At 64.7% G+C, this 115,343-nt stretch carries 95 protein-coding genes and 2 pseudogenes (2 of these 97 cut by a window edge); 38 read left to right on the top strand and 59 right to left on the bottom strand.

Annotation, left to right across the window (positions count from 1 at the left end; all coding sequences use genetic code 11):
- The 4 genes in view from glgX to treY are tightly spaced (at most 26 nt apart) and all read left to right on the top strand, a layout consistent with a single transcriptional unit that may run on beyond the window.
- On the top strand, positions 1-721 hold the 3' portion of the coding sequence (glgX, locus tag AB3X98_RS30930) for a glycogen debranching protein GlgX (RefSeq protein WP_368605179.1). The gene continues 1,499 nt to the left of window position 1, outside the view; only the last 721 of its 2,220 coding nucleotides appear in the window; its start codon lies beyond the left edge, outside the window; it ends in the stop codon at positions 719-721.
- Between the two features lie 26 nt (positions 722-747).
- The gene (gene treZ / locus AB3X98_RS30925; protein ID WP_368605178.1) at positions 748-2,649 is read left to right on the top strand and encodes a malto-oligosyltrehalose trehalohydrolase; all 1,902 of its coding nucleotides are present in this window, start codon (positions 748-750) and stop codon (positions 2,647-2,649) included.
- Positions 2,646-4,901 carry a 4-alpha-glucanotransferase gene (gene malQ / locus AB3X98_RS30920; RefSeq protein ID WP_368605177.1) on the top strand — a complete coding sequence of 752 codons (2,256 nt, stop codon included), beginning with the start codon at positions 2,646-2,648 and terminating at the stop codon, positions 4,899-4,901. The genes treZ and malQ overlap by 4 nt, the downstream gene beginning before the upstream one ends.
- Complete coding sequence (gene treY, locus AB3X98_RS30915) at positions 4,898-7,780, top strand: malto-oligosyltrehalose synthase (RefSeq protein ID WP_368605176.1); 2,883 nt, start codon at positions 4,898-4,900, stop codon at positions 7,778-7,780. Before malQ ends, treY begins: the two co-directional genes overlap by 4 nt.
- Before the next feature lie 18 nt (positions 7,781-7,798).
- On the opposite strand, the gene AB3X98_RS30910 is transcribed toward treY, so the two are convergent.
- Both AB3X98_RS30910 and AB3X98_RS30905 read right to left on the bottom strand, forming a co-directional pair.
- A complete protein-coding gene (locus AB3X98_RS30910; protein ID WP_368605175.1) occupies positions 7,799-9,211 on the bottom strand; it encodes a hemolysin family protein in 1,413 nt (470 codons plus the stop codon).
- A 125-nt stretch (positions 9,212-9,336) separates the two neighbouring features.
- Positions 9,337-10,098 carry a HAMP domain-containing sensor histidine kinase gene (locus AB3X98_RS30905; RefSeq protein WP_342946978.1) on the bottom strand — a complete coding sequence of 254 codons (762 nt, stop codon included), beginning with the start codon at positions 10,096-10,098 and terminating at the stop codon, positions 9,337-9,339.
- 154 nt (positions 10,099-10,252) lie between these two features.
- On the opposite strand from AB3X98_RS30905, the gene AB3X98_RS30900 reads away from it, so the two are divergent.
- The gene (locus AB3X98_RS30900) at positions 10,253-10,594 is read left to right on the top strand and encodes an FKBP-type peptidyl-prolyl cis-trans isomerase (RefSeq protein WP_028202932.1); all 342 of its coding nucleotides are present in this window, start codon (positions 10,253-10,255) and stop codon (positions 10,592-10,594) included.
- Positions 10,595-10,648: 54 nt separating this feature from the next.
- On the top strand, positions 10,649-11,452 hold the full coding sequence (locus AB3X98_RS30895; protein ID WP_368605174.1) for a helix-turn-helix domain-containing protein: 804 nt from the start codon (positions 10,649-10,651) through the stop codon (positions 11,450-11,452).
- Between the two features lie 15 nt (positions 11,453-11,467).
- Here AB3X98_RS30895 and AB3X98_RS30890 read toward each other — a convergent pair whose 3' ends face one another.
- The 16 genes from AB3X98_RS30890 to leuC form a co-directional block, all read right to left on the bottom strand.
- On the bottom strand, positions 11,468-12,343 hold the full coding sequence (locus AB3X98_RS30890) for an MOSC domain-containing protein (protein ID WP_368605173.1): 876 nt from the start codon (positions 12,341-12,343) through the stop codon (positions 11,468-11,470).
- A 277-nt stretch (positions 12,344-12,620) separates the two neighbouring features.
- A complete protein-coding gene (gene purF / locus AB3X98_RS30885; protein WP_069261373.1) occupies positions 12,621-14,165 on the bottom strand; it encodes an amidophosphoribosyltransferase in 1,545 nt (514 codons plus the stop codon).
- A 125-nt stretch (positions 14,166-14,290) separates the two neighbouring features.
- The gene (locus tag AB3X98_RS30880) at positions 14,291-14,785 is read right to left on the bottom strand and encodes a CvpA family protein (protein ID WP_069261374.1); all 495 of its coding nucleotides are present in this window, start codon (positions 14,783-14,785) and stop codon (positions 14,291-14,293) included.
- A 7-nt stretch (positions 14,786-14,792) separates the two neighbouring features.
- Entirely contained in the window at positions 14,793-15,716 is a 924-nt protein-coding gene (locus tag AB3X98_RS30875; RefSeq protein ID WP_368605172.1) for an SPOR domain-containing protein, read from the bottom strand.
- A gap of 61 nt (positions 15,717-15,777) precedes the next feature.
- Positions 15,778-17,088, bottom strand: a complete 1,311-nt coding sequence (gene folC / locus AB3X98_RS30870) for a bifunctional tetrahydrofolate synthase/dihydrofolate synthase (RefSeq protein ID WP_342946974.1) — start codon at positions 17,086-17,088, stop codon at positions 15,778-15,780.
- A 190-nt stretch (positions 17,089-17,278) separates the two neighbouring features.
- Complete coding sequence (gene accD / locus AB3X98_RS30865; protein WP_069261377.1) at positions 17,279-18,151, bottom strand: acetyl-CoA carboxylase, carboxyltransferase subunit beta; 873 nt, start codon at positions 18,149-18,151, stop codon at positions 17,279-17,281.
- Between the two features lie 156 nt (positions 18,152-18,307).
- Positions 18,308-19,117, bottom strand: a complete 810-nt coding sequence (trpA, locus tag AB3X98_RS30860; RefSeq protein WP_368605171.1) for a tryptophan synthase subunit alpha — start codon at positions 19,115-19,117, stop codon at positions 18,308-18,310.
- Positions 19,118-19,169: 52 nt separating this feature from the next.
- On the bottom strand, positions 19,170-20,072 hold the full coding sequence (locus tag AB3X98_RS30855) for a site-specific DNA-methyltransferase (RefSeq protein WP_368605170.1): 903 nt from the start codon (positions 20,070-20,072) through the stop codon (positions 19,170-19,172).
- Positions 20,073-20,093: 21 nt separating this feature from the next.
- Complete coding sequence (gene trpB, locus AB3X98_RS30850) at positions 20,094-21,287, bottom strand: tryptophan synthase subunit beta (RefSeq protein ID WP_368605169.1); 1,194 nt, start codon at positions 21,285-21,287, stop codon at positions 20,094-20,096.
- A 78-nt stretch (positions 21,288-21,365) separates the two neighbouring features.
- Positions 21,366-22,046: a phosphoribosylanthranilate isomerase gene (locus AB3X98_RS30845; protein ID WP_368605167.1), complete on the bottom strand. Its 681-nt coding sequence runs from the start codon at positions 22,044-22,046 to the stop codon at positions 21,366-21,368.
- A gap of 76 nt (positions 22,047-22,122) precedes the next feature.
- Entirely contained in the window at positions 22,123-22,938 is an 816-nt protein-coding gene (gene truA, locus AB3X98_RS30840; RefSeq protein WP_368605166.1) for a tRNA pseudouridine(38-40) synthase TruA, read from the bottom strand.
- A gap of 16 nt (positions 22,939-22,954) precedes the next feature.
- Positions 22,955-25,288: a FimV/HubP family polar landmark protein gene (locus AB3X98_RS30835; protein WP_368605165.1), complete on the bottom strand. Its 2,334-nt coding sequence runs from the start codon at positions 25,286-25,288 to the stop codon at positions 22,955-22,957.
- A 165-nt stretch (positions 25,289-25,453) separates the two neighbouring features.
- Positions 25,454-26,575, bottom strand: coding sequence for an aspartate-semialdehyde dehydrogenase (gene asd / locus AB3X98_RS30830; RefSeq protein ID WP_069261383.1), 1,122 nt, complete (start codon positions 26,573-26,575; stop codon positions 25,454-25,456).
- Between the two features lie 323 nt (positions 26,576-26,898).
- Complete coding sequence (leuB, locus tag AB3X98_RS30825; RefSeq protein ID WP_133183870.1) at positions 26,899-27,966, bottom strand: 3-isopropylmalate dehydrogenase; 1,068 nt, start codon at positions 27,964-27,966, stop codon at positions 26,899-26,901.
- Positions 27,967-28,010: 44 nt separating this feature from the next.
- Positions 28,011-28,661 carry a 3-isopropylmalate dehydratase small subunit gene (gene leuD, locus AB3X98_RS30820; protein WP_069261385.1) on the bottom strand — a complete coding sequence of 217 codons (651 nt, stop codon included), beginning with the start codon at positions 28,659-28,661 and terminating at the stop codon, positions 28,011-28,013.
- 18 nt (positions 28,662-28,679) lie between these two features.
- Positions 28,680-30,089: a 3-isopropylmalate dehydratase large subunit gene (gene leuC, locus AB3X98_RS30815; RefSeq protein ID WP_069261386.1), complete on the bottom strand. Its 1,410-nt coding sequence runs from the start codon at positions 30,087-30,089 to the stop codon at positions 28,680-28,682.
- Positions 30,090-30,812: 723 nt separating this feature from the next.
- On the opposite strand from leuC, the gene AB3X98_RS30810 reads away from it, so the two are divergent.
- The 3 genes from AB3X98_RS30810 (at position 30,813) to AB3X98_RS30800 (ending at position 32,548) form a co-directional block, all read left to right on the top strand.
- A complete protein-coding gene (locus AB3X98_RS30810) occupies positions 30,813-31,643 on the top strand; it encodes a MipA/OmpV family protein (protein WP_256094443.1) in 831 nt (276 codons plus the stop codon).
- Between the two features lie 148 nt (positions 31,644-31,791).
- A complete protein-coding gene (locus AB3X98_RS30805; RefSeq protein WP_069261840.1) occupies positions 31,792-32,085 on the top strand; it encodes a zf-TFIIB domain-containing protein in 294 nt (97 codons plus the stop codon).
- 55 nt (positions 32,086-32,140) lie between these two features.
- Positions 32,141-32,548 carry a TerB family tellurite resistance protein gene (locus AB3X98_RS30800; protein ID WP_035512506.1) on the top strand — a complete coding sequence of 136 codons (408 nt, stop codon included), beginning with the start codon at positions 32,141-32,143 and terminating at the stop codon, positions 32,546-32,548.
- A 119-nt stretch (positions 32,549-32,667) separates the two neighbouring features.
- On the opposite strand, the gene AB3X98_RS30795 is transcribed toward AB3X98_RS30800, so the two are convergent.
- The 4 genes from AB3X98_RS30795 to AB3X98_RS30780 all read right to left on the bottom strand — a co-directional run bounded on the left by AB3X98_RS30795 (position 32,668) and on the right by AB3X98_RS30780 (position 36,369).
- Positions 32,668-33,324, bottom strand: coding sequence for a response regulator transcription factor (locus AB3X98_RS30795; protein ID WP_321930572.1), 657 nt, complete (start codon positions 33,322-33,324; stop codon positions 32,668-32,670).
- 71 nt (positions 33,325-33,395) lie between these two features.
- A complete protein-coding gene (locus AB3X98_RS30790) occupies positions 33,396-34,736 on the bottom strand; it encodes a sensor histidine kinase (protein ID WP_368605164.1) in 1,341 nt (446 codons plus the stop codon).
- Between the two features lie 74 nt (positions 34,737-34,810).
- On the bottom strand, positions 34,811-35,293 hold the full coding sequence (locus AB3X98_RS30785) for a hypothetical protein (protein ID WP_342946966.1): 483 nt from the start codon (positions 35,291-35,293) through the stop codon (positions 34,811-34,813).
- Positions 35,294-35,526: 233 nt separating this feature from the next.
- On the bottom strand, positions 35,527-36,369 hold the full coding sequence (locus AB3X98_RS30780) for an alpha/beta fold hydrolase (RefSeq protein ID WP_368605163.1): 843 nt from the start codon (positions 36,367-36,369) through the stop codon (positions 35,527-35,529).
- Positions 36,370-36,532: 163 nt separating this feature from the next.
- Here AB3X98_RS30780 and AB3X98_RS30775 point away from each other — a divergent pair, with 163 nt between their 5' ends.
- Positions 36,533-36,997 carry a VOC family protein gene (locus tag AB3X98_RS30775; protein WP_368605162.1) on the top strand — a complete coding sequence of 155 codons (465 nt, stop codon included), beginning with the start codon at positions 36,533-36,535 and terminating at the stop codon, positions 36,995-36,997.
- A 117-nt stretch (positions 36,998-37,114) separates the two neighbouring features.
- Here the strand turns inward: AB3X98_RS30775 and gltA are convergent, their stop codons facing one another.
- From gltA to AB3X98_RS30740, 7 genes are all read right to left on the bottom strand, one after another.
- Positions 37,115-38,416 (bottom strand): citrate synthase, encoded by a 1,302-nt coding sequence (gene gltA, locus AB3X98_RS30770; protein WP_133183860.1) that lies wholly within the window; start codon positions 38,414-38,416, stop codon positions 37,115-37,117.
- Positions 38,417-38,495: 79 nt separating this feature from the next.
- The gene (locus tag AB3X98_RS30765; RefSeq protein ID WP_028202905.1) at positions 38,496-38,762 is read right to left on the bottom strand and encodes a succinate dehydrogenase assembly factor 2; all 267 of its coding nucleotides are present in this window, start codon (positions 38,760-38,762) and stop codon (positions 38,496-38,498) included.
- 15 nt (positions 38,763-38,777) lie between these two features.
- Positions 38,778-39,479: a succinate dehydrogenase iron-sulfur subunit gene (locus AB3X98_RS30760; protein ID WP_183606462.1), complete on the bottom strand. Its 702-nt coding sequence runs from the start codon at positions 39,477-39,479 to the stop codon at positions 38,778-38,780.
- 28 nt (positions 39,480-39,507) lie between these two features.
- On the bottom strand, positions 39,508-41,283 hold the full coding sequence (sdhA, locus tag AB3X98_RS30755) for a succinate dehydrogenase flavoprotein subunit (RefSeq protein WP_069261395.1): 1,776 nt from the start codon (positions 41,281-41,283) through the stop codon (positions 39,508-39,510).
- 4 nt (positions 41,284-41,287) lie between these two features.
- The gene (gene sdhD, locus AB3X98_RS30750; RefSeq protein WP_042273220.1) at positions 41,288-41,656 is read right to left on the bottom strand and encodes a succinate dehydrogenase, hydrophobic membrane anchor protein; all 369 of its coding nucleotides are present in this window, start codon (positions 41,654-41,656) and stop codon (positions 41,288-41,290) included.
- Positions 41,657-41,659: 3 nt separating this feature from the next.
- A complete protein-coding gene (gene sdhC, locus AB3X98_RS30745; protein WP_069261396.1) occupies positions 41,660-42,076 on the bottom strand; it encodes a succinate dehydrogenase, cytochrome b556 subunit in 417 nt (138 codons plus the stop codon).
- A gap of 149 nt (positions 42,077-42,225) precedes the next feature.
- A complete protein-coding gene (locus tag AB3X98_RS30740) occupies positions 42,226-43,023 on the bottom strand; it encodes a GntR family transcriptional regulator (protein WP_342946963.1) in 798 nt (265 codons plus the stop codon).
- Positions 43,024-43,626: 603 nt separating this feature from the next.
- On the opposite strand from AB3X98_RS30740, the gene AB3X98_RS30735 reads away from it, so the two are divergent.
- The 5 genes from AB3X98_RS30735 to acnA all read left to right on the top strand — a co-directional run bounded on the left by AB3X98_RS30735 (position 43,627) and on the right by acnA (position 50,879).
- Complete coding sequence (locus AB3X98_RS30735; RefSeq protein WP_069261397.1) at positions 43,627-44,613, top strand: malate dehydrogenase; 987 nt, start codon at positions 43,627-43,629, stop codon at positions 44,611-44,613.
- Between the two features lie 164 nt (positions 44,614-44,777).
- A complete protein-coding gene (locus tag AB3X98_RS30730) occupies positions 44,778-45,791 on the top strand; it encodes a CoA ester lyase (RefSeq protein ID WP_368605161.1) in 1,014 nt (337 codons plus the stop codon).
- Positions 45,792-46,077: 286 nt separating this feature from the next.
- Entirely contained in the window at positions 46,078-46,602 is a 525-nt protein-coding gene (locus AB3X98_RS30725) for a hypothetical protein (protein ID WP_069261399.1), read from the top strand.
- Positions 46,603-46,621: 19 nt separating this feature from the next.
- On the top strand, positions 46,622-48,085 hold the full coding sequence (locus AB3X98_RS30720) for a bifunctional 2-methylcitrate dehydratase/aconitate hydratase (RefSeq protein ID WP_368605160.1): 1,464 nt from the start codon (positions 46,622-46,624) through the stop codon (positions 48,083-48,085).
- A 76-nt stretch (positions 48,086-48,161) separates the two neighbouring features.
- The gene (gene acnA, locus AB3X98_RS30715) at positions 48,162-50,879 is read left to right on the top strand and encodes an aconitate hydratase AcnA (protein ID WP_069261401.1); all 2,718 of its coding nucleotides are present in this window, start codon (positions 48,162-48,164) and stop codon (positions 50,877-50,879) included.
- Between the two features lie 99 nt (positions 50,880-50,978).
- On the opposite strand, the gene AB3X98_RS30710 is transcribed toward acnA, so the two are convergent.
- Entirely contained in the window at positions 50,979-51,581 is a 603-nt protein-coding gene (locus AB3X98_RS30710) for a response regulator transcription factor (protein ID WP_069261842.1), read from the bottom strand.
- Between the two features lie 176 nt (positions 51,582-51,757).
- Between AB3X98_RS30710 and AB3X98_RS30705 the strand changes: the two genes are divergently transcribed.
- The 6 genes from AB3X98_RS30705 to AB3X98_RS30680 all read left to right on the top strand — a co-directional run bounded on the left by AB3X98_RS30705 (position 51,758) and on the right by AB3X98_RS30680 (position 58,654).
- Positions 51,758-52,495 (top strand): TetR/AcrR family transcriptional regulator, encoded by a 738-nt coding sequence (locus tag AB3X98_RS30705; RefSeq protein WP_368605159.1) that lies wholly within the window; start codon positions 51,758-51,760, stop codon positions 52,493-52,495.
- Positions 52,492-53,442, top strand: coding sequence for an HlyD family secretion protein (locus tag AB3X98_RS30700; protein WP_069261403.1), 951 nt, complete (start codon positions 52,492-52,494; stop codon positions 53,440-53,442). Before AB3X98_RS30705 ends, AB3X98_RS30700 begins: the two co-directional genes overlap by 4 nt.
- Positions 53,439-54,392, top strand: a complete 954-nt coding sequence (locus AB3X98_RS30695; protein ID WP_069261404.1) for an ABC transporter ATP-binding protein — start codon at positions 53,439-53,441, stop codon at positions 54,390-54,392. Before AB3X98_RS30700 ends, AB3X98_RS30695 begins: the two co-directional genes overlap by 4 nt.
- Positions 54,389-55,531 (top strand): ABC transporter permease, encoded by a 1,143-nt coding sequence (locus tag AB3X98_RS30690; RefSeq protein ID WP_069261405.1) that lies wholly within the window; start codon positions 54,389-54,391, stop codon positions 55,529-55,531. The genes AB3X98_RS30695 and AB3X98_RS30690 overlap by 4 nt, the downstream gene beginning before the upstream one ends.
- 16 nt (positions 55,532-55,547) lie before the next feature.
- A complete protein-coding gene (locus tag AB3X98_RS30685; RefSeq protein WP_368605158.1) occupies positions 55,548-57,059 on the top strand; it encodes an efflux transporter outer membrane subunit in 1,512 nt (503 codons plus the stop codon).
- Positions 57,060-57,178: 119 nt separating this feature from the next.
- The gene (locus tag AB3X98_RS30680) at positions 57,179-58,654 is read left to right on the top strand and encodes an amidase (RefSeq protein ID WP_368605157.1); all 1,476 of its coding nucleotides are present in this window, start codon (positions 57,179-57,181) and stop codon (positions 58,652-58,654) included.
- Between the two features lie 62 nt (positions 58,655-58,716).
- On the opposite strand, the gene AB3X98_RS30675 is transcribed toward AB3X98_RS30680, so the two are convergent.
- The 4 genes from AB3X98_RS30675 to AB3X98_RS30660 all read right to left on the bottom strand — a co-directional run bounded on the left by AB3X98_RS30675 (position 58,717) and on the right by AB3X98_RS30660 (position 63,186).
- Entirely contained in the window at positions 58,717-59,556 is an 840-nt protein-coding gene (locus AB3X98_RS30675) for an ABC transporter permease (protein ID WP_069261408.1), read from the bottom strand.
- 13 nt (positions 59,557-59,569) lie between these two features.
- Complete coding sequence (locus AB3X98_RS30670; RefSeq protein ID WP_342947173.1) at positions 59,570-60,847, bottom strand: ABC transporter permease; 1,278 nt, start codon at positions 60,845-60,847, stop codon at positions 59,570-59,572.
- Positions 60,848-60,923: 76 nt separating this feature from the next.
- Positions 60,924-61,949: an ABC transporter substrate-binding protein gene (locus AB3X98_RS30665; RefSeq protein WP_342918844.1), complete on the bottom strand. Its 1,026-nt coding sequence runs from the start codon at positions 61,947-61,949 to the stop codon at positions 60,924-60,926.
- A 145-nt stretch (positions 61,950-62,094) separates the two neighbouring features.
- A complete protein-coding gene (locus tag AB3X98_RS30660; RefSeq protein WP_069261411.1) occupies positions 62,095-63,186 on the bottom strand; it encodes an ABC transporter ATP-binding protein in 1,092 nt (363 codons plus the stop codon).
- Positions 63,187-63,341: 155 nt separating this feature from the next.
- On the opposite strand from AB3X98_RS30660, the gene AB3X98_RS30655 reads away from it, so the two are divergent.
- Positions 63,342-64,874 carry a PLP-dependent aminotransferase family protein gene (locus AB3X98_RS30655; protein ID WP_368605155.1) on the top strand — a complete coding sequence of 511 codons (1,533 nt, stop codon included), beginning with the start codon at positions 63,342-63,344 and terminating at the stop codon, positions 64,872-64,874.
- Between the two features lie 39 nt (positions 64,875-64,913).
- On the opposite strand, the gene AB3X98_RS30650 is transcribed toward AB3X98_RS30655, so the two are convergent.
- Both AB3X98_RS30650 and AB3X98_RS30645 read right to left on the bottom strand, forming a co-directional pair.
- Positions 64,914-68,708 carry a DUF748 domain-containing protein gene (locus tag AB3X98_RS30650; protein ID WP_368605154.1) on the bottom strand — a complete coding sequence of 1,265 codons (3,795 nt, stop codon included), beginning with the start codon at positions 68,706-68,708 and terminating at the stop codon, positions 64,914-64,916.
- 332 nt (positions 68,709-69,040) lie between these two features.
- On the bottom strand, positions 69,041-70,495 hold the full coding sequence (locus tag AB3X98_RS30645) for a DUF1254 domain-containing protein (protein WP_069261414.1): 1,455 nt from the start codon (positions 70,493-70,495) through the stop codon (positions 69,041-69,043).
- 305 nt (positions 70,496-70,800) lie between these two features.
- On the opposite strand from AB3X98_RS30645, the gene AB3X98_RS30640 reads away from it, so the two are divergent.
- Both AB3X98_RS30640 and AB3X98_RS30635 read left to right on the top strand, forming a co-directional pair.
- Positions 70,801-73,278 (top strand): heavy metal translocating P-type ATPase, encoded by a 2,478-nt coding sequence (locus AB3X98_RS30640; protein ID WP_069261415.1) that lies wholly within the window; start codon positions 70,801-70,803, stop codon positions 73,276-73,278.
- Between the two features lie 277 nt (positions 73,279-73,555).
- Positions 73,556-75,562, top strand: coding sequence for a Cache 3/Cache 2 fusion domain-containing protein (locus AB3X98_RS30635; protein ID WP_368604928.1), 2,007 nt, complete (start codon positions 73,556-73,558; stop codon positions 75,560-75,562).
- 102 nt (positions 75,563-75,664) lie between these two features.
- On the opposite strand, the gene AB3X98_RS30630 is transcribed toward AB3X98_RS30635, so the two are convergent.
- Positions 75,665-78,199 (bottom strand): transglycosylase domain-containing protein, encoded by a 2,535-nt coding sequence (locus AB3X98_RS30630; protein ID WP_368604929.1) that lies wholly within the window; start codon positions 78,197-78,199, stop codon positions 75,665-75,667.
- Positions 78,200-78,505: 306 nt separating this feature from the next.
- Between AB3X98_RS30630 and AB3X98_RS30625 the strand changes: the two genes are divergently transcribed.
- Positions 78,506-79,678, top strand: coding sequence for a porin (locus tag AB3X98_RS30625; RefSeq protein WP_368604930.1), 1,173 nt, complete (start codon positions 78,506-78,508; stop codon positions 79,676-79,678).
- A 12-nt stretch (positions 79,679-79,690) separates the two neighbouring features.
- On the opposite strand, the gene AB3X98_RS30620 is transcribed toward AB3X98_RS30625, so the two are convergent.
- From AB3X98_RS30620 to AB3X98_RS30605, 4 genes are all read right to left on the bottom strand, one after another.
- Complete coding sequence (locus tag AB3X98_RS30620; protein WP_028202877.1) at positions 79,691-79,987, bottom strand: hypothetical protein; 297 nt, start codon at positions 79,985-79,987, stop codon at positions 79,691-79,693.
- Between the two features lie 108 nt (positions 79,988-80,095).
- A complete protein-coding gene (locus AB3X98_RS30615; RefSeq protein WP_368604931.1) occupies positions 80,096-80,710 on the bottom strand; it encodes a flavin reductase family protein in 615 nt (204 codons plus the stop codon).
- A gap of 197 nt (positions 80,711-80,907) precedes the next feature.
- Positions 80,908-81,063, bottom strand: coding sequence for a hypothetical protein (locus AB3X98_RS30610; RefSeq protein ID WP_165822904.1), 156 nt, complete (start codon positions 81,061-81,063; stop codon positions 80,908-80,910).
- A gap of 200 nt (positions 81,064-81,263) precedes the next feature.
- The gene (locus AB3X98_RS30605; RefSeq protein ID WP_368604932.1) at positions 81,264-82,097 is read right to left on the bottom strand and encodes a hypothetical protein; all 834 of its coding nucleotides are present in this window, start codon (positions 82,095-82,097) and stop codon (positions 81,264-81,266) included.
- Between the two features lie 376 nt (positions 82,098-82,473).
- Here AB3X98_RS30605 and AB3X98_RS30600 point away from each other — a divergent pair, with 376 nt between their 5' ends.
- Positions 82,474-83,559, top strand: a complete 1,086-nt coding sequence (locus AB3X98_RS30600; RefSeq protein WP_368604933.1) for an AGE family epimerase/isomerase — start codon at positions 82,474-82,476, stop codon at positions 83,557-83,559.
- A 73-nt stretch (positions 83,560-83,632) separates the two neighbouring features.
- Here the strand turns inward: AB3X98_RS30600 and AB3X98_RS30595 are convergent, their stop codons facing one another.
- Entirely contained in the window at positions 83,633-85,192 is a 1,560-nt protein-coding gene (locus AB3X98_RS30595; protein ID WP_368604934.1) for a methyl-accepting chemotaxis protein, read from the bottom strand.
- Between the two features lie 352 nt (positions 85,193-85,544).
- Here AB3X98_RS30595 and AB3X98_RS30590 point away from each other — a divergent pair, with 352 nt between their 5' ends.
- The 3 genes from AB3X98_RS30590 (at position 85,545) to AB3X98_RS30580 (ending at position 87,286) form a co-directional block, all read left to right on the top strand.
- On the top strand, positions 85,545-85,853 hold the full coding sequence (locus tag AB3X98_RS30590; RefSeq protein ID WP_368604935.1) for a plasmid partitioning protein RepB C-terminal domain-containing protein: 309 nt from the start codon (positions 85,545-85,547) through the stop codon (positions 85,851-85,853).
- A 329-nt stretch (positions 85,854-86,182) separates the two neighbouring features.
- Positions 86,183-86,878, top strand: coding sequence for a glycine zipper 2TM domain-containing protein (locus tag AB3X98_RS30585; RefSeq protein ID WP_368604936.1), 696 nt, complete (start codon positions 86,183-86,185; stop codon positions 86,876-86,878).
- A gap of 69 nt (positions 86,879-86,947) precedes the next feature.
- The gene (locus AB3X98_RS30580; protein ID WP_368604937.1) at positions 86,948-87,286 is read left to right on the top strand and encodes an H-NS family nucleoid-associated regulatory protein; all 339 of its coding nucleotides are present in this window, start codon (positions 86,948-86,950) and stop codon (positions 87,284-87,286) included.
- A gap of 160 nt (positions 87,287-87,446) precedes the next feature.
- On the opposite strand, the gene AB3X98_RS30575 is transcribed toward AB3X98_RS30580, so the two are convergent.
- The 4 genes from AB3X98_RS30575 to AB3X98_RS30560 form a co-directional block, all read right to left on the bottom strand.
- Positions 87,447-87,893 (bottom strand): hypothetical protein, encoded by a 447-nt coding sequence (locus AB3X98_RS30575; protein ID WP_368604938.1) that lies wholly within the window; start codon positions 87,891-87,893, stop codon positions 87,447-87,449.
- A gap of 147 nt (positions 87,894-88,040) precedes the next feature.
- Positions 88,041-89,051, bottom strand: a complete 1,011-nt coding sequence (locus tag AB3X98_RS30570; protein WP_069261845.1) for a PoNe immunity protein domain-containing protein — start codon at positions 89,049-89,051, stop codon at positions 88,041-88,043.
- Between the two features lie 23 nt (positions 89,052-89,074).
- On the bottom strand, positions 89,075-90,646 hold the full coding sequence (locus AB3X98_RS30565; RefSeq protein WP_368604939.1) for a hypothetical protein: 1,572 nt from the start codon (positions 90,644-90,646) through the stop codon (positions 89,075-89,077).
- Positions 90,643-93,468 (bottom strand): type VI secretion system Vgr family protein, encoded by a 2,826-nt coding sequence (locus AB3X98_RS30560; protein ID WP_368604940.1) that lies wholly within the window; start codon positions 93,466-93,468, stop codon positions 90,643-90,645. Before AB3X98_RS30560 ends, AB3X98_RS30565 begins: the two co-directional genes overlap by 4 nt.
- Positions 93,469-93,900: 432 nt before the next feature.
- Between AB3X98_RS30560 and AB3X98_RS30555 the strand changes: the two genes are divergently transcribed.
- Both AB3X98_RS30555 and AB3X98_RS30550 read left to right on the top strand, forming a co-directional pair.
- Positions 93,901-94,467, top strand: a complete 567-nt coding sequence (locus tag AB3X98_RS30555) for an alpha/beta fold hydrolase (protein ID WP_368604941.1) — start codon at positions 93,901-93,903, stop codon at positions 94,465-94,467.
- Positions 94,439-94,747 carry a hypothetical protein gene (locus AB3X98_RS30550; RefSeq protein WP_069261428.1) on the top strand — a complete coding sequence of 103 codons (309 nt, stop codon included), beginning with the start codon at positions 94,439-94,441 and terminating at the stop codon, positions 94,745-94,747. Before AB3X98_RS30555 ends, AB3X98_RS30550 begins: the two co-directional genes overlap by 29 nt.
- A gap of 400 nt (positions 94,748-95,147) precedes the next feature.
- Here AB3X98_RS30550 and AB3X98_RS30545 read toward each other — a convergent pair whose 3' ends face one another.
- The 5 genes from AB3X98_RS30545 to AB3X98_RS30525 form a co-directional block, all read right to left on the bottom strand.
- Entirely contained in the window at positions 95,148-96,149 is a 1,002-nt protein-coding gene (locus AB3X98_RS30545) for a transketolase family protein (protein ID WP_368604942.1), read from the bottom strand.
- On the bottom strand, positions 96,146-96,997 hold the full coding sequence (locus tag AB3X98_RS30540) for a transketolase (RefSeq protein WP_069261430.1): 852 nt from the start codon (positions 96,995-96,997) through the stop codon (positions 96,146-96,148). Before AB3X98_RS30540 ends, AB3X98_RS30545 begins: the two co-directional genes overlap by 4 nt.
- Before the next feature lie 26 nt (positions 96,998-97,023).
- Positions 97,024-98,352: an MFS transporter gene (locus AB3X98_RS30535; protein WP_069261431.1), complete on the bottom strand. Its 1,329-nt coding sequence runs from the start codon at positions 98,350-98,352 to the stop codon at positions 97,024-97,026.
- 142 nt (positions 98,353-98,494) lie between these two features.
- A complete protein-coding gene (locus tag AB3X98_RS30530) occupies positions 98,495-99,244 on the bottom strand; it encodes an SDR family NAD(P)-dependent oxidoreductase (RefSeq protein ID WP_069261432.1) in 750 nt (249 codons plus the stop codon).
- A gap of 109 nt (positions 99,245-99,353) precedes the next feature.
- A complete protein-coding gene (locus AB3X98_RS30525; RefSeq protein WP_069261846.1) occupies positions 99,354-100,256 on the bottom strand; it encodes a LysR substrate-binding domain-containing protein in 903 nt (300 codons plus the stop codon).
- A gap of 396 nt (positions 100,257-100,652) precedes the next feature.
- Here AB3X98_RS30525 and AB3X98_RS30520 point away from each other — a divergent pair, with 396 nt between their 5' ends.
- The 6 genes and pseudogenes from AB3X98_RS30520 (at position 100,653) to AB3X98_RS30495 (ending at position 108,398) form a co-directional block, all read left to right on the top strand.
- Entirely contained in the window at positions 100,653-102,185 is a 1,533-nt protein-coding gene (locus AB3X98_RS30520; protein WP_368604943.1) for a sugar ABC transporter ATP-binding protein, read from the top strand.
- 46 nt (positions 102,186-102,231) lie between these two features.
- Positions 102,232-103,227, top strand: a complete 996-nt coding sequence (locus AB3X98_RS30515; protein ID WP_368604944.1) for an ABC transporter permease — start codon at positions 102,232-102,234, stop codon at positions 103,225-103,227.
- A gap of 30 nt (positions 103,228-103,257) precedes the next feature.
- Positions 103,258-104,277, top strand: coding sequence for a substrate-binding domain-containing protein (locus tag AB3X98_RS30510; RefSeq protein WP_368604945.1), 1,020 nt, complete (start codon positions 103,258-103,260; stop codon positions 104,275-104,277).
- A gap of 78 nt (positions 104,278-104,355) precedes the next feature.
- The gene (locus tag AB3X98_RS30505; RefSeq protein ID WP_368604946.1) at positions 104,356-105,252 is read left to right on the top strand and encodes an amidohydrolase; all 897 of its coding nucleotides are present in this window, start codon (positions 104,356-104,358) and stop codon (positions 105,250-105,252) included.
- A 1,006-nt stretch (positions 105,253-106,258) separates the two neighbouring features.
- Positions 106,259-108,043 (top strand): diguanylate cyclase, encoded by a 1,785-nt coding sequence (locus AB3X98_RS30500; RefSeq protein ID WP_368604947.1) that lies wholly within the window; start codon positions 106,259-106,261, stop codon positions 108,041-108,043.
- A 170-nt stretch (positions 108,044-108,213) separates the two neighbouring features.
- Positions 108,214-108,398, top strand: a pseudogene (locus AB3X98_RS30495) (hypothetical protein).
- 62 nt (positions 108,399-108,460) lie between these two features.
- On the opposite strand, the gene AB3X98_RS30490 reads toward AB3X98_RS30495, so the two are convergent.
- The 3 genes and pseudogenes from AB3X98_RS30490 to AB3X98_RS30480 form a co-directional block, all read right to left on the bottom strand.
- Positions 108,461-108,643: a hypothetical protein gene (locus AB3X98_RS30490; protein WP_368604948.1), complete on the bottom strand. Its 183-nt coding sequence runs from the start codon at positions 108,641-108,643 to the stop codon at positions 108,461-108,463.
- Between the two features lie 173 nt (positions 108,644-108,816).
- On the bottom strand, positions 108,817-109,185 hold the full coding sequence (locus AB3X98_RS30485) for a PleD family two-component system response regulator (RefSeq protein WP_368604949.1): 369 nt from the start codon (positions 109,183-109,185) through the stop codon (positions 108,817-108,819).
- A 436-nt stretch (positions 109,186-109,621) separates the two neighbouring features.
- Positions 109,622-109,864: pseudogene (locus tag AB3X98_RS30480) on the bottom strand (class I SAM-dependent methyltransferase); the annotation flags it as partial.
- A gap of 358 nt (positions 109,865-110,222) precedes the next feature.
- Between AB3X98_RS30480 and AB3X98_RS30475 the strand changes: the two are divergent.
- Positions 110,223-110,666 (top strand): PaaI family thioesterase, encoded by a 444-nt coding sequence (locus AB3X98_RS30475; RefSeq protein ID WP_069261437.1) that lies wholly within the window; start codon positions 110,223-110,225, stop codon positions 110,664-110,666.
- An 86-nt stretch (positions 110,667-110,752) separates the two neighbouring features.
- On the opposite strand, the gene AB3X98_RS30470 is transcribed toward AB3X98_RS30475, so the two are convergent.
- The 5 genes from AB3X98_RS30470 to AB3X98_RS30450 all read right to left on the bottom strand — a co-directional run.
- Positions 110,753-111,601, bottom strand: a complete 849-nt coding sequence (locus AB3X98_RS30470) for an ureidoglycolate lyase (protein ID WP_028202870.1) — start codon at positions 111,599-111,601, stop codon at positions 110,753-110,755.
- 69 nt (positions 111,602-111,670) lie between these two features.
- Entirely contained in the window at positions 111,671-112,414 is a 744-nt protein-coding gene (locus AB3X98_RS30465) for an SDR family oxidoreductase (protein ID WP_368604950.1), read from the bottom strand.
- A gap of 156 nt (positions 112,415-112,570) precedes the next feature.
- The gene (locus tag AB3X98_RS30460) at positions 112,571-113,455 is read right to left on the bottom strand and encodes an amidohydrolase (RefSeq protein WP_368604951.1); all 885 of its coding nucleotides are present in this window, start codon (positions 113,453-113,455) and stop codon (positions 112,571-112,573) included.
- Positions 113,456-113,458: 3 nt separating this feature from the next.
- Positions 113,459-114,496: an aldo/keto reductase gene (locus AB3X98_RS30455; RefSeq protein ID WP_342946927.1), complete on the bottom strand. Its 1,038-nt coding sequence runs from the start codon at positions 114,494-114,496 to the stop codon at positions 113,459-113,461.
- 57 nt (positions 114,497-114,553) lie between these two features.
- Positions 114,554-115,343: the 3' portion of a UxaA family hydrolase gene (locus tag AB3X98_RS30450; RefSeq protein ID WP_368604952.1), read on the bottom strand. Its footprint extends 524 nt past the window's final position; 790 of the gene's 1,314 nt are visible here — the last part of the coding sequence; the start codon falls outside the window, past its right edge; its stop codon occupies positions 114,554-114,556.

The raw sequence follows: 115,343 nt of genomic DNA, 5'->3' as shown, positions 1-115,343 counted from the left end.
CCCCGCAATCCTCGCCACGCGCGCACGCGTGGGCCGCTCGATGATGGCCACACTCCTCATCGCGCTCGGCACACCCATGCTGCTCGCGGGCGACGAGGCTTGCCGCACCCAACGCGGCAACAACAACGCGTACTGCCAGGACAACGACATTTCGTGGTTCGACTGGGCGCTCGCCGAAACGCCCCAGGGCAAGGCCATGACGCGTTTCGCCGCGCGCGTGATCGCGCTGCGCCGCGAACATCCGCTGCTGCACGAAACGCGCTTTCTGTTCGGCGAGCGCGAGCTGATGCCCGGCGTGCACGACATCGACTGGTTCGACGAACGCGGCGAGCCGCTCTCGCCCGAGGCCTGGCACGACCCGGAAGCGAGCGCGTTCACCATGCGACGCGCCGGAGCGGGACTCCACGGCCAAATGGAAGTATTGTTAATGATGCTGAACGCCTCGCAAGGCGCGGTGACGTTCGTCGCGCCCGCGCCGCGCATGGCATGGGAGGTGCTGCTCGATACCGCGCGGCCCGACGCAGTGCCCTACGCGCTGCCCGACACGACGTACGAACTGGCCGCGCGCGCGCTCGCCGTGCTCTGCGCCCGTCCGGCGCGTGCCGACACGCACCGGCCAGCGGGCACGCGCGGCGACGCGGCCACGCCGGACCCGCGCCGCACGCCGGGCGCCTCCGGGTCGGGCGCCCCCGCGGGCCCGGACCAAGCCGCCGCTGGATAGGTACAGGACGCAACCAGGAATCCACCATGTCCCCGCTTTCGCACGATCCGCACGCCCGCCAGTACATGCATTGCCTGCCGTTCGGCGCGCAGCTGATCGGCGCGGCGCACTCGCAGCCGCATACGCGCTTTCGTTTCTGGGCGCCGTCGTGTCAAACGGTGCAGGTCGTGTTCGAGAACGTGAGAGACGCGCCGCCGCTCGACATGACGCCGACCGGCAACGGCTGGTTCGAAGCGCAGGCGTCGTGCGGGCCGGGCACGCTGTACCGCTACTGCCTCGACGGCCAGCAACGCGTACCCGACCCCGCATCGCGCTTCCAGCCGCAGGGCGTGCATGGGCCGAGCGAAGTGCTAGACCCGCGCGCGTACGCCTGGCAGCATGCGCACTGGCAAGGACGCCCTTGGGAAGAGACCGTGATCTACGAGCTGCACGTGGGCGCGCTGGGCGGCTATCAGGGTGTAATGAAACGTCTGCCCGCGCTGGCGGCGCTCGGCGTGACGGCCGTCGAACTCATGCCGCTCAACGACTATCCGGGCGAGCGCGGCTGGGGCTACGACGTCGTGCTGCCCTACGCGCCGCACGCGGCCTATGGCAGTCCTGACGAACTGAAAGCGCTCGTCGATGCCGCGCATGGGCTGGGGCTGCAGATGTTCATCGACGTCGTGTATAACCACTTCGGCCCCGACGGGAACTGGCTCGGCCTCTACGCCAAACCGTTTTTCCGCCAGGACGTGAAGACGCCGTGGGGCGAAGCGCTCGACTTCGACCGCTTCGAAGTGCGCGACTTCTACTGCGACAACGCGCTCTATTGGCTCACGGAATATCGCTTCGACGGTCTGCGCATCGACGCTGCACATGCGATCGGCAACACCGACTGGTTGCGCGAGCTGGCCGACCACGTGAAGGCGCGTGTCGAGTCCGGCCGCCATGTGCACCTGGTGCTCGAAAACGAGCACAACGAAGCCAATCTGCTCGAATCGCACTTCAGCGCGCAATGGAACGACGACGCGCATCACTGCTTTCACGTGCTGCTCACCGGCGAGTCGGAAGGCTACTATCGCGCCTTCGAGGATTCGCCCATCGGCAAACTCGCGCGCGTGCTCGGCGAAGGCTTCGTGTACCAGGGTGACCCGTCGCCCGTGCACGGGGGCAAGCCGCGCGGCGAACCGAGCGCGCACCTGCCGCCCACCGCGTTCGTGATGTTCCTGCAGAACCACGACCAGATCGGCAACCGCGCAATGGGCGACCGGCTGCGCACGCTGGCCGACGACGACGCCCTGCGCGCGGCCACGGCAATGCTGCTGCTTTCGCCGCAAATTCCGCTGCTCTTCATGGAGGAGGAATACGGCTCGACGCAGCCGTTCCAGTTTTTCACCGCCTTCACCGGCCAGCTCGCCGATGCGGTACGCGAAGGCCGCCGCAGCGAATTCAAGGCATTCGGTGCGTTCAACGACGAAGCGAGCCGGGCGCGCATTCCCGATCCGAACGATCTGCAGACCTTCGTGAATTCGTCGCCGCTGGCCGACGCGCCGCTCGACGGCGAACGGCTCGAATGGATGCACTTCTATAAGTCGGCGCTATGCGTGCGGGCGCACCTGCTCATGCCGCGCCTGCGCCACGCGCGCGCGCTCGGCGCAACCGTGCTCGCCGACGACGCTGCGAACGGTCTCGCCGCGCTCGTCGCGCGCTGGCGCCTCGACGATGGCGAAACGCTCACGATCGCGCTGAACCTGGGCCGCGACGGCGTCCCGCTCGATGCACGACCCGATGGCATGGTGATCTTCGAAACGCCGCCACGTGCGCGCGACCTTGCCGACAATGGCGTGCTGCCCGAGAGCGCGTGCATTGCATGGCTCACCGGCAACGTGCCCGAGTACTCGAGCGAACACGACGCGCGCATCGTGCATCGCGAGGAGCCCAACGCATGAGCACGGCGCGCCGCAGCGACACGCTCGCGACACTCGCCGCACGCGCGGGCTTCGAGGTCGAATGGACCGACGCACACGGCGCCGTGCAGCGCGTGCCCGACAGCACGCTCTCCGCTCTGCTGGAATGCGCGGGCCTGCCTTGCGCCAACGCCACGCAAATCCGCCAGAGCACCTCCGCACTCAATGCGGAACAGTCGACGCGGCGACTGCCGCCGCTCATCACCGCCGAATACGACAGCGCGATCGAACTGCCGCCTTCTGCCGTACGCGCGGGCAGCCACTATCGGATCGACCTCGAAAGCGGCGAGCACATCGAGGGCCGCTTCACCTCGCCGCGCGGCGAGAGCGCGTTGCTCGCGCCGCTTGCGGAGCCGGGCTATCACACGCTCACCGTCAACGACCATCGCCTGACGATCGCGGTCGCGCCGCCGCACTGCCATACCGTCGCCGACGCCTGGCGCGCACGTCACGGCGACAGCGGCACAGTGCCGCCGCTGTGGGGCCTCGCCGCGCAATTGTACGGACTCCGACGCAACGGCGACGGCGGCATCGGCGACTACACCGCGCTCGCCGCGCTCGCCGCGCAAAGCGCGCGGCGCGGCGCGCAGGCACTCGCGGTGAGCCCGACCCACGCGATGTTCAGCGCCGAGCCGGGTCACTTCAGCCCCTATTCGCCGTCGTCGCGCCTGTGGGTCAATGTCGCGCACATCGACCCCGCTGCGGAATTCGGCGCCAAGGCCGCGCACGACGCGAGCGCGGCCGCGAATGCGCTCGACGCGTGGCGCGAACTCGAAGCCGCGCCGCTCGTGGACTGGCAGCGTGCGTTGCCGCTCAAGCTCAAGGTGCTGCGCGCGCTGTTCGAGCGCTTCGACGCCGACGAGCGCGCGAGCGGCTCGCCGCGTGCCGCCGCTTTCGCCGCGTTCTGTGCGCAGGGCGGCGAGGCACTCGAAGACCACGCGCGTTTCGAGGCGCTGCAGGAAGCCATGCTGCATGGTCCCGGCGGCGAGCGCCACTGGCGCGACTGGCCCGAGCCGCTGCGCGACCCGCGCAGCGCCGACGTGGCGACGTTTGCGCAGGAGCACCGGCGCGAAGTCGACTTTCACCGCTTCCTGCAATGGCTCGCAGCGCTCGGGCTCTCGGGCGCGCAGCGCAGCGCGCACGAGGCCGGCATGGCGATCGGCCTCGTCGCCGATCTCGCCGTGGGCTGCGACGGCGCGGGCTCGCACGCGTGGTCGCTGCCGCAGGACATGCTGCAACGCGTTTCGGTCGGCGCGCCGCCCGACATCTTCAACCAGGCCGGGCAAAGCTGGGGACTCACGACGTTCTCGCCGCGCGCCATGCACAACAACGGCTTCCGCGCGTTCATCGACATGCTGCGCGCGGCCTTCGCCCATGCGGGCGGTGTGCGCATCGACCATATTCTCGGGCTGCGCAGGCTCTGGCTCGTGCCCGAAGGCGAAAGCGCGCGCCACGGCGCGTATCTGCGCTATCCGTTCGACGACCTCGTGCGGCTCATCGCGCTCGAATCGTGGCGGCATCGCGCGATCGTGATCGGCGAAGACCTCGGCACCGTGCCGCCGGGGCTGCGCGAGCGGCTCGCCGCGCACGGCCTGTATGGCATTCGCGTGCTGTGGTTCGAGCACGACGGCAAGGGCTTTCTCGCGCCCGCGCGCTGGGACCCGCATGGCGTCGCGACGACCACCACGCACGATCTGCCGACCGTCGCGGGCTGGTGGAGCGGCGCGGACATCGACTGGCGCAACCGCATCGGCCAGACGCTCCCGCGTGCCGACGGACGCGACCCCGTCGCGCTCGACCGCGCGCGGCGCGCGACGGATCGCGTCGCACTCTGGCATGCGTTGCAGCACAGCGGGCTCGCGCCGCGCGACACCGAACCGCCGCCGGCCGACGAGCCGCCCGTGAATGCCGCGCTCGCCTATGTCGCGGCAACGCATAGCCCGCTCGTCACCTGCCCGCTCGAAGACCTGCTCGCGTTGTCCGACCAGCCGAATCTGCCCGGCTCGATCGACGAGCATCCGAACTGGCGCCGCCGCCTGCCGCTGCCCGTCGAGACGCTGTTCGCCGATCCGGCCGTCGCCGCGCGCGTCGAAGCCGTCGTACGCGCACGCGAGGCCGTTGCGCGCACGCGCGCCGAGCCGAGCGCCGGTGCAGGCGCGAGCGACGCCAACTCAACCGCGAACTCAACCGCCAGCTCGGCGCCAGGTGCGACCGAAAAGAAGCCGACGCCATGACACACCCTCGCGCGACGCTGCGCCTGCAGCTCCATCACGGCTTCACGTTCGCCGACGCGCTCGCGCAGCTCGACTACTTCGCCGCGCTCGGCGTGAGCCATCTCTACCTTTCCCCCGTCACGACCGCGCAGCCCGGCTCGATGCACGGCTACGACACCGTCGACTACGGCACGGTGAGCGCGGAACTGGGCGGCGAAGGCGCGCTGCGCCGCTTCGCCGCGAAAGTGCACGAGCGCGGCATGGGCATCATCGCCGACTTCGTGCCGAATCACATGGGCGTGGGCGGCGGCCACAACGCCTGGTGGCTCGACATCCTCGAATGGGGACGTCACAGCGCGTACGCGCGCCACTTCGACGTGGACTGGCACTCGCCCGACCCCGCCCTGCGCGGCAAGGTGCTGATGCCGTTTCTCGGCGCCCAGTACGGCGAAGAACTCGCCGCAGGCCGCATCGAGCTGAAGTTCGATCCCGCCGCCGCGCGCTTTTATGTGCAGTACGGGCCGCACGTGTGCCCGATCTGCCCGACCGATTACGCGACGCTCCTGCAGTCCGCGAACCGCGCCGATCTCAACACGCTCGCCGGACCATTCCAGGGCCTCACGACCCAGCCCGACGACCAGGCGCGCGCCAGCGCCGGTCGCGACGCGCTGCGCGCGTTCGTCGAGCGGGTCGGCACGGACCCCATCGACTTCGTTCTGGAATCCTATGCAAGCGGCGACCCGGTGCCGCGCGAGCGGCTGCACCGCCTGCTGGAGCGCCAGCACTTCCGGCTCGCGTGGTGGCGCACGGCCACCGACGAGATCAACTGGCGGCGCTTCTTCGACATCACCGCGCTCGCCGGCGTGCGCGTGGAACGTCACGACGTGTTCGAGGCCGTGCACAAGCTCGTGTTTCGCCTTTACGCCGACGGCGTGATCGACGGCCTGCGCATCGACCATATCGACGGGCTTGCGGACCCGCGCGAGTACTGCGAACGCCTGCGGCAGCGGCTCGCCTCGCTGCGCGCCACGCCGCCCTACATCGTGGTCGAGAAGATCCTCGCGCAAGGCGAAACGCTGCGCGACGACTGGCCCGTGCAAGGCACGACCGGCTACGACTTCATGAACGACGTGGGCGCCTTGCTGCACGATCCTGCAGGCGCAGCGCCGCTCGCCGAGGCGTGGGCCGCCATCTCCGGCGACGACCGGCCGTTCGCGGCCTACGCGCTCGACGCGCGCCGCGAGATGCTGGCCGCCTATCTGCCCGCGGAACTCGACCACGTGACGCGTGCGCTGCACCGCATCGCGCGCGAACTCCCGGGCACGCGCGACACCACCTATGCGTCGGTGCATCGCGTGGCTGCCCATCTGGCCATGTACTTCCCGATCTACCGGATCTATCCGGCGAACGGTTTGCGCAGCGCGCTCGACAACCGTTATTTCGACGTTGCGCTCGACGCCGCGCGCCGTGCACTGCCGCGCGCGAGCCTCGCGGCGCTCGACCTCGTCGACGGCTGGCTCGGCGGTCGCGCCCCCGAACCTGCCGCGAACAACGCCAGCGGCGGCGGCGGCAACAGTGGAGGCAGCGCCGCCAGGACGCCACGCGCCGCGCCAGCCGGGGCGAACGCGGGTGCGGGCGGCAACCAGGGGAATACGCCGCTCAGCCACGCGCTCATCGCGCAGCGCACAGCGCTCGCGCTGTTCTCCCAGCTCACCGCGCCGCTCGCGGCGAAGGCCACGGAGGACACGGCGCTCTATCGCTACGGCCGCCTGCTCTCGCGTAACGAAGTGGGCGCGGACCCCGACGATTTCGCGCGCACGCTGCATGACTTTCACGCGACGAACCGGCTGCGCCAGCGTCGTCCTTATGGGCTGCTCGCCACGGCCACGCACGACCACAAGCGCGGCGAGGACGTGCGGGCGCGGCTCGCCGTATTGAGCGAGATAGCGCTCGACTGGAGTGCCACGCTGCGCGCCTGGTCGACGCTGAACCAGACGCATCGCCGCAACGAAGGGACGGCCGGCGCGGCATGGTCGCCGGGACCGGCCGCCGAGGCGATGCTGTATCAAACGCTGGTGGGCTGCTGGCCGCCCGAACTGGACCCGGGCGACGAAGCGGGCGTGCATGCGCTGGCGGAGCGCGTCTCGACGTGGCTGCTCAAGGCGTTGCGCGAAGCGAAGCTGCGCACGAACTGGCTCTCGCCCGACGAAACCTATGAGTCGGAGTGCCAGGCATTTCTCTTCGATATCCTCGCCCCGCAACGGCGCGACGGCTTCCTGCAGGCGCTGGCCGAATTCGTCGCGCGTGTGGCGCCCGCTGGCGCACTCAATACGCTGCTGCAAACGGTGCTGCGGCTCACCTCGCCGGGCGTGCCCGACCTCTATCAGGGCACCGAACTCTGGGACTTTAGCCTCGTCGATCCGGATAACCGGCGGCCCGTCGATTACGCCGCCCGCGCGGCCGCGCTCGATGAGCAGGCGCCCGCCGCGAAGCTGAAGGACTGGCGCAACGGCCAGGTGAAGCTGGCCACCGTGCACCGCCTGCTCGCGCTGCGAGCGCGCGCACCCGAACTGCTGCGCGAAGGCGACTATCTGCCGCTTACGGTGAGCGGCGCGCAGGCCTCGCATGTGATCGCTTTCGCGCGCCATCACGGCGACGCGTGGGCCATCGTGATCGGCACACGCTTCGCGGCGGGCTTGCTGGATGGCGAGATCCCGCTCGTCGCGCCCGAACGCTGGGAAGATACGACGGTCGAGTTGCCCAAAGGATGCGCGCCAGCCACGCTGCACGACTGGCTCAGCGACGCCACGCACACGGTGCGCGAAGGCGGCACGCTCGCACTGCGCGACATCCTGGGCGCAATGCCCGTAGCGGTGCTCGCCACACTCGCGCGCAGCTAGGCCGCACGCGAGGCGCGCTTAGCCGCCCTCGTCCTCGAGATCTTTCGGATACACGCGCACGAGCACGATGCGCGGCCCCTTCATTTTCTTCACGACGATATCGAAGCGGTCGAACCCGACGCGCTGCCCTTCGGTGGGCAGGTCGTTGAGCGCATGAATCACGAGGCCGCCCACCGACTCCGCGCGCCCTTCGTCGATATCGATGCCGAGCGCCTGCTCCAGCGACACCACCGGCAGGCTGCCGCGGCCCATCAGCGTGCCGTCGTCCATGCGGGTCCAGTCGGTGTCGGCCTGGTGAAACTCGTCGTGAATCTGGCCCACGAGCGCGCCGAGCAGGTTGTCGAGCGTGAGAAAGCCGACGGGGCGCGCGTTCTTGTGCCCCACCAGCGCGAAATGCGGCGCGCCCTTGCGAAAGCGGCGAAACAATGCCAGTGCGGGCGTCTCGGGCCGCACGTATTGCACGGGGCGCACGAACTTGCCGAGATCGCTGAGGGCGTTGCCCGCCTCGCGGGCGAGCAGCAGGTCCTTCAGGTGGATGAGGCCTGCCACGCGCTCGCCCGCGGCGTCTTCGAACAGCGGGTAGCGGCTGAAACGATGGCGCGCCACGATCTGCATGTTCTCGCGCAGCGACAGGTCGCGGCGCAGGCCCACCATCTCGTGCGTCGGCCGCATGAGGTCGGAAATGGTGAGGCGCGAGAAGTCGAGCGAATGGGCAAGCGTGTTCCATTCGTCGGCGCTATAGGCGTTCGCGGCGGGTGCGGGCAGCAGCGGCACCGCGCCGTTTGCACTCTTTGCGCCGCGCGGCTCGTGCGTCGCGTCATGCGCCTCGGCCTCGGCCTGGGCGGCGGCGCGGCGGCTGCGCAGGATCAGCTTGAGTTCGTCGGTCGAATAGTGCGTGTCGTGGCCGTGCTCCGACGACAGGCCCGCGAGACGCAGCACCGCGTTCGCGCTCGTATTGAGCACCCAGATCGCGGGATACATGGTCCAGTAGAAGCCGTAGAGCGGCATGGCCGTCCACAGCGAAATCTTTTCGGCCTGGCGGATGGCGAGCGATTTCGGCGCAAGCTCGCCCACCACGATGTGCAGGAACGAAATGACCGTGAACGCGAACACCAGCGAGATGGCGTGCACGAGTTCCGCCGATTGCACGCCGAGCAGTTCGAACACCGGCGCGAGCAACTGCGCGAACGCCGGCTCGCCGATCCAGCCGAGGCCGAGCGAAGCGAGCGTGATGCCGAGCTGGCACGCGGAAAGATAGGCATCGAGCTGGCCGTGAACCTTGGCGAGCAGGCGGCCGCGCAAGCCGTGCTGCTGAGCGAGGGCCTGCACGCGCGTGGCGCGCAGCTTGACGAGGCCGAACTCGGCCGCGACGAAGAAACCGTTGAGGGCAACGAGCAGGAACGCCCCGATGAGGGCGAGAAGCTGGATCAAGACACAAGGCTCCGAGGGACGAAGCGCTCAGTATAAGGGTGCAAGGTGGATGAAAGATGCGGCGGGCTCAAGCCGGCCCGCCGCTCACGCGGCAGTCGGTCAGGTGCGATCCGGCTCGCCCCTGCTCACGCGCCGCTCAGCGGCACATTCAGTACGAGCACCATCTCTTCGCCCTCGCCCACGAGAGCCGGCGCCTCGAAACGTCCGCCATGCGCCTCGGCCACGCGATGGCACAGCGCCAGCACCCAGGCGTAGCGACCCGCTTCCTGCTGCTCGCTCGCCTGGGCGCGCGCGAACGGTTCCAGCACGTGCGCCAGCGCGCCGTCGGTGAGCGCCGCACGCGTGGCGCGCCATTGCACTTCGAGTTGGGCGGCAGTGGCGCTCGCGCTCGCCGCGAGCGTCACGCTGGCGCCCTGAGCACTCGTTTCCGCCGCGAACACCAGCATCAGCCACAGCGCCTGCGCAATGCGTTCGCGGTCGCCGTCGAGCGTCGCCGCGCCTGTCGCGTCCTGCACGGCGAATGTCACGCCGCGCGCATCGCCGAGCGCGGCGCGGGCGTCATCCACGGCTGCGCCGAGCAGCGCCGCGACGGCGAACGGCGCGCGCTCGATACGCAGCTTGCGCGTCTCGGCGCGCGTGGTATCGACGAGCGTTTCGAGCAGCCGGACCTGCTGCTCCACGCCCGTGCGAATGCCGCCGAGCGCACGTTGCGCGGAGGCGTCGGCGTTGTCGATCTTGCGTTCGAGCACGTAAGCCCAGCTATGAATTGCATTGAGCGGACTGCGCAGATCATGCGAGACGCGCGAGAGCACGTGGTCGCGCATGAACAGCGCTGCTTCGGCGCACAGGCGCGCCGTGCGCTCGGTACGGTTTTGCGAAGTCGACATCTGATTCCTCGTGTTTCGCCACAAGCCGGGCGAGCGGTCCCCATTATAGGCAGCGCGTAGTGAGCAACCGGCGTGCCCGACGAGCCGCCGCCCGCCCGGCCCTGCAAAGCGCCTACAATAACGGGTCCAACCTATCCGAATCAGGAGTTTTTCCATGTCTATCGTGACCACCGAATCCGGCCTCAAGTACGAGGACCTGACCGAAGGCACCGGCGCCGAAGCCAAGGCCGGCCAAACCGTCAGCGTGCACTACACCGGCTGGCTGACGGACGGCCAGAAGTTCGATTCGAGCAAGGACCGCAACGACCCGTTCGCGTTCGTGCTGGGCGGCGGCATGGTCATCAAGGGCTGGGACGAAGGCGTGCAGGGCATGAAGGTGGGCGGCGTGCGCAAGCTGACGATTCCGCCGCAACTGGGCTACGGCGTGCGCGGCGCGGGCGGCGTGATTCCGCCGAACGCGACGCTCGTGTTCGAAGTCGAACTGCTCGACGTCTGATGCCCGCTTGACGCTTCACGGCGCTCGCCTTATTTGCAATCGCAACCGGTCATCATGAATCCGCATCACCACGCTCCCGTCACCGCGCCCGGCGTCGAACTGCGCCGCTACGGCGCGATCGAGGAAACCGATCTGCACGATTTTCACCAGATCGTGCTCGGTCTCGACGGCGAAATGGAGATGACCGTGAACGGCCGGGGCGAGCGCATCGACAGTTGTTCCGCGTGGCTCATTCCGGCGGGCGCACGGCATGACTACATGGGTATTGGCGATAACCGCCAGCTCGTGCTCGACCTGCCCGCGGCAACGCTCGCGGTACCCGAACGGCTGTTCGACGCTGCGCGCGCCGTGCGCCTCGACCCCGCGCTCACGCAGCTCGTGAATCAGATCGCGCAGCGCGCCGCCGCAGCCACGCCGCCGCGCGACAGTGCCGACCTGCGCGCGCGCCGCTTTCACTGGGACGCCTCGGCGCGTCTGTGCGCGGCTTTCATTGCACAAACCGGCGTGGCAGCCAGCGCCCAGTTCAGCGCGGCTGCCGGGTTGGACTTCGCGCGCATCGACCGGTGGCTGCGCGCGCATCTCGCCCAGCCGCTGCGTATTGCCGATCTCGCCGCGCATTGCGGCTTCGGCATGCGGCGCTTTCATCAGCTTTTTATCGAAGCGTTCGGCGAGACGCCGCATCGCTATTTACAGCGGCTGCGGCTCGACACGGCGCTCACGCTGCTCGCCGACCCGCGCGCCTCGCTCACCGACATCGCGCTCGAAGTCGGCTTCGGCGACCAAAGCGCGTTCACGCACGCATTCACGCGCCGCTTTGGGCTCGCGCCCGGCCAGTGGCGCGCGCTGCCGTCACACTGAGCGCGCAAGCGCGCCTCAATCGTCGAAGCGGTATTCCCACTCGGCGCGTGCGCCCACCGTCACGTGCTTGCCCGCGCCCGTCACGACCATCGCGTTCTGGCCGAATGTGAGGCCGCCGTCCACGCGCGGATCGGCGCGGAACACGGCCAGCGTGTCGAGCGGTTCGGTGGGCCATTGCGCGTCGCGCTCGCCCGATAGCTGATCGATCGTCGTGATCGGGCAGCGCGCGCACGGCTTCACGAAGCGCAGCACGACCTCATCGCCGCCTGTAGCCGATTCGATGGTGAGCGTGTCGATGAAGTCTTCCTCGAATGCGTCGCCAATGTCACCGACGACGATGTTCGGACGAAAGCGCGCCATCGGCACGGGCGGCGCGCCCTTCGCCGCGAGGCGCTCGTTGAGTTGCGCGAGCGACGCCTCGCTCGTCACGAGAATCGGAAAGCCGTCGGCAAATTGCGTGGGCGCGTCTTCGCCGTTCGTCCACTTCTTGCTCGCGAGACGCGTCACGTCATGCGCGAAGCGCAGCAGCCGCACCGGCACGCCTATCGCCTGCGTGAACCACTGCGCCGCGTGATCGCCTTCGTCGAGCGCCTCGAAATCGTCGTCCCAGACCGTCGCCGGCACGCGCGCCTCGCCGCCGCGCTGCGCGAACGGCAGATGGAGCGCTTCGCTCATGCCTTCCATGGTGAGGCGCACGCCGTCTTCGACGAACGCGGGCACGATGCGCGCCATGGCGGCGTACTGGCGCTGCGTGACGAACCGGCCGTTCTCGTCGGCGACCATCCAGTGGCGGTCCCACTCGATGCCCTTCAGGCCGAGCTGCGCATCGTCGAGCGCGATCGCGCCGCATGACTTCACGGGATAGACGAACAACGCACGAACGATGGGCATGGCGAACTCACGGGAAAGAAAAAGGAAATGGGCCGGGCAGCGCCCGACCCACGATGATACAACCGCTGCTTAAAACTACTTACTGCGCCGCATCGAGCCTGCGTGCGAGATCGTCCGCGAGCCAAGGTGTCGTCGATGTTCGTGTTCTCCGTGTGCTGAACAATCAGGCTTCGATCCTGCACGCGCAGGCGCAAAAAAGCCCGCTTTTGCGTCGGCAGAAAGCGGGCTTTCGGAATCGGCGCAAACGCGAGCCTCACGCTCGCGTTTGCCGAAGGGATCACTCCACCGAGAGCTGCAGGTGCAATTGCGAGCGGGAGCCGCCGTCCATCGCGTCGCTCGCGGCGTCGCGGTCCGATTGCGCCTGGGGCGCGAGGCGCGCGGTCTCGATGTTGTCGAGGTAAGTGCTCGTGATGTCGCCGGTGATGTAGTCGCCGTCGAAGCACGAAGCCTCGAACTGCTTCAACTCCGGATTGATGTCGCGCACTGCCTGCTTGAGCGAGTCCACGTCCTGATACACGAGGTAATCGGCGCCGATGATGCGCGCCACTTCGTCATCGGTGCGGCCGTGCGCTACGAGCTCGCCGCGCGTGGGCATGTCGATGCCGTAGACGTTCGGGTACTTCACGGGCGGCGCCGCCGAAGCGAAGATCACCTTGGTCGCGCCGGCGTCACGCGCCATCTGCACGATTTCCTGAGAGGTGGTGCCGCGCACGATCGAGTCGTCGATGATCAGCACGTTCTTGCCCTTGAACTCGATGCCCATGGCGTTGAGCTTCTGGCGCACCGACTTCTTGCGCATGGCCTGGCCCGGCATGATGAAGGTGCGGCCCACGTAGCGGTTCTTGAAGAAGCCTTCGCGATATTCCACGCCGAGCTTGTTCGCGACCTGCATGGCCGCGGGGCGCGACGAATCGGGAATCGGCATGACCACGTCGATCTTCACGTCGGGCAGCTCGCGCTTGATCTTCTCGGCGAGATAGTCGCCCATGCGCAGACGCGCGTTGTACACGGGCACGCCGTCGAGGACCGAGTCCGGACGCGCGAGATACACGAGTTCGAAGATGCAGGGGTTGAGCGTCGGCGCCGTGGCGCATTGCTGCGAGTAGAGGTTGCCGTCGAAGTCGATGAACACCGCTTCGCCCGGGCGAACGTCGCGCACGAACTCGAAACCGATGCCTTCGAGCGCCACCGATTCCGATGCGAGCATCCATTCGGTGCCTTCCGGCGTTTCCATCTTGCCGATGCACAGCGGGCGAATGCCGAACGGGTCGCGGAACGCGAGCAGGCCGTAACCGGAGATCAGCGAGACGATCGCGTACGAGCCACGCAGGCGGCGGTGCACACCCGCAACCGCCTTGAAGAGCGCGGCCGGGTCGAGCTCGAGGCCCGAGGTCGCGAGCTGCACTTCGTGCGCGAGCACGTTGAGCAGCACTTCGGTGTCGGAATGCGTGTTGATGTGGCGGCGATCCACACGGAACATCTCTTCCTTCAACTGTTGCCAGTTCGTGAGATTGCCGTTGTGAGCGAGGACGATGCCGAACGGCGCGTTCACGTAGAACGGCTGGGCTTCTTCTTCGCTCGACGCCGAGCCGGCCGTCGGGTAGCGCACCTGGCCGATGCCGCTGGTGCCGGGGAGGCTGCGCATGTTGCGCGTGCGGAACACGTCGCGCACCATGCCGTTGGCCTTGTGCATGTGGAACGTGCTGCCGTTCGCGGTGGCAATGCCGGCCGCGTCCTGACCGCGGTGCTGCAGCAGCAGCAGCGCGTCATAGAGGAGCTGGTTGACGGGAGAGCGGGAAACTACGCCTACGATGCCGCACATGGCAGGTCCTTCAAAAAAGCGAAATCGGTCGCGGGTCACCCGGCTTCATTCACACCGGTCGAGCGCCGCAAATGGGCAGTGTTGCCGGGAAGCTGCGCCTCGCATCGCGTCCGATCAGTTTCTGATCAGACGTGAACGTAGGCCGCGAGCGCCTCGGGCAACAACGGTTTCAGTTCGAGCACGCCCTGCACGGCATAAGGCCGAAGCAGCGCGTGGCGCCAGAAGTCCTGCTGGGGCAGCTCGGTCAGCCCGCCGAGGACGACGAGGATCAGCACCAGCACGACGCCTCGCACGAGGCCGAACATCATCCCGAGCGAACGGTCCACGCCGGACAATCCGCTCACCTGCACCAGACGGCCGATCAATGCGTTGCCCACGCCGGCCACGAGCACCACGGCAATGACGATCAGCGCGAAGGCGATCAGCCACTGGGTCAGCGCCCCGCCCGGCCAGTTCGCCGGAATCCAGGGCACTACGTGATCTACGTAGCGGCAGGCCACGAGCAACGCCGCGATCCAGCCAATCAATCCAAAAATCTCGCCGATCAAGCCCCGCCATGCGCCGCGCAGCGCCGACAGGCCCATCACCGCCATTACAGCGTAGTCGAATGCGGTGAACATCGACGGCTTATTCCGCGTTGGCGTTCGAGCCCGCCATCAGGCCGGCGCCACGCACCTTGGCGATCGCCGCCGTGGCCGAGGCGCGGTCCGGGAACGGGCCCGCGCGCAGCAGCGTGCGCGTCGTGCCGTCTGCTTCCTTACGCTGTTCGGTATATGCGGGTACTCCCGCCGCTTTCAACTTCGTTACCCAATTGTTCGCCGTCGTGCCGTTCGAGAACGCGCCGAGCTGCACCGCGAAACGCGCGCCCGGGGGCGTCGCCGGGGCGCTGGACTCGGCCTTCGCGCCATTTGCGCCGCCGGTGTCGGCGGCGTCGTTTGCGGCAGTCGTCGGCTTGCTGTTCGCGGCGACGGTCGCGCTGGCCGACGCGGCCGGCTTGGCAGCGGGCTTTTGCGTTTGGGCGGTTTGCGTCGACTGGGCGGGAGCGGCTGCCGCCTGTGCGGGCCTTTTGGCAGCCGGTGCCGGCGTGTTGACCGTGCTTTGGGCGCTCTGCGTGGCCGCGGCGCCCGAAGCGGCCGCGAGGCCCGACGCACCTGGCGACGCTTCAGCGGCTGCGGGATTGTCGGGCGCGACGCCGGCCTGCGTGTCTTCGGCGTCGTGCTGGCGCGCGGCGGCCTTGTCGACCGGGCGGCTTGGAATGTCGATGGCGATGTCGTCGGTGACGGGCTTCGGGTGCGAATCGAGCACCATCGGCAGGATCACGATGGCCGCGAGCACGAGCGCGATCGCGCCGACGAGACGGCGGCGCGCGCGTTGCTTTTCAGGGAGTGTGGGGTCGAGCAGCATCGCCTCGGCGTCGCCCGACCGGTCCGGCCGGCGGCTGCGCCGCTCCACGCGCGTGCTCTGGTTGCTGCGCCGGCTGGAGCCGGACTCGGTGCCGCGCCGGCGGGGCGCGTCAGCGTCATCTTTCTTGCCGAACGAGAAAATTCCCATGTATGGCTTGCTGTTGGCCTACCTGGCCTGTCTTACGTGGGCGGCGTACGGTGCCGGGCGGTCAGTGTTGCTGCGACTTTCGCCAGGCCATCACCCCGGCAACCGTCAGAAAACTTCCGAAAACAATAATTCTATCATTTTCGGTTGCACGTTTTAGCGCATCTTGGAACGCGGCAGCGGGATTTTCATAGCGTGTGACGCTGCTGTCGGCGCCGTCCGTCACGCCCGCATCGCGCAGCACTTCTTCGAGCTGTTCGGCCGTGGCCGCCCGCGGCAGCGGCAGGTCGGTCACACACCAGTGGTCGATCTCGCCCTTCAGGTGCTCGATCACGCCCGCAATGTCCTTGTCGCGCATCGCGCCGAACACCGCGTAGGTGTACGGGAAATAGCCCATGCTGCCGAGGTTTTGCGCGAGCACGGCCGCCGCGTGCGGGTTGTGGCCGACGTCGAGGATGATCGAAGGCTTGCCTGGCAGCACCTGGAAGCGCCCAGGCAGTTCGACGTTGGCGAGGCCGAGGCGGATGTCCTGCGCGGAAACCGGCAGGCGGTCGCGCAGCGACTCGAGGCCCGCGAGCGCGGCCGAGGTGTTGATCAGCTGGTTCGCGCCGCGCAGCGCCGGATAGGCGAGCGCCGAGCGCCGCATCGTCGGGCCCACGTAGCTCCACTGCTGGCGCTCGTTGCCGGGCTGCCCTTCGTAGCGGAAATCGCGGCCGAAGAGCCAAAGTTCGGCACCGATCGCCTCGGCATGGTCGATGAGCGACTGCGGCGCCATCGGATCGGCGCAGATCGCAGGCTTGCCCGCACGGAAGATGCCGGCCTTCTCGAACGCGATCTTCTCGCGCGTGTCGCCCAGGTATTCGGTGTGATCGAGGTCGATGCTCGTGATGATCGCGCAGTCGGTGTCGAGCACGTTGACGGCGTCCAGACGCCCGCCCAGACCCACCTCGAAGATCACGGCATCGAGCCCGCGCGAGGCGAACAGATGCATGATCGCGAGCGTCGTGAACTCGAAGTACGTGAGCGTAACGGGCGTGGCGAGCGAATTGCGCGCGGCTTCCACGGCCTCGAAGTGCGGCAGCAGCTCGGCGTCGCTGGCCTGCTGGCCGTCCACGCGCGCGCGCTCGTTGAACTCGAGCAGATGCGGCGAGGTGTGGCAGCCCACGTGATAGCCCGCCTTGAGCAGAATCGTTTCGAGGATCGCGCAGGTCGAGCCCTTCCCGTTCGTGCCACCCACCGTGATGATCGGGCAGTCGAACTTGAGGTCCAGCGCGTCCTTCACCTGACGGATGCGGTCCAGCCCCATGTCGATGCCGACCGGATGCGCAGTTTCGAGGTGCGTGAGCCACGCGTCGAGGGTGGGAAAGGTACTCATCAGGATAGAAATTGCCAGGTGCTGCGCGTGAGACGCCGCCAACGGCGGAGGGTTCACGCGAATGATCCGCTTCGAAAGAACGGCATTATCGCGGAAATGACAACGCGCCGCTTGCTTTCGCTCGCGGCGCGTCGGGTAAAGCGTTGCGGCTTGCGGCGCACGCAGCGCCGCAGATCGCTCAAAGCCGGGTTCAAGCCACCGCGTCGGCAGGCTGACGCTGCAGCAGCGCCAGCATTTGCGCGATTTCGTCGCGCAGCTTGCGGCGGTCCAGGATCATGTCGATCGCGCCCTTCTGCAGCAGGAATTCCGCGCGCTGGAAGCCTTCCGGCAGCTTTTCGCGCACGGTCTGCTCGATCACGCGCGGACCGGCAAAGCCGATCAGCGCCTTCGGCTCGGCGATGACCACGTCGCCAAGGAACGCGAAGCTCGCCGAAACGCCGCCCATCGTCGGGTCGGTCAGCACGGAGATGAACGGCAGTTTGGCTTCGGCCAGCCTGGTAAGCATGGCCGTGGTCTTGGCCATCTGCATGAGCGAAAGCAGGCTTTCCTGCATGCGCGCGCCGCCCGACGCCGTGAAGCAGATGAACGGCACTTGCTGCTCGAGCGCGTTTTGCGCGCCGCGCGCGAAGCGCTCGCCCACCACCGAACCCATCGAGCCGCCCATGAACGAGAACTCGAAGCAGGCCACCACCACGGGCAGCGTGCGGATCGCGCCGCCCATCACCACCATGGCGTCGGTTTCGCCGGTTTCGTCCATCGCCTCTTTCAGGCGGTCCGGGTACTTGCGGCTGTCCTTGAACTTGAGCGCGTCGACCGGCAGGATCTCCTGGCCAATCTCGTAGCGGCCTTCCGGATCGAGCAGGCCGTCAAGACGCTCGCGCGCATTGATGCGCATGTGGTGATCGCATTTCGGGCAAACGTGGAGATTTGCCTCGACATCGTTACGGTACAGAACCGCTTCGCACGACGGGCACTTGATCCACAACCCTTCCGGAATGCTCTTGCGGCTCTTCGGATCGGTTTGCTTGATCTTGGGCGGCAGCAGTTTATCGAGCCAGCTCATTGATGTTCCTTCCTTGACCTTCGTGATGCGCGGGCGCGGCGGATCGTTTCATCGTCCCGATCGGTAAAACCGACCGGGTTCCGACCCCGACCGCCCATGGCGAAAAGTGGATTTTACAGCAGTCTCGAATCTAGCCAACTACGCCAGCCTGCAGCCCTATCCGGCGCGGACTTCGTCCAGCGCAGCGCGAATGCCCATGATGAACTGCGTGAGGGTGTCGCCGGCCGTCTCCGGCGCGGCCTGTTCCAGCAGCTGAACGATGCGGCTGCCGATCACCACGGCGTCCGAAACCTGCGCGACGGCAGCGGCCGTTTGCGCGTCGCGAATGCCGAAGCCCACGCCAACGGGCAGCGAGACATGCTTCTTGATCGCCGGGATTTTACCCGCGATGCTCGAAACGTCCAGATTCGCGGCGCCCGTCACGCCCTTGAGCGAGACGTAGTAGACATAACCGCTCGCGGCGCGCCCCACTTCGGCGATGCGCTCGTCGGTCGAAGTCGGTGCGAGCAGGAAGATCGGATCGATGTCGGCGGCCTTCATCTTCGCCGCGAACTCGACCGCCTCCTCGGGCGGATAGTCCACCACGAGCACGCCGTCCACGCCCGCTTCCTTCGCGGCCTGCGCGAACGCATCGGCGCCCATGCGCTCGATGGGGTTCGCGTAGCCCATGAGCACGACGGGCGTCTTGTCGTCGGTTTCGCGGAAGCGCTTTACGTCGGCGAATACGCTCTTGAGCGTCACGCCCTTCTCGAGCGCGCGCTCGGAAGATTGCTGGATCACGGGGCCGTCGGCCATCGGGTCGGAAAACGGCACGCCAAGCTCGATGACGTCGGCGCCGCCTGCGGCCAGCGCATGCATGAACTCGACGGTGCGCGCGGGGTCGGGGTCGCCGGCCGTCATGAACGGGATCAGGCCTTTGCGGCCATGGGCGGCAAGCGCCTCGAACGTGGTCTTGATACGGGACATTTCAGGGTCCTCAGCTTTTAGGCGTTACTGCGCGGGGTCCGGCGGCGGCGCATCAGGCGCCGGCCGCAACGGTGCTTGCGGCGGCCGCGCTGACGCGTTCGCGCGCGATCGCGCAGTAACTTTCGTTAATTTCATAGCCGACGAATTCGCGCTGCTGACGTGCGCAAGCGACTGCCGTGGTGCCGCTGCCCATGAACGGGTCGAGCACGCGGCCGCCCGGCGGGCAGCTCGCGAGCACCATGCGCTCGACGATCTCCAGGGGCTTCTGGGTGGGATGATCCACGCGCTCCGCGTGCTGGCGATGCAGCCGCGAGACGGACCAGACGTCCTTGGGGTTATAGCCGAGCTCCAGCCACCTGCTACCTTCGAATATTTTCCGCGAACGCGCCTTCTTCGTGGCGGCATCATACGGGATGCGGACAGGATCGAGATCGAAGTAGTAATTCTTCGACACCGCGAAGAAACCGATGTTGTCGTGCACCGAGGTAAAGCGGCGCGTCGTGCCACCCATGCTGGGTACGCGACGATCCCAGACGATCTCGTTGATCATCGTGAGTTTCGACTTGAGATAGACGAAGATCTCGGGCGCGTACTGCCACGTGCAGAACACGTAGAGCGAGCCCGTGGGCTTGAGCTTCGGAATCGCCAGGTCGAGCCATTCATACGTCCAGGCGAGGAAGTTCTCGCCCGAGCGCATGTCGGAGTCGTTGCCATAGTCCTTGCCGAGCCCATAGGGCGGGTCGGCGACGATCAGATCGATCGAGGCGTCGGGCAGGTTGGCTGCATCGGTCAGAAAATCGCGGTTCAGGAGCCGGATGGTCTCCGGCACCGTGGCGAGTATGGGTAACTCGGCGGCCGCGTTGGCGACCGCCTCTGCGGCCTCCAGAGCAGCCGCTTCGGCGTTCACCTCGCCCACGGGCGCCGGCATCTGCGGCTCGTCGAACTCGTCACGCATCGCTTGTGTCGCTCCGGGCGCTCAGAACTGGATGCCCGATCGCTCAGCGACCGTGTGCATGTCCTTGTCGCCGCGGCCCGACAGGTTCACCAGCAGGATTTTCTCCTTCGGCAACGTCGGTGCGAGCTTCGCCGCGTACGCGAGCGCGTGGCTCGATTCGAGCGCGGGAATGATGCCTTCGATGCGGCAGCAGTCGTGGAAGCCCTTGAGCGCTTCCTCGTCGTCGATGGTGACATACAGCGCGCGGCCGCTGTCCTTAAGCCACGCGTGCTCAGGACCGACGCCCGGGTAGTCGAGGCCCGCCGAAACCGAATGCGTCTCGATGATCTGCCCGTTCTCGTCTTGCAGCAGGTACGTGCGGTTGCCGTGCAGCACGCCCACGGTGCCCGCCGCGAGCGAGGCGGCGTGACGGCCCGTGTCCATGCCGTCGCCGGCAGGCTCGACGCCAATCAACTGCACCGAAGTGTCGTCGATATACGGGTAAAAGATCCCCATCGCGTTCGATCCGCCGCCCACGCAGGCGATCACGGAGTCGGGCTGGCGGCCCGTCATTTCGGGCATCTGCACGCGGCATTCGTCCCCGATCACGCGCTGGAAGTCGCGCACCATCATCGGGTACGGGTGCGGGCCCGCCACGGTACCGATGATGTAGAAGGTGTTTTCGACGTTGGTGACCCAGTCGCGCATGGCTTCGTTGAGCGCGTCCTTGAGCGTACGCGAGCCCGACTCGACCGGCACCACAGTGGCGCCCAGCAGCTTCATGCGATAGACGTTGGCGGCCTGACGGCGCACGTCCTCGGCGCCCATATAGACCACGCACTCCATGCCGAAGCGCGCCGCGATCGTTGCCGTTGCCACGCCGTGCTGGCCTGCACCGGTTTCGGCGATCACGCGCGGCTTGCCCATGCGCCTGGCGAGCAGCGCCTGGCCGATCACGTTGTTCACCTTGTGCGCGCCGGTGTGATTCAGGTCTTCGCGCTTGAGATAGATCTGCGCGCCGCCCAGCAGCTCGCTCCACCGCTGTGCGTGATAAATCGGCGACGGACGGCCGACAAAATGCTTCAACTCGCGCTCATATTCGGCACGGAAGTCGGGATCGTCCTTGAATTTCGCGTAGGCGTCGCGCAGTTCGTCGATCGCCTGCATGAGGGTTTCGGCAGCGAATACGCCACCATAAGGGCCGAAGTGGCCGCGTTCATCTGGCAAATTGTACATAAGTCACTCGCTCGGCCGGGCTTGGAAGGACCCGCGTTGCGCGGGCCGTCCCGGCCAAAGGGGCATGCGCCCCGGATTTCATCCCGCGTCCGCTTCGCGCACCGCGCGTACGAACGCCGCCATGCGGGCGTGATCCTTCACGCCCTTTGCGCCCGGCACTTCGATGCCACTGGAGACATCGACAGCGAACGGACGCACCTGGCGTATCGCATCACTGACGTTTTGCGCGTTCAAGCCACCACTCAAAACGGCCCGACGCGCGAGCCCTGCGGGAATAAGTGACCAATCGAAGACCTTTCCGCCGCCGCCGTAACCTTCGACATGGGTGTCGAACAACAGGCCGCTGGCTGATGAATAACGATTAGCCGATTCTACCAAATCGGCCTGCCGAGTATCGGCCGCGACTCGCAGCGCGCGCAACCAGGGCAAACCGGCAACGGAAGCCAGCGACTCGCACTGCTCGGGCGTTTCGTCGCCGTGGAACTGCAGCATGGTGAGCGAGACATTGCTGGCCACTTCGCTCATCCACTGCGGCGTGGCGTTCACGAAGAGGCCCACGACCGAGACGAACGGCGGCAGGTCGCGTGTGAGCTCGACCGCCTGCGCCACGCTCACCGAACGCGGGCTCGGCGGATAGAACACGAAACCGACGGCGTCGGCGCCCAGGTCGATGGCGTGCGCAACCGCCTCGGGCGTCGAAAGTCCGCACAGCTTGATGCGGGTGCGGTGCGCGGGGGCGGGTTGCTCGGCTGACGTCATGGTTCTGGATGCGGTGTTGGTCTCGATGCTTCAATCGCAACGTGATTGACTGGGGCGATTTGCGGTGCGGGCCGCTTCAGGCACGGCCTTCGGGCGCGTCGCTCCAGATCGCGCTCCACGGCACGCTCGCAGTATGCGGCGCGGGTACCGCGAACTCATCAGGATAGCCTACCTGGGCGAGATAGAGGCCATCGGGCATGAAGGTCGGCGCGGCGACGGTGCGGTCGCGGCCCGCCAGCACCTCGGCCATCCACGCGGCCGGATAGCGCCCTCGCCCCACGGCCACGAGGCAACCCATGAGGTTGCGCACCATATGGTGCAGGAACGCGTTGGCGCGAAAGCGGAAGTGGATGAAGTCGCCCTGCGGCCGGATGTCGATCTGGTACAGATGCTTGACCGGCGTCTTCGCCTGGCATTCCGACGAGCGGAACGACGAAAAATCGTGCTCGCCGATGAGGCATGCCGCCGCCTCCCGCATGGCATCGACGTCGAGCGACGCATGGATCCAGCCCGCGCGGGCCGCCAGCATCGGCGATCGCACCGGGTTCACGTAGAGCACGTAGTAGTAGGTGCGCTCGAACGCCGCGAAGCGCGCGTGGAATGCGTCGGGCATCGGCTTGGCCCACTGCACCGCCACCGTGGAGGGCAGGAACGCGTTGGTGCCGCGCACCCAGGAGAACGGAGTGCGGTCGAGGTCGGTGTCGAAGTGCACCACCTGGCCGAGGCCGTGCACGCCGGTGTCGGTGCGGCCCGCGACGATGGTGGACAGCGGCACGGTGGCGAACTCGCGCAGTGCGCGTTCGAGCGCGTCCTGCACCGTCTTGCCGTGCGGCTGCGACTGCCAGCCGCAGAACGCGGCGCCGTCGTACTGGATTCCTAGCGCGATACGCATACGGCTTGCAGCAGCGTCACGAAAGCGGAGCGAGCGTCGACAGCAGCGCCTGCGCGTCGCTGCGCGTGGCGGGGTCGTTCGACTCGATCACTTCGTTGATGAGCGAGCGGGCGCCGGACACGTCGCCAAGCGCGATGTACTCGTGCGCGAGGTCGAGCTTGTTGCGCGCGATGCGCGCGAGCTGCTCGGGTGTGAAGACCGGCAGCGGCTCGGCCGAATCGGGCGGCAGGTTCAGGTCGAAGTCGAGCGTGAGCGCACCAAAGCGCGGCGCGCCGAGGCCCGCGAGCGCGCCTGCGCCCGCCGTACCCGCTTCGATGGCCTGGCCCGCCAGCGGCGGAGGCGGGTCGAAGAACGGCGAAGAAAGACGCGCCGACGCCTCGGGTGTGGCGGCCGGCTCGGTCGAGAGCGGCGCCGTGGGCATGACCGGCTCCCCGATACGCGGCGGCAGGGGCAGGTCGAGGCCACCCAGCGCGTCTACTGCATCTTGCGGGAACGCGATCGGGACTTCGGCGTAGCTCATGTCCTCCGCGGTGACTGCGGGTACTGACGGGATTTCAGGTGCGGTAAGCGGCGAGGGCGGGCGCTCGAAGGCTTCGGTGATGGGCGGTGTCGCGACGGGCGGTTCTGCCTGCGGCGCCTGCGCGGCTTGCTGCGGTTGCGCGGCTTGCGGTGCGCCGTCGCCGAAGTCGAGCGCGAGATCGGGCGTAGCAGGCTTTTGGGCGTGCGCCGGTTCCTCCAGCGTGCGCGCCAGCGCTTCGGCGTCTTCGGCTGTGCGCTGCGCGCCGAGACTTTCGGGCGGCAGCGCATCCGCGCCCAACTCCGCCGCTGCGGCGAGGCTGGCCGCGTTGGTCGCGTCGGCAAGCGTCTGCGGCTCCGCCGGTTCGACGTCGTGCGGCAGTTCGGGGGCCGCGTGAGCTTCCTGCGCTGCCGAAGGCGCTTGCGCAGGGGCCGGGTGCAGTGTGTCGGTGAGCGTCGGCGGCAGCGCTTCGTCGTGTTCGAGCGGCGCGGCAGTCACGGCTGGGGTGGGCACCGGCGTGATCGCGACTTCGTTCGCAGCGGGTTCAGCCGGCGCAACCGGCGCAACCGGCGGCACAAACTCCGCTTCCTCGAGAGGCGCGACTTCGTTCACGCCCGGCTCATCCCCGGCGCGCGAAATCGGCTCGTGCAACACCAGCGGCTCGTCGGCCACAGGCGCGGCGGCAACGGCGGCAGCAGCCGACCCAGACGGTGTCGGCTCGTGCGCTTCGGGCGAAACCGCAGGCGCCTGCTTAGCCGGTTTCTTGCGTTTGCGCGTAAGCAGGCGCACGAACAACGCCAGCAGCGCGACGACGATCGCCGCCACGGCACCCATGGCGATCGGCGAGACTTCCGGTTGACCGCCGGCCGGGCCGGCGTTCGCCGCACCGTTCTGCACAGGCGCGCCGCCTTGGGTAGCAGGCGCACCCGCGGACGCGCCGCCCGCCGTTTGCGCCGGCTTGCCGATGCCGTGCTGCTGCAACGCCATCAGCACGCGGTTCTTCAGTGCGAGGAGCTGCTGCAGGCTGGAGACGGTCACGGGCGCCTTCGCGCCTTGTGCCGATGCGCCGCTGGCCGGGGCCTGCTGAACCGCACCGCTCCATACGTGCGAGTCGCTGCCCGCCGACGCCGGCGCCGCGGCGCTGGCGCCCATGGCAGCGGCACCAGAAGCGCCTGGCGCCGGCGCTTCGGGGCCGCTCGCTGCGACTGCCGAGGCAGTCCCCGCAGTCGTCGCGGCAGCACTTGCCGAACTCGCGCCGCCCGTTGTGGCAGCAGCCGCCGACGATGCAGCCGCTACCGCCTCGGCAGCGCCGCTCGAAGCAGCGGCCGGGGTGCTGGCAGGTGCAGCAGGTGCGGCCGCCGTGGCGGCAGCGCTGGCGGCAGCCGAAGCTGCAGCCCCACCCGATGCCGCCGTCATGCCCTGCGGCGCACTCGAAACGTCCGGCGTGGCCGGCACGTTCAGCGTCGCACCCACGCGCATGCGGCTGGGATCCTGCTTGATGAACGCACTGGGGTTCGCATCGAAGAGCGCGTGGCTCATGCGTGCGAGCGTGCCCTTGTCGTGCGACTGCGTGAGGTCGACGGCCACGTCATGCAACGACTGGCCGGGACGAACGGTGTATTGCCCCGCGATGCTCACCGCCGCCGCGGCGGACGATGCAGCACTGGGGGCACTGGCACCTGCCGCGCCTTGCGCCGCACTCGCGCCGCCCTGCGCAGCGGCGAGGCCGCAGAACAGGAAGCTCGCCGCCGCCACGGTGGCGCGGATGGCGCGCCGCCCTTGGGCGCGCTTCGCGCGAGGCGCGGCGGAAACAGAATCAAATCGAACGATCATCAGTTGCCCTGGCATACCGCTCTTGCGGCTGTCGATCAAATAGGTGTGTGCTTCGGGGCGATTGCATCGATGCATGCAATAAAAAGCATGCAATAAAAAAGCGCCGCGACTGGCGCGGCGCTTTTCACCCTGTCTACGCGTCATTAGCCGCGTAGTTTAATTCATTCACTTGTCGAGCAGAATGCGCAGCATGCGGCGCAGCGGTTCAGCCGCGCCCCACAGCAGCTGGTCGCCCACCGTGAAGGCCGACAGATACTCGCCGCCCATGGCCAGCTTGCGCAGACGGCCAACCGGCACCGACAGCGTGCCCGTCACCACGGCCGGCGACAGATCGCGCATCGACGCCTCGCGCTGATTCGGCACGACCTTGACCCAGTCGTTGGCCGAAGCGAGGATGCCGTCGATCTCGTCGAGCGGCACGTCCTTCTTCAGCTTGATCGTGAGCGCCTGCGAGTGGCAGCGCATCGCGCCGATACGCACGCACAGGCCGTCGACCGGAATCGAGCCCGGCTGGCCCATGGCCGGCTTGCCGAGAATCTTGTTGGTTTCCGCGCCGCCCTTCCACTCTTCCTTCGACATGCCGTTGCCGAGATCCTTGTCGATCCACGGAATCAGCGAGCCCGCGAGCGGCACGCCGAAGTGTTCGGTCGGCATGGCGTCGCTGTTCATGGTGGCCAGCACCTTGCGGTCGATGTCGAGGATCGCCGACGACGGATTCGCCAGATCGCCCGCAACCGATGCGTTGAGCGCGCCCATCTGCGAGAGCAGTTCGCGCATGTTCTGCGCGCCCGCGCCCGAAGCGGCCTGGTACGTCATGGCCGTCATCCAGTCGACGAGGTTCTCGCGGAACAGGCCGCCCAGCGCCATCAGCATGAGGCTGACCGTGCAGTTGCCGCCGACGAAGTCCTTCTGACCCTTGACCAGCGCATCCTTGATGACATCGAGGTTGACCGGGTCGAGGATGATGACGGCGTCGTCCTTCATGCGCAGCGCCGAGGCCGCGTCGATCCAGTAGCCGTTCCAGCCTGCCGCGCGCAGCTTCGGATACACCTCGTTGGTGTAGTCGCCGCCTTGGGCAGTGATGATGATGTCGCACTTCTTGAGCTCGTCGACGCTGTTCGCGTCCTTGAGCTTCGTCTCGTTTTTGGCGAACGACGGAGCCGCGCCGCCTGCGTTGCTGGTGCTGAAAAACACCGGTTCGATCAGGTCGAAATCGCGTTCTTCCTGCATGCGCTGCATCAGCACGCTGCCGACCATGCCGCGCCAACCTACGAGACCTACGTTCATGACTAACCCTTGAGATGGACACTTCCCCGCTTCGCTCGCCCGGCGTGGCCGCGCGGGGAAGATGAGCGGGCACGACGAGCGATCAACGAATGGTGATCGTTTTGATAATCGTCGTTTTCGTGGTGATGGCGAGCGAAATCGCACGGGCTTTCATGCCGTGGATGTTCGTAACAGTCGTGATCTGGGAGATCTTCGCCATCGAAGCAATATACACGAAACAGTTAATTTGCGCGGAAAAACCATGCTTTCCGCTATTTGGACGCCCGTTCAGGCGCGCGAAACAAAAAAGGGCACGCCTGAAACGGCATGCCCTTCGTGCGACTTTACAGCGCTGCGATCACCGCATCGCCCATTGCCACCGTGCCGACCTGCTTGCAGTCCGGCGTGATGATGTCGGCGGTGCGATAGCCTTGTTCCAGCACCTTCTTCACCGCGCTCTCGATGCGGTCCGCCTGTTCCGGGCGGCCCAGCGAGTAACGCAGCATCATGGCAGCCGAAAGGATCGTGGCGAGCGGGTTGGCGATGCCCTTGCCCGCGATATCCGGTGCCGAACCGTGCGACGGCTCGTACAGACCCTTGTTGTTCTTGTCGAGCGAGGCCGAGGGCAGCATGCCGATCGAGCCCGTGAGCATCGCGGCTTCGTCCGAGAGAATGTCGCCGAACATGTTGCCGGTCACCACCACGTCGAACGCCTTCGGCGCCTTCACGAGCTGCATGGCCGCGTTGTCGACGTACATGTGCGACAGCTCGACGTCCGGATATTCCTTCGAGACATCGATCATGATGTCCTTCCAGAACTGCGACGTTTCGAGCACGTTGGCCTTGTCGACAGAAGTGAGCTTCTTCTGGCGCTTTTGCGCGGCCTGGAACGCCACGTGAGCGATGCGGCGCACTTCGGGCTCTGCATAGCGCATCGTGTCGAAGCCTTCGCGCGCGCCCTTGAAGTTGCCGTCCGGCGCTTCGCGCGTACCGCGCGGCTGGCCGAAATAGATGTCGCCGTTCAGTTCGCGCACGATGAGGATGTCGAGGCCCGAAACGATTTCCGGCTTCAGCGACGACGCTCCCGTGAGCTGCGGATAGCAGATCGCCGGGCGGAAGTTCGCGAACAGTTCCAGATGCTTGCGCAGGCCGAGAATGGCCTGCTCGGGACGCAGCGCGCGCTCGAGCTTGTCGTACTTCCAGTCGCCCACGGCGCCGAACAGGATCGCGTCGGCCGACTTCGCCAGCGCGAGCGTTGCCTCGGGCAGCGGATGGCCGCTAGCCTCGTAGCCCGCGCCGCCAACCGGCGCCTCTTCCAGCTCGAACTTTTCGCCGAGTGCATTGAGCACCTTGACGGCTTCCTTGACGATCTCGGGACCGATGCCGTCGCCCGGCAGCACTGCAATCTTCATCCTGTGATTCCTCGCTGTTTGTTCAGTGTGCGTATGTGCAGTTATCAGAGCACGCGGTTGTTCAGCCACGGCTGGCGCGCGAGGCGCTCGGCTTCGTACTGGCGGATCTTGTCGGCGTGACGCAGCGTGAGGCCGATGTCGTCGAAGCCGTTCAGCAGACAGTAGCGGCGGAACGCGGCCACTTCGAACGGATATTCCTTCGAGCCGTCCGTCGTGCGCACGACCTGCTTGTCCAGATCGACCGTGAGCTGGAAACCGTTGAACGCGTACGTCTCGTTGAACAGGTGATCCACATCCGCTTCGGAAAGCACGATCGGCAGCAGGCCGTTCTTGAAGCAGTTGTTATAGAAGATGTCCGCGAAGCTCGGCGCGATGATCGCGCGGAAGCCGTACTGGTCGAGCGCCCACGGCGCGTGTTCGCGCGAGCTGCCGCAGCCGAAGTTCTTGCGCGTGAGCAGCACCGAGGCGCCCTGATAACGCGGCTGGTTCAGCACGAAGTCCGGGTTGAGCGGGCGCTTCGAGTTGTCCTGGCCAGGCTCGCCGTGATCGAGGTAACGCCATTCGTCGAAGGCGTTCGGGCCGAAGCCGGTGCGCTTGATCGACTTGAGGAACTGCTTGGGAATGATCGCGTCGGTATCGACATTCTCGCGATCGAGCGGCGCCACGACGCCGGTGTGTACGATGAATTTTTCCATGATCCGTGTAGCCTCTGCTCAGCCCAGCTTGCGAATGTCGACGAAATGGCCTTCGATTGCCGCGGCGGCTGCCATGGCCGGGCTCACGAGGTGCGTGCGACCGCCCGCGCCCTGACGGCCTTCGAAGTTGCGGTTCGACGTGGACGCGCAGCGCTCGCCCGGCTCCAGCCGGTCGGCGTTCATCGCGAGACACATCGAGCAGCCCGGCTCGCGCCATTCGAAACCGGCTTCGGTGAACACCTTGTCGAGGCCTTCGCGCTCGGCTTGCGCCTTCACGAGACCCGAGCCCGGCACGACCATCGCGAGGCGGATGTTCGGCGCCACGCGGCGGCCGAGCTTCTTCACGACGTAAGCGGCGGAGCGCAGGTCTTCGATGCGTGCGTTCGTGCACGAGCCGATGAAAATCTTGTCCGGCTTGATCGACTCGATCGGCGTATTCGGTTCGAGCGCCATGTACTGCAGCGCGCGTTCCATCGCGTCGCGCTTGACGGGGTCCTTCTCGCGCTCGGGGTCCGGCACACGGCTGTCGACTGCCGTGACCATTTCCGGCGACGTGCCCCACGTGACCTGCGGCACGATGTCGGCCGCGCTCAGTTCGACCACGCGGTCGAAATGCGCGCCTTCGTCGGTGCGGAAGTTCTTCCAGTACTCGACGGCCTGATCCCACTCCGCGCCTTGCGGCGAGTACGGACGGCCCTTGAGGTATTCGATCGTGGTGTCGTCCACGGCGACCATGCCGGCGCGCGCGCCGCCTTCGATCGCCATGTTGCACACGGTCATGCGGCCTTCCATCGTGAGGCTGCGGATCATCGAGCCGCCGAACTCCATGGCGTAGCCCGTGCCGCCCGCCGTGCCGATCTTGCCGATGATGGCGAGCACGATGTCCTTTGCGGTGCAACCGCGCGGCAGCTGGCCCTCGACCTTCACGAGCATGTTCTTGCTCTTCTTTTGCAGGAGCGTTTGCGTGGCCAGCACGTGCTCGACTTCAGACGTGCCAATGCCGTGCGCGAGCGCACCGAACGCGCCGTGCGTGGACGTGTGCGAGTCGCCGCAGACGATGGTCATGCCGGGCAGCGTTGCGCCCTGTTCCGGACCGACGATGTGCACGATGCCCTGGCGCTGGTCGGCCATCTTGAATTGCGTGATGCCGAAGGCGTCGCAGTTCGAATCGAGCGTGTCCACCTGCAGCTTCGAGACCGGATCGGCAATGCCGTGGCTGCGATCCGTGGTCGGCACGTTGTGGTCGGAAACGGCCAGATTCGCGCTGATGCGCCACACCGGGCGCTCGTGCAGTTTCAGGCCTTCGAAAGCCTGCGGACTGGTGACTTCGTGCAACAGATGACGGTCGATGTAGAGAATCGTCGTGCCATCGTCTTCCGTGTGGACCACATGGGTGTCCCACAATTTGTCGTAGAGCGTCTTTGCCATGATGTGCGGGGAAATGTTTGACTGCGGGGCAATACAGTGTGAATCGATTATGCCACGCGAAACCCGCTCACCACAGGATCCCTTCCGAAAAAAAGCGATAAAAAACAGGGAGTTGGGTGGTAGTCGCGATACCTGTATCAGCGTTACCCGGCGCGCGCGTCGTCGGCGCGCAGGGGCGCCACGCCGTAGCGGGCGCCGCTCGGCCGTGCGTCAAAAGGGTTCGGGGATACAAAAAGAGGATGCGCCGGCCCGACCACGACCGGCGCAAGTTGGTGACCGCTGTGAGAACGGTGCAACATGGGCTTCGGGTTCCGCGACACAGGGGGGCCGCATCGCCGAGGTCCATAGCTGTCTAACGGCAAATCGGCGCCAAGGTTTAATCGGGTGATTGCGGCGCTCCAGAACGGTGCGTGGAGCTTTCGCAATTCAATTAGGTTTCCTGATTATCAAGACTCGTTTCACGCTTTCGACGGCCATCGCCACCGGGGGGCGCGGCGAGTCGCCGGGGCGGACGCCGCCCGGTCATGGACAAGCCAGGCACGAGGTTTGCTCGACGAGCCCGGCCGCGCGGAGTTCCATTGTGAGTGCGTCGCACTCAACGAACGACGCCGCGGCTCACCAGGCAAACCCGGAGGCTTCATGCCACTCGCAATCCGCACTGCGCAACAACGAAAAAACAGAATAAAACCATCGGCGCCGCGCCGCTCGCGGGCCACGCAGCGTGTGTCTCTCGCCGCTGCGGCATGCGCTCTCGCCGCGCTCGCCCCGCGTGCCGAGGCGCAGACCCCCTCGCCGCTCGGCGAATGGCAATATTCCGCGGGCATTCCGCTGGAAAAGATGTTTCAGCCGAACCGTCCCGACTTCGAGGCGCGGCTCGGCGTGGGCGCCACCTTCGAACCGCGCTACGACGGCTCGGACCGCTATCACACGCTGGTCGGGCCGAGCATCGATCTGCGCTACAAGGACATCCTGTTCGGTTCGACGGGCGAAGGCTTCGGCGTCAACGTTCTGCAGGGCCCGAACTGGCGCGTGAGCGTCGCCGGGGCCTACGACCTCGGACGTCGCGGCCAGGACGACCCGACGCGGCTGCACGGCATGGGCAACATCAACCCGGCGCCCGAATTGAAGATCGCCGGCGAGTACGTGATTTCGAAGGACTTTCCGCTCGTGTTCCGCACCGCCTTCACGCGCAGTTTCGGCGGTTCGAACGGCTGGACCGCGGATCTCGGCGCCTATATGCCGCTGCCCGGCAGCAACCAGAACTTCTACTGGTTCGCCGGCCCCTCGGTCACATTCGCCGACTCGAACTACATGCAGAGCTGGTTTGGCGTGACGCCGCAGCAGGCGGCCGCGTCGGGTTACCGTCAGTACGACGCGAGCGCGGGCCTCAAGTCGGCCGGCTTCGGCATCACGATGGTCTACTTCGTCAACAAACATTGGTTCGTGAGCGCGGACGGCGCCATCAAGCGCCTGCTCGGCAGCGCCTCGCACAGCCCGATCATCCAGTCGAAGACGGGCGGCGTTTGCGACGTCTCGATCAATTACCAGTTCTAGCGTGGCCGGCCGCCTGACCGGCGTCGGGCCGGCGCGCTCCTCATTCTTCGCTCATTTTGCTCTGTCAGGATGGTTTCCATCGAGGCCGCGTTGCCCTTCAGAAGACGGCACGGGCCTCGATGACCTGTCACTCATCACGGAGCGCATCATGAAATGCCCCAACTGCCCTGACGTCACCCTCTCGCTCACTGAGCGTCAGGGCGTCGAACTCGACTACTGCCCGCAGTGTCGCGGCGTCTGGCTCGATCGCGGCGAACTCGACAAGCTGATCGAACGCAGCGGCAACCGGCACTATCGCAACGAAGGCGATGCACAGGCATTCCGCCAGCACGGCTCGAAGCACAGCGCGCAACACGGCGACTATGCCCCGCGCCGCGCTCACGAAAGCTACCGCGGCAACAGCCACCGTCGCAAGTCGTGGCTGCAGGACATCTTCGACTGAGCCGCTGCTGCGCCTGCCGTTTTATCGACATCACGTTTGAAGAGGATTCCTGACCATGCGTACCTATACCTGCAACAGCCCGCAAGCCGCGGGCCGGATCGTCGCCGTCGCGCTGCTCGCAGACGGCCACCTGAGCAGCGAGGAGCTTGCAGCCGTCCATCGCGCGCGCCTGGCCGACCGGCTCGGCCTTGCGCCCGGCGAATTCGGCGACATACTCAAGGGCCTCTGCGAAGACTTGCAGACCACTTCGCACCTGAACTGGAGCGATGCGTGCAAGCTCGACTCCGACGTGATGCAGCAGGTGATGCGCGAGCTCGACGATCCCGCGCTGCGTGCCGAAGTGCTGAATCTGTGCCATGTGGCCGTGTATTCGGACCGGCACGTGGCCGAAAGCGAAGTCGCGCTGCTCGCCTCGCTTAGCCGTGCGTGGCAGAAGGAACCCTGGCAGCGCCTGCTGGCGTAAGTTCGAGCGCGATGCGTGACCTTCCCCCGCGCATCGCGCCACGCGGCGAGCCCCGCGCCCGCCGCGGTTTTTACAGCGCGCAGCTTTTTGCGCGCTTTTTTCTTCGATTGCGCCGACGCTCACACGCACACGGCCCAGCCGAGCCCGCGCACATTGCGGATCACCGCGTGGCCGAACTTGCGGCGCACGCTGTAGATTACGGCGTCGACCGCGTTGCTTTCCACTTCCTCACCCCAGCCATAGAGCCGCTCCTCGATTTGCTGTCGCGACAGGATCGCGCCCGGCCGCTCGAGCAACGCGAGCATGAGCGCGTATTCGCGCGCCGAGAGATCGTCGGACTGACCGTCGAACGTGAGGCGGCGCGCGTTCATGTCGAGTGTGACGCGGCCGCTGCCCATGGTCGGCGAGGCAAAGCCCGACTTGCGTCGCACCACGGCGCGGATGCGCGCGAGCAGCTCCTTGCTCTCGAATGGCTTCACGAGATAGTCGTCGGCGCCGAGATCGAGGCCTTCCACGCGCGTGTCCACGTCGTCGCGCGCGGTGATAATGAGCACGGGCGTGGCGTCCTGCGACTCGCGCAGCGTGCGCAGCACGTCGAGCCCGCTCATATCGCCGAGACCGAGGTCGAGCAGCACCGCCGTATACGAGCCGTCGCGAATGGCGTCGCGACCGCTCTCGCCCGTGCGCACCCAGTCGACGCTGTATGACGCGTCCTTCAACGCGCGCAGCAGCGCTGGGCCGATCAGCAGATCGTCTTCGATCAGCAGAATGCGCATCGTGTCCGTCCCTTGTTTCGCATGCTTCCCCGGATTTTGCCTGACCTGTGCTCGCTAGATCGACGCGGTGCTCACGCGCGCGGCAATTCGATACGCGCGACGATTCCGCTTTGCCCATCGCGCCGGTTCGCGAGCGTCACGCACCCGCGATAGCTGCGCGCTACCGCCTGCGCGATGGCGAGACCAAGGCCGCTGCCGTGCGAGTCGTGCTTACCACGCGGGTCACCCCGATGACCACCCGCGCGAAAAAACCGGTCGAACACGCGCGGCAAATCGGCCTCGGCGATGCCGGGTCCGTTGTCGATCACGTCGATGACGACACTTTTGTCCTCGCGGCGCACCGCCACGTCCACGTTCGCGCCTGCGTGGCTATAGCGAATCGCGTTGTCCACGAGGTTGCGCACGAGCACGCGCATGTCTGTTTCGGTTGCGCGCACCGTCACGTCGTCGAGGCGCGTCACGCCCAGATCGACGCCGCGCGCGTCGGCGAGCGGCAGCAGGTCGGCCAGCACGTCAGTGACGACTTGCGCGAGCGGCACCTCCGCCAGCACGCGTTGCGTGCTGCCGATTTCGGCGCGCGCGAGACCGAGCAGTTGCGAAACGAGCGCCCCGGTGCGCACGATGCCGCGGCGCAGTTCCTCGAAGCGCTCCGGGTACTGTTCGGGCGGCGCGTTGTGCAGGTTGTCGATCTGCAACTGCATGGCGGAGATCGGCGAGCGCAGTTCGTGCGCGGCATCGGCGATGAACATGCGCTCGGCATTCACGAGCACGGAAAGGCGCTCGATCATACGATTGATCGACTCGACGAAGGGCCGCAGCTCGACGGGTGCCTGCCCCACTTCGAGCGGCTTGAGGTCGTGCAGATCGACCTTCGCCGCACGCCGACCGACGCGCTCCAGCGGCCGCAGTGAAACGCGCACCGTCACCGCGATCGTGAGCGCGAGCAGTGGCAGCAGCGCGAGTACCGGCAACAGGCTCCAGAACGCCACGCGCAAGGCGTTGCGATTGCGCATGCTGCGCGATTCGGCTACCTGAATGTATTCGTCGCCGGCGGCGAGTGCGAACACGTCCCATGACTCGCCGTCGTACTCGACCGACGAGAAGCCGCTTGGCGCGCGCGGCAGCGCGATACGCGCGTTGCTCGTGCGGCTCGGGACTTCGCCGTCGTCGGCGGACCAGATCTGCACGACGAAATTGTCGGCGGCGTCGCTGTCGCCGCGCGGCTCGATCGCGCGATGCGGCACGCCGGTCTGCACGTGCGCGGCAGCATCGCGCAGCGTCGTGTTGAACTCGGCGGCGAGACTGCGCACGACGAGGAAGGTGCCGAGCGCACCCAGCATGCCGACGAGGATCGCGAGCGTGCCGATCACAATGCTCAGGCGGCGATGCAGGGAATGCGCGGCAAAAAACATGGAGCGTCTCGGGTGGGAAGGCGCGCTCCATCATAAAGGATTCGCCGTGCGCAAATCAGGCCGTGCGGTGGGTTTCAGCGATGCGAGCCGCCATGCATGCCACCCGCCCCGCTCCAGACGCCGCCGTGACCACCGTGGAAACCGCCATGAAATCCGCCGTGCATGCCTGGCCCCGGATGCATATGTGGGCCGCCAGGAAAGACGTGATCCATGTGATGAAAGTGATGGAAGTGATCGACGAACACGAACGAGCCGCCCACGAACACCGGCGGCCACCAGCCGTACCATGGACCGGCGTACCAGGTCGTCGCGTCGGTCCATGCCACCGGGTAGACCAGCGTGCCGTCGTTACCCTGCACGATCTGCCAGGTGCCGTCGGGCTGCAGGCAGGCGAGACCGCTGATCACCTGCGGCGCGCCGTCGATCTCGGCAGTGCCGGTGACGGTGCGGCAGTCGGGCGGCGGGTAAGACGACGCGTCCGCGGGCTGCTGCGACGTGGCCGACGTCGTGCAGGCGCCCAGACAGGCCAGCGCCGTGAAGACGAGAAGTTTGCGCATGATGTCGCCCCTCTCGACGGACCGGCCTCGCAGCGCACGGGCTGTGCGCCTTGGCCGTGAAGACTCCATCGGTACGCCTGGCACGCAGCGCGTGAGCGGGCTCGCGCCGGCCGCGTGTCATCTGCAAAACGAGGGGCGCGGGGGCACTATTCCTTTGCGCCCGGCGCGAGCGGCCGTGCCCTGATTACGACTTGTATCCGCGGCGTGGTTCCGCTAACTGGCCGTGTCGCGTTTCATGCCTGCCACCGCTTGACGAACTCCCGGATATCGTCGTTCACACGGGTGGCGTGGTTGAAGTACATGCCGTGCGTGCCGCCCTCATAGACCTTCAGCGTCGCGTGTTCGAGCGCGGCCGCCGTGGGACGTCCGGTTATCTCGAGCGGCGCAGAGGCATCGCAGTCGCCGTGCAGCACGAGCGCCGGCACGTCGATCGCGGCCAGTTCGCGGCGAAAGTCGGTGACCATCTGCACGCGCGACAGCTGCGCCGCGCCGTACAGCGACGCGTTCAGCATCATGTCGGCCGTCCACTGAATGACCGCGTGCGATGTACCGGGGCTGAAGTAAGCCTCGGCGCGCCGCGAGATCCAGTCGGGAAACGACGTGAGCATCTCTTCGATGGACGCTTCGAAAAGACTCGCATCGAGCCCGCCAGGATTGTCAGCAGTCTTGAGCAAGCACGGCGTCGAAGCCGGCGAAAGCAGCACAATGCCTGCCACGCGGCGCGAGCCGTAGCGGCTCAAATAGCGCACGATCTCGCCGCTCGCGAACGAATGGCCGACCAGCGTGGCGCGTTCCAGACCTCGGGCGGCAAGGACAGCTTCGAGATCGTCGGCGAGCGTGTCGTAGTCGTAGCCGCGGCCCGGGTCGCTCGAGCGGCCATGCCCGCGGCGGTCGTAGGTCACGCAGCGAAACCCCGCGGCCGCGAGCGGCGCGCACTGGTAGTTCCACATGTCGGCGTTGAGCGTCCAGCCCGAGAGGAACACGAGCGGTGCGCCGTCGCCCCAGTCGCGATAGTGCAGCGCGGTATCGTCGTCGATGCGGATGTAGCCGGGTTGGCGGGCGTTGAGAGTTGCCATGGTCGTCGCTCCTTGCGGGTGGGGTGTGCCGATGAGCGACATCGTCGTCGATGCCGTGCGAGCTGACGATTACGTGGGAGGTAAAGGCCAGGCGTGAGCGCGCTGCGCGCAATCGCACCACGCTGGTGCTAGATTCGTCACACGTACTGCCTGGGAGACAAGCATGAGCAATATCTCGCCGCGTCCGGCCTTCGGGTCTGCCATCTACTATCGCGAGCCGTTCGCCGCGCTCGACTGGCTCGAAAAGGCGTTCGGCTTTACGCGCCAGTTCGTCGTCACGTCGCCGGACGGGAAGCTCGGTCACTCGGAAATGCGCTTTGGCGACGGCTACGTGATGATTTGCGGCGGCTGGGCCGGCATGCCCTACACGAGCCCCGCCGAACTGGAAGGCAAGAACACGCAGTCGGTCCACGTGCAGCTGAAAAGCGGCCTCGACGCGCATTGCGAACGCGCCCGCGCCGCCGGGGCAAAGATCATCCGCGAGCCGGCGGACCAGTTCTACGGCGACCGCGTCTATGTGGCGTGCGACCCCGAAGGCCACGTATGGAGCTTCGGCGAGACGGTGCGCGAGGTCACGCGCGAGGAGGCGGAAGCGGCGAGCGGGCTGAAGATCGACGGCTGGATTTGAGCGCGGCCGCGGCCTCAAATAGAAAACGCCCCGATGGGCGATAACCCGTCGGGGCGTTTGCATGAGAGCTCGCACGCGGCGCGCCATCGAGCGCGCGGCGTGGCAAAGCGAAACTGCTTAGCGTTGCGAGATCGGCTTCGCTTCGCGCGGCGTTTCGCCGATGAACAGCTGACGCGGACGGCCGATCTTCTGCTCGGGGTCGGCGATCATTTCGTTCCACTGCGCAATCCAGCCCACCGTACGTGCCATCGCGAAGATACACGTGAACATCGAGGTCGGGATGCCCAGTGCGCGCTGCACGATGCCCGAGTAGAAGTCGACGTTCGGGTACAGCTTGCGCGACACGAAGTATTCGTCTTCCAGCGCGATCTTTTCGAGCTGCATGGCGAGCTTGAAGAGCGGATCGTCGTGCAGGCCCAGTTCGTTGAGCACTTCGTAGCACGTTTCGCGCATGAGCTTCGCACGCGGATCGTAGTTCTTGTACACGCGGTGGCCGAAGCCCATCAGCTTCACGCCCGAGTTCTTGTCCTTCACCTGCTTGATGAACTCAGGAATCTTGTCCGGCGAGCCGATTTCTTCCAGCATGTTCAGTGCGGCTTCGTTCGCACCACCGTGCGCCGGGCCCCACAGACAGGCGATACCCGCAGCGATACACGCGAACGGATTCGCACCCGACGAACCGGCCAGACGTACGGTAGACGTCGAAGCGTTCTGCTCGTGGTCGGCGTGCAGGATGAGGATACGGTCGAGGGCGCGCACGAGCACGTCGTTGACCTTGTACTCTTCGCACGGGTTCGAGAACATCATGCGCATGAAGTTCGCGCTGTACGACAGATTGTTCTGCGGATACACGAACGGCTGGCCGATCGAGTACTTGTACGCCATGGCGACGAGCGTCGGCAGCTTCGCGATCATACGGATCGCCGAAACTTCACGATGCTTCGGGTTATTGATGTCGAGCGAGTCGTGATAGAACGCCGACAGCGCGCCGACTGCGGCGACCAGAATCGCCATCGGGTGCGCGTCGCGACGGAAGCCGCGGAAGAAGAACTGCATTTGCTCGTGAACCATCGTGTGCTGCGTGACGGTCTTCACGAACTCTTCCTTCTGCGCCGCGTTCGGCAGTTCGCCGCGGTACAGCAGGTAGCAGGTTTCGAGGAAGTCGGCGTTTTGCGCGAGGTTGTCGATCGGGTAGCCGCGGTAAAGCAGCTCGCCCTTGTCCCCGTCGATGTACGTGATCGCCGAGTTGCACGACGCCGTCGACATGAAGCCCGGGTCATACGTGAACTTGCCGGTCTGACCGTACAGTTTGCGGATGTCGATCACATCCGGGCCCATCGTGCCCTTGTAGATCGGCAGTTCGACGCTCGGCGAATTGTCGCTGAACGATAGCGTGGCTTTTACATCAGACGGGGTCATAGCACATCCTCAATCGAAGATAAACACGGGATTCGATAGTTTTGTACGTCCGGCGCGGCGCCTCCATATGCCGCCGCGCTCAGACGTTCCGAAGCAGCTCCAGCACCCGCTTCACGTCCGGGTCGGCAAGGTCGCCTTCTGGTTCCTTGCGCGCGAGCAGCAAGTCCATCAGGTCGTTATCGCTCAGCTCGAGCAGGCGCGTGAGAGCGCCCACGTCGGCGTCGCTGAGTTCATGCTCATAGCGCTCGAAAAACCGCTCAAAAATCAGATCGTTTTCGAGCAGGCCGCGCCGCGCGCGCCAGCGAAGGCGCGCGCGACGATGGGGGTCAGACTGGTGCGATTCCATTTCAGAACAACAACATCAAACCGCGCGGCGGAACATCAGTTCCTTGATCTTGCCGATCGCCTTCGTCGGGTTCAGGCCCTTCGGGCAAACGTCGACGCAGTTCATGATCGTATGGCAGCGGAACAGACGGTACGGGTCCTCGAGGTTGTCGAGGCGCTCGCCGGTCGCTTCGTCGCGGCTGTCCGCGATGAAGCGGTAAGCCTGCAGCAGACCTGCCGGGCCGACGAACTTGTCCGGGTTCCACCAGAAGCTCGGGCACGAAGTCGAGCAGCTTGCGCACAGAATACACTCGTACAGGCCATCGAGTTCGTCACGCTGCTCAGGCGACTGCAGACGCTCCTTCTCGGGCGGCGGCGTGTCGTTGATCAGGTACGGCTTGATCGAGTGGTACTGGTTGAAGAACTGCGTGAAGTCGCAGATCAGGTCGCGCACGACGGGCAGGCCCGGCAGCGGACGCAGCACGATCTTCGCCGGCAGGTCGTTCAGGTTCGTGAGGCACGCGAGACCGTTCTTGCCGTTGATGTTCATGGCGTCCGAACCGCACACGCCTTCACGGCACGAACGGCGGAACGACAGCGTCTCGTCCAGTTCCTTGAGCTTGACCAGCGCGTCGAGCAGCATGCGCTCGTGCGTGATTTCCAGCTCGTACGTTTGCATGCGCGGCGCCGCGTCCTTGTCCGGGTCGTAGCGATAGACTTCAAAAATGCGTTTGGCCATTTCCAATTCCTTTTGACTGGCGTGTGCCTTAGAACGTACGCGCCTTCGGCGGCACGGACTCGACGGTCAGCGGTTGCATGTGGACCGGCTTGTAATCGAGTCGGTCGCCTTCGCTGAACCAGAGCGTATGGCGCAGCCAGTTTTCGTCGTCGCGGTGTTCGAAGTCGCTCTGTGCGTGTGCACCACGGCTTTCCTTACGGGCTTCAGCCGAAACCATCGTTGCGCGTGCAACTTCGATAAGGTTCGCCACTTCGAGCGCTTCCACGCGCGCCGTGTTGAACACCTTCGACTTGTCCTTCAGGTGAATGTGCTTCGCGCGCTCAGCGATCTCCGCGATGTCCTTCACGCCGTCTGCCAGCAGCTTCGACGTGCGGAACACGCCTGCGTGCTTCTGCATCGAGCCGCGGATGTCGTTCGCGACGCTTTGCGCGTACTCGCCCGAGGTCGACTTGTCGAGCTCGGCAAGGCGCGAGAGCGCGAAGTCGGCGGCGTCGGCCGGCAGCGGCTTGTGGTCCTTGAGCTCCTTGACGTGCTTGACGATGTGGTTGCCAGCCGCACGGCCGAACACCACGAGGTCGAGCAGCGAGTTCGTGCCGAGACGGTTTGCGCCGTGCACCGAGACGCACGAGCATTCGCCCACGGCGTAGAAGCCGTTGACGACTTCTTCGTGACCCTTGGGCGTGCCAACGACCTGGCCGTTGATGTTCGTCGGAATGCCGCCCATCTGGTAGTGGATGGTCGGCACGACCGGGATCGGCTCCTTGATACAGTCCACGTTCGCGAACTTGAGCGCGATTTCGCGGATCGACGGCAGACGCTTCATGATCGTCTCGGCGCCGATGTGCGAAAGGTCGAGCAGCACGTGGTCCTTGTGCGGACCCACGCCGCGGCCTTCCTTGATTTCCTGGTCCATCGAACGCGAAACGAAGTCGCGCGGCGCCAGGTCCTTCAGGGTCGGCGCGTAACGCTCCATGAAGCGCTCGCCGTTCGAGTTACGCAGAATGCCGCCTTCGCCGCGCACGCCTTCCGTGATCAGCACGCCCGCGCCGGCCACGCCGGTCGGGTGGAACTGCCAGAACTCCATGTCCTGCAGCGCGATGCCCGAACGGGCCGCCATGCCGAGGCCGTCACCGGTATTGATGAACGCGTTGGTCGATGCCGCGAAGATCCGGCCCGCGCCGCCCGTGGCGAACAGCGTGGTCTTGCCTTCGAGGATGTAGACGTCGCCCGTTTCCATTTCGAGCGCGGTCACGCCGAGCACGTCGCCGTCGGCGTCGCGGATCAGGTCGAGCGCCATCCATTCGACGAAGAACGTGGTCTTCGCCGCGACGTTCTGCTGGTACAGCGTGTGCAGCAGCGCGTGGCCGGTACGGTCAGCAGCAGCACAGGCGCGCTGAACCGGCTTCTCGCCGTAGTTGGCCGTGTGGCCGCCGAACGGGCGCTGGTAGATCGTGCCGTCGGCGTTACGGTCGAACGGCATGCCCATGTGTTCGAGCTCGTACACGGCGTTCGGCGCTTCACGGCACATGAACTCGATCGCGTCCTGGTCGCCGAGCCAGTCGGAACCCTTGATCGTGTCGTAGAAGTGGTAGTGCCAGTTGTCTTCGCTCATGTTGCCGAGCGAGGCGCCGATGCCGCCCTGTGCCGCCACCGTGTGCGAGCGCGTGGGGAATACCTTCGAGAGCACACAAACCGACAGGCCAGCGCGCGCGAGTTGCAGCGAAGCGCGCATCCCCGAGCCGCCAGCACCGACGATGACCACGTCGAACTTGCGACGCGGCAATGAATTCTTGATTGCAGCCATTCTTTTACACTCTCCAGAGAATCTGAGCGGCGTAGCCGAGGCTGCCCAGCAGCCATGCGATCGTGAGGACGTCCAGCGTGATGCGCAGGCCGACCGGCTTGATGTAGTCCATCCAGATGTCACGCACACCGACCCACGCGTGCAGGAACAGCGCGATCAGGGTGACGAACGTCGCGAGCTTCATCCACTGCGCGGCGAAGATCGAGGCCCAGCCGTCATACGAGAAGTCGTGCGCGCCGAAGAACAGCACGAGCAGCACGATCGTGTAGATCGCCATGATCACGGCGGTGGCGCGTTGCGCGATCCAGTCGCGAATGCCGTAGTGAGCGCCGACGACAAGGCGCTTCGGACCGATACCGTTATTAGCCGACATTTTTTAGAACGCTCCGAAGAGTTTTGCCGCAAAGGCGATCGTGAGGACCGTGGAGATGATCACGACGACGAGGGAGGTCGACTTGCCTTTTTCCTTGCTCACGAGGCCATGGTTGAAGTCCATGCACAGGTGACGCACGCCAGCGCAGAAGTGAAACAGGAACGCCCACCCGAGGACCAGCACGATGAGCTTGACGATGATATTGGAGAGGAAGCCCTTGAATACCTCGAAGCTAAGCTCCGAAGTGAGGCTCTGGTCCAACAGGAACAAGATGAAAGGCAGGAACAGGAACAACAACGCACCGCTGACGCGGTGGCCGATCGACACACGACCGGCCAGAGGCAGGCGGTATGCGAACAATATCTGCCCAAGCCCGATGTTCCGGTATTCCGGCCTCGGTTTTTTTGCGGCTTCTGCCATGCTAGACCCCTACTATGTGTTAACACTAATTCGCAATTTTAGCGCCTTTTCATATCGCGCTGCAGCGAAATCCACGTCGGGTACGGCTGGTGGTGCGCGCAAGCAAAGGCACTCTGGGGAAGGCTCCGCGCCTTTTGCGCGGTCGCCCGTCAACTCAAATCGTTCTGATAGTAGTACCCGGTTGTGACATACCATCCGCGGCGCACCTCGACCGGCCGGTCTCCATAGGTATAGGACACGCGCTCGACCGACAGCAAAGGAAAACCTGCGGGCACCTTGAGAAGATCGGCCACCGAGGGCTCCGCGGCCACGGCGCGGATCTTCTCGGTTGCACGAATCATGCGCGTGCCGAATTCCGCTTCGAACATGGCGTAGAGCGGGCCTTTGTACTCGGCGAGGCGCTCGCTCGTGAGCCCGCGGAACACCCCGCCGGGCAGCCAGATTTCGTCGAGCACGGTGCTCTCGCCGTCGAACTGCAAGAGACGACGGATCAGCACCACCGGGTCCGAGGGCTTGAGGTCGAGCTGCCGCGCGATCTCGGCCGAAGCGCGCAGGCGCCGGCACTCGAGCAGCTTGCTCACGTGCGGGTGCTCCGCGCCGTCATCGGCGAGTAATCTAAGAAAGCGAAACTGGGCGCGCTCTTCGTTGTGCGTTGCAACAAACGTGCCCTTGCCCTGGCGGCGCACCAGCAGATTGTCGGCAGCCAGCTCGTCGATCGCCTTGCGCACGGTCCCCTGGCTCACCTTGTAACGGGCGGCCAGTTCGACTTCGCTGGGGATGATTTCGCCGGGCTTCCATTCGCCGGACTCGAGGCTCTGGGTAATGAGCCCCTTGATCTGCTGGTACAGCGGACTGAAGGTCGGGGACGGCGGAACCGCGGGCGCAGACGCTTGAGCCCCGCTCTCGGGAGCGGTGGAATTCGCGTTGCTGGCCGGGTTTGCACTCATGGCGCGCATTTCAACATAAAGCCCCCTACGCATCAAGCATTTTGCCTGCAATAGTTATGTCTTATATAAGACATAAGATACTGTTGACTTTGACCCTGACGACTCCTACACTCCCGATCGAGCAAGGGTTTGCGGGCGGCCTGCATGCTAATTTCAGGACATGAAAACGGCATGACGAAGAGGCGCCGCCGGCTGCATCCACCTCGTGGCGAATGCGCCGCGAGCCGCCTTGCACGATGCTGTTCCCTCACGCAGTAAACGCAGTAAAGGTTTCGATCCGCCCAGCCGGCACGCGTGAGTCGTTGCGCGCCGCGCGTCTGTGGTAGAGCCCGAGCGAGCTGTTGCAGGAGTCGGCACACGCGAAGCGGCCAGCGTCTGGTGTCCCTCGAAGGGCGCCCCGTTCACCTCTTGCCATGTTGCACATGGTTACCGGCACGGCGGTCCGTGCCGGCGGCGCACGCTTCACGGCTTGTCGGTCATGGTCGTTCCAGTGAAGCGCGCACGCCGGCGATCAAGACCGCCTGTTTCACCTACGCTTCGTGTATCGCGCATATAGAATGGCGTTTTACCCTGGCGTCTAACGCATCTTCCTGGAGATTTTCAATGGCTAAGCCCGCAAAGCGCGTTGCCGTCACCGGCGCCGCAGGTCAGATCGCTTACTCCCTGCTGTTCCGCATTGCGAATGGCGACCTGCTCGGCAAGGATCAGCCCGTCATCCTGCAACTGCTCGACCTGCCGCAAGCGCAAGCCGCCGTCAAGGGCGTCGTGATGGAACTGGACGACTGCGCATTCCCGCTGCTCGCGGGCGTGGTCATCACCGACGACCCGAAGGTCGCGTTCAAGGACGCCGACGTCGCCCTGCTGGTTGGCGCACGTCCGCGCTCGAAGGGCATGGAGCGTAAGGACCTGCTCTCGGCCAACGCCGAAATCTTCACGGTTCAGGGCAAGGCGCTGAACGACGTCGCCAGCCGCGACGTGAAGGTGCTGGTCGTCGGCAACCCGGCCAACACGAACGCCTACATCGCCATGAAGTCGGCTCCGGACCTGCCGAAGAAGAACTTCACCGCCATGCTGCGTCTGGACCACAACCGCGCGCTCTCGCAACTGGCCGCCAAGTCGGGCAAGCCGGTCGCTTCGATCGAGAAGCTCGCCGTGTGGGGCAACCACTCGCCGACGATGTACCCCGACTTCCGTGTCGCAACGGCGGAAGGCCAGTCGCTGACCAAGCTGATCAACGACGACGAATGGAACCGCAACACGTTCATCCCGACGGTCGGCAAGCGCGGCGCGGCGATCATCGAAGCGCGCGGCCTCTCGTCGGCAGCTTCGGCCGCCAACGCTGCAATCGACCACGTGCGTGACTGGGTCCTCGGCACGAACGGCAAGTGGGTCACGATGGGTATCCCGTCGGACGGCTCGTACGGCATCCCCGAAGACATCATCTACGGCGTGCCGGTGACCTGCGAAAACGGCGAATACAAGCGCGTGGAAGGCCTCGAAATCGACGCGTTCTCGCGCGAGAAGATGGACGGCACGCTGGCTGAGCTGCTCGAAGAGCGCGAAGGCGTCGCTCACCTGCTCGGCAAGTAAGCCGGCTGGACGAACGGAACGCGCGTTTGACGCCCGTTCCGTTCTGCTTTATGGGCACGCGGGGCAGCCTCCGCGGCCCGCCTCGACCCGATCCGCATGCGCCTTGCCGGCAGGGCGCATGCGAATCCGGTATCTCCTACAAAACTCGACTCCCGACGCCGAAGATGCGCGCCATTCTGCCAGCCGAAGTGCTGTTTGACGGCGAAGCGCCGCCCGCCATCCTGCCCGCATGCGACCACTACGCGGGCAGTGAGAAGCTGATGCTCAAATCGCTCGCGCTGCAGCAGCAGTTGGGCCCGGTATTCGACATCACGCTCGATTGCGAAGACGGCGCGCAGGTCGGCCGCGAAGCCGAACACGCCGAACTCGTGGCGTCGTTCATCGGCGGCGAACACGACCGCTTCGGCCGCATCGGCGTGCGCATCCACGATTTCCATCACCCCCACTGGCGCGACGACGTGCGCATGATCCTGCGCGCCGCGAAGCGCGCGCCGGCCTTCATCACCCTGCCGAAGATCCGCGCCGTGGGCGACGCCGCCGAAATGACGGCGTTCATCGAGGCCACGCGCGTCGAGATGGGGATCGACAAGCCCATTCCCGTTCAATTGCTGGTCGAAACGCATGGCGCACTCGCGCGCGTGTTCGACCTCGCCGCGCTGCGCGGCGTCGAGTCGCTGAGCTTCGGGCTGATGGACTTCGTCTCCGCGCACGACGGCGCGATTCCCGACACGGCGATGCGCTCGCCCGGCCAGTTCGACCACCCGCTCGTGCGCCGCGCGAAGCTCGAAATCGCAGCCGCGTGCCACGCGTTCGGCCGCGTGCCCTCGCACAACGTCAGTACGGAAGTGCGCGACATGGACGTGGTGGCGAACGACGCGCACCGCGCACGCAACGAGTTCGGCTACACGCGCATGTGGAGCATTCACCCGGCGCAGATTCCCGCAATCGTGGCCGCTTTCGCGCCGCGCGACGAAGAAATCGCGCTGGCAGCCGAAATCCTGCTGGCCGCCCAACATACACAATGGGGTCCGACGCGCCACGGCGACACGCTGCACGACCGCGCGAGCTATCGCTATTACTGGTCGGTGCTGCGGCGCGCGCGCGCCACGGGCCGCGCCGTGCCGGCCGAAGCGGCGCCGCTGTTCGCGAGCGGGGAGCCGACGCGGGAGTCGGCCTGAATGCGCGCCGGGAAGGCGCAGAAAACGTTTTCAACCTACTGCGCCAAGGCAAACAGGCGCATCGCGCGCCACCTGGCGCAGCGACGGCAGTCACGGACAGTTACAGGCAGTTACTTGCGAACCACGGCGCAAACAACACCGGGCCGGAGAAATTGAAGTTCATGGCGATAAATAGGTGAAAATAGCGTCCGCTGCGCGCTTTCGGGGCGCGCGCAGTGCAAACGGCGGTTGCCTGTTCAACCGCGCACTGATCAACCGCTTTTAGATAGATAAAGGTTTGACACTCATGAAGAAACTGCTGATCGCCGCTGTCATCGGCACGCTGTCCTCGACGCTGATGCTGGCTGCCACCGACGCCGCCGCACAAGGCACGTCGACCACGACCGCCAAGAAGCCGGCTCCGAAGCATCGCATCATCAAGCGCAAGGCCAACCCGGCCAAGGAAGCGAAGATGGATCCGGTCCCGGAAGGCTCGGAGCACTGGAGCTGCGCTGAAGGCGCACAATTCGACCTGAAGGGCGACATGGCGCGTGACCAGATCGTCACCGTTCACTGGGCGAACAAGAACTACAACCTGCCGCGTCAGGTCACGACCACGGGCGCCGACCGCTTCCACGACGCCGCTACCGGCCTCGATCTCGTCGTGATCCCGACGAAGGCCATGCTGTTCTCGGACAAGGACAGCTCGCGTCTGGCCGACGAGTGCAAGACTGTTGCAATGCAGCAAGGCGCAATGGCGCCGACCCAGGCTCAAGCGCTGAACCCGGCTAACCGCGCTCCGGCAGCCGCCAGCGGCGCCGCGGGCCAGTAAGGACCGCAGGATCGCCTCGATGTCCGCCCTGATCTCCAACGTCAGGCCGCAGCCGGACCAGGTACTGGTCGATATCGTCGACTACGTGCTGGGCGGGTTTGCCAAAGACGGGGTTGACAGCGCGCTCGCGCTGACGACGGCCCGGCATTGCCTGATCGATACCCTCGGCTGCGGACTCGAGGCGCTCTCCTACCCCGCCTGCACCAAGTTGCTGGGACCGATCGTGCCGGGCACGATCGTCCCGCACGGTGCGAAAGTGCCGGGCACGCCATTCCAGCTCGATCCGGTTCAGGCCGCGTTCAACATCGGCGCGATGATCCGCTGGCTCGACTTCAACGACACCTGGCTCGCCGCCGAATGGGGCCATCCGTCAGACAACCTGGGCGGCATCCTCGCGACCGCCGACTGGCTCTCGCGCACCGCCGTCGCCCACGGCAAGCCACCACTCACCATGAAGCACGTGCTCGAAGGCATGGTGAAGGCGCACGAGATCCAGGGCTGCATTGCGCTGGAAAACTCGTTCAACCAGGTCGGTCTCGACCATGTGCTACTGGTGAAGCTCGCCTCGACCGCCGTGGTCGGACAAATGCTCGGGCTCACGCGCGACGAGCTGATCAACGCCGTTTCGCTCGCGATGGTCGACGGCCAGTCGCTGCGCACCTACCGCCACGCGCCCAATACGGGCTCGCGCAAGTCGTGGGCCGCAGGCGACGCCACCTCGCGCGCCGTGCGCCTCGCGCTCATGGCGAAAACGGGCGAGATGGGTTATCCCTCGGCGCTCACGGCAAAAACGTGGGGCTTCTACGACGTCTCGTTCAAGGGACAGCCGTTCAGGTTTCAGCGCCCCTACGGCACGTATGTCATGGAAAACGTGCTGTTCAAGATTTCGTTCCCCGCCGAATTCCACGCGCAGACCGCTGCCGAAGCCGCGATGACGCTGCACGGCGTGCTGGCGCAACGCGGCAAGACGGCTGGGGACATCAAGCGCATCACCATCCGCACGCATGAAGCGGCCATCCGCATCATCGACAAGAGCGGCCCGCTTGCCAACCCGGCCGATCGCGACCACTGTATCCAGTACATGGTCGCCGTGCCGCTGATCTTCGGCCGCCTCACCGCCTCCGACTACGAAGACGACGTCGCGAGCGACCCGCGCATCGACGCGCTGCGCGCGAAGACGGTATGCGTGGAAGACCCGCAATTTACGAAGGATTATCACGATCCGGACAAGCGCTCGATCGCGAATGCGCTCACCATAGAGCTCATCGACGGCACGACGCTCGACGAGGTCGTAGTCGAGTACCCGATCGGCCACAAGCGGCGCCGCGAAGAAGGCATTCCGCTGCTGATCGAGAAGTTTCGAATCAACCTCGCGCGCCGCTTCCCCGCGAAGCAGCAGCAGGCGATTCTCGATGTCTCGCTCGACGAGGCGCGGCTTTGCGCCCTGCCCGTCAACGAGTACGTCGACATGTATGTGATCTGAGCAATCAGGCAGGTATCAGTGACAGCAGCAAACGAGCAGTAAGCGTTATTTCCGCGATTAAACGAAGGAAAACACTATGGCCCACAATCTCCACAAAACGCTAAAAGAATTCGACAGCGGTTCCGGCAAAGGCAAGTTCTACTCGCTGCCGCAACTCGGCAAGCAGCTTGGCGTGAAGATCAATCGTCTGCCGGTCTCGATTCGTCTGGTGCTCGAGTCTGTGCTGCGTAACTACGACGGCAAGAAGATCGCGGAAGAGCACATCGAGCAACTCGCGAACTGGAAGCCGAACGCCACGCGCGTCGACGAGATCCCGTTCGTGGTCGCCCGCGTCGTGTTGCAGGACTTCACCGGCGTGCCGCTGCTCGCCGACATCGCCGCCATGCGCGGCGTGGCCAAGCAGGTCGGAAAGGACCCGAAGGTCATCGAGCCGCTCGTGCCGGTGGATCTCGTCGTCGACCACTCGGTCCAGATCGACTACTTCCGCCAGAAAGACGCGCTCGACCTGAACATGAAACTGGAATTCCAGCGCAACAACGAGCGCTACCAGTTCATGAAGTGGGGCATGCAGGCGTTCGACACGTTCAAGGTCGTGCCGCCGGGCATCGGCATCGTCCACCAGGTGAACCTGGAATACCTCGCGCGCGGCGTGCACAAGAAGGCTGAAGGCGGCGATACCGTCTACTACCCGGACACGCTCGTCGGCACCGACAGCCACACCACGATGATCAACGGCATCGGCGTGGTGGGCTGGGGCGTGGGCGGCATCGAAGCGGAAGCCGGCATGCTCGGCCAGCCGGTGTACTTCCTCACGCCTGACGTGGTGGGCGTCGAGCTCAAGGGCAAGCTGCGTGAAGGCTGCACGGCAACCGACCTCGTGCTGACCATCACCGAAATGCTGCGCAAGGAGAAGGTCGTCGGCAAGTTCGTCGAGTTCTTCGGCGAAGGCACGGCGTCGATCGGCGTGCCCGACCGCGCGACGATCGGCAACATGGCGCCGGAATACGGCGCGACGATGGGCTTCTTCCCCGTCGACGAAAAGACGATCGACTACTTCAAGGGCACGGGCCGCACGCAAGCCGAAATCGAGGCGTTCGCGAACTACTTCAAGGCGCAGGACCTCTTCGGCGTGCCGAAGGCCGGCGACATCGACTACACGAAGACGCTCGTCCTCGACCTCGGCACGGTCGCACCGTCGCTGGCCGGTCCGAAGCGCCCGCAAGACCGCATCGAAATCGGCAACGTGAAGTCGACCTTCACGGACCTGTTCTCGAAGCCGGTCGCGGAAAACGGCTTCAACAAGAAGGCCGCCGACCTCTCCGCCGAATACGCGGCGGGCGACAAGGTCAAGCTGCACAACGGCGACGTGCTGATCGCCGCGATCACGTCGTGTACGAACACGTCGAACCCGAGCGTGCTGCTGGCCGCCGGTCTGCTCGCGAAGAAGGCCGTGGAAGCGGGCCTGACGGTCGCGCCGCACATCAAGACGTCGCTCGCGCCGGGATCGCGCATCGTCACCGAATACCTGACGAAAACGGGCCTGCTGCCGTACCTCTCGAAGCTCGGCTTCGAACTCGCGGCATACGGCTGCACGACCTGTATCGGCAACGCCGGCGACCTGACGCCCGAACTGAACGAATCGATCGTCAAGAACGACGTCGTCGCGGCTGCGGTGCTCTCGGGCAACCGTAACTTCGAAGCGCGTATCCACCCGAATATCCGCGCGAACTTCCTGGCCTCGCCGCCGCTGGTGGTCGCATACGCGATCGCGGGCAACATCACGCGCGACCTGATGACCGAACCGGTGGGCAAGGGCAACGGCGGCCGTGACATCTACCTCGGCGACATCTGGCCGACGAGCGACGAAGTCAACGCGCTGCTCAAGTTCGCGCTCGATCCGGACGCGTTCCAGAAGAACTACAGCCAGCTCACGAAGAAGGGCGACCTGTGGAGCAAGATCGAAGGCGAAGAAGGTCAGGTCTACGACTGGCCGAAGTCGACCTACATCGCCGAGCCGCCGTTCTTCGGCAGCGATTTTTCGATGACGCCGTCCTCGGGCGTGCCCGAAATCAAGGGCGCGCGCGCACTGGGCATCTTCGGTGACTCGGTCACGACCGACCACATCAGCCCGGCTGGCTCGATCAAGGAAGACTCGCCCGCAGGCAAGTGGCTGAAGGAAAACGGCGTGCAGAAGGCCGACTTCAACAGCTACGGCTCGCGCCGCGGCAACCACGACGTGATGATGCGCGGCACCTTCGCGAACGTGCGTATCAAGAACCTGATGATCCCGGCGAAGGCCGACGGCACGCGCGTGGAAGGCGGCCTGACGATCCATCAGCCGAGCGGCGAACAGCTCTCGATCTATGACGCAGCGATGAAGTACATCGACGCCGGCACGCCGACCATGGTGTTCGCAGGCGAAGAGTACGGTACCGGTTCGTCGCGTGACTGGGCAGCCAAGGGCACGCAGCTGCTGGGCGTGAAGGCCGTGGTCGCACGCAGCTTCGAGCGTATCCACCGCTCGAACCTCGTTGGCATGGGCGTTCTGCCGCTGCAGTTCAAGGGTTCGGACAGCGTTCAGTCGCTCGGCCTGACCGGCGAAGAAACGTTCGACATCGAAGGCCTGACGGACGACTTCAAGCCGCAACAGGACCTGACGCTCGTGATCCACCACAAGGACGGCAAGGACCAGCGCGTGCAGGTGCTGCTGCGCATCGACACGCCGATCGAAGTCGACTACTACAAGCACGGCGGTATTCTGCCGTTCGTGCTGCGCTCGCTGCTCGCGGCGTAAGTACGCAGTTTTTGCAGGTGCCGCGCCCGGCAACGGGTGCGGTCACACTTGGAGCCCGACGCAAGTCGGGCTTTTTTTTCGACTGGGCTCGGGGTCGAGCTATTCGATCAGCTTGTTCAACGTCGCAAACTCGATCAGCGCCGCAAGCGACGACACGCCGAGCTTGTCCAGTACGCGGGTCTTGTAGGTGCTGACGGTTTTATCGGAAAGCCCAAGCCGTGCCGCGATACCCTTGTTGCTCAAACCGCGCGCTAGATACTGCAGGACTTCGACTTCGCGAGGCGACAGCCCGTTGAGCGCGACGTCGCGTCCGCCGCCGCAGCTACCCGCCGGGAAGCAGTCGTAGCCGAGCAAGACCGCCTTGACCACACCGCACAGTTCCTCCACACCGCGATTCTTGTTGACATAGCCGTTCGCGCCCGCGACGCGCGTGTGATTGGCCATGACCAGCTCGGGCTTCGCAGAGAGCACGAGAATGCGTGCGCCGGGCTGCGTCGTGCGAACGCCGCGGATCACGGAAAGGCCGTCGAGCTTCGGCAACTCGAGGTCGAGAATGACCAGATCGGGATGCAGTTGCTGGACGAGGCGCAGGCCCGCTTCGCCGTCGCTGCACTCGCCGACCAGTTCGTACTCCGTATTGAGCACGTTGGCGAGCATCTTCAGCACGATCGGATGGTCGTCGATGACGACGACGCGTTTCATTTTTTGTTCCATGGTGGCGTATTCGTTTGACCCTTCAGCGTGAATCTCACAGCCTGAACGACCTGGCGGCAATTGTGTATAGGAAAGTTCTGAAAGAACCCGCAAGAAACTGTCGCAGGGTTAACCCATTGCTCTCATAGTTTGAATTTAACTAACGCGTGAATTAAAGTAGAACGATGATCACGCGCACCCGCACCGCTGCTGCTGCGGCCCGCCCGCGAGGCCGGCGCCCCGCCGCCGCCGACCTCGACATGCGCGAGCGGCTGCTCGCTAGCGCCACGCAACTGTTCGGCGAGCAAGGCATCGCGGCCACCACCATGGCGCAGATCGCCGAGGCCGCCGGCGTGACGTCCGCGATGGTTCACTACTACTTCACGAATCGCGAAAAGCTGCTCGACGCCGTGGTCGAGGAGCGCATCGCGCGCTCCATTGCCTTCGTGTGGGAGAGTGTGGATAGCGCTGACAGTGACCTCGCGCAAGACCCTCACGCGCTCGTGGAAGAACTAGTCGCGCGGCTCTTCGACGTCACCGCGCGCATGCCCTGGCTGCCGCCGCTCTGGCTGCGCGAAATCGTCAACGAAGGCGGCCTGCTGCGCGAGCGCATGCTCAAGCGTCTGCCCACCGAGCAGTTGCAACGTTTTGCCGCGCGCGTCAACGAGGCGCAGCGCGATGGCAGCGTCAACGCCGAACTGGAAGCTCCGCTGCTCTTCATCTCGATTCTCGCGCTCGTCATGCTGCCGCTCGCCACTTCGAAGCTCTGGCAAAGTGTGCGCGGCTTTCCGAAGATCGAGCGCGAGGCACTGCATCGCCATGTGAGCGCGCTGTTGAGCGCGGCCTTGCGGCCCGCGCCGCAGACCACGCGCGCGCGCCGCACGACGGGCTCGACGGGGAGCCGCAAGGGGGACGCGTCATGAAGCGCCTCATTGCCGTCATATGCACTGCGTTGCTCGTGCTCGCCGCGTGTTCCAGGCACGGACCGGCTGGCTGGCAGGGCTATGCCGAAGGCGAGTACGTCTATCTCGCTTCTTCGCAGCCGGGCACGCTCACACACCTCGAAGTGCAACGCGGGCAGACTGTCGCCGCCAATGCGCCCGCCTTCGCGCTCGACTCCGTCGAGGAAGCGGCTGCGCGCGACGAGGCGCAGCATCGGCTGACGGCCGCACAGCAGCAGCTCGCCGACCTCCAGACGGGCAAGCGTCCGCCCGAAGTGCGCGTGACCGAGGCACAGCTCGCGCAGGCCGAGGCGAACGCGCGCAAGGCCGCGCTCCAGCTCACGCGCGACGAAACACAGCTTCGCGCGGGCGGTATTGCGCAGGCACAGCTCGACGATTCGCGCGCGCAGGCTGCCTCCACGGCCGCCCAGGTGCGCGAGTTGCAAAACCAGGTGCGCGTGGCGAATCTGCCGGGACGTAGCGCGCAAATCGCCGCCCAGGCCGCCGACGTCGAGGCCGCGCGCGCCTCGCTCGCACAGGCGCAGTGGCGGCTCGACCAGAAGCGCGTGAGTGTGCCGAGCGGCGGCCTCGTCTACGACACGCTATTTCGTGTAGGCGAGTGGGTGCAGGCGGGCAACCCCGTCGTGCAGATGTTGCCGCCTCAGAACGTGAAGGTGCGCTTCTTCGTGCCGGAAACGATCGTCGGATCGCTCGCGCCCGGTCGCAAGGTGAACGTGCGCTGCGACGGCTGCGCCGCCCTGGTGCCCGCCACCATCACGTGGATTTCGAACGCCGCCGAATATACGCCGCCCGTCATCTACAGCAACGAGAACCGCGCGAAGCTCGTTTTCATGATCGAGGCGCGGCCTTCCGCAGAAGACGCCGTGAAGCTGCATCCGGGCCAGCCGGTCGAGGTGACGCTTCAATGAGCACACCAGATCGATCCGCCGGCGACTACGCCATCGACGTGCGCAATCTCAACAAGCGTTTCGGCAGCAAGCATGTCGTCAACGACGTGTCGCTGCGTGTGGCGCGCGGCGAGATCTTCGGCTTTCTCGGCCCGAACGGCAGCGGCAAAACCACGTCGATCCGGCTCATGTGCGGGCTGCTCACGCCCGACTCGGGTTCGGGCACCTGCCTTGGCTACGACATCCTGCGCGAGAGCGCGCAAATCAAACGTCACGTCGGCTACATGACGCAGCGATTCTCGTACTGGGAAGACCTGACGATCCGCGAGAACCTCGACTTCGTCGCGCGCATCTACGAGATGCCGAACCGGCGCGAAGCCGTCGACCGCGCGCTCGAATCGCTCGGGCTCGCCAGCCGCGCGAGCCAGCTCACGGGTGCGCTTTCGGGCGGCTGGAAGCAGCGGCTCGCGCTCGCAGCCTGCATGCTGCACGAGCCCGAATTGCTGCTGCTCGACGAACCGACAGCGGGCGTCGACCCCACCGCACGCCGCGACTTCTGGGAGGAGTTGCACCGGCTCGCCGCGCGGGGCATTTCGGTACTCGTGAGCACGCATTACATGGACGAAGCCGAGCGCTGCCACAAGCTCGCCTATATCGCCTACGGCAAGCTGCTCACGCAGGGCACCGCGGCCGAGGTGATCGCCGAACAGAACCTCGAAACGTGGGCGATTCACGGCGAGCGGCTCAGCGCACTCGCCGCGCAGTTGCGCGACGCGCCGGGCATCGACCAGACGGTGGTGTTCGGCTCCGCGCTGCATGCGAGCGGACGCGATCACGCAGCGCTCGCCAAGGCGGTCGAGCGTGCCGTAGAAGGCCAGCCGCTGCGCGCGGAACGCATCGACACTGGTCTCGAAGATGTCTTCATCTACCTGATGAGCCATGCTCAGGACAATTACGGGGTCACGTCGTGAGCGCCTCGTTCCCGTTTTCCGTGGCGCGCTGGTGGAGCATCGTGCTCAAGGAGTTCCTGCAGCTCAAGCGCGACCGCATCACGTTCGCGATGATCGTGGGCCTGCCGATCATTCAGCTCACGCTGTTCGGCTATGCAATCAACACCGACCCCAAGCACCTGCCCACGGCCATCGTCGTGCGCGAAGACAGCGTGTTCGCGCGCAGCTTCGTCGCGGGCATGCGTAACTCCGCCTATTTCGACGTGATCGAAACGCTGCCTGACGAAGCCTCGGCGCGTCATGCGCTCGCGCGCGGCACGGTGCAGTTCGTGCTCAGCATTCCTGTCGATTTCTCGCGGCGCCTGCTGCGTGGCGAACGACCCTCGCTGCTCGTCGAAGCCGACGCGAGCGATCCCACCGCCATCACCACCGCGCTCGCCGCGCTGCCCGGGCTTGTCGCGCCGGTGGCTGCGAAGGACCTCACCGGCCCGCTCGCACACTTGAACGGCACGCCCGCCGCGTTCGACGTGCAGGTGCACCGGCTCTACAACCCCGAGGGCATCACGCAATACAACGTCGTGCCCGGGCTCATGGGCGTGATCCTCACGATGACAATGGTGATGATGACGGGTCTCGCCATCACGCGAGAGCGCGAGCGCGGCACGATGGAGAACCTGCTCGCGACGCCTGTGCTGCCCATCGAGGTGATGACGGGCAAGATCATTCCGTACGTGGCGATCGGGCTGATCCAGGCGACCATCATTGTGCTCGCCGCGCGCTACGTCTTTCACGTGCCGTTCGCGGGCGGTCTCGTCACGCTCTATCTTTCGGCGCTGCTGTTCATCGCCGCGAATCTCACGGTGGGCATCACGCTGTCGTCGCTCGCGCAAAACCAGTTGCAGGCCATGCAACTGACGATGTTCTATTTCCTGCCGAGCCTGCTGCTCTCCGGCTTCATGTTCCCGTTCGGCGGCATGCCGCGCTGGGCGCAATGGCTCGGCAATCTGCTGCCGCTCACGTATTTCAACCGGCTCGTGCGCGGCATCCTGCTCAAGGGCAACGGCTGGACCGACTTGTGGCCGGCGGTCTGGCCGCTCGCCGTCTTTACGGTCGCGGTCATGGCGATCGCCGTGCGCTTTTACCGGCGCACGCTCGACTAGCGCGAGGCACACGACCATGACGCGCGACGCCACTGTTGCCCTCCTGCTTGTGCTCATGCTCGCGGGCTGCACCGTGGGCCCCGATTTCCACCCGCCTGCCGCGCCCGATGCCACGGGCTGGACGCGCGAGCCCGTGCCGGCATCCACCGCCAGCGCCACCGGCCCCGGCGGCGGCGCGCAGACCTTCACGGCCGCGGAACACGCCTCAAACGATTGGTGGAAACAATATGGCAGCGCGCAGTTGAATGAACTCGTCGATCAGGCCTTGCGCGCGAGTCCCACGCTCGACTCGGCGCGCGCCAGGCTCGTGGAAGCGCGCGAAAACTACAACGCGCAGGCAGGCGCGACGAACTTTCCCTCTGTCGATCTGAAACTTTCCGGCACGCGCCAGAAAGTCGATCTCGCCGCTTTCGGCATTACGCAAGTGCCGAATCCGCCGCCGTTTACGCTCTACAACGCTTCGGTCAGCGTCTCGTACGTATTCGACTTGTTCGGCGCCAACCGTCGCGCGCTGGAATCCACGTTCGCGCAGGTCGATTATCAGGCGTACGAAATGGAGGCTGCGCGACTTTCGGTGGCCGCCAACGTGGTGTCCACCGCCATCCGCCGCGCATCGCTGCAACGCCAGATCGATCTCACCACGCAACTCGCGCAGACGCAGGCGCGCCAGCTCGCGATCATGCAGGCACGCTACGCGGCCGGCGGTGTGGCGCAGATCGACCTGCGCAGCCAGCGCACCCTGCTCGCGCAAACGCGCGCCTCGCTGCCGCCGCTCGAAACGCAGCGCGCGGCTGCCGAGCATCAGCTCGCCACCCTGCTGGGCGTCGCGCCCGCGCGGTTCGCCGCGCCGCTCGATGCCCTTTCTCTCGATACGCTGCATCTGCCCGATACGGTTTCGCTCACTGTGCCTTCCACGCTGGCCCGCGAGCGTCCCGACATACGCGCCGCCGAGGCGCTGCTGCATCAGGCCGGCGCGAACGTGGGCGTAGCGACGGCGAATCTTTTTCCGCAGATCTCGCTCTCGGCCAGTATCGGGTCGGAGCGCACGCGTATCGAGGACGTCATCAGCGGACTGAACATCTGGAACGTCGGGCTCGGCCTCACGCAGCCGCTGTTCCATGGCGGCGAATTGCGCGCGAAGAAACGCGCGTCAGAAGCCGCCTATGAAGCCGCTTTCGCCGACTATCGGCAGACCGTTCTGCAGGCGCTGCAGCAGGTCGCCGACTCGCTGCAGGCGCTCCAGAACGATGCGACCGAACTGCAGGCGCGCGACGACGCCGCTCGCGAGGCCCAGGCCAACGCGGCGATCGCACAAACGCGCTACAACGCAGGCGGCGTGAGCGAGTTTTCGCTGATCGATGCGCAACGCCAGGCACTCCAGACCACGCTCGACCGCTCGCGCGTTCATGCGGATCGCCTGACCGACACCGCGGCGCTCTATCAAGCCCTCGGTGGCGCCCCGCTCCCCGGCACCGCGCCGCCAGGGCAAGGCAACGACACATCGGCGCCTGCCGCGACCGTCCGGTAACCTGGCCGCCCCACGCGGCAACCATCAATCCGCGGCGGCAACCATTCGTTTCCTTTCGCTTGCTCCGCGCCTGCGCGACAATGACCCTCCCCTGCTCCATCCGCAAACGAGAGACACGTATGAACCAGGCATCGCTGTCCCCCGCAAGTCTGTCCCCCAACGATCTCGTCGCGGCCGACGCGCTTGAGCTTTCGGAATGGATACGCCTGCGCAAGGTGTCCTGCCGCGAAGTGATGACGGCGTTTCTCGACCATATCGAGCGCGTGAATACGCCGGCGAACGCCATCGTCTCGCTACGCGAGCGCGCCACATTGCTCTCTGAAGCAGGCGAACGCGACGCCCAGCTCGCGCGAGGCGGGTACCTTGGCTGGATGCACGGCATGCCGCAAGCGCCGAAGGATCTCACGCCTACGGCCGGCATCCCGTACACGCAAGGCTCGCCGTTGTTCCGCAACGAAGTGCCCGCAGCGGATTCCCTGATGGCCGCGCGCATGCGCGCACAGGGCGCAATTTTCATCGGCAAGACGAATACGCCGGAGTTCGGCCTGGGCTCGAACACCTACAACACGGTCTTCGGTACCACGCGCAACGCTTACGATCCCACGCGCAGCGCGGGCGGCAGCAGCGGCGGCACGGCCGTGGCGCTGGCGCTGCGCATGCTCCCCGTGGCGGACGGCAGCGACATGATGGGGTCGCTGCGCAATCCCGCGGGCTGGAATAACGTGTTCGGCTTCCGTCCGTCGCAGGGCCGCGTGCCCTCCGTGCCGGCGCACGAGCTGTTCTTCCATCAGCTCGGCTACGCGGGACCGATGGCCCGCAATGTGCCTGACCTCGCGATGCTGCTTTCTACCCAGGCGGGCTACGACGCGCGTGCGCCGCTTTCCATTGCCGAAGATCCCGCGCAGTTCGCGGGCTCGCTCGAGCGCGACTTTGGTTGCGCGCGCATCGGTTGGCTCGGCGATTACGACGGCTATCTACCCATGGAAGACGGCGTGCTCGCACTCTGCGAAACGGCGCTCAAGGACTTCGAATCGTTAGGCTGCAAGGTCGAAGCCGCGCGCCCCGACTTTGCCATGGAGCGCGTGTGGCAAACGTGGGTCACGCTGCGCCATTTCTCGTGCGCGGGCACGCTGGGCGCGCTCTATCGCGACCCGGAAAAGCGCGCGCTGCTCAAGCCGGAAGCGCAATGGGAAGTGGAAGGCGGCCTGAAGCTCTCGGGCGAAGACGTGTGGAACGCCTCGGTCACGCGCAGCCAGTGGTACAACGCGCTGCTAGCGCTGTTCGAGCGTTACGACTACCTCGTGCTGCCCAGCGCCCAACTCTTCCCGTTCGACGCGAGCGAGCATTGGCCGAAGTCGATCGCGGGCCGCACGATGGATACCTATCACCGCTGGATGGAAGTCGTGATCGGCGGCAGCCTCGCGGGGCTGCCTGTCATCAGCGTGCCCGCGGGCTTCAATGCGCAAGGCCTGCCGATGGGTCTGCAGGTGATCGGCAAGCCGCAGGCGGACCTCTCGGTGCTGCAACTCGCGCACGCGTACGATCAGGCCACGCAGTGGGTCAAGCGGCGTGTGCCGCCGCTGCTGCAGGCGTAGTGCGCAGAAGCAAAAAAGGCAGCGCCACGGCGCTGCCTTTTTTTCATCGACATCTCAAGCCATCACGCCTTCACCGCGCGCGCTGCATTCCTGCCGCGCAGCCATTCGAGCGCGAGCAGCAGACACGTGGAGAACACGATCAGTATCGTGGCAAGCGCAGCGATCGTCGGGCTGATGTTCTCGCGGATGCCCGTGAACATCTGACGCGGCAAGGTGGTCTGGTCGGCGCCCGCGAGGAAGAGCGTCACGACGACTTCGTCGAACGACGTGGCGAACGCGAACAGCGCGCCCGAAATTACGCCCGGCGCGATGACGGGCAGCGTGATGCGGAAGAACGTCGTGACCGGATTGGCCCCGAGCGAAAGGCTCGCACGCACGAGATTGTGATTGAACCCCTGCAGCGTTGCCGCCACCGTCGTCACGACGAACGGCACGCCCAGCGACGCGTGCGCGAGGATCAGGCCGAGATACGTATTGGCGAGGCCGAGCGGCGCGAAGAACAGATACATGCCCACGCCCACCACCACCACGGGCACGATCATCGGCGAAATGAGCACGGCCATGAGCAGTGTCTTGCCGCGGAAATCGGCCTTGGTGATGCCGATGGCCGCGAGTGTGCCGAGCACGGTCGCCACGACTGTGGCGGCGGGGCCCACGATGAAGCTGTTTTTCGCGGCCATGCGCCATTCGTCGGACATCACGAGGTTTTCATACCAGCGCAGCGACCAGCCCGGAATCGGGTAGACGAGGAACGTGCTCGACGAAAACGACAGCGGCACGATCGCGAGCACGGGCAGGATCAGATACAGCAGCGTGAGCACGACGAGCGCGCGCAGCGCGAAGTACCACACGCGTTCGACGGCCGACGTATGCGGCGCAAACAGCGGCTTGGCAAATTTCATGATCGCGCCTCCCTTAGCCAAGGCTCAGTTGCGTGCGCGTGAAGCGCCCGTAGACGAAATAGAGCACCGTGGTCGCCGCGAGCAGCAGCGCGCCGAGTGCGCAGGCCATGCCCCAGTTGATCGACACGTTGGTGAAGTACGCCACGTAGTAGCTGACCATCTGGTCGCCCGGGCCGCCGAGCAGCGCCGGCGTGATGTAGTAGCCGATCGAGAGAATGAACACGAGCAGCACGCCCGCGCCCACGCCGGGGTACGTCTGCGGCACATACACGCGCCAGAAGGCCGCGAACGGATGGCTGCCGAGCGACACGGCCGCGCGCTGGTAAGTCGGCGGAATCGACTTCATCACGCTGTAGAGCGGCAGCACCATGAACGGCAGCAGGATGTGCGTCATCGAAATGTAGACGCCCACGCGGTTGAACAGCAGCGCGAGCGGATGCGAGATGAGGCCCGAGCCCATCAGCGCCTTGTTGACGAGGCCCTCGCCCTGCAAGATCACGATCCACGCCGCCACGCGCACGAGAATCGACGTCCAGAACGGAATCAGCACGAGGATCATCACGAGATTCGCGCGGCGCTCGGAGAGCGTCGAGATCCAGTAAGCGAGCGGGTAACCGAGCAGCAGCGCGAACACCGTGACGAACACGCTGATGACGAAGGTGCGCGCGAACACGTCGAGATAGATCTGCTGCTCGGGATCGGCGGCCACGATGCGGCCGAACGCATCCTGACGATGATCGAGCGAGGCGAGCAGATAGAACGGCGAGATGCGCGAGCTGTTCTTCGCAATGGCTTGCCAGTAGGTCACGTCGCCCCAGCGGTCGTCGAGCTCGACAATTTTGGCGCGCGTTTGCGCGGGAGTGAGCGTAAGCGGTTTGCCGTCGTCGTCGGCGAGCGGCATGGCGCGCGCCGTCTTCGCGACGAGCGAGCGGAAGCCCGCGATTTCCACGTTCAGGCGGCGCGCCAGCGCGCCCATCGCATCACCTTCCTTTACGACGGTGAGGTCCTGCGCAAGCGCAGCGTAAGCCGCGTCGGGTGGCGCGCTCTTGCGGTCCCAGCCGCGCAGCGCCGTGATGGTATGCGGCAGCGCTGTCGCCACTTCGGGGTTCTGCACCGCACGCGTGAGCAGTGCCGCGATCGGCACCACGAAAATCAGCAGCAGAAAGATCGCGAGCGGCGCGATCAGCATGAGCGCCATCGTGCGCTTCTTCGCTTGCGCCACGCGCAGTTCGCGCTTCAGCCGCGCGGTCTCCTCGCGTGCCGCGCCGGCAACGTTGGTCACGGTCGTCATCGTAGTCACACCTGGTCTCCCCCTGCCATGCTACAAAACGCTCCGGCGCTCGCACGCCGGAGCGTCTAGCCCACCCTTACTTCGCGGCCCACGAGGAGAAACGCTGCTCCAGTTCGTCGCCGTGGTCGGTCCAGAACGTGAGGTTCTCCTGGATGGCGTTCTTGCCGTTGGCCGGCGAATTCGGCAGGTTGGCGAGCGTCTTCGCATCGAGCGCCTTGATCGCGTTCGCGTTCACCGGGCCATACGCGATGTGCTGCGCATACTCCTGCTGCGGTTTCGGCGAAAGCGTGTAAGCGATGTACTGCTCGGCCAGCGCCTTGTTCGGCGCGCCCTTCGGGATCGCCCAGTAGTCGAGGTCGTAGATGCTGCCGGTCCACACTACCTTGAGGTTCTTGCCTTCGCGCTGCGCGGCGTCGATACGGCCGTTGTACGCCGTGGACATCACCACGTCGCCCGCGACCAGGAACTGCGGCGGCTGCGCGCCGGCTTCCCACCACTGGATGTTCGGCTTCAGCTCATCAAGCTTCTTGAACGCGCGGTCCTGACCGGCCTTCGTCGAGAGCACCTTGTAGACGTCCTGCGGCGCCACGCCGTCGGCCATCAGGGCGAATTCCATGTTGTACCGTGCGCCCTTGCGCATGCCGCGCTTGCCCGGGAATTTCTTCACGTCCCAGAAGTCGGCCCAGTTCGTGGGCGCGGTCTTGAGCTTGTCGGCGTTATAGGCGAGTGCCGTGGACCACACGAAGAAGCCTGCGCCGCAGGGCTGCTGCGCGGCCTTCATGAAGTCGCCCTTGTTGCCGAGCTTGGCCCAGTCGAGCTTCTCGTAGAGACCTTCGTCGCAACCGCGCGCGATGTCGCCGGTTTCGACTTCCACCACGTCCCAGTCCACGTGCTTCGCGTCGACCATGGCCTTCACCTTGGCCTGCTCGCCGTTGTATTCGACGGCGGTGATCTTGTTGCCCGTCTGCGACTGGAACGGCTCGTTGAACGCCGCCTTCTGCGCATTGCCATTGGCGCCGCCAAAGTTCACGACGGTGAGCTCCGCGGCATTCGCCACGCCGAACGAGAGTGCGAGCGCGGCCGCGACCGCTGCAACGCGCATGTTGCCGATCTGCTTCATGGTTGAGTCCCTTCTCCTTGGTGGTTTGTCTTGCCGGGCCCTTCGATGCGAGAAACGTGGCCCGATCGTCGAGACGCCTGCTTCGCGAGGCGACGGCGCGCGAGATTGCGCGCCGCGCCCGCACGCCTCAAGCGAACACGCGCAGATGCTCCGGCGCGAATTCGAGTGCGACCGGCTGACCGGGCGCGAAACCGTCGAGCGCCTCGGTGCCGAGCGGCACCTTCACGAAGCACTCGTCCTGCTGGGGCAAGCCACAGCGCATGCGCACGTGGTCGCCGAAATAGATCAGGCCGCGCGCTTCGCCCGCCAGCGCGTTCGCACCGTTACCCCTCGAGCCGTTCGCGAGCTTCATGCGCTCGGGGCGAATGCAGGCGATGGCTGAGGCGCCCGCCTGCGCACCCGCCACATTGCGGCCCTTCAGGCGCGTGCCGTCGGCGAGATGCATTTCGCAGTACTCGCCATCCACGGCGGCAATGGTGCCGCGCAGCCGGTTGCTGTCGCCGATGAAGTTAGCCACGAACTCGTTGCACGGCGACTCGTAGAGCCGGTCCACGCTGTCAAGCTGCTGCACGATGCCCTTGTCGAACACCGCCACGCGGTCCGACATCGTGAGCGCCTCGCCCTGATCGTGCGTGACGTAGACGAATGTGACGCCAAGCTTCTCGTGCAGCGACTTCAGTTCGTACTGCATATGTTCACGCAACTGCTTGTCGAGCGCGCCGAGCGGTTCGTCCATCAGCACGAGCTTGGGCTGGAAGACGAGCGCGCGGGCAAGCGCGATGCGCTGCTGCTGGCCGCCCGAGAGCTGCGCGGGATAGCGCCTGGCGAAACCTTCCATGCGCACCATCTTGAGCGCGTCGTTCACGCGCTGCGCCCGCTCGGCGGTCGGCACCTTGCGCACGCCCAGCGGGTAGGCCACGTTCTGCTCGACCGTGAGATGCGGGAAGAGTGCGTAGTTCTGGAACACCATGCCGATGTCGCGCTTGTGCGGCGGCACGTTGTTGAGCAGTTTGCCTTCGAGACGGATCTCGCCGCCGGTGGGAAACTCGAAGCCGGCGAGCATCATCAGGCAGGTGGTCTTGCCGGAGCCGGACGGCCCGAGCAGCGTCAGAAACTCTCCCTGGTAGATATCAAGGTCAAGTTGTTTGACGACCAGTGTTTCGCCGTCGTAGGTCTTGCGCACGCCGCGAAAGCTGACGATCACATCCGAGGTCTTCATTCGCCCTGTCTCCTTTGCTTGCTCTTTTCCCGGCCGGCCTTCTGACGCGATTAAATAAATACGTCACAGGCATTAACCGAACCTGACGTGCGAATTACTATAGATGGTCCCGGCTCTATTCAATGGAGCCATTTCATTATTATCGATGGAACCACTTGGCCATGGTCATCCTGTCCGAATGGCTCGCTGCGCAACTCGAGAAGGAAAGCGCCGAGCCCGCCTACCGTCAGCTGCTCCAGCTCATGCAGCAGGCCATCCTGACGGGTCGGCTCGCGCCCGGCACCAAGCTGCCCAGCTCGCGCACGCTCGCGGTCGACCTCGGCGTGGCGCGCAACACCGTGCTGCACGTCTACGACCAGCTGAGCGCCGAGGGCTACGTGATCTCGACCACGGGCAGCGGCACCTATGTCGCCGACACGCGCCCCGACTCGGCCGCCGTGAGCACGCCGACGCCAGCGGCCGCCCCCGCCGACGAGGACGACGAGGAGAACGGCGCCTCCCCGCGCGGCGACATGTCGATGCGCGGCCAACGGCTCATCGACGAGGCGGGCGTGTCCGCCAGGCAGTGGGGCGCATTCATGCCGGGCGTGCCCGACGTGGCCGAGTTTCCGGCGCGCACGTGGAGCCGCCTGCAGGCCCGCCTGTGGAAATCGGCGAATCATGGTTTGCTTACTTACGCTCCCGGCGGCGGCTACCGTCCGCTGCGGCGCGCGCTTTCGGACTACCTGCGGGTGGCGCGCTCGGTGCGCTGCACGCCGGACCAGATCATCATCACTACGGGTATTCACCAATCCATCGATCTCGCTGTGAGGCTGCTCGCCGACCACGGCGACACGGCGTGGGTCGAAGAACCGTGCTACTGGGGCGCGCGCAGTGTGCTGCAGTCCTCGGGACTGAAGCTCGCACCGATTCCCGTCGACGACGAAGGGCTCAATCCGCGTGAGCAGGACCTGCGCGACCCGCCACGCATCGCGCTCGTCACGCCTTCGCATCAATATCCGCTCGGCATGGTCATGAGCCTCGCGCGCCGCCGCACGCTGCTCGAATACGCGCGCCAGCACAAGGTGTGGATCATCGAGGACGACTACGACAGCGAGTTCCGCTACGGCAGCCGGCCGCTCGCCTCGTTGCAGGGTCTCGACGAATCGGACCGCGTGATCTACGTGGGCAGCCTTGGCAAGCTGCTGTTTCCCGGCCTGCGCATCGGCTACATGGTCGTGCCCGAGCGGCTCGCCGCCACATTCCGCACGGGCGTGGCGGAGCTGTATCGCGAAGGCCAGCTCATGCAGCAGGCCGTGCTCGCCGAGTTCATCATGGATGGCTATCTCACTTCGCACGTGCGCCGCATGCGCACGCTCTATGGCGAGCGGCGCCAGTTGCTGATCGACGCGGTCACGCGCCACTTCGGCGATGCGCTGCCCGTTATGGGCGACGAAGCGGGCCTGCACTTCGTGCTCGGCCTGCCCGACCATGCCGACGACCGCGCCGTCGCTGCGGCCGCCTACGACGCGGGCGTGATCGTGCGGCCGCTTGCGGCCTACTATAGCGTGCGCCAGGACCGCAAAGGATTGCTAACGGGTTATGCGTGCGTGCCGCACGAGGAGATCGCGCCGGCCTTTGCGACGCTCGCGCAGGTCATCGAAGAACACGCGTTCGCGAGCCCGAAAAAGCTGCGGCGCGCCGGTTAGACCGAAACGCGCCGCTGCATCGAATCGCCAAACCACGGCTTATTTCAGCCCGAAATCCACGCGCGTCGTCGCGCCCTTGTCGTCGATGCCCTTGGCGTCCAGCTTCGGCGCCACGATGAACACGCGGCTCGGATCGACCTTGCCTTCGAAGTACTGCTGCACCGCCTGCGCACGATCCTGAGCGAGATTGCGCAAGGTGGCGTCGTCAACGGGTGCGTGGTCGGCCAGCGCCTGCTTCATGTCGTCCACGGGCAGCGTCTTCGTGAGGCCGATCATGTTGTGCGGCTTCTTGAAGTCCGCATCCTTATAGGCCTTGGCGAGGTACTTCTCGTACTCCTTGTCGTCCACCTTGACCTGCGAGGTATCCACGCTCTCGCCGTTGCCCACCGTGTCCTTCACCTTCTGAAGCCGCACGAGGCGATCCACGTACTGCTCGCGCAGTGCGGGCGTGTCCACGGCCGGATCGACGCGGCCGATCAGATCGATCTTGATCGAAGGCTTGTCGTCGAGCGCCTTCACGATCGTGTCGAGCTTCTTCTGGTCGGCATCGGTGAGCGTTGCCGTGCCGGCCGCGAACTCGACATAGCCCAGGTCTTCGCCGCCACCCCCGAACGCATTGGCGAGCAGCGTGAACGGCGCGGTCACCGCCTTCGCGATGAGGTTGAGCACCGCCTTCCAGATCAGGCCGCCCAGGCTGAACTCAGGGTTGGAGAGCGAGCCTGACACCGGGATGTTCACATCGATTTCGCCCCTGCGGTTCTTGAGCAGCGAAATCGCGAGCCGCACCGGCAGCTTGGTGGCCGTGTCGTTGTCGATGTGATCGCCAAACGTGAGCTGGTCGATGAAGATATGGTTGTTCGCCGTGAGCTCGTCGTTCGCGAGCTGGTAGTGCAGATCGACGTTGAGCTTACCCTTCGTGATCGGGTAGCCCGCGTACTTCGCCGAATACGGCGTGAGGTTCGTGAGCTCGATATCGTGCGCGCTGGCCGTGAGGTCGAGCGACGGCTTGTCGATGAGCGGATTCACCGTGCCCTTGATCGAGAGCGGACCGTTCGCCGCGAGCTTCGCGGAGACATCCACGGGCGCAGGCGTGGTCGACTGCGTGCCGAACGCGCCCACCGTGCCGTGGATCTGCACGAGATCGGCGGAGTAGTTCGGCTTGATGAAGTTGTCGGTATAGTTCACGCGGCCGTCCTGCAGCACGAGCTCACCGAAGTGCAGGCGCACGGGGTTCTTCGGCGGCTGCGCGGCCACGACCGTTGCCGGCGCGGAAGCCGGCGTCGGTGCGGAAGCCGTCTGCACGGGCGCGCTCGCCGCCTGCGGCGTGAGCGGCACCGGCTCGCGCTCGCCAGGCTTGCCGCTCTTGTCCTGCGTGAGCGACTGCGCGGCGCCCGTTTGATGCGCGACTACGTCCTTGAGATTGAGCTTGCCTTGCGCGTCGAGCAGCACGCGGCCATAGAAGCCTGCGAACGTCACGCGGCTCGCGTCCACGTCGGTGCCGCGCGCGTCGTCGTAGTTCGCCTTCAGGTTCGTGAGCGCAAGCGAGCGCCAGCCCGCGAACGGGCCGGATGTGGCCTTGTCGAGCATGCGCACGTCCACGAGCGCCGCATCGCCGCGATAGTTCGCCTTGAGCGCCTTGCCCTGCTCCACAGAAAGTTGCCCGTTCATGTTGAGCAGCGCGCTCGCGATCACCGCGTTGAGCTGATTGCCGAAATAAGGCTCGAACGCGGCGGCGTCGAGCCGGTTCGCGTCGATTTTCAGCTGCGCCGTGAGCGGCGTCGGGTTGATCTTGCCGCTCAGCGCGAGTGTGCCCTTACGGTTGACGGTCGCCTTCAGGTCGATCGGCAGCGGGTGCCTCAGGTCGTCGCTGATCTGCTGGATCTTCAGGTCGAACGGCGTGATGGCGAGCTTCACCGGCCGCGGCGTCGAATTGTCCGTAAAGTTGATCGTGCCGTTGTTCAGCGTGAAAGCGTCGATCGTGTAGCGCCAGGCCGGCCCTTCCTGCACCGACTTCTGCGCGGCGCGAATCGCCGTGCGCTCGGGCACCGCCTGCTGCGTGGAGGCGAGTTGCGCCAGGTCGACCTTGCCGTCCTTCTGGCGCTCGGCGTTCACCACGAGGCCGGTCACGTCGACCGATGCAATCTGCGCCTTGCGCGCATTGAGGTCGATACCGCTTACCTGCACCGTGCCGCGGTCGAGCGCGATGGCAGGCACCTTCGCGCCGCGCGCAGCGAGCTTGAGCGATTCGAGGCCGAGCGTGCTCTGGCCGACCTGCACGACGGCAGGCTGCTGCGCCCAGTCGGCCTTGAGCGTGGACGTGAGATTGAGCCTGCCGTCCAGAATCTGCGCGCTGCTGAGGTTGTCGATATACGGCTGCGCTTGCGGCAGACCCACGCGCTCGAGCGCGATGTTGGCTTCGGCGTTCTTGCCCGCGAGGCTCACCGTGCCCGACGCCTTGATCGTGCCGCCGTCGGTCGCATTCGTCGCAAACGTGAACGGCGCGCCGGCTTTGGCAGTCGTCGAGAAGTTCGTAAGCGTGGTGGAAAGCTGCGTGAGTTCGACGTTCACCGGCCGCGCGGGCAGATCGTCGGCAATGTGCACGGTGCCGTTCGTGAGCGCGAACTGACGGATCGAGACATCGAGCGGCGCGGGCTTCGCTTCCTCGGGCGCCGCCTGCGCGCTCTGGGCACCCGAGGCGCCCGAGGCCGGCGCGGCGCTCGCGGCCTTGTTCGCGGCCTCGTTCGCGGCCGGCGCGTTTTGCGCGGCCGGCGCGCCCATCAGCTTCTCGATGCTCAGCACGCCTTGCTTGTCACGTGCGACCCACATGGTGGGCGCGTCGAGATGGATGTCGTCGAAACGATAGACGTTGCTGAACGGTTCGAGCGAGGCTGCCGCCACGTGCAGACTGCGCGCGCCGAAGAACGGCGCATTGGCGTTGTCGGTCGAGTCGAAGTCGTTCAGGTCGGTCGTGCCCGCCACACGCAGCGTGGGCTTCTCGCCCGACATCACGAAATCGAGCTTGAGGTTGGTCGAGAGCTTGCCGCTCTTCACTGTGACAGGCAGCTTCGTCGGCGCGTAGGTGAGGAGCTTCGGCACATCGAGGTCGGTCAGGCGCAGTTCGACTTCCGACTCGCGCGTCGCGGAAAAGGGCTTGGTTCTGCCGTCGATGGCGAGCGTGCTCGCCCCGTCGATGCGCGCGCGCAGCATCGGCTGAACGAAGATATCGGTCTTGGAAGGCAGCGTGGCGATGAACGGAATGCCGAGCGACCAGCGGTCGATCACGTGCTTTTCGTTGAGCAGGCGATCGTCGAAGGTGATCTGGCCGTTCTCGATGCGGATGTTTGAAACCGAAAACTGCGTCGGCTTGCTGCCGGGTTTCGAGGGCGTCGAGAACTTCTCGATGAGGTCCGAGAAGTTGAAGTGCTGGGCGTCGAGCCGCACGATCGTGGCGCGCGGCGAGTCGAGCCGCAGTTCGTCGACGATGGGAGCCGCGCGAAAGATCGACGACCACGACGCCTGCACGACGGCGCGCGAGACATCGAAGAAGTCGCCGTTGCCGCCGCGCTCGCCGATATGCACACGGTCCGCTTCGAGGCGCAGCGTGTACGGATTGAGCGCGATGCGGCCGATCGTGACGGGCCGGTCGAGCTGCTTGCTCAACTGCTGCTCGGCAACATGGCGAATGATCGGCGGCGCGGCAAAGAAGCCGACCAGACCGAACACAATCAGAAAGATGACGACACCCGTGAGGATGTGCCGGGTGCGGGGCGCACGCGCGACCGCGCGCACCGACTGCAAGGAAGAGTTGAGCGACGCTTTGTTGAGGCTTGCCATGCTTGCTTGCGGATGAGGCGGCAACAGGCCCGCCGCGGGATGTGGGTCTGATGTCGGAAATCCGGGGATGCCGACAGCCGGAAGTATAGGTCCGATAGAAGATCGGACGACGGGAAAACGCCGCCCGCGGCGCAGGTATTGCGCAACAAGAAGTAACAGCGCAAAGGCGATGGCCCGGCGATTGCGCAATGTGCGCCGCGCGTATTGCGCGATGCATGAAAACGCGGGCGGAAAAGCCGGGCGTGGCGCGCTCGAACGGGCTTATACGGCGCAAAAAAAAAACGTTGGCGGGACCGTGCCCCGCCAACGCTTCGTTCAGGCCGGTTCAGCGATTACTGCCGCTCGACGGCGGGCGGCTGCCAGCTGCCGTCGGTCGCTTGCGGCTTCGCGGCGTAGAGGCGCATCACGAGCCGGAAGTCGCCATGCGGCGCCGGCACCCAGTTCGCGCCGCCGCGCGGCCGCTCGGCGCTCACCTGCACGTCGAGCGAGCCGTCGCGGTTGCGCCGTGCGCCGCTGCGGTCGCCGAACGCTACGCGCACGGGCGCGTCGGCGTCGAGCGCGCCGTCGGTGGTATAGGCCGTGATCGACCAGAAGCCGCGCACCGGCGGCAGCTGCTTCGCCGTGAAGTGAATCGTGTAGCGGTTCGCGCCGTTGAGCGCATGCCCGTCGCTGTCCTGGCTCACGCGGGCGCGCACTTCGTCGCGGGTCGTCGGCAGACCCGGCGACGTGTACGCCGCGTAGGCGCGCAGCGAGTAGTCGGGGCCGTAGTTGCCTGCGTCGTCGCCCACCCAGAGCCAGCCGTTGCCCGCCAGCAGGTTGGACGGCGGCGTCGCGGCGCGCGTGCGGCCATCGGCGAGACCCGCCTTGATGACCGCGGCGTCCTTCGCGCCCGAGGGCAGCTGCGCCGGGTCGCCCGGGTGTACGCCAATGTCGCCGAGAATCTTGAGCGCGTGCGCGTCGTCTGCCGTGGGCGGGTTGTCTTCCAGCGCCAGGGCGAGCCGGTCGAAGAAACCGTGCGCGTCGAGCGCCGCGACCTGGGCGGACGGTGTGCCCGGCGCCACCGGATCGCCGCTCTGCGTGGCGCCGGTCGGCTCGTTGCCGCGGCCGCCGCGAGCGCCGGCCTTGCCGCGCGCGCCGCGCTCGTCCCACCCGGACAGCGCTGTGACCTGCAGCCCGTGCTGCAGCCGCCGCACGGCCGCGATGTCGGCGCCGCCACGTGTCTGGATGCGCGCGAGGAACCACACGTAGCGCGTCGACACGTCGACGCGCTTCACGCGCGCGGGCAGCGTGCCCTTCCAGCCGGCCGGAACAAATGCAATCGTTTGCGCTTTCAGTCCGCTGACACGTTCACCCGACTGCGCGCCGGCGGTCGACCAGACGACGTTCGTCCACATGTCGAGCGCGCGTGCGTCCATGTAGCGGCCGTGCGTGTCGGGCAGCGTGACGAGCACCGGCTCGCTCGATACGTCGAGCCAGCCGCTGGAAGTCAGCGTGTCGAGGTTGGGTTCGAGCGGGCTCGAGGCCCCGACGGGCGGCAGCGACTGCGCGTGGCGCAGCGTGTTCGGCGCGGCCTGGCCGGGCCCGCTGCCGGTGGCGGATTCGCGCGCCACGTCCATCAGCACGAGCGGATAGCCAAACACATAGGAGTCGGAGACTTCGTCCTTCATCCAGCCGTTGCTCTTCGGCGCAACGTCGCCCGGCGCCGAGGCGCATCCGGCAATCAGGGCAAGGCAGGCGAGCGCGGAGCAGCTACGGTACGTAGAGAATGCTCGATGTATTGTTGTCATTTGTTGGTTGTATTCGGTGCGGGCGGTCCATGAAGTGACGTCGACCGGCTGGCCACTCCGCGCGGCCCCCCCAGGGCCGTAGTGAAATGCACGCGGCAAGGCGCCAATGCCGCCGGTTGGTATCGTATCGCTCGCGCATGGGCCTGAAAAGACTGTGGCGTGGAATATTGCCTTACAGGCGGAGAGCTTGCGCTCAGGACTTCCCTCTGAAACGAAAGGGGCGTAGTGTCGCGCCCCTTGACCTTCCCATGATGGGAACGTAGATACTGCGTAACATCGATGACAGCCAGTGCTCGCACCCCATCATGAATGAACCCCTCGTAGCAGAACGCACCGATACCGCCGTGGCCGAACTCGAAGTCCACGGCATGACGTGCGCCTCGTGCGCCATGCGCGTCGAGAAAGCGCTTGCCAAGGTCCCGGGCGTCACGCGCGCCTCGGTCAACCTCGCCACGGAAAAGGCCACCGTCGAGGCCAGCGGCGGCGTCGCGCCCGCCGCGCTCGTCGCCGCCGTCGAAAAGGCCGGCTATGAAGCCGTGCCCGTCGCCACGGAAGCCACGACGCTCGCCATCGGCGGGATGACTTGCGCGTCGTGCGCGAACCGCGTCGAGAAGGCACTTGCGCGCGTGCCCGGCGTGGCTGGCGTAAGCGTGAACCTCGCCACCGAGCAGGCCACCGTCAACACCCGCTCGCCGCTCACGGGCGAATTGCAGGACCTGCTCGTCGCCGCCGTCAAAAAGGCCGGCTATGAAGCCACGCCACTCGCCGCCGACGAAGGCGCCGCCGCCCCGCAGAAAGGCGCCGCCGCCAGCGACGAAGCGCGCCGCGAATGGCGCGCCGTGCTGATTTCGGCCGTGCTCACGGCCCCGCTCGTGCTGCCGATGTTCGGCCACTGGCTCGGCCTCGACTGGATGCTGCCCGCCGCGGCACAGCTGGCGCTGGCGAGCGTCGTCCAGTTCGTGTTCGGCGCGCGCTTCTACCGCGCCGCGTGGAAGGCCGTGCGCGCCGGCGCGGGCAACATGGATCTGCTGGTCGCGCTCGGCACCTCGGCCGCGTATGGCGTGAGCGTCTATGCGATGCTCGCTCACCCCGGCGACATGGCCCATCTGTATTTCGAGGCTTCGGCGGTGGTCATCACGCTGGTGCGCTTCGGCAAGTGGCTCGAAGCGCGCGCGAAGCGCCAGACCACCGACGCAATCCGCGCGCTCAATGCGCTGCGGCCCGATCGCGCGCGCATCCGCGTCGACGGCGCAAATGGCGCCAACGCAGAGGAGCGCGAAGTCCCGCTCGCCCAGGTTCGCGTGGGCACCGTGGTGGTCGTGCGCCCCGGCGAGCGTGTGCCCGTGGACGGGGTCGTGCTCGAAGGCCGCAGCCACATCGACGAATCGCTCATCACGGGCGAAAGCCTGCCCGTGCCGAAAGCGCCCGACGATCCCGTCACAGCCGGCTCGATCAACGGCGAAGGCGCGATCGCCGTGCGCACCACGGCCATCGGCGCGGAAACCACGCTTGCACGCATCATTCGCCTCGTGGAAAGCGCGCAGGCCGAAAAGGCGCCGATCCAGCGTCTCGTCGACCGCGTGAGCGCCGTGTTCGTCCCGGCGATTCTCGTGATCGCGGCCATCACGTTGGGCGGCTGGCTGTTCGCGGGCGCGAGCGCCGAAACGGCGATCCTCAACGCTGTAGCCGTGCTCGTGATCGCCTGCCCGTGCGCGCTGGGCCTCGCCACGCCCGCCGCGATCATGGCCGGGACCGGCGTGGCCGCGCGCCACGGCGTGCTCATCAAGGACGCCGAAGCATTGGAGACCGCCCACAACGTGAGCGTGGTCGCCTTCGACAAGACCGGCACGCTCACGCTCGGCCAGCCCTCGCTCACCGCGTTCGATGCGGCCGAAGGCCTCGAGCATGGCGAGGCGCTCGCGCTCGCCGCCGCCGTGCAGCGGCACAGCGATCACCCGCTCGCGAAGGCGGTGGTGCAGGCGTATGACGCCCAGGCCGAAGCCCAGGCGTCAGCCGCTTTGGCTGTCGCCGCCCATGCGCGCGCGGTGCCGGGGCGCGGCGTGGAGGCCGAAGTGAACGGCCGGCGCCTCGCCATCGGCAGCGGCCGCTGGCTCGACGAACTGGCGCTCGCCGTACCGCCCGCGCTCGCGGACCGCGCGCGTTCGCTCGAAGAGGCGGGCAATACGGTGTCGTGGCTCTTCGAGCCGCACGGCGGGGTGCTCGCCCTGCTCGCTTTCGGCGACACCGTGAAGCCCACGGCGCGCGAAGCCATTGCGAGCCTCGAGGCGATGGGCATCCGCAGCGTGCTCGTGACCGGCGACAACGCGGGCAGCGCGGCGGCCGTGGCCGCGCAGCTCGGTATCCGCGAAGTCCATGCGCAGGTGCTGCCCGACGACAAGGCGCGCACGATCCGCGACCTCAAGATCAGGAGCGGCGGTATCGTCGCGATGGCCGGCGACGGCATCAACGACGCGCCGGCGCTCGCCGCCGCCGACATCGGCATCGCCATGGCCACGGGCACCGACGTCGCCATGCACGCGGCAGGCATCACGCTGATGCGCGGCGACCCCGCGCTCGTTGCCGCCGCAATCGATATTTCGCGGCGCACGTGGCGCAAGATCCAGCAGAACCTGTTCTGGGCGTTCTTCTACAACCTGATCGGGATTCCGCTCGCCGCCTTCGGCCTGCTCAACCCCATGCTCGCGGGCGCGGCCATGGCGTTTTCCAGCGTGAGCGTCGTGACCAACGCGCTCTTGCTCAGAACGTGGCGAGCCCGCCGCTGACGGCCGCGCAGAGGATCACACAGCGCGAGCGACGTATCGCGCGAAACATAACGAAAGGGCGCTTCATGCGCCCTTTCTTTGTGGCGATGTTATTTTGGGTTCCGAAATATCCCACAATCTGCACACCGAAATGGCGTAATCCATCGGTAATCTTTACGCGATTGTAAGGTTTTTCGGTTCTAGCCCTAAAGGATCGCGCGCGCGCGCCGTAATGCGTCATGCCAGCGCCTCGAAGGCGCAGGTTCCTTCTTCACAAGCTCTTTCCGGAACCGAATCCATGCTTTCACGCTTATCAAGCCGCGCGAGTGTCGGCGTGCGCCTCGCCTTGCTATCGTGCGTGCTCGTCGCAGCCATATTTGCCGCCTTCACGTGGGCGATCACGCATTCGGCGGCGACGCAGGTCGGCCACCAGGTGCGCTCGCGCATTGCCGAAAAGGATCAGGCGGTCGCCTCGTCGATCTCGCTCATCAACGGCGCGCTCGAAACCGAAGTCGACCGTGCCATGCAGCTCTTCGAGAGCTTCCTGCCCGGCGCCTTCACGCTCGACCCCACGCAAACGGTCGACATTGCCGGCAAGGCCACGCCGGTCTTCAAGTCCGGCGATCACGTGCTGAATCTGGACTTCACGATCCCCGACCAGTTTCTCGCGCGCAGCGGCGAAATCGCCACCGTTTTCGCGCGCAGCGGCGACGACTTCGTGCGCGTGACCACGTCGCTCAAGAAGCAGGACGGCTCGCGCGCGATCGGCACGCTGCTCGACCGCAAGGGCCCGGCGTATGGCCCGGTGATGGCCAACCGCACCTTTACCGGCCTCGCCCAATTGTTCGGCAAGCAGTACATCACGCAGTACAAGCCGATTCTCGACGCCAGCGGCCACGTGATCGGCGCGCTGTTCGTCGGCGTGGATGTGGGCGCGCAGATCGATGCGCTCAAGAGCGAGATCGCCAAGCTCAAGATCGGCGAGAGCGGCTACTACTTCGTGATGGACGCTTCGAACGGCCCGACGCGCGGCACCTTCCTCGTCCACCCGAGCGCCGTCGGCAAACACTACGACGATGCCGACGCGCCCTGGTCGCGCATGCTCGAAACGCGCGAAGGCACGCTCGACTACACCTCCGCCGACTCGACGCGAGGAGAAGGCGACGCGCGCGCCAAGTTCGTCTCGTTCGTGAGCGTGCCGCAGTGGCAATGGCTCGTGGGCGGCGTCGCCGTGCGCGACGAAATCATGGCCGACGTGAACGCCACGCGCGACCGCTTCGCGGCCATCGGCCTCGTGCTGGTCGCGCTGTTCGCCGCGCTGTCGATCTACGCGGCGCGCCGCCTCGTGAGCCGGCCGCTCGACGCCGCCGCGCACGCCGCCGGCCAGCTCGCCGCGGGCGACCTCACGGTGCGCATCGGCAACGACAGCCGCAACGGCATCGGACAAGGCGATGCAGCGCACGCGCAAGGCACGGCGGGTGCCGACGAGATCGGCCGCCTCACGCGCGCCATCGACGGCATCGGCGTGGGCCTCGCGCAGATCGTCGCGCAGGTGCGCAGCGCCACCGCGCAGATGAGCGAGGACACCTCGCGCATCGCGCAAGGCAGCGGCGAGATCGCTTCTCGCATCGCGAGCCAGGCGAGCAGCCTGGAGGAGACGGCGGCGAGCATGGAAGAGCTCACGTCCACCGTGCAGCAGAACGCCGACCACGCGACGCGCGCCAACACCGTGGTGACGAGCGCAGCCGAAGCCGCGCTCGACGGCGGGCGCGCCGTGAGCCGCGTCGTGGAAACGATGAACGACATCAGCCGCGCATCGCAGAAGATCGCCGAGATCACGGGTGTGATCGACGGCATCGCGTTCCAGACCAACATCCTCGCGCTCAACGCGGCCGTGGAAGCCGCGCGTGCGGGCGAGCACGGCAAGGGCTTCGCGGTGGTCGCGAGCGAAGTGCGCGCGCTCGCGCAGCGCAGCGCGGCGGCCGCGAAGGAAATCTCGGCGCTGATCACCGAATCGTCCTCGACGGTCGAGACGGGCTACCGCATTGCCGGCGAAGCGAGCACGACCATGCGCGGCATCGTCGCGCGCGTGGATGAAGTGCGCTCGATCATCGGCGAGATCAGCGTGGCCTCTCGCGAACAATCGGGCGGTATCGAGCAGGTCAATATCGCGGTTTCGCAGATCGGCGCGGCGACGCAGCAGAACGCCGTGCTGGTGGGCGACGCAGAGCGCGCCGCCGCCGCACTCAACGATCATGCAGCGGCGCTCGCCGAACTCGTCTCCGTGTTCAAGGTGCGCGAGTAACGCACGCGTAGCACCTTCAGAGCATGATTCGCAGTGCCCAACAAATGAAAAAGGCAGCGTCACAAAGACGCTGCCTTTTTTGTTAACGGCGCGACGCCCCGCTCATTGCCCCTGCTGCGGCTGCGCCACGGGCGGTGTGTAGCTCGCGCTCGCGCCCGGCGTGTCAGGGTCCGCCTCGTCGGGCGTCGGGGTCGGTGCGAGCGCCGGCGCCTGTGCCGGATACGAAGGCTGCGGGGCCTGCGCCGCCGGCGCGCTGGACGGCCCGATGATCGGTGGCAGGCCCATGATGGCGCGCGCGGCGGATTCGGCGGCCGCCGCCGAAGCAGCAGACGGCGCCGATGCCTCCGCTGGCACCGATGCGCCCGCCTCGGAAGCCGCAGCCGGCACGGATGCAGGTGCCGGCGCGCTCACGCGCGGCGGCGGCGCATGCCGCACCGGCGGGGCGGGAGGCGGCGCTTCGTGCTTGCCGAACAGTTTGTCCATCCACGCCCGCAGGTTCTCGCGGAAGATTTCGAACGCGCCCGGCGTCACCTCGGTGTTGAAGCGCGCACGCGGATCGACGAGGCGCGAGCGCAACGCACGCTGGAAGAAGTCGCCGACGATCGGCAGTGCGCTGCGTGCGCCCTGCCCCCAGTAGTCGTCAAGCGTCACGCGGCCGTCGTCGAAGCCCACCCACGCGCCCGCCACGAGTTGCGGGTCCATCAGGATGAACCAGCCGTCCGTGTTGCCCTGGGTCGTGCCGGTCTTGCCTGCCACGTCGCCGCGTATGCCGAAGCGCGTGCGGATGGCCGAGCCCGTGCCGCGGTTCACGACGTCGCGCATCGTGTCGAGCAGCGTGCGGTCCGCCTCTGCCGAAAGCGCCCGCTCGGGCGAAGCGCTCTCGAACTGCGCGAGCACGTTGCCCTTGTGGTCCTCGATACTCGTGACCATGCGCGGTTCGAGGTACTCGCCGTCGTTGGCGATGGTGCTGTACGCGGAGACCATCTCCTTCAACGTGACCGGGCTCGTGCCGAGCGCGAGCGACGGCACCGGGGCGAGCTGGCTGTCGCGCACGCCCATCGCGCGCGCGAGCCGCGCGACCTTGTCCGGGCCCACCGTCTGCATGAGCTGCGCGGTGATGCGGTTGCGCGAGAACGCGATCGCGTCGCGCAGCGTCATCGGGCGATTGCTCGGCGGCACGTCGTCGGTCGGCTTCCAGATTTCGCCTCCCGCCAGCGGGATTTCCACCGGCTGGTCGATGAACGTGTCGCTCGGCTTTGCGCCCGCCGCGTAGGCCGCGCCGTACACGAACGGCTTGAACGTCGAGCCCGGCTGACGGCGTGCCTGCTGCACGTGGTCGAACGGTTCGTCGGTAAAGTCGCGGCTGCCCACCCACGCCTTGATCTGCCCGCTGCGCGGGTCGATGGCGAGGAAGCCCGCCTCCACCGCGGTCTTGCTCTTGCAGAGGTTGCGCATGAAGGTGCGGTCGCCGGCGAGCCGCTTGAGCGCGTCGGCGTCGTTCGCACCGGCGTCGCGTACGCTCTTGTAGTCCTGCGTTTCGCGCATGAACGTCGCGAACAGGTCGTTGCCGGCCACGCAGCCGTTGCGTCCGCTCCATGCGCCGTTGGCGATGCCCTGGAGCTGGTTCGTGTGCTGGCGCAGCGCGGCGGTGGCCATCTGCTGGAGGCGCGAATCGATCGTGGTGCGCACCACGAGGCCATCCGAATAGATGTTGTAGTCGTTGCGGTCGGCCCACGAAATCAGCCACTTGCGCAGTTGCAGCGCAAAGTGCGGCGCGGGGCCGGGCGGCTCGGTCTGACGCTCGAAGTCGAGGCGCAGCGGCTTCTTCGAAAGCGTGGCGTACTGCGCCTCGCTGAGCTTGCCGTACTTCACCATCTGGCCGAGCACGGTGTTGCGCCGCGCGAGCGCGCGCTCGGGGTTGATCACCGGGTTGTAGTAGGCGTTGCCCTTGAGCATGCCGGTGAGCGTCGCGGCTTGCAGGATGTCGAGCTGATCCGCCGAAACGCCGAAGTAGGTGCGCGCCGCCATCTCGATGCCATAGGCGTTGTAGAGGAACGGCACCGTGTTCAGATACGTCTCGAGAATCTGCTGCTTGCTGTACACCGCCTCGATCTTGAACGCCGTGATCGCTTCCTTGATCTTGCGCGTGAGCGTGGGCGCGCGGCCGATTTCATCGGGATAGAGATTGCGCGCGAGCTGCTGCGTAATGGTCGAGCCGCCCTGGCGCTCGCCCGAGAACGTGTGCAGCGCCGCGCCCGCCGTGCGCTTGAAGTCGATGCCGTGGTGCTCGTAGAAGCGGTGATCCTCGGTGGAAATCAGCGCATCGACCATGTGCGGCGAGATCTGCGCGAGCGGCACCCATTCGCGGTTCGATGGCTTGAACTCGGCGAGCACCCTGCCGTCGGCGGACAGAATCTGGGCCGGTTCGTCCACCCGCGCCTTGCGGATGTCGCCAATGCCCGGCGTGAACGGAATCAGCACGAGCACGTAGAGCACGACGAGCGCCGGCAACGCGCCAATCGTCATGAGCACACCGCGCCGCGTGGGATGCCGCACATGGTGGAGCGCACGCGCGAATGCGGGACGGACAAACCCGCCCAGCCGCGCGGCGGCAGGCCTCAGGCGGGACAACGACATCGCGATTCGATCGCGGATCAACGGCACGTAACGCTTCACGCGGCAGGTAGGGTCGGCTGGCAAAGCGTGAATCGTACCAAACTCGCAAGGCCGCTCCTGCTTCGGGCCGGGCGCAAGCCCAGGATCGCCCAAGTCGATGCCCGAGTCGATTTATGACAGAGAGATGAAATCATCCTTCCAGATCGAGGAAGAATCCTCTCCAGTCACAGCCGGTTTTTCCGGCGCCTGTCACTGCCTACACTCCTGTCGCTGTTGCAAACCCGCTTTTGCATACGCCGCGAAACAACAACGCTACAGGAACCTCGAATGAAGAACACCCTCTCGCTCACCACCGCTGCCGCCGTGATCGGCGCCCTCGGCACGCTCGCCGCGCCCGCCGTCCACGCGCAAAGCTCGGTCACGCTCTACGGCCTGATCGACGCCGGCTTCATGTACACGAACAACGTCGCGAGCGGCAAGTCGGGCGGCGCGCTCTGGCAGGCAACGAGCGGCAACGTGAACGGCAGCCGCTTCGGCGTGCGCGGCAGCGAGGACCTGGGCGGCGGCCTGCATGCGGTCTTCGTGCTCGAAAACGGCTTCAACGTGCAGAACGGCAAGCTCGGCCAGGACGGCCGCATGTTCGGCCGCCAGGCCTACGTGGGCCTCGCGAGCGACCAGTTCGGCTCGCTCACGCTCGGCCGCCAGTACGACTCGCTCGTCGACTTCGTCGCGCCGCTCTCGGCCACGGCGGGCACCTTCGGCGACACGGGCTTCGCGCATCCGTTCGACAACGACAACCTGAACCACTCGCTGCGCATGAGCAACGCCGTCAAGTTCACGAGCAACACGTATAGCGGCCTGAAGTTCGGCGCGTTGTACGCGTTCTCGAACCAGACCGATTTCGCCGTGAACCGCGCCTACAGCTTCGGCGCCAGCTACACCAACGGGCCGCTCGCCATCGCGGCCGGTTATCTGCAGCTGAACGGCACCCAGGGCGCGACGGCAAGCAGCCCGGGCGCGGTGGATCTCGCGGAATCGACGGCCAACGGCAAGGGCGGCTTCGCGCTCGGCGCCGACCGCCTGCGTTCGTTCGGCGGCGGTATCAACTACACCTTCGGGCCGGCGACGGCGGGCTTCGTCTTCACGCGCAGCGAGTATGCGGGCACCAGCTCGTTCGGCTCGCAGGGCGGCGACATGAGCTTCAACAACTACGAAGTGAACGGGAAGTATCAGTTGAACCCGGCGTGGAGTCTCGGTCTCGCCTACACCTTCACGGACGGCCACGTGAGCAACACGACGACCTACGGCGCCGATCCGAAATGGAACCAGGTGGACGCACAGGTCGTGTACCGCCTCTCGAAGCGCACCGACCTCTACGGCGAGGCCATGTACCAGCACGCCTCGGGACACAACTATGTGGCGTTCATCAACACGGCGGGCGGCGCGTCGACGACGGCCAATCAAGTGGTGGGCACGGTGGGGTTGCGCGCCCGCTTCTGATCGCGCTTCTCGTCACAACACGAGCGACAGCGCGATCGACACCCACACGGCAGCCGCGCCGCAGAGAAAGGCGCGGCGCGCCATCAGGAAGCGCGACTCGTCGTTGGGCTTCGCGGGCGAGGTGGCGAGCCAGGGCACGCTGCCGAGGCACGCGAAGCCCGCGAGCGCGATGCCGACGACCACCCGGTCGCCGATGCGCCAGGCCGACGGCTCGTGCAGTCCCCAGTAGCCCAGCGCGATCAGGCCGATCGAAAACATCGTCGAGGCGGCAGAACTGAGCGCCACCACCGATCCCGTCGGAGATTGCATGGATTGCCTCCCTGCGCGCTTCGCGCTGTCGGGCCATTATCGGCGGGCGGGCAGCACGCGGCAACGCCGCCGCGATCCGTTCATCCCGATGCGCACGCCCGCAGCGGCTTACGCGCTCGGCCGCACCATCTGGAACATCTCGCCGATCTGCGCGTAGTCGGCGCGATAGCCTGCCCGCATCACGGGCTGGGCCGCTTGCGTATCGAACAGGCCGTCCTTCAGGAATTCCTCGCGAATGTGCACACCCACCACCTGCCCCAGCGCAAGCCAGTTGTCCATGGGCGCGCCGTCCAGCGTGTTGAGCCCCACGACCTTCAGCAGCTTGCATTCGAGCGCGGCCGGCGACTCGGCCACATGCGGCACCGCCACGCTGCGGCCCGGCGCGGCCGTGAGGCCCGCGAGCGCGAATTCGTCGACGTCGGCGGCGACCGGCGCGGAGGTGCGGTTCATCTGCGGCGCCAGCGCCTTCGACGTGAGATTCCAGACGAACTCACCGGTCTCTTCGATGTTGCCGATGCTGTCCTTGCGGCCTTCGCTGCAGAACCCGATGATCGGCGGAAATGTGGCGAACGCGCCGAAGAAGCTGTAGGGCGCGAGATTGAGCGCGCCGCTTTTTGCGCGGCTGGAAATCCAGCCGATCACGCGCGGCGCGACGATCGCCTTGAATGGATCGTGCGGCAGGCCATGGCCCTGGGCGGGGTCGTAGAAGTAGGTATTGGACATGATGAGACGTAGCGATTTCGAGGCGGCATCACTATGACACGAGCCGCGCGCGGCTGCCGACAAGCCAGTGGCTTGCAGCCGCCCCAAAACGCAGCAAGGCCGGCTCTCTTGCGAGAGCCGGCCTTGCTGAAGACCTGGCGGTCTGACCGGAGAAACGCGTTGGACGGCGCGCGCCGCCCGAAGCGTTTCAGCTTCGATCAGTCACGCGGCATGCCGAACGGCATGTAGTGCGAACGGCGAACGCGCTCGGCTTCGCGGTGGCGCGCTTCGTACGAGTATTCCGAATCCATCGGCAGATACGGCGACGCGAAGAGGTCGCTTACCTTTTGGAACAGGGCAAAGATGAAGCTCATGGCGACTCCCAGTTAGGCTGCGGTTCAGGGTTTTCCCTAAGACAGAACGAATTATAGGGTTTTCCCTAGGGCAGCGCTAGTGCAGCGCAGCAAAAAAACTGCGACGCGCCGTCGCACGGGGTCGAGCGCAATCGATGCGTTGCAGCAATACAACGCATCGAAATTTCGGGTACAGGGGCAGGATCGCGGGGCGAAGCCGGTCAGCGCGTGGCTTTCTGGGCGCTTTTCGCGTGAGGCGCACGCGTGGAATGGGCCGCTGCGCGGTGCGCGGGCGCGGGCGAGGCCTTGGCGGCCACCGCCCTGGAAGACATACGTGCGGGCGGCGGCGCCGGGGTTTCCGCGGCGGCGGTAGCGGCCGCAGCAGCCGCGGCGGCGGCGGTTTGCGCGGCCACGCGCTGCGACAGGTCGTCGAGCGTGGACTGCTGCTTCAGGATGAATTGCTCGAGGCGCGCCTCGTCGGCGCGGGATTCGTTTGCGAGGCTGTCGAGCCGCACCGACTGAGCGATCCCGAACCCGACCGATGCGAGCACCGCCATCGACGCGGCGGCGAGCATCCACTTTTGTTGCCGCGACGAGGCGACCGCCATACGGCGCTGCTCGGCGAGCGCGCCCTGGAGCGCGTCGAGGCGCTGCGTCAGCGCGTCCGGCTCAGGGGCCGCGTGAGCCGCTTCGGACGCGAACCCAATGGGCTCCACGCGCTCGGCGGGGCCGGCGGCAAACGACGGCTCGGCGACAAAGGCTTCGGGAGCCGGTTCCTGCACCACTCCAATGCCCGGCTCCACCGCTTCGGCCACGGCAGGAGCAGCAACTCGTTTCGCCCGCGGCGCGCGGCGCGCAGTCGTTGCACCCGCAACAGGGCTCGTCGCGCTGGCTTCGTCGACGGGCATTGCCACCGCTTGAGCCGACTCCGGGCTTTCGAAGCCGCTCAGCGTGCCCTGACGCACGGCGGCATCCGCTTCGGCAACGGCCGCGAGCCCGTCGACGGCAAGCGCGTGCGGAGCATCGGATTCGACAGCAAGCGGGGATTCAGTCACGTCGGACGGCGCGGACGTCGCGTGGGGCTGCCACGGCGCGTTGCGTTCGGGATGCGAAGAGCTCAAGGATGCGGTATCTGCGTAATCAGCCATGTGTCAGCGATGCGGTTCGCGTCGCGCGCCGGCCGGTCACGGCCGCTTGGCGACGTCCTCGTGTTCTGGTTCGAACGCGCATTGTCGCATGCCGGAACGCACGGCCAAGGGCTCTTCCCCGACTTACCCAGCCGGCATCGACCGACACCCCGCGCAGGTCAGCCAGGTGCGCAGTCGTGGGCGAGCGTGCTGCGCCGCCTGGAATGTCCCGCGCAGTTTGCGAATGCGTACAATCGCCGGCATTGCTCTTTCGATGCGACGCGCTTCGCCGCAACTTTTCGCCATGAACACACCTACGAGCGCAGCCAGCCTGCGCGAGCATTTCGACCGCGTCGTCCTGCCGATGTGGCGCGGCCCCGGCTTCAATGCCGAACTGCGCCTGCCCTACGAGGCGCTCGATGCGGCCGGCGCGACCCCGCTGCCCGTCACGCGCTACCGCGCGATGGCGTGTGCCCGCCAGCTCTTCGTTTTCTCCCAGGCCGGCGACGCCGCGCACGCGCAAACGCTCTTCGAAACGCTGCGCCACACATATCGGGACCCGCAGCACGGCGGATGGTTCTATAGCGTCGACGCAGCCGGCGCGCCGCTCGACACCACCAAGGACCTCTACACGCACGCCTTCGTGGTGTTCGCCACTGCGGCCTACGGCCAGCGCTTCGGCGCGACCGAGGCGCTCGACGTCGCGCGCGAAACGTCCTCGCTGATCGTCGACCGCTTCGCGGCCCGCGACGGCCTGCTCAACGCGGCGCTCGACGCGTCCTTCGCGAGCGTTACCGGCGGCCCGCTGCAGAATCCGCTCATGCACCTCACCGAGGCCTGGCTCGCGGCGAGCGAGGCGACCGGCGACAGCGCGTTCGACACGGCGATCACGCGGCTTGTCGAGGCCCTCGCGCGCGGCTTCCTGCACGCGCCGACGGGCTGCATCGCCGAATTGCCGGTCGGCGCGGCGGACAACCGCCTCGAGCCCGGTCATCAGTTCGAATGGTTCTGGCTGGCTTCGCGTGCGGGCGCCCGGTTGGGCGCGTCGGGACTGGACGAAGCGCTCGCGCGCGCCTTCGTCTTTGCACAGAAGCACGGCGTCGACCCGGAAACGGGCGCCGTGGCGGCCGCGCTCGACGAGCAGGGCCGGGTGATCGATGCGACGCAGCGTATCTGGGCGCAAACGGAATACTTGCGCGCGCTCGCCACGCACGGCGACGCCGCGGTGCGCGCCGCGCTCGCGCCGCAGATCGGGCGCTTCGCGCCGCGCTTTCTCACGCCGCAGGGCTGGGTGGAATGCCGCAGCGCAAACGGTGACGTGGCGCGCGCGGACATGCCGTCCACGACGCCGTATCACCTCTTGACGGCCTATCAGGGCATGGGCGTTTGAGGCACAACCACGCGAAGCGCCGAGGCAGACGGGCGCAAGCCCGCCGCCAAGGCGCCCAGACCGCTCGAGTCGCTTAGGCCGCCAGCACCGCCGGCGAAATCTCGAACGCCGCCACGGCCTCGGAAAGCTGGCGCGTCTGCTGATGCAGCGAAGCCGCGGCAGCCGCGGCCTCCTCGACGAGCGCCGCATTCTGCTGGGTCATCTGGTCCATCTGCGAGACGGCCTGATTCACCTGATCAATGCCCGTGCTCTGCTCGAGCGACGAGGCGCTGATACCCGCCATCATCTGCGTGGCGCGCGAAATCGAGTTCGACACCTCGCGCATCGACTCGCCCGCGCGCTCCACCAGCTCCGAGCCGCCGCGGATCTGCGAAACCGACTCGCTGATCAGCGTCTTGATCTCCTTGGCCGACTGCGCGCTGCGCTGCGCGAGCCCGCGCACCTCGCCCGCCACGACCGCGAAACCGCGGCCCTGCTCGCCTGCCCGCGCCGCTTCCACGGCCGCGTTGAGCGCGAGAATGTTGGTCTGGAACGCGATGCCGTCGATCACGCCGATGATTTCCGCGATCTTGTCCGAGCTTTGCGCGATGCCGCGCATGCGCTCGACCACCTCGCCCACCACGGCGCCGCCGCGTGCGGTCGCGTCGAGCGCCGCCTCGGCCAGCGCGTTCGCCTCGCGCGCGTTGTCGGCCGTGTTGCGCACCGTGCCCGTCAGTTCCTCCATGCTCGCCGCCGTCTGCTCCAGCGACGCCGCCTGCGATTCGGTGCGCGCCGAAAGATCGGCGTTGCCGGTGGCGATCTCGTCGGCGCCCACGTTGATCGAGCCCGCCGTTTCGCGCACGGTGTGGACCGTGCGCGCCAGGCTCGACTGCATCAGCGCAAGGCCCTGGAACAGCCGGCCGATCTCGTTCTCGCCGCGCGCGGCGATGCGCTCGTCGAGGCGCCCGCGCGCGATGCGCTCGAAATGGCGGCCCGCTTCCTCGAGCGGCTCCACTACGCCGCGGCGCAGCGCGAGGTGCACGCCGGTCGCGAGTGCGATCAGCAGGACCAGGATGACGATGCCGACGATCTGGAAGAGCGCGAGACGCGAGTCGATCGAATCGAGCGACGCGCGGCTCGCCGCGGCGTTGAACTGCGCAAAGGCGTGCAGCTCGGCGAGATAGGCGTCCTGGTACGACTGCGTCGGCTGGTCGAGGAAGGCCTGCAGATTGTTGCCGTTGAGGTCGTCGATCAGCTCGCCGAGCGCCTTGCGGTACACCTGATAGCGCTCGCCGAGCGCGGCGACGCGCGCGCGATTGTCGTCGTTGATCGGCGGGACGGCCATGAGCGCCGCGAACGTGGTGTCGGCGGCGGCCAGCTGGTCGCGCGCGTGATTGACCATATCGGTCGGCACCGTGCCGCCGCGGACCATGCGCGTGCCCGCGCGCGAGAGATTGATACGGGCGTCCATCAACTGCTGGGTGATGACGTTGGCGGCGCTCGCCTGCCGCAACGCCACTTTCGAGAGGTCCGCCACGTCGTCGTGCGTGCGCGTAAGCGACCAGTAACCAAGTCCTGCGGTCACGAGCTGCAGTACACAGAACGCGACGAGGACACACAACAGGCCGGATGCGACCTTGATCTTGCTGAACATCGGGACACCTGGATGGCAGTGAATGAGTGAGGCGCGAGCATGTGATCGCTCGGGCCCGCACTGCGTTTACGGCCACGCAAACCCGATTTTTGAGCCCTAAACCGTGAAAAAATGCCCCAAAATGCGCAACGGATCATTTCGGCAATGGTTACACGGTCATTCCCTGCATTTCTCGCAACAATAGAATGCCGGCTGGACACTTACGGCATATCGGATGAGGCCGCCGTGCTGCCTGCCGACAAAGCCTGCCCGGCGACAACTTTCAAGGCGCTGAAGCAGATGAAGCCTTCTCGGCAAATGGAGGCTGTCGAGAGAAATTGATGCTGGTACTCGTGGGAAACTGGGCAACGAAGTGTCAGAGCAGCTCGCTCATCTCGACCGTGAACTCGCAACGCTTCAAACTGGTGTAGCACAGACCGATGAACGCCATGGCATCGAGCAGCTACATCTCACGGTGTCAGCCGCTTATATTGCAACACTCCTCAGCAATGAGCGCGTGAGCCGTTGGCTATATGAGCATCATCGCGACTTTGCTGCGCAATTCGAAACCATCAGCCTGGAAGCTCGGAATGAACGCTTCAGGTCGGATTCGAGCGGACCACGGTCGAAAAATTTTCGCCGTATCGAGGAAAGGCGGCCTGGTGTTTCCTCGCAAAGGTAACTTGCATCGCCGTGTTAGCGCCAGTCGTTCGGCGTGAGTCGAGCGACTGGACTACTCTCTGGCCGCAATTCACTTGGGGCAGTGCGAGGCAGGTACCCAGCCAAGTCACCTCTTTGGACGATTAGTACCACGGACGGGCGACGCAACCAGAGAATTATCAGGACTCGGAGACAGAGCTGACGTCCTTGACACTTTAACGGTCCGCCCTCGAAGACGCTTTCCCTTGCCCCTCCGTAGAGCACTACAACTGCTTACAAATCTCACACTGGCCCGGTGCACCGCTGTGTCGATTGCGGCGTTCTTGCTGACACACCTCAACGGAGCGCGACATGAGCACCAATCTGAATTCCGGTTCACCGCAGCGTAGTCGCATTCATCCTTTGGTTGCTGGCGCAGCCGTGGCAGTCATCCTGGCCAGCGCTACAGGTATCGCAGCGATGACAGGCGTGCTTCCGACATCCCGAGCTGTGACCGCTCCTCCGACGCAAGCTATTCCGGTCGCTGCACAAGTCGCGAGCACACCGGTCGCTTCACCGCAATCGAGCGCGGAGCAGCGCGTGACCAGGGAGGAAGCGCCCGCCCAGCCGCGCGTCCATCATCACCATAGCGTGCCAGTTGAGCAGCCCCCGCGGTATGCAAACAACGACACATATCAATCGTCGGCACAACCGGCTCCGAGACCAGTCGCCGTTGACCCGAACGCCGGAGAAGTCGTCGCAGTCAATACGGTCCAGGAACCCGAGCCGACAACGGGTCTCGGAGCCGTAGGCGGTGCAGTCGCCGGCGGGCTGTTGGGAAATCAGGTCGGCGGGGGGCGCGGTCGCGTTCTGGCAACGATTGCCGGCGCCGTCGGCGGTGGCCTTGCAGGCAATGGCATTGAGCATGCTGTTCGCAAGGCGACGAGTTACCAGGTGCAGGTCAGAATGCAGGACGGTAGCTACCGGAACTTCAACTATTCAACGCAGCCACTGGTCCAGGTCGGCGAGCGCGTTCATGTCTCGGGCGACTCCCTGAGCGCGTCGTAATCAGCCTGTGTTAGCCTGGCGACCTGCGATTACCTGCTCAAGGATTGCATTCAGGGCGAGCACAACTAGATGGACGGACGGAAATGCGAAAGCATAGTGGCCTATCTTCGGCGCAGGATGGCTGAGCTCGAAATCGACCCAGAGGATGTCGCCGCTTCTATCGCCGCGGACCAAGAGCGACTGCGCGCGGCAAAGTACCGCGACGCCTTTGGAAATACCTGGGACGGCAAGGGCAATACCCCTCAGTGGGTCGTGCAGGCGACGAGCGCGGGCCAATCGCTCGAGCATTTTGCAATCCGTGTGCCAGCAGAACCACAATCGGGCAAGCGCGCTGACGTGGACTGGCGACGGGACCCGTTTGCTGGTACCAGACTGGCCACAGTCCGGCCTGAGCCACTTCACGCGTAAAAAGCTGTGCATAGCGTCTCGTGACCGGAGCGCGCTCATCGTTCGGAGAGGAAATCGGTAGTCTCGAAGAACTCTTCCAACCTCCTCTTGAGTGGACGCTCGTGCATCCAAACTTCTTTGGTCGCGACGTGCACGGAGTGTTTCACTGTCGACCCGTTGGCTATTCGACGTTGACGACGTCTGAGCAGCGATGGGAGCCCGGCGTAATAGCGATGTGCTTCGCAATGGTCGAGGATTGCCCGCAGAGGTCGGTCACCTTAAGCTTGGAAAGGTCGAAGACGAACTTCTTCCCCTTCCTTGTCACCAGAATCTCGCCAGCGCTCGTGGAGAAAGACTGAACGCCCGGTGCAGTGTCAGACACCGTCGCTACATTGGAGTCGACAGAGCACGAGTTGATGCTCTCCTCGGCCGGAGTGCCTGCCGTGTAGCTGAACTCGCTCACCTTCTCGTCGTCGACGGTCACATGCAGGTAATGGCTAACGATATTCCGGTCCGCCGTGCATCGGTACTTGACAGGTTTGGCCTGGCTCGTGCCAACGGCGCACGCAAGTGCAGGGACCGCCACGGCGAGGGTCGAGACAGTCCTCTGTATCAGGATTCGGGTCATTTTTGAATCGCTTCCCGCTCGCACGTGGGCGGGGTGTCTTCGATTTCACGCAGTCAGCAGGCGAATAATCTTCCGTTGATTTGCTGACGCGCCCAGAAATCTACTTCCGTACGCAGCGTGCCCTTGCTGACTGAACTCACCTAGACCTCAGGCTTTACGTTCGAACTCCCACAGCGCCGGCTGTGGTCGGTACGCGCCATTCCGGTCGGGTGCGAAGACATCCGGCATCGCATCCCCCTGATTTACCAGCACACCAGGTACGTTGTGGCCTTGTGCTTTCCAAACGCCGGTTTCCGGACACGTCTGCCCCGTTCGTACCGTCATTGGTCCACTATCCCGGCGTATTGGCGCGCCGTCTTCCGCTGCATCGAAGTTGCGCGCGAAATCAGCGAGGTCCTTCGGATACAGCAGATGGTCGCGGAAAGAGCTGTCGTCCAGCTGCAGCAGAAATGCGACCGCTGCCGCCTCAACTGCCCAGTAGCCGACGTAGGTACCCTTGCCATTCTTCTGGGCTTCCAGATGTCCGTCGTGCCATGGAGCTGCGGCCATTCCCGGATACCAGGCTTCGAGGTATTCCGTCATGTCGTCGACAGATTCCTTCTTCGTCTCGCGATAGAGACTGAACACGAGGGGCCGATACGGCACGTCGTGATACCAGCTATCTACGTTGATTCGACCATCGAGTTCGTAAGCCAGCAGGTCCTCATACAACGTGTCCTTCCCCCGATAGGAGGGGTCAAACATCTCGACGATGCGCGGCAGCAGGTCACGTCGATGCAGCAGGTAGCAAAAGCCGATGAGCTGCATCGCCGTTTCATATTCGCCAATTTCTTCAAAGACCAATGGCGGTTCGCCGGCATCCTGTCGATTCAGCCGTTGAGCTTTCGCGTACCGTTCAAAGGCTTCGAGAACCGGCTCAAGTTCACCACGCAGCAGCTTGAGGTCCGCTCCACCTGTATACAGGAGTAGGAAGCGTCGATAGACATCGGAAACGAGGTAGCGCTGCGTCAGCGCCTTCCGCTCGTTCTCATTGCTGCCGGTTGGCGCAGTATTTTCGGACCAGTACGCGATGCCGTCATCAAGGAGGTCCAAACGCCACTTGAAGTAGTCCTCGCCAAGAAAGCGTTGCCGCCGTGTCGAATCGAAGTCTTCGTTCATATCCATAATCTCTTAGCCCTAGGCTATCTTATCCTGCTCGCTTTCAGCTTGACCGCTTCTTCAACCTCTCCCTCCTTGTAGTGATGGGTGAAGGGAAGGTCGTGGTCAGTATGGTCGTGTTCAGCGCCCGTCGTGAGCGCTTCGACGTGTTGCACGGCGGACGGAAGGTAGAACGGGACGTACAGCAGATGTCGCGAGTACCCGGACCTCAAAATCGTGTTGACCAGGCCTTGGTCCGAAACGGCTCCGGAGAGTTTGGCTTCAATCCACTCGTGACTCATCTGGACCCGGGCGATTTTTGCACTGCTCGGTCCGGTCGCGGTGGTCTTGTCCTTCGGCGTTGTGTCCGCTGTCGGCGGTGCAGCGTCGGCTTGCTGCTTTCTCGCTGGGCTGCTCTCATTTGCGGAGCCACCCGGTGTTGGTTTTCCACCGCCAGGTGCGGGCTTACCGCCGCCCCCGGGCTTGCCACTACCTCTGGTCGGCAACGCTGGCCCTGCGTCGTCCGGCGGCTCAAGCAGGTCCTGGGCAGGAGGGCGCACCGCCTCCTTAATGGTTCCGAGCTTGCTGGCAATATTGTGCTTTGCGTTCGGGTCTTGCAGCTTTCGCGTTGTCGTCGACGATTTCATTTCGACGATGGCGAAGTCCTTCATCTGGTTGCTAAACGGGGCAGCACGCCAAACACCGTCGATGCCGTGACCACGTGCCTTGAGGTCGAAGAGCTTGTTCAGCTTGCCCTTATCGTTGAGCTTGCCCATAACCCGCAGTCCTGGCTGCTCACTCCACTTGCCGCTCGGGCCCTTGTCGTGGTCCTTCCAGCCATTTCCCCATTTAAGCTTTTCATAGCAGTAATAGTCGCCGATGTGCTCACCCAGAATGCCCGTGATATTCGTCGTGATGTCGGTGACAGCGAGCTTGGCATTGACGACGCCGCGCGAGGGCGTCGGCACAGGTCGGTCCTGGCCTGTTTTGGCTTCTTCGCCCTTTGCACCTGGCTTGTCAGTCGTTCGGTGCTCCTCGAGCGTGCTGACGGCTGACGAGTTCGGCTGCTTTTTGCGCCAATGAAGCAGCTTGCGCTGGACGAACTGCGCGAGCCAGTATGGCAGGTTAGTTTCTACAAAGGCCAGTGCCTGCATGAACGTGGCTTGAACACTGGTAGGCATCTCGCGATACAGCCAGGACTTCTGGATATGTTCACGAGCCTCCGTGAGGTACGTCTTGACGCCCGTTGCATCGAACAGCTTGTCGATGAGCGCATCCGGGCTGGTCTGGATGTGCGCACGCTGAAGCACCAGACGCAGAATGTCGAACAGCAGCGGGCCATATATTTCGGACTTGTGGTTGACCAGTCGAAACGTCCGCTTGACTCCGGCGCCGACGACAGGAACCCAGCCCACGACGGCGAATACCAGGTCGATGCCGGCCTCGATTTTCGTTATCTCGTCCACACTTTCGCGAGCGTTCCAGACGGTCCAGACGCTTTCCGTCGTGTCGTAGACGTTCTGCGCGACGTAGAAAAGCGGGAAGGCGTTAGACGCCATCGACAGCCCAATCTCCTTGGCCGCATCTTCGATTGCCTGCTGGTCGTCTGCGTTCATGTCACGTCCGGTCGGCCAGAGAATTTGTTGAACAGGCTGAAGAGGTTTTCGTCCGTGATGCCGTCATGGCCGCCTGCGTGGAGTTCCTTGAGGATGTCTTTCTGCTCAAGCGCCTTCGCAGCCTGCACGGGCTGCGGCGTGAAGGGTCGCGCATCTTCTCCGAAAAAGACCTTGGCCGGCCCGTCGGGCACGTCCCGAAGCAGGGCATGCCCGTTGCCGTCGAGCTTGCCCGCCATCGTCGTGCCGTTTTCGAACGCCACCTTGTAGGGCGCATTGGGCACCGCCTTCAGGTTGTCGTCCATCAGGTTGAGCTCGAGCTTGTTGTGGAGGTCGCCCTTCGGCAATGTGGGCAGGTCATAGGGACTGCTCGTGGGGCCGTTGAACGCATGCTGCGCACCCTTGATGTCTATCTGCCCGGGAGCATGAATCTCGATGTTGCCATCGTGGATGCGGATGTACGCGCCCCCAGCGGTCAGCAGGACGCCCTGGCTCGCAGCCACTTCCACGTTTTCGGAGGCCGACAGCACCTTCACTGTCTTCTGCGCGGTCAGCTCGATGTTGTCCGAGTGCGCGCGAATCTCGACCTTGCCCTTCGCGGCGAAGAGCTTCATCCCTGCGTTCTGGACGAAGAGGCTGATTTTGTCGGTCACGCTCGCAAGCAGCGACTTGCCAGTGGCGATGTGCGTGCTTTGACCGCTGACCAGGGTGAGCTGCTCGTCGGCGCTCACGTGCACTGACTGCTGCGTCGAGACGCCGATTCCCGCCGGGCTTGCCGCCAGGAGAATGGGCTCCTTGAACGCATTGGCCGAACCAGTGCCGCCGCCGGCAGTACGCCCCCCGCTCGCCTGGCCCTGGACGCTATCAGTCGACGCTGCGGTGAAGGCTTTGAGCGCGTCCTGGCCTGCTTGCAGGCTTTCGGCCTGATGCGTCGTGCTCGCGCTGCTGAGCGATTCGAGAAGGTTGCCTGCGCCTGACAACTGCCCTCGTGCGGCGCTTACGTCAAGTTGCTGCGCGTTCGTGCCTGCGGCTGCGTGAGTCGAGAGGAACAGCCCGCGGTTCGCGCGCAGCGCGCCGTAGGCATCGGTGCGTAGTTCGAAGCCGCTGCCGAGATAGCTGCCACGCGTGTTGCCGTCCTGGGCAATGAGGTAACCCATGTGCAGCATGGAGTTGCCTTGGGACGATAGCAATTGAAGCCGATTCTGGGCTGTTGCGTCGTCCATGACGAGCTGGTTGTAGCCGCCCGCGCCACCGTATTCTCGCGACCGAAAGCCAGAGAGGATGCCATTCGAGTGCCAATGCGGCTGCGTCGCGCCGTTATAGACATGCCCTGTCGCGATGGGCCGGTCGCAATCGCCTCCGACCCAGTCGATGGTCACTTCTTCGCCGATGCGGGGCACGTGGACGCTACCATAGCCGCTTCCCGTGTCCGAGAACGCGGCGCGCACCCAGCACGTCGCGGCGGACGCCTCACGTCGGTCCCAATGCATGCGCACGAGGATGCGGTTGAGCGAATCGGTGTAGACCTCTTCGTTCTCCGGGCCCGTCACCGTTGCCGTCTGAAGGTGCATGACCGGCTTGTGGTGTTCGAACGGGCTGCGAAACGGAACCTTCAGTCGCTGCGCCTCGACCTCGACGAGAAAGAAGCCATCGCTGCCATCGCCGACGGAATCTTCGACCGAGAACGTAGCTGCGCACTGCTCATAGGTAGCGCGAACCGCCGCCAGACGTTCAGAGAGGCTATGCGGGAACGCGTGAGTCTCGCCAACGGGGATATTGTTCCGGATGTACCACGAGGCTTCGATGACCGCGAACTTCCGGTCCTCGCCGTCGTCCTGCTCGTGCGCGGGATGGTTATCCAGCGAGAACCAGCGGCCGACGTCGATGCTGCGCAGGCCTCCGACGCCAAAAAAGCGCTTCGCGCGCGACTCCCACTCTTCCAGCTTGAGCTTGGTGAGCTTGTCGCCACGGTCGCTTTCCTGCCAGCTATAGGCGCCTGTGTATTCGTAGACCTCCGCCTGTTCCGGCAGGTCGCCCTGATTCGCGACAGTCGGAAACGAAGTCTCCTTGGTGGTACCAGGATTCTTGTAGTCAAAGGTGCGCGAGCTGTAGCTCGTGCTTTGAAGCGTGCGCGTGCCGGACCACTGCACAAGCGCTTCCGTCTGGCTGGAGCTGCCGGCACGGTAGAAGTCGACCTCCTGGGGCGACATGGCCTTGAGCGAATAGAGGTCATCGGTCACGACAAGCGTGTGCGACTTACCATCGTCGGCATGCTCGAAGTAGTAGAACCAGCCTTCGGACTCGAGCAACCGGTGCACGAAAGTCCAGTCGTCCTCGTACTGAACGCAGAATGACCGAACCGGTGATGCGTTTTGAATGTCAAACCGGAACGCCCCGGCCGCCTGCGGATGCATCTGAAAAACAGATTCGAGGATAGCCTCTACTGACTTGTCCTGGAAAACCTGCGCGTCCTTGCGGAACTTGAGGAAATGCAACCATGAGGAGTAGCCCAGTTGGTAACTCGTTAGCTCCCCGTCGGCGCCAAGCCGGCGCGCGGTATGCACGTAGCCATGCTGCGGGCGATAGGACTTGTCGGCACGCTGAAGCCAGAGAGTGACCGGCTGGGCGATAAGAGACTTCAGCTCGAGCGAGCTGTTCGTCGAGACAGCGTCGATGACGTATTCGAAGTTACGGCCAAGCCGTGAGGTACCCGTCACGATTTGCGGCAATAGCGCATTCGCCCCCGCAGGGGAGTCGAGTTTTACGAGCCGGTCAGCCTGGAATAATGCAGACTGCATAAATGAGATAATGTCCTGCGCTCCCATTTAGATTTTCCTTGTCGGGGCATCCCTTAAAGTCGACCGAAATCATAAGGGGATTTTTCCGGCTCGACAATTCCGTCTGATTGAAGCCCTCGACATTTAACATTCCCTGATGAAAACGTCATGACCGCGGCGCTCACCTGCGGGCAATCTTCTGCAGTCTTGCCTGATGTATCGCCATACGCCACGCGTTGATTGGCACGCCTCAACCAGCTTCGCATGGTCATTTTGATATGGCGGCACTCGTCGATGTAAGAGCGGTTGAATTGGGGCACACGGCAGTGATGGAACGCGTTGAAAAATCACCGCATCTCGCTAGCACCTCAGATTTCTTCATTTTCGTCTTCCCCCTTGAATAATCACCCGGAGACGCAACTATTCCCGTACTTTGCAAGTCCACCACACAGCCATAAACTAACTTCCAGGAACTGGACCGTGCGCCTGATTTTCCGAATTGGCCTAATCTTGCTGTCAGTACTCGCCGCGCTAGTTGTTGCGGGAACAGGCTATGAAGCGCTCCAGCGGCACCTCGCGACTGAGAACCATCAACCGCCGGGTGAGATGGTGAACATCGGCGACCGGCGCATACAGCTCAACTGCACTGGCAATGGCTCTCCGACCGTGGTGTTCGAATCCGGCCTGGGCATTAGCGGTTCGCTGGACTGGTCGGCCGTCCAGCCATCCGTTTCGAAGGTCACCCGCGCCTGTTCATATAGTCGCGCAGGAATCATGTGGAGCGACCGCAGCTCAGAAGCACAAGGCGCCAAATCGGTTGCTGAAGATTTGCATCGCGCATTGCAGGTCGCTGGGGAACGCGCGCCCTTCGTGCTCGTCGGTCAATCGCTCGGTAGCGCTTACATCATGACTTATACAAGGAGCTATCGCGTTGCAGAGAACGTTGGACGTTCCACACGGAAGACGTTAATCTGGAAGCACTTCATGAACAGTCTGACCACCGTCAAGGAGCTGGCACATGGAAGTGAGCACCGAAGCGCTTGTTGAGATGCTGTGTGAAGTCGAGGCAGAAGACCCAATCGACTATGCGGACCTACCGTTCGGCGAACAGGAGCTACGACGCCTTGTCATGTGCTCGCTGGTAGAACGGCACCACGTTGTAGAGGCGGCGATGTCGGACTCGGACCTCCATGCGATGTACCTGCTGAGCACCGCGAAGCTTGTTCTCGAGAACACGGTGCTCCACGCTCGTCTGCTTTTGCTTCAGGGACAACAGGTCGACATTCAGTCGCTCCTCGCTCCGTTCACCCTCAAGGGCAAAAAATAACGAGGCGGAATGCGTACCGAGAGAAGAGCTCGTTTTGTCTCCTCCTCAGTACGCAGCCAAGGCACCGCCTTCGCAAACCTAGCCGTGCAGAAACCGGTGCACGGCCCGTCAAACGCAGTATGCGAAATCTGCCGCGAATACGCTAGTCCGAGGTCGTCTCTTGAGCCCTGAGTTCAATCCATGTTGGCTGGTGCCTGACGCTCGCAAGAAACACGGCGAGGTCACCACGGGCTATAGATGCCGTCACATCGCTTTCCCGCGGCGCGAGACCTGGATAAAAAATGGCCCACCGGTAGTGGGCCTAGTCCATTCCACGTGATACATGGAGGAGACGCTTGAAAAGCGAGTATCGCCAGCGTACGCATCTCCTACACGCGAACGCCTGCTGACCAGCTGACGTTTAAGTCAGCCACTGTTTGATGTTGGCCGCCATGACATTTGTCGAAATGCCATAGCGGTCGTGGAGCGTCGGCAGTGCACCGGCGTCGAGAAACTCGTCGGGCAGCGCGACCTGTTTGAACGTACACGAAACGCCGGCGCTCAAGAGCGTGGTTGCGACAGCTTCACCCAAACCGCCTATAACCGTATGGTTCTCAGCGACGACGACCATGCGCCCCGTCCGCTTCGACTCGCGGATGATGGTCTCCGTGTCGAGCGGCTTGATGGTCGGAACGTGCAGCACTGCAACGTCCACCTTGTCCGACGCCAGCGCTTTCGCAGTTTCCAGCGCACGCATTGTCATGATGCCCGACGAGATGATGAGGACGTCGTTGCCATCGCGCAGCATCTTGGCTTTGCCGAGTTCGAACTGATAGTTGTACTCGTCGAGCACCGCGGGCACGTTGCCACGCAGAAGGCGCGCATAGACCGGACCCTTATGCGCCGCGATGGCCGGTACCATCTGTTCAATGTCGAGCGCATCGCACGGGTCAATTACCGTCATGTTTGGCATTGCGCGCATGAGCGCAAGGTCTTCAGCGGCCTGGTGGCTCGGGCCGTACCCGGTCGTCAGGCCAGGCAGCGCGCAGACGATTTTGACGTCGAGGTTGTCCTCGGCGATGGTCTGATGAATAAAATCATACGCTCGACGCGTCGCGAATACTGCATAGGTGGTGACGAACGGCTGCGCTCCTTCGTGGGCGAAGCCAGCGGCGGCACCCATGAGAAGTTGCTCTGCCATGCCCATCTGGTAGTACCGCTGCGGAAACTCCTTCGCGAAGATATGGAGGTCGGTGTACTTGCCCAGGTCGGCCGTCATGCCAATGACATTCGTCTTCGCGCGAGCCAATTCGACAAGTGCATGCCCGAACGGCGCGGAGCGTGTCACCTGGCCTTCGCCGGCGATGGACGCAATCATCGCCGAGGTCTTCAGACGAGGCTTTTTATCGACGACCGAGTTCATGCTTTGCTCCCTGCAAAAGTCTCATCAAGTGCATCCAGCGCCAGCTTCCATTCATGTGCGTCCACCCGGATGAAGTGGTTCTTCTCCCGTTGCTCGAGGAACGGTACGCCGCAGCCCATCTTCGTGTCGCACACGACGATTCGCGGCTTTGCCTCCTTCAGGTTTCGAGCGTTGTCGAATGCCGCCTTCACGGCATTGATGTCGTTCCCGTTCACGCGTTGCACATACCAGCCGAACGCTTCGAGCTTCGGAACGAGCGGCTCGAAGGCCATGATTTGCGTCGACGGGCCGTCGGCCTGCTGGTTATTGACGTCGACCATCGCAATCAGGTTGTCCAGCTTCCAGTGCGCTGCCGAGAGGAGACCTTCCCAGATGGCTCCTTCGTCAAGTTCGCCGTCGGAGAAGAGCGTGTACACGAACGATTTAGAGCCTTTGCGCTTGAGTCCGAGACACCGGCCCACGGCAATCGTTAGCCCCTGGCCGAGCGACCCACCGGACATCTCCATCCCCGGGGTGTAGCTCGCCATTCCGGACATGGGCAGACGGCTGTCGTCGCTGCCGTAGGTCTCCAGTTCTTCTTCGGGAAGAATGCCCGCTTCGAACAATGCAGCGTACAGCGCGATTGCGTAATGACCATTCGACAACAGGAATCGGTCCCGGTCCTCCCAGTCTGGCTCCGCCGCGCGGTAGTTCATCGCGCCGAAATATGAAACGGCCAGAACGTCAGCGATGTCGAGCGCTTGGCCGATATAACCCTGGCCCTGTACTTCGCCCATTAGCAAAGCGTTACGGCGGATGCGGTATGCGCGCTCAGCGAGCGACACATCCTCGATGACGGTTGTACTCATTTACTCGTCTCCTGGAAAGAGTTCGTTCAGCGATTGACAGTCTTTGCGGGCACGAAGAACACCAGAACCGCGCCCAGAACGACAGCCGTCGAAATGAAGATGAGGCCTGCTGTCGCGTGGCCGGTGAAGTCATTTAGCCATCCGACAATGGCGGGCGAGAAAAAGCCGGCCAGATTCGCGAAACAGTTGACCGCGGCAATTCCGGCCGCAGCGGACATACCGCTGAGAACAGCAGTAGGAAGCGCCCAAAACAATGACGACGACGCGAGGATGCCGGCAGCAGCGATGCTCACGCAGATAATCGAGGGACCCACGCTTCCGAGCATCGGCAGTGTGGCGAAAGCGGCGGCAGAAACCAGCATCGGAATCGCCAGATGCAAACGGCGTTCGCGGCGCTTATCGGCGCTACTTCCGAGTAACGGCAACGCGATGATGGCGCAAATGTACGGAATCGCGGTCAGGACACCAACCCACAGCGGGTCCGCGACACCTGTGCGACGGATGATTGTCGGCAGCCAGAAGGTGAGGCCGTATTGACCGAGAACTACACAGAAGTAGATTCCAGCCATTAGCCAGAGACGACGGTCGCGGACAAACGCACGGATGGACACGTGCTCGGTGGCCGCCGTACGGTCGCTTTCCACGTTGCGCTTGAGAAGTGCCTTTTCGTCATCGGACAGCCATTTCGCACTGGCGATTCCGTTGTCGAGATACAGAAAAATCGCGATGCCAAGGAGCAACGACGGGAGTGCCTCCAGCATGAAAAGCCATTTCCATCCTGCAAGTCCCTGGGCTCCCTGGAAGGAATGCATAATCCAGCCGGAAAGCGGGCCACCGAGGATGCCAGCCATTGGAATCGCCATGAAAAACATCGAGAGCGCTTTTGCGCGCCGGGCGGCCGGGAACCAGTAGGTCATGTACAGAATCACGCCCGGCGCGAACCCCGCTTCCGCGACGCCGAGCAGGAAGCGCAGTACATAAAACGTGGTCGGCGTCTTCACAAACAAAAAGCTTGCGGAAATCACCGCCCAGGTCAGCATGATGCGCGCGAGCCAATTTCGCGCGCCGACTTTGTGCAGAATGAGATTGCTCGGGACTTCGAAGAGGAAGTAGCCCAGAAAGAAAATGCCTGCACCGATGCCATAAATGGTTTCAGAGAAACGCAGGTCGTTGAGCATCTGCAGCTTTGCAAAGCCCACGTTCACCCGGTCGAGATACGCGCCGAGGTAACAAAGCATCAGAAAGGGAATGAGGCGACGGGCGACTCTTGCGTAAGTTCGCGCCTCAAAGTCTGATGAGTCGCTCGAAGCCGAGAGGTCTGCACCGATTCCCGGTGTGGCCAGTCTGGATTTCATGGGTTGTCTCCTGTCATCTGAGCTCGTCACGGTGACGGGCTCAGCGCCATGTCTCTGTGCCGCTTTGGCGGCAAGACGCCCCGGCTAGGGCAAGTGCGTCGTATGTTTATGCAATGTCGGAAGCGAAAGAGGGCACGTCACTTCAATGAATCAGCATGCCGCCGTTGACGTCGAGAGTGATGCCGGTCAGATAGGTGGAGAGGTCGCTTGCCAGGAACAGGCAGGCATTGGCGATGTCGTTTGCCTCGCCGAGACGCCCGAGCGGAATGCCCTTGATAATGTCCGCGCGCATCTCAGGCGTCAGCTTGTCGCCCGTGATGTCCGTCTGGATAAGGCCGGGCGTAATGGAATTGACGCGGATATGGTCGCCGCCGAATTCACGAGCCATCGCCTTGGCAAGCCCGAGAACGCCAGCTTTCGCTGCGCTGTAGTGCGGGCCGCCGAAAATGCCGCCGCCGCGTTGCGCGGAAACGGAAGACATGCAAACGATGCTGCCACGCTGCTGCTTCTTCATGTGCGGGATGACGGCCTGTGACATATACAGCGTCCCCAGCAGGCTCACGCCGACGACTGCGTCGAAGTTGTTCTTCGAGATTTCGAGTGTCTTGATGGGCTGCGTAATCCCCGCGTTGTTTATCAACGCGTCGATTCGGCCGTATTTAGCAGCGACTGCATCTGCTGCGGCGACGCAGGCTTCCTTGTCGGTGACGTCGCACGCCAGACCGAGATGACCTTCCCCGAGGTCACGCGCAGCGCTTTCCGCGTCCGCGAGGTTCAGGTCCAGAATTGCAATGCGCGCGCCGTGTGCTGCCATCGCCTTTGCCGTCGCTTTACCGATGCCGCGTGCCGATGCCGCGCCCGTGACGATAACGACTTGATTCCCGAGCAACATGTGGGTGTCTCCATTGATGAACTAGGTGTAGGCGAAGTTTGTCCGCCGGCGAACCTTGCATCAACGCAGTTCCCCTCAACCGTAGCTGAGAAATTTTCAGGCCCCAGGGTTATCCCTGTGAGCCCACCTTGCAGCGTTCAATTTCCTCTTCAATCCAGGTCAAAAATTTTGCAACTCGGGGCAATTCGGCGTTCTGGCTAGGGTAAACGAGATGATGTGCGCCAACCTCGACCGAATGGCTATTGTCGAAGACCTGCACAAGTGCGCCGTCCTTTATCTTTTGCGAAGCCATCATCACGCTTTCCAGAGCAATTCCGAGCCCTAGCGAAGCTGTCTCGATGGACATGTAGGAACGGTCGAACGAGAAGTCGAACGTCTTGTTCGCACCAGCAACCCCGGCCCGCCCAAACCATTGCCGCCACTGAACGAGAGGCGTCTCCGAATAGACCAGCCGCTGGGCCAGCAGGTCATCTGGAGTCTTCACCGGATGCCGCTCGAGATAGGCCGGCGACGCCAGCGGGGCAATGAATTCGCCCCGGACCGTGCGCACTTCAAGGTTGCTCCATTCTCCATAGCCATGACGAATGTCGATGTCGTAATACCCGTTCGAAAACGATACGTTCTCGTATGAGCAGGCGACGTTCAACTGAACGTCGCCATTTGCTTCCTGAAACGAGGATAGCCGCGGCAATAGCCACATCAGGCCGAAACTCGGGCTCGAATGCACGCGCAGGATGTCGACTTCCTTCTGGCTCGAGGCACGCTCAGTTGCCCGGCTGAGGTCTGCCAGCGACCCCGTCACATCGGCAAGATATCGCTCCCCGGTCGGTGTCAGGACGAGACCACGACCTGTCCGTTGAAACAGGGATTGGCCAATCATTGATTCGAGGTTGCTTAACTGATGGCTGACGGCCGACGCCGTAAGGTCAAGCTCTTCCGCTGCCCGGTTGACGCTCTTCGTGCGTGCAATGCTCTCGAAAGCAATGATGGCCTTCAACGGAGGAATTCGCATGGTCAAATTTTTTTCAGTCGCGATTGAACAAAACTGCATTGCCTTCGGACGGTGGTCGCTGCCATCCTCGACATCAACGATACGGACAGGAAAACAGTTGAAATGTTACCCCGTGTCAGGTCACCCAGTGGCCTAAAACATTGCCTCATATAAATATGGCGCGGTGCAGCAACCGCACAGGAGACGTAGATGAATACCCTGAATTCCCCTCCCAGCAAGCGATGCGTCCGTCGCTACTTGGTCGCCCCCAGCTAAGGAGCGCGACCGGCACTGAGTTCGGCTCGCTGCATTTGTAGCCACTCAGTTAAGCCTCCGAAATTTGTCACTCACTGCAGGCGGCTCTCGCAACCTGCGGTTGGAGCCGTTCGTTCGCAGTTTTCGCGACGGAGATGCGCAATGTCTGAACAACCTACGTTGTTGCTCGCGAAGTCAATCGTCAAAAGCTTCGGGGCTACCAGCGTCCTCAAGAGCTTCGACCTGTCTGTCCGTCCTGGAGAGGTGCACGCGTTCCTTGGTGGGAACGGAGCCGGGAAGTCGACGTTCATCAAGATTATCTCTGGCCAGCATCAACGGGACGGGGGCACGCTTCAATTCGCCGGACGCGACCTCGGTGGCTCCTCTGCATCGCCCGCTGACACAGGGGAGATTGCGGTTGTGAACCAGGAGCTGGCACTGCTGCCGCATCTGTCGGTCGCGGAAAATATCGCCATGCCCCGGATGCAACGCGCGCTCGGGACCTATAGCGAGCGAGCATCACGTGCTCTCGCGATTGATGCTCTATCGCTGATTGACCCGCAATTCGCACGGGAATCGGTTAGCCGTCTGGTGGGTGAGCTATCGCTTCACGAGCGACAGCTCGTCGAAATCGCTCGAGCACTCCGCTCTGGCGCGAGGCTGCTACTGCTTGACGAGCCGACAGCGAACCTCACTGCTGCCGAGACTGGGCGTCTTTTTGCGGTCATTCGAAGGCTGGTAGCGGAGACAAGTCTTGCCGTCCTGTTCGTATCTCATCGCATGCGCGAGATACGTCAGATTGCTGACGTTTGCACCATCATTCGCGACGGAAAAACAGCCGTCGACCGTGCGCCTCTAAATGCCATCACGGACCGCGAAATCGTCGACTATATGGGGCAATCCGTCGAGCCTGACCAACAAACCGAGGTCAGCCTGGAAGCTGCATCGGATTTGCGGGAAGGTCACGACACAAGTCACGACAATCGTGGCACCGCGCAAAGGCCCATCATTGTCCGCCTCGACGATATCGAGCTCGAAATACGTCCGGGGGCCATTGTGGGACTCGCGGGCGCTCCGACCGGTCCTCTGGCGCTCATTGAGGCCCTAACGGGACTCGGCCCAAAATCTCGATGGGATATCGAGCGCGCTGGCAAACCGGTCAAGCATCGCGGGCCGTCAGGCGCGGCTCGCGCCGGGGTCGGCTATATATCTGGCGACCGCGCAAATAAGGGCATTCTCGCAACGCTTCCAATCATCGACAACCTGATGGCAGCGCGGCGCATCGTCGAGCGAAAAAAGATAGCTCGTGACGAAGAGCTTCGGCAGGGGCAAGCCCTCCTCGACGCGCTCAATATACGTGCTGGTTCCCTATGGCACCTCCCTTCAACTTTGAGCGGTGGCACGCAGCAAAAAATCCTCGTTGCGCGCTGGCTGAATCTGAAACCGAAACTGCTGGTGCTCGAGGAACCCACGCGCGGAGTCGACATTCGGACAAAGCGGGAAATCTACGCACTCGTTCGCAAGCTCGCCAGACAGGGCACGGCAGTCGTCTGGTGGTCGACTGAGTACCTGGAACTGGTCGAACTTTGTGACACGGTGCTCGCATTTGACCTTTCCGGGCGGCCGACCGGCATTCTTCGTCACACAGACGTTAGTGAAGAGAGCCTTGCTAGCGCTACAGGAATGGCCGCCTGAAACATTGAACGTTTCGGACATCGAAGATTAAGTCAGGAGACAAAACATGAAAGCAGTGACGCATTCAATACGGAGCGGTTCGAAGGATTCTGGCGGTGGTATCCGGCGCATATTGTCGACCTATCGTACCGAAATTGCTATCGCGATTGCCATTGTTGTCATCGAACTTGCTGTCGGCATGGTCGTTCCGGCTGCGCTATCGATGGGAAACTTAGCGAACGTTACCCAGGCTGCGGCACCGCTCGTCATCATGGCGTTCGGTGTACTCCTCGTGATTATCACGGGTGGTATCGACCTGTCAGTCGGCTCAGTCTTTTCCCTGACAGGCATGGTCACCGGTCTCGCGATGTCACATGGCTATGGCGCCGTCGTCAGCAGCATCGCAGGCTTGGCTGTCGGTTTCATCATCGGTTCGATTAATGGCGCACTCGTGACCTTCGTAGGTCTCGCGCCATTCGTCGTCACGCTTAGTACGTATGCCATCGCTGGAAGTCTGTCGTTCATCGTCACCGACGGCCACTCGCTTCCTATCAACGACCCGAACTATTGGATTCTCAACTCCGGAACATTGATTCCAGGAGTCATCAACTACGTGTTCTGGTGCGTGCTGCTGCTGATTCTTATCGAGTTTTTCCTGCGAAAGGTTGTGGCCGGAAGATGGCTTTATGCAGTCGGCAGCAGCAGCTCATCCGCTCGTGTCATCGGTATTCCGGTTAACCGCGTTCGTTTGTCCGCGTATGTAATTTCGGGATTGCTCGCGTCATTTGCGGGCATCGTGAGCATCTCGTACATCAGTAATGCAGAGGCAACGGCGGGGTCCGCCCTGATGCTTCAGGCAATCGCGGCGGTGGTCATCGGGGGCGCAAGCCTATTCGGCGGCACCGGGTCGGCCATCGGTGCGCTACTCGGCGCGCTGATGATAACGATTATCCAGAACGGCGCGAATCTCATTGGCGTGAACAGTTTCTGGCAAGGCACCGTGACGGGTGTCGTGATTCTCATCGCGGTGCTTGTCGACCGCGTCACCAAAGCACGGCGATAAGCCGGCGGCACAACACTCAGCAAGGAGACAATGATGAACGTTTTTCGACTCGCCAGATTTCACCACCTTGGGAAGCCGTTGACCACGATGGCTGTCTGTAGCGCGCTGGCTTGCGTCGCGATGGCATCACAGTCGGCGCTCGCGCAGGCCAAACAGACGGTTGCGTACATCGCACCGTCCTTGGACATTTCGTACTGGCAATGGGTCGCGTACGGAGTGAAAGAGCGCGCGAAAGAACTGGGCATGAACTACGTGGAATTCACCTCCGAGAATTCTCCTGCCAAGCAGATGGACAACGTAAAGACGGCGCTGACGCGAGGCGTCTCCGCTATTGTCATGGGGCCCGTCAGTTCGACGAGCACGCCTCCGGTATTGAGGCTGCTAAAGGAAAAGTCTGTCCCCATCGCGTTTGCTGGCATCGGTCCACAGGCTGGACAGACCGACTATACGTCGGCGGTCACCGCCAATAATTATGAAACCGGCAAGGCACAGGGCTCGTATGTCTGCAAGCTGGCGAAGGAGCGCGGCGGTAACAAAATTGCGATGCTGTCGCTTCCGCAAGACCGCGAGAACGCGCAAAAATATATGAAGGGCGCAAAAGAATCGTTTGCTGCGGACGGTTGCGACCTGGTTCAGGTCCTTGAGACCCACGGTCTGACCGTCAACGAGGCTGTTTCGCAGGCGAACGACATTCTGACCGCCCACCCCGACGTTAAGGCCATCTACGGGATGTACGATGAAGCGGCGACGGGCGCAGCCAAAGCGCTTCAAACGCGGGGACTCACAGGTAAGGTTGCCGTTGTGACGGCGGATGGAAGCCCGACCACCATCAAGCTGTTGCGTGATGGTGCCGTCCAGGGAATTTTCCTGCAGGAAGCCGTTGGCCAGGGTATCGACGCCACCACTCAGGTGAACAACGCTTTGAACAAGAAGCCAACGACTCAGGAGCTGGCGCTTAAAGAGCCGCTCGTTACGAAGGAAACGATTGACCAGCCCACCACCCAGGCTACTGTGAAGCGCGTGTATCCGCCGTCGGCCGGCAGCTACTAAGCGCATTTGCTCGTGCGACGGCCGCCTGTGGACGAACGGGCGGCCACGTGCCTTGATTCAAACGTATTCGGAGACATTGTGGACAACCTTCCCATCATTGACCCGCATCATCATCTTTACGACCTGAAGAACGGCGACTATCCGTGGCTTCAGGGGCCCATGCTTGAGCGCGTTTTCGGTGATTACTCGGCGATTCGTGAGGACTATCTGATTGGAAACTTTCTGGCCGACATCAAGAACCAGAATGTCGTCAAGACGGTCCACCTGCAGGTCGAATATGACCATAATGACCCGCTGGCGGAAACGCGGTGGCTCCAGGGCGTGGCAGACAAGCACGGTTATCCGCACGGAATCGTCGCCTTTGCAGACTTGTCGTCACCGAAGGTCCAGGAGGTCATGGAGGCACATCTCGAATATCCGAACGTGCGCGGAATCCGACAGTGTCTTAATTTCCATCGTGACCCAGTCAAGACGTTCATTGACAGTCCGCACCTCATGAGCGACCCGCAATGGCGAGCGGGCTATTCCCTCTTGCGACGCTACAACCTGTCCTTCGATTTGCAACTGTACTGCACGCAGATGGAAGAAGCGACGGCGCTGGCCCAGGCTTATCCCGATACTCCTGTCATTCTCAACCATACTGGCATGCCGGTGGACCGTATGCCCGCCGAAGTCGAAGGCTGGAGAAAAGGGATGAGGATGCTGGCATCCGCGCCAAACGTTTCGTGCAAGATTTCGGGGCTCGGGATGGCGGACTGGAAGTGGACAGTCGACAGCATTCGGCCGTTTGTTCTCGATGCAATCGATGCATTCGGCGTCGAGCGATGCATGTTCGCGAGTAACTTTCCTGTCGACAAGTTGTTCAGCAGTTACGATGCGGTCTTTGATGCCTTCAAGGCAATTACGAAGGACTTCTCTGAATCCGAGCGTCGTGCACTGTTCCACGACAATGCAGAGCGCGTCTATCGACTCTGATGGGCTACCGAGCATCTTTGGGGCGCGGTTTGCTGGCTCGCTGTCCTGGCACAGCCATCCGAGTCATCATGACCGGGTTTATGGTCGGCACCGCAGCAATAGTTTCGTGCCATGCTTCGCGCCCCAGTATATGCAAGACCAAAATAGGTGCGTGACGCGAAGAGCGCATGCAGTTCACGCGGTCGACGAGCTTGTGGACACCTAGACTCGTGGCAGCAGACTTTAACCGCAAGCTGTGCAACTGCAGGCGTGAGCCCGGCCGTTTTGTCCAAATAGTGTAAGTTTGTGTAATTGACGGCGGCAAGCCATTTAAATGAAGCTCGTGTCCTGAGCAAGGTGAGAAACGCTCTCCGACCGAGCGTTCATCGTGTCGAAGACGCGCACCCCGGGCGGGATATGCTTGCGCGGGCACCAAACCGAGGAACACAAACGGCCCAGCGAACCAGCGCAGCGGCGAAGACTGCGTTCATACGGGGGGAACCAGGACGCAAATGTTTCTCAACGTCGTCGAGTGCAAGTTTTAGAATTAAATCCCTAATAGTTGTTCACGCAACTACATCGGTTGCACGCGCGACGTAATACACTCTGACTATTGTTCAAGACACTTTCGCAATCAGTTTTGGAAGAGTTCGGATTGAGCAGAACGGACTTCCGTGGCCTTCTCCTCGCGGTCCGCTTGCGGGGGTGCCTGCATTGGCGGCACAAACAGGTATTTTCCGCAGACGGTCCACAGAACTAGAGCCGTCCAGCATGGTGCCCCGTAAAGTTTCGCCGTTCCTGGCCGATAAATGGATTCGTGAGGCAGCAAGGCGTCTTGCTTAACGTGCCTTCCTAACATGCACATGGGCGCCGCGCATCCATCCGGGATGCAAGCGAAGACCAAGAATACAGAGAGATAAAGATGGGGAATTCGGCTGCTCGCCGCTCGCCCGATTTGCGAGCAGATTCGCGGTCGTCAAGTCTTGCCAGCCACCCTGCGGACGTCTGGCAACTATTGCTAGCGTTCATGGTAACAACGCTCACCTGTCTCGCCAGCGGAGCGCTCAAAACCATGGCGGGAGAAATCGCGCCAATATGGCTAACCAACGCGGTGCTGCTGTCACAACTGATGGTTGCACCGCCTCGGCGACGGTATTCGGTTTTCGCCGGTGGTGTGCTTGGCAATCTGGCTGCCAATCTTTTCGTGGGCGAGAGTTTCGGCGTATCTGCGTCCTATTCGTCTGCCGACATCGTTGAGGTACTTATCGCCCTTGCCTTTGCACCACGCATCTCGACCGTTTCCGAGATGGTTCGGGCGAGGCCGCTGACGAGATTTGTGGCGGGCGGCGTACTGCTTGCGCCTGCGGTGTCGGGCGTCCTTGCGATGACGCTACTGCATGGACGACTAAGTGGGCGGCTGCTGCCTGACCTCGCCAACTGGTTTATTTCGGATGCCCTGAGTCTCGCCATCTTCACGCCTGCCGCGCTTGTTTTCTGGACTGGTGACGTGGCTCATTTGCTGCGCGCCGACCAGCGCCGCAAGACTGCGTTCCTGTTACTGGTGGTTTGCATTGCCACGGTAGGCGTGTTCGGCCAAAGCCGTTTTCCGCTCCTGTATTGGGCGCTCCCGCCCATTGTCCTGCTCGCATTTCAGGCAGACCTCGCAGGTGTCATGGTTGGCCTGCTTCTGTGCCTCGCAATCGCCGTCTCTTTCACCCTGCGCGGAACGGGCCCGCTATGGGTCTTCCCCTATGAAACGATGCAAGGTCGTATCTTCGGCCTGCAGCTTTTCCTCGTCGCCGCATTGGGCATCGCTTTGCCCATCACCGCCACCCAGGCCCAGCGCAACCGGCTCTTCATGATGCTGCGTGACGGCGAACGTCGATATCGGGTGCTCGCCGAAAACGCGACTGATATCGTCATGAGTCTCGGGTTGGACGGCAGGCTGACCTACGTGTCCCCGCGTATCACCTCATTGTTGGGGCACTCGCCCGAGCACCTCACCGGTACACACCTGACCGACCTGGCGTTAGCCGATGACCGCGATGCGCTCGCAGCGGCCATAGCGAAAGTAGCCTCGGGTGAGGTCGAAGCTTCTGAAACCAGTCGCCTCCGACACATGAACGGTAGCGTTCTATGGATGGAGGCCCACCTGCGCTGCGTAATCGAACCGTTCTCGGGAAAGCCCGATTCTCTGACCGCTACGGTCAGAGACATCACTGAACGAACGCTATTGGAGAAACGTGCCGCTGAAGAAAGAGCCGAGTTACGCGGCCTCGCCTTCCGGGATGGACTGACTGGACTGTTCAATCGGCGCCATTTCGACCGCGAGCTGGCGCATCACTGGCAACAGGAGTCGCGTGCCGACAAGCGGGGATATCTGGCCGTCATCATGACGGACGTTGACGCGTACAAGAGCTATAACGACTTCTACGGCCATCAACGCGGCGATGAATGCCTGCGCATCGTTGCCGGAACAATTGCATCGTCGGCCGCGCGCTTTACTGACACCGTAGCGCGATATGGCGGCGAAGAATTTGCGTTGATATTGCGCGACACCGACCGGGATGGCGCACTAGTCGTAGCCGAGCGAATCCGACAGGCGGTAGAAAGCCTCCGTCTTCCGCACCGGGGGAGCAATTCCGGGATTGTTACCATCAGCCTCGGTGTCGCCGTCCTCCACACGAGCGATGGTCACGACCCGACGCTCCTGGTGGCTGCAGCGGACCGGGCGCTCTATGCCGCCAAACGACAAGGTCGCAATTGCACATGCGTGGCAGATGGAGTTGACGAGGCGTCGGTAGACATCTAGCTTGCTCGAATACGCAGACAATCGTTTGCACGCGTGTTTGAAGTCCTGCGAACGCGCGACGACGTGGATTGGAGGCGGATGGTATTCCGAGCTGCGCAGCGTGACAGCCGGTGCTGAAGGTTCTCATACAATCGGCGTTGGGTTAACACGTCGGGCGAGGTCGTTTGCACATGGAGCAGGAAGAGTACAAAGGTTACGTGCTATGGGGGCACGCCATCGCGCAACAGAACTCCTTGCCCCGGTGCGTTATGCCGCAAGCGGCCCGATTACTCGGGAGCACAGACCGGTCGAGGCTTCCGTCATACTTGGCATCTTCGGCACGCCAGACGACGCGCAGGTGGCGGGACTGGCTTAGGCTCGTGCGTGGGTGGACTCGCACGGGTAGCGTGTGCCCGTGCAGACAAGCGCTTGCGGCGCTCAAAAGAACGTTTCGCGGCGTATAGCGGCGACGCTCGCGCCTAGGCGCAACAGGCTCGTGGACTGCTGCGCCGGGTCAGGCGCCAGCTTGATGACGGTACCCTTGCGCAGCACGACCCCGTCGGGCTCTGCACGAGGGGCGGTCGTCACGCGCACGACTTCGCCCTGCGCGCTGAGCTGCACGAGCCCGGCACCGCGAAGCGCAGGCAGTGGACGCGGTGCGTCCGGTGGCGGCTGGCCGACATCCTGCGCAGATAGCCAGGCTGCGACGGTTATCGATTCGCTGAGACGCAGAAGTTGAAAAAGCCCGGCGCCGCGCGTAACCGGGACCTTAGCCCATCGCGGGCGCGTCGGCGTCAGGTCGCGGTGCCGTGCGCGTCCAGTAGCGGGCCGATGACATGAAGCAGGCGCCCTATCGGCGTGTGCTTCATCAGGAGGACGTCCCATAGGTTGCCTGTCGGACAGGGCGGTAGCGCAGCCGACAGCATCACAACGGGAATGGTTGCCGTCGCAGGGTCGGCCTTCAGCCACCGGCAGAAGGCAACGCCATCGACCGCCGGCATCATCCAGTCGGTGACGATGACGTCCGGGCGTCCGGCTGCCGTGACAGGCATGGCCGCGAGGCCGTTCGGCGCCGTGAGCACACGATAGCCCTCCGCCTCGAGGAGTATCCGAAGCGGACGAAGGATGTTCGGGTCGTCATCAACCAGGAGAATCGAGGCCATTGCACAATGGAAGCAGAGGATACTGATACTCTTGAATTGTCTGCGCAAACGGTCTGCCGCCCGCCGCAGCGCACAAGCGCGACAGCGGAGCGACAGGGTTCCTGTGCCGGGCATGCCGGCGAGCTGGCGTCTGGCCGCTCTACGAGCAAGTCTTCCGAATCTTCGTCAACGCTATCCGGGCCGCTGTCAGCAGTCCGCGATGGAGCGGGGGCAGCCACTATGCGCGTCAATGGGAGGGCATGACACTCGCCCACTCGACGGTCTCGCAGTTGCATGCCGCTAGTATGCTCAGTGTCGGTAAGGCGCCCCGTCCTCGATGGACGATGATGGGCTGTCGCTCGGACCTCCCGCAAACAATCTTGCACCTAAGCCTTGAGTGCGGAAGCCAAGACACAGCACATAGGAATCCGAAGTTCCCCGGCATCGCGCCGATACGTCTGTCGACCATCGCGACCGAGAAATCCACGCCGGCGACGTCCGCACCACGGCGCCTGGCTGCGGCAGCGAGGTAGCCAGGCCCGCATGCGACGTCGAGAAAGCGCGTGCCACGCCCCACGCCAAGCGTCTCGAGCATCGCGCGGTTCGACTGGGCAGTCAAATCGCCGAAATACGTGTGATAGGCCTGCGCGACACGTTCCCAACCTTCGTGCTCGAATGCGCCGAAGTCGGCTGGTCCCATTTTTGTCTCCACTCTTTCAACACCTTAGCGCGTTGGGGCGCAGGGCTTCATGTTCCTCGCAAGGAGGATGGCAGCGCTTGAGCTGACGGGCTGACGGCCTGACGACCAGCGAAAATCACGCCGTGTTTGCAAAGAATTGACGACCAAGATGGGAAAATGGCGCCAAATGGGCTAGTTCCGTATACATTTTGCAATCAAATGCTTGCTGACAGGGGAGTCGTTCGTATACGTAATTGAGCCCTTTTTGTATACGCAACTAATGTAAGTTGGCAGCTCGATTCGATTCACCTTGACTCGACGCTAAGGCTTCCTAGAGTGGTTAGGAAACCACTCGGGGATAGACCCAGGGAATGCGACGATGACAGATCTTGTGGACCGCGCACGCGGCGCTTTGCATGCCCAACCGTTCAGCGTGCTGCTCGGAACGGAACTGACACACGTGGGCGCCGACGAACTGACCCTGCGCCTGCCGGTACGCGACGACCTCAAGCAGCAGCACGGCTACGTGCATGGCGGCGTGATCAGCTATCTCGCCGACAACGCGCTGACCTTTGCCGGCGCGCTGGCCCTTGGGCCGCGGGTGGTGACGGGGGAATACAAGATCAACTATCTGCGCCCGGCGCTCAAGGGCACGCTGATGGCGCGCGCCCGTGTAGTGCACGCGGGGCGCCACCAGGCCACCTGCCAGTGCAGCGTGTACGTGATGGAAAACGGCGACGAAAAGCTCGTGGCGCTGGCGCAGGGGACGGTGAACCGGCTCGCGGAAGGCAGCGGGCCGGAAGACAAAAGTCCGACGAACTGAAAAGTCTGCGCCGCAAAACAAAGCGCGCGAGGTGAAGCGGGTTTGTCCCGCCTCCTCTCGCGCGCTTTTTCGTGCGTCAGGCGCGCTTACTCTGCCGCGCGCGTTTTCTGCTGCTGCTCGCCCAGGCCCTCGATGCCAAGGCGCACCGTCTGCCCCGCCTTCAGGAACACGGGATTCGGCTTCACGCCCATGCCCACGCCCGGCGGCGTGCCGGTGGAGATCACGTCGCCCGGCTGCAGGCTCATGCACTCCGAGAGATAGGAAACCAGCTTCGCGACCGTGAAGATCATCGTGCGCGTGCTGCCGTTCTGGTAGCGATGGCCGTCGACTTCGAGCCACATGGAGAGGTTCTGCGGATCGGCCACTTCGTCGCGCGTGACGAGCCACGGGCCGGTCGGGCCGAAGGTGTCGAAGCCCTTGCCCTTGTCCCACTGGCCGCCGCGCTCGATCTGCCATTCGCGCTCGGACACGTCGTTGATCACGCAGTAGCCCGCCACGTAGTTGAGCGCATCGGCCTCGCTCACGTTCTTTGCGTGCTTTCCGATCACCACGCCCAGTTCCACTTCCCAGTCGGTCTTCTTCGAGCCGCGCGGGATCTCGATGTCGTCGTTCGGGCCGACGATAGCGCTCGTCCACTTGTTGAAGACGACCGGCTCGCTCGGCACCGGCATGCCCGACTCGGCGGCGTGATCGGCATAGTTCAGACCGATGCAGACCATCTTGCCGATGTGGCCCACGCAGGGCCCGATACGCGGATTGCCTTCGACGAGCGGCAGCGTTTCCGGGTCGATCGTGCGCAGTTGCGCGAGGCCGGCGTCCGAGAGCACGTCGCCCGCAATGTCGGCCACGTTGCCCGAGAGCGCGCGAATGCGGCCTTCGGCGTCGAGCAGGCCCGGTTTCTCGTGGCCCTTCGGGCCGTAGCGAAGCAGTTTCATCGTCTGTGTTCCTCGTGTGTCTGTGCGTTGCAGTCGGTCAGAATCGCCTGGGGCGATGGTTCGGGCTAACTAGTTCGACCATCCGCCGTCGATCACATGCGCCTGGCCGGTCGTGAATCCGGATTCGTCGGAAGCGAGGTAGAGCGCGAGCGCCGCGATTTCCTCGGGCTTGCCCACGCGCCCCATCGGCTGGCGCGCGACGAACGCGGCGCGCGCCGCGTCCACGCTCGTGCCCTGCGCCGCCGCCTGCGCGGCGATGCGCTCCTCCAGCGACGGCGACGACACCGTGCCCGGGCAAATCGCATTGCAGCGGACGCCGCGCGTCACGAAGTCCGCGGCCACAGCCTTCGTCAACCCTATCACAGCGGCTTTCGAGGCGCCGTACACGAAGCGGTTGGGCACGCCCTTCACGCTCGACGCCGCCGACGACATGTTGATGATCGACCCGCCGCCCTTCGCCAGCATGCCCGGCAGGAAGGCGCGGATGGTCCGGTACATCGCCTTCGCGTTCAGATCGAACACGAAGTCCCAATCTTCTTCGCTCGCTTCCAGGATCGAGCCCGCGTGCACGAAGCCCGCGCAGTTGAACAGCACGTCGATCGCGCCCAGTTCCTGCGCGAGCGCCGTGATGGCCGCGCCGTCGAGCACGTCGAGCTTGCGCGCCTCGACCGGCAGCGCCGCCAGCGCGTCGATGCGCAGATCGGTGGCGATCACGCGTGCGCCTTCGCGCGCGAACAGTTCGGCGGCCGCGTAGCCGATGCCCTGGCCCGCCGCGGTGATCAGGGCCGTTTTGCCGGCCAGTCTTTGTACCATCTGCCACTCCAGTTGGAAGCGCGGCACGGCGATACCCCGTATTGCAGCAGGCCCCCATGCCGCGATCGAGCGAAGAAATCGCGGGAAGAAGTTGGGATGACGCAAACGGCCATTATGGCGACGCAGGCGCGCCTCGTGGCGTTCGGCGGACCTTTTCTAACCGGCTGGATGGTCCCCGAGCCCGGATTCAAGCCGATAGAAAGCCGCAGCGTTGCCGCCGAAAACGGCGGCGCGCTCGTCTGCGGAAAGTGCTTGTGTAAGCTGCTGCGCACTCGCGTACCAGCGTGCGTAATCGCCATTGAGGTTTAGCACCGGCCAGTCGCTGCCCCACATGAGGCGTTGCGGCCCGAACTCGGCAAGCAGATGCGCGACCCACGGCGCCAGCGTAGCGTCGTCCCAGCCGGGCGCGGCTTCGGTCGCGAGCCCCGACAGCTTGCAGTGCACGTGCGCAAACTGCGCGAAGCGCGTGATGGCGTGCGCCCACGCCACAAAGCCGCTCTCGCCGGCCGCCGCGATCGGCGGCTTCGCGCCGTGATCGATCACCACGCGCAGCGTTGGATGCCGCGCGAGGAACGTCGCGAGCGCATCCGCGTGGCGCGTGAACACGAGCGCGTCGAAAGCGAGATCGTGCGCGATGAGCGCTTGCACGCCGCGCGCGGTATCGGCTTTCGCGATCCAGTCGTCGTCGGGCAGGTCCTGCAGCATCGGGCGCACGCCGCGCAGCTTGGGCTCGCGCGCGAGTTCGGCGATCAGCGTGGCGACGTGCGGATCGTCCAGCGGCACCCAGCCCACCACGCCCGCAATCGACGGCTCGTTGCGTGCAAGATCGAGCAGCCAGCGTGTTTCTTCGATAGTCGGCGCGGCCTGCACGACCACCGTGCGCGCCACGCCGCACAACGCGCGCAGCGGCGCGAGATCGGCGGGTCCGAACGCGCGATACAGCGCGGTCATCGAAGGCGTGAGCCAGCCGTAGTCGCCGCGTGCCGGGTCCCAATAGTGCTGATGGGCGTCGATCCGTTCGATCGTAGAGATGGTAGTCATGGCTCAAGCCTGCGGAAGCGGCGCGCGCGGATCGAGGAGACCTTTGTCGCGCAGCGCGAGCCACAACTCGCGGGGCAAATTCGTCTCGAACGAGGCGACGTTCTCGCGCACCTCCTGCGGGCTGCGTGCGCCGTTGAGCACCGTCGCCACGGCCGGGTGCGCATAGGGAAACTGCAGCGCCGCCGCCGCGAGCGGGGCGTCGTAGGTCCGGCAGATCGTATCGAGCCGCGCCACGCGTTCGACCACGTCCTGCGGCGCGTCGGCGTAGTTGAATTTGAGTTCGCCGAGCAATCCGTGCGCGAGAATGCCCGAGTTGAACGCGCCGCCCAGCAGAATGCTCACGCCCTTCTTCTCGCACTCGGGCAGCAGGTCGTCGAGCGGAGCCTGTTCGAGCAGCGTATAGCGGCCCGCCAGCAAAGCGCAGTCGATGTCGAATTCCTGCATCGCCTCGCGTATCACTTCGCGCTCGTTCACGCCGAAGCCGATCGCCTTGATCGCGCCCGCCTTGCGCAATTCGTCGAGCGCCTTGAAGCCGCTGTCGCGCAGTTGCCGCCAGTAGTGCTCGTTGCGCTCGCCGTGCGTGTAGCGGCCGATATCGTGCACGAGCAGGACATCGATATCGACTAAGCCGAGCCGCTGCTGGCTGTCCTCGAACGAACGCAGAATGCCGTCGCGCGTGTAGTCGAAAATCGCTTCGAAGGGCAGTGGGTTTTGCCAGCCCTCGCTGCCGTCGTACTCGTGCGTGCGCGGCACGAAATGGCGGCCCACTTTCGTGGAAATCACGTACTCGTTGCGCGGATAGCGCCGCAGCGCCGCGCCCAGCCGGTGCTCGGCCTTGGTGTGGCCGTAGTGCGGCGCGGTATCGAAAAAGCGGATGCCGGCTTCCCACGCGGCGTCGACGGTGGCTTGCGCCTCTTCTTCGGACAGGTCGCGATACAGGCCGCCGAGCGGCGCGGTGCCTAGACCCAATGCGCTGACTTCGAGCGCCGTGCGGCCGATACGGCGTCTGTGCGCCACCCTGGGATGCTGTTCTTGCGCCATGGCTCGTCTCCTCCTGGAGATGGTTGTTTCCACAACGAAATCATCCGACTGCGAGTTTCAGTTCGCGGCTTCGACGATCGGCACGCGCGCACTGGCGGGCAGGCATGCGGGGCCGACGGGCTCGAAGCGCTTGTACGTGAGGATAAACTCCTGGTGCCCGAGCGTTTCCGACTTCGAACGCTCGCCGCCCGCGACGGCCAGCGTGCGGTCGAACACTTCGCGCCCCACTTCGTCGAGCGTCGCGCGCCCTTCGAGAATGCGGCCCGCGTCCACGTCCATGTCGCCGGCGAGGTTGCGGTAGGTCAGCGGGTTCGCGCACACCTTGATGACCGGCGCAAGCGCAGAGCCCACCACCGACCCGCGCCCTGTCGTAAACAGGATCAGGTGCGCGCCGCACGCGATCAGCTCCGCGATTTCCGCATTGTCGCTGATATTCGGAAAGCCGAAGCGCGGCTCGCCATCGGGCACCACGTCGAGCAGATAGAGACCGCCCGTGGGCGGCACGTCGCCCGGCTTCACGATGCCCACGATCGGCGAGGCGCCGCTTTTTGCATACGCGCCGAGCGACTTCTCTTCCTGCGTGGTGAGGCCGCCGTCCGCGTTGCCGACGGCGAACGAACCGTGGCCCAGAATCGAGTAATAGCGCGCCGCCTTGGCCACGCACGCGACGATCGCCTCGCCCAGTTCGGGTCTTGCGGCGCGGCTTTTCATGTGGAATTCGCAGCCCACCAGCTCGCCGGTTTCCTCAAAAATGCAGGCCGAACCCGCTGCGATCAGCTGATCGAAGGCGCGGCCCACAGCCGGGTTGGCGGTGATCCCGCTCGTGCCGTCCGAGCCGCCGCAAATC

The organism is Paraburkholderia sp. BR14312, from assembly GCF_040948675.1.
Taxonomy (GTDB): Bacteria; Pseudomonadota; Gammaproteobacteria; order Burkholderiales; family Burkholderiaceae; genus Paraburkholderia; species Paraburkholderia nodosa_A.
This window is presented reverse-complemented; position numbering and strand designations above follow the sequence as displayed.

Bases quoted from the DNA above. Each gene is read 5' to 3' on its own strand.
- treZ (WP_368605178.1), top strand. From the start codon at position 748: ATGTCCCCGCTTTCGCACGATCCGCACGCCCGCCAGTACATGCATTGC.
- malQ (WP_368605177.1), top strand. From the start codon at position 2,646: ATGAGCACGGCGCGCCGCAGCGACACGCTCGCGACACTCGCCGCACGC.
- treY (WP_368605176.1), top strand. From the start codon at position 4,898: ATGACACACCCTCGCGCGACGCTGCGCCTGCAGCTCCATCACGGCTTC.
- AB3X98_RS30905 (WP_342946978.1), bottom strand. From the start codon at position 10,098: ATGTCGACTTCGCAAAACCGTACCGAGCGCACGGCGCGCCTGTGCGCC.
- AB3X98_RS30900 (WP_028202932.1), top strand. From the start codon at position 10,253: ATGTCTATCGTGACCACCGAATCCGGCCTCAAGTACGAGGACCTGACC.
- AB3X98_RS30895 (WP_368605174.1), top strand. From the start codon at position 10,649: ATGAATCCGCATCACCACGCTCCCGTCACCGCGCCCGGCGTCGAACTG.
- AB3X98_RS30890 (WP_368605173.1), bottom strand. From the start codon at position 12,343: ATGCCCATCGTTCGTGCGTTGTTCGTCTATCCCGTGAAGTCATGCGGC.
- purF (WP_069261373.1), bottom strand. From the start codon at position 14,165: ATGTGCGGCATCGTAGGCGTAGTTTCCCGCTCTCCCGTCAACCAGCTC.
- AB3X98_RS30880 (WP_069261374.1), bottom strand. From the start codon at position 14,785: ATGTTCACCGCATTCGACTACGCTGTAATGGCGGTGATGGGCCTGTCG.
- AB3X98_RS30875 (WP_368605172.1), bottom strand. From the start codon at position 15,716: ATGGGAATTTTCTCGTTCGGCAAGAAAGATGACGCTGACGCGCCCCGC.
- folC (WP_342946974.1), bottom strand. From the start codon at position 17,088: ATGAGTACCTTTCCCACCCTCGACGCGTGGCTCACGCACCTCGAAACT.
- accD (WP_069261377.1), bottom strand. From the start codon at position 18,151: ATGAGCTGGCTCGATAAACTGCTGCCGCCCAAGATCAAGCAAACCGAT.
- trpA (WP_368605171.1), bottom strand. From the start codon at position 19,117: ATGTCCCGTATCAAGACCACGTTCGAGGCGCTTGCCGCCCATGGCCGC.
- AB3X98_RS30855 (WP_368605170.1), bottom strand. From the start codon at position 20,072: ATGCGTGACGAGTTCGACGAGCCGCAGATGCCGGCGCCCGTGGGCGAG.
- trpB (WP_368605169.1), bottom strand. From the start codon at position 21,287: ATGTACAATTTGCCAGATGAACGCGGCCACTTCGGCCCTTATGGTGGC.
- AB3X98_RS30845 (WP_368605167.1), bottom strand. From the start codon at position 22,046: ATGACGTCAGCCGAGCAACCCGCCCCCGCGCACCGCACCCGCATCAAG.
- truA (WP_368605166.1), bottom strand. From the start codon at position 22,938: ATGCGTATCGCGCTAGGAATCCAGTACGACGGCGCCGCGTTCTGCGGC.
- AB3X98_RS30835 (WP_368605165.1), bottom strand. From the start codon at position 25,288: ATGATCGTTCGATTTGATTCTGTTTCCGCCGCGCCTCGCGCGAAGCGC.
- asd (WP_069261383.1), bottom strand. From the start codon at position 26,575: ATGAACGTAGGTCTCGTAGGTTGGCGCGGCATGGTCGGCAGCGTGCTG.
- leuB (WP_133183870.1), bottom strand. From the start codon at position 27,966: ATGAAGATTGCAGTGCTGCCGGGCGACGGCATCGGTCCCGAGATCGTC.
- leuD (WP_069261385.1), bottom strand. From the start codon at position 28,661: ATGGAAAAATTCATCGTACACACCGGCGTCGTGGCGCCGCTCGATCGC.
- leuC (WP_069261386.1), bottom strand. From the start codon at position 30,089: ATGGCAAAGACGCTCTACGACAAATTGTGGGACACCCATGTGGTCCAC.
- AB3X98_RS30805 (WP_069261840.1), top strand. From the start codon at position 31,792: ATGAAATGCCCCAACTGCCCTGACGTCACCCTCTCGCTCACTGAGCGT.
- AB3X98_RS30800 (WP_035512506.1), top strand. From the start codon at position 32,141: ATGCGTACCTATACCTGCAACAGCCCGCAAGCCGCGGGCCGGATCGTC.
- AB3X98_RS30795 (WP_321930572.1), bottom strand. From the start codon at position 33,324: ATGCGCATTCTGCTGATCGAAGACGATCTGCTGATCGGCCCAGCGCTG.
- AB3X98_RS30790 (WP_368605164.1), bottom strand. From the start codon at position 34,736: ATGTTTTTTGCCGCGCATTCCCTGCATCGCCGCCTGAGCATTGTGATC.
- AB3X98_RS30785 (WP_342946966.1), bottom strand. From the start codon at position 35,293: ATGCGCAAACTTCTCGTCTTCACGGCGCTGGCCTGTCTGGGCGCCTGC.
- AB3X98_RS30780 (WP_368605163.1), bottom strand. From the start codon at position 36,369: ATGGCAACTCTCAACGCCCGCCAACCCGGCTACATCCGCATCGACGAC.
- AB3X98_RS30775 (WP_368605162.1), top strand. From the start codon at position 36,533: ATGAGCAATATCTCGCCGCGTCCGGCCTTCGGGTCTGCCATCTACTAT.
- gltA (WP_133183860.1), bottom strand. From the start codon at position 38,416: ATGACCCCGTCTGATGTAAAAGCCACGCTATCGTTCAGCGACAATTCG.
- AB3X98_RS30765 (WP_028202905.1), bottom strand. From the start codon at position 38,762: ATGGAATCGCACCAGTCTGACCCCCATCGTCGCGCGCGCCTTCGCTGG.
- AB3X98_RS30760 (WP_183606462.1), bottom strand. From the start codon at position 39,479: ATGGCCAAACGCATTTTTGAAGTCTATCGCTACGACCCGGACAAGGAC.
- sdhA (WP_069261395.1), bottom strand. From the start codon at position 41,283: ATGGCTGCAATCAAGAATTCATTGCCGCGTCGCAAGTTCGACGTGGTC.
- sdhD (WP_042273220.1), bottom strand. From the start codon at position 41,656: ATGTCGGCTAATAACGGTATCGGTCCGAAGCGCCTTGTCGTCGGCGCT.
- sdhC (WP_069261396.1), bottom strand. From the start codon at position 42,076: ATGGCAGAAGCCGCAAAAAAACCGAGGCCGGAATACCGGAACATCGGG.
- AB3X98_RS30740 (WP_342946963.1), bottom strand. From the start codon at position 43,023: ATGAGTGCAAACCCGGCCAGCAACGCGAATTCCACCGCTCCCGAGAGC.
- AB3X98_RS30735 (WP_069261397.1), top strand. From the start codon at position 43,627: ATGGCTAAGCCCGCAAAGCGCGTTGCCGTCACCGGCGCCGCAGGTCAG.
- AB3X98_RS30730 (WP_368605161.1), top strand. From the start codon at position 44,778: ATGCGCGCCATTCTGCCAGCCGAAGTGCTGTTTGACGGCGAAGCGCCG.
- AB3X98_RS30725 (WP_069261399.1), top strand. From the start codon at position 46,078: ATGAAGAAACTGCTGATCGCCGCTGTCATCGGCACGCTGTCCTCGACG.
- AB3X98_RS30720 (WP_368605160.1), top strand. From the start codon at position 46,622: ATGTCCGCCCTGATCTCCAACGTCAGGCCGCAGCCGGACCAGGTACTG.
- acnA (WP_069261401.1), top strand. From the start codon at position 48,162: ATGGCCCACAATCTCCACAAAACGCTAAAAGAATTCGACAGCGGTTCC.
- AB3X98_RS30710 (WP_069261842.1), bottom strand. From the start codon at position 51,581: ATGAAACGCGTCGTCGTCATCGACGACCATCCGATCGTGCTGAAGATG.
- AB3X98_RS30705 (WP_368605159.1), top strand. From the start codon at position 51,758: ATGATCACGCGCACCCGCACCGCTGCTGCTGCGGCCCGCCCGCGAGGC.
- AB3X98_RS30700 (WP_069261403.1), top strand. From the start codon at position 52,492: ATGAAGCGCCTCATTGCCGTCATATGCACTGCGTTGCTCGTGCTCGCC.
- AB3X98_RS30695 (WP_069261404.1), top strand. From the start codon at position 53,439: ATGAGCACACCAGATCGATCCGCCGGCGACTACGCCATCGACGTGCGC.
- AB3X98_RS30685 (WP_368605158.1), top strand. From the start codon at position 55,548: ATGACGCGCGACGCCACTGTTGCCCTCCTGCTTGTGCTCATGCTCGCG.
- AB3X98_RS30680 (WP_368605157.1), top strand. From the start codon at position 57,179: ATGAACCAGGCATCGCTGTCCCCCGCAAGTCTGTCCCCCAACGATCTC.
- AB3X98_RS30675 (WP_069261408.1), bottom strand. From the start codon at position 59,556: ATGAAATTTGCCAAGCCGCTGTTTGCGCCGCATACGTCGGCCGTCGAA.
- AB3X98_RS30670 (WP_342947173.1), bottom strand. From the start codon at position 60,847: ATGACGACCGTGACCAACGTTGCCGGCGCGGCACGCGAGGAGACCGCG.
- AB3X98_RS30665 (WP_342918844.1), bottom strand. From the start codon at position 61,949: ATGCGCGTTGCAGCGGTCGCGGCCGCGCTCGCACTCTCGTTCGGCGTG.
- AB3X98_RS30660 (WP_069261411.1), bottom strand. From the start codon at position 63,186: ATGAAGACCTCGGATGTGATCGTCAGCTTTCGCGGCGTGCGCAAGACC.
- AB3X98_RS30650 (WP_368605154.1), bottom strand. From the start codon at position 68,708: ATGGCAAGCCTCAACAAAGCGTCGCTCAACTCTTCCTTGCAGTCGGTG.
- AB3X98_RS30645 (WP_069261414.1), bottom strand. From the start codon at position 70,495: ATGACAACAATACATCGAGCATTCTCTACGTACCGTAGCTGCTCCGCG.
- AB3X98_RS30640 (WP_069261415.1), top strand. From the start codon at position 70,801: ATGAATGAACCCCTCGTAGCAGAACGCACCGATACCGCCGTGGCCGAA.
- AB3X98_RS30635 (WP_368604928.1), top strand. From the start codon at position 73,556: ATGCTTTCACGCTTATCAAGCCGCGCGAGTGTCGGCGTGCGCCTCGCC.
- AB3X98_RS30630 (WP_368604929.1), bottom strand. From the start codon at position 78,199: ATGTCGTTGTCCCGCCTGAGGCCTGCCGCCGCGCGGCTGGGCGGGTTT.
- AB3X98_RS30625 (WP_368604930.1), top strand. From the start codon at position 78,506: ATGAAGAACACCCTCTCGCTCACCACCGCTGCCGCCGTGATCGGCGCC.
- AB3X98_RS30620 (WP_028202877.1), bottom strand. From the start codon at position 79,987: ATGCAATCTCCGACGGGATCGGTGGTGGCGCTCAGTTCTGCCGCCTCG.
- AB3X98_RS30615 (WP_368604931.1), bottom strand. From the start codon at position 80,710: ATGTCCAATACCTACTTCTACGACCCCGCCCAGGGCCATGGCCTGCCG.
- AB3X98_RS30610 (WP_165822904.1), bottom strand. From the start codon at position 81,063: ATGAGCTTCATCTTTGCCCTGTTCCAAAAGGTAAGCGACCTCTTCGCG.
- AB3X98_RS30600 (WP_368604933.1), top strand. From the start codon at position 82,474: ATGAACACACCTACGAGCGCAGCCAGCCTGCGCGAGCATTTCGACCGC.
- AB3X98_RS30595 (WP_368604934.1), bottom strand. From the start codon at position 85,192: ATGTTCAGCAAGATCAAGGTCGCATCCGGCCTGTTGTGTGTCCTCGTC.
- AB3X98_RS30585 (WP_368604936.1), top strand. From the start codon at position 86,183: ATGAGCACCAATCTGAATTCCGGTTCACCGCAGCGTAGTCGCATTCAT.
- AB3X98_RS30580 (WP_368604937.1), top strand. From the start codon at position 86,948: ATGGACGGACGGAAATGCGAAAGCATAGTGGCCTATCTTCGGCGCAGG.
- AB3X98_RS30575 (WP_368604938.1), bottom strand. From the start codon at position 87,893: ATGACCCGAATCCTGATACAGAGGACTGTCTCGACCCTCGCCGTGGCG.
- AB3X98_RS30570 (WP_069261845.1), bottom strand. From the start codon at position 89,051: ATGAACGAAGACTTCGATTCGACACGGCGGCAACGCTTTCTTGGCGAG.
- AB3X98_RS30565 (WP_368604939.1), bottom strand. From the start codon at position 90,646: ATGAACGCAGACGACCAGCAGGCAATCGAAGATGCGGCCAAGGAGATT.
- AB3X98_RS30560 (WP_368604940.1), bottom strand. From the start codon at position 93,468: ATGGGAGCGCAGGACATTATCTCATTTATGCAGTCTGCATTATTCCAG.
- AB3X98_RS30550 (WP_069261428.1), top strand. From the start codon at position 94,439: ATGGAAGTGAGCACCGAAGCGCTTGTTGAGATGCTGTGTGAAGTCGAG.
- AB3X98_RS30545 (WP_368604942.1), bottom strand. From the start codon at position 96,149: ATGAACTCGGTCGTCGATAAAAAGCCTCGTCTGAAGACCTCGGCGATG.
- AB3X98_RS30540 (WP_069261430.1), bottom strand. From the start codon at position 96,997: ATGAGTACAACCGTCATCGAGGATGTGTCGCTCGCTGAGCGCGCATAC.
- AB3X98_RS30535 (WP_069261431.1), bottom strand. From the start codon at position 98,352: ATGAAATCCAGACTGGCCACACCGGGAATCGGTGCAGACCTCTCGGCT.
- AB3X98_RS30530 (WP_069261432.1), bottom strand. From the start codon at position 99,244: ATGTTGCTCGGGAATCAAGTCGTTATCGTCACGGGCGCGGCATCGGCA.
- AB3X98_RS30525 (WP_069261846.1), bottom strand. From the start codon at position 100,256: ATGCGAATTCCTCCGTTGAAGGCCATCATTGCTTTCGAGAGCATTGCA.
- AB3X98_RS30520 (WP_368604943.1), top strand. From the start codon at position 100,653: ATGTCTGAACAACCTACGTTGTTGCTCGCGAAGTCAATCGTCAAAAGC.
- AB3X98_RS30515 (WP_368604944.1), top strand. From the start codon at position 102,232: ATGAAAGCAGTGACGCATTCAATACGGAGCGGTTCGAAGGATTCTGGC.
- AB3X98_RS30510 (WP_368604945.1), top strand. From the start codon at position 103,258: ATGATGAACGTTTTTCGACTCGCCAGATTTCACCACCTTGGGAAGCCG.
- AB3X98_RS30500 (WP_368604947.1), top strand. From the start codon at position 106,259: ATGGTAACAACGCTCACCTGTCTCGCCAGCGGAGCGCTCAAAACCATG.
- AB3X98_RS30485 (WP_368604949.1), bottom strand. From the start codon at position 109,185: ATGGCCTCGATTCTCCTGGTTGATGACGACCCGAACATCCTTCGTCCG.
- AB3X98_RS30475 (WP_069261437.1), top strand. From the start codon at position 110,223: ATGACAGATCTTGTGGACCGCGCACGCGGCGCTTTGCATGCCCAACCG.
- AB3X98_RS30470 (WP_028202870.1), bottom strand. From the start codon at position 111,601: ATGAAACTGCTTCGCTACGGCCCGAAGGGCCACGAGAAACCGGGCCTG.
- AB3X98_RS30465 (WP_368604950.1), bottom strand. From the start codon at position 112,414: ATGGTACAAAGACTGGCCGGCAAAACGGCCCTGATCACCGCGGCGGGC.
- AB3X98_RS30460 (WP_368604951.1), bottom strand. From the start codon at position 113,455: ATGACTACCATCTCTACGATCGAACGGATCGACGCCCATCAGCACTAT.
- AB3X98_RS30455 (WP_342946927.1), bottom strand. From the start codon at position 114,496: ATGGCGCAAGAACAGCATCCCAGGGTGGCGCACAGACGCCGTATCGGC.